This window comes from Pseudomonas sp. WP18 (assembly GCF_036689585.1).
GTDB classification, from domain to species: domain Bacteria; phylum Pseudomonadota; class Gammaproteobacteria; order Pseudomonadales; family Pseudomonadaceae; genus Aquipseudomonas; species Aquipseudomonas chlororaphis_E.
Window position 1 is genome coordinate 5016530 of the sequence record NZ_CP144758.1, and the last position, 114771, is coordinate 5131300.

Sequence of the window (114771 nt, forward strand, 5' to 3'; positions counted from 1 at the left end):
GGGCCAACTGGTAGAGGGTTTCACCCTCCTTGACCATGCCCAATTCATGGCGAGCCCGCTCTTCGACGGTCTCCATGCCTTTTTTCAACTCTGTGACTTCGGCGTCCATTACCCGATTACGCTCCAGCAACGCCTCGTTTTCGGCATGCTGGTCGGCAATCTGCTGAGTCAGGTCGGCCACTTGCGCCAGGCTGCCATTACCCACCCAGAGGCGGTACTGCAAGCCGGCCAGCAACAGGAGCAAGACAAGAAACAACCAATTGGGACTGCGCATCGAATATCAGTATCCAGTGAAAAAAGACCGCCATGCCAAACTTTGCAGCGTCTGATAGCACGAAGCCTGGAAGACCCAGGCTTGTGCTTGATAAGGCATCAGATTAGAGGGAAAAGCGCCGCATGGGCGACTTTTCCGACATAACCCGCTGTCTTTTTACCATCTACCGCTTAACCGCGAAACTCGGCGCGACCGTTGTACTTGGCCTTGCCGTTCAACTGCTCTTCGATACGCAGCAGTTGGTTGTACTTGGAAACGCGGTCGGAACGGCACAGCGAACCGGTCTTGATCTGGCCTGCCGCGGTGCCCACGGCCAGGTCGGCAATGGTCGAATCTTCGGTTTCACCGGAACGGTGGGAGATCACGGCGGTGTAGCCGGCGGCCTTGGCCATCTGGATGGCTTCCAGGGTTTCGGTCAGGGTGCCGATCTGGTTGAACTTGATCAGGATCGAGTTGGCGATCTTCTTGTCGATGCCTTCCTTCAGGATCTTGGTGTTGGTCACGAACAGGTCGTCACCCACCAGCTGGGTCTTCTCGCCGATCTTGTCGGTGAGGATCTTCCAGCCCGCCCAATCGGACTCGTCCAGGCCGTCTTCGATGGAGATGATCGGGTAGCGTTCGGTCAGGCCCTTGAGGTAGTCGGCGAAACCTTCTGCGGTGAACACCTGGCCTTCGCCGGACAGGTTGTACTTGCCGTCTTCGAAGAACTCACTGGCGGCGCAGTCCAGGGCCAGGGTCACGTCGGTGCCCAGCGTGTAGCCGGCGTTGGCCACGGCTTCGGAGATCACTTTCAGCGCGTCTTCGTTGGAGGCCAGGTTCGGAGCGAAACCGCCTTCGTCGCCAACGGCGGTGCTCAGGCCACGGGCCTTCAGCACAGCCTTGAGGTGATGGAAAATCTCGGTGCCCATGCGCAGGCCTTCGGAGAAGGACTTGGCGCCCACCGGCTGCACCATGAACTCCTGGATGTCGACGTTGTTGTCGGCATGTTCGCCGCCGTTGATGATGTTCATCATCGGCACCGGCATCGAATAGACGCCCGGCGTACCGTTGAGGTTGGCGATGTGGGCGTACAGTGGCAGGTCCTGGTCCTGGGCGGCGGCCTTGGCGGCAGCCAGGGACACGGCGAGGATCGCGTTGGCGCCCAGGGTAGCCTTGTTTTCGGTACCGTCGAGCTTGATCATCGCCTGATCGAGGGCTTTCTGGTCGGCAGGGTCCTTGCCCAGCAACAGGTCACGGATCGGACCATTGATGTTGGCGACGGCTTTCAGCACGCCCTTGCCCAGGTAACGGCCCTTGTCGCCATCACGCAGCTCCAGCGCTTCGCGCGAGCCAGTGGAAGCACCGGACGGCGCGCAGGCGCTGCCGATGATGCCGTTGTCGAGAAGCACGTCCGCTTCAACAGTGGGGTTGCCACGGGAGTCGAGAACTTCACGACCTTTGATGTCGACGATTTTTGCCATTGTTGTAAACACTCCAAAGTTGACTAGAACGTTGCAGAAAACTTGCTCACCCTCAGCTGCGATTCAGCCAAAAGAGACCGAATGGGAGCGCTTCGCACTCCAGCGGGAGCAAGCTCCCTCGCCACAAGAGCACGGCTTGTCGGCGATGGGGGCCTCAAGGGCGCCATCGCTGGCAAATCATGCTCCCACAAGAGCAGTGCGGCCCGCAGGCCAGAGCGATAAACGAGCGGTACTTTACCGGAGAAAACCGCCTTACGCGGTTTCTATCGTCGCAAAACCCTTGACCAGCTCGTCCAACGCCTTGAGCTGAGACAGGAAAGGTTCCAGCTTGTTCAAGCGCAGGGCGCAAGGACCGTCGCACTTGGCGTTGTCCGGATCCGGGTGGGCTTCCAGGAACAGGCCGGCCAGGGACTGGCTCATGCCCGCCTTGGCCAGGTCCGTGACCTGGGCACGACGACCACCGGCGGAGTCGGAACGGCCGCCAGGCATCTGCAAGGCGTGCGTCACGTCGAAGAACACCGGGTATTCGAACTGCTTCATGATGCCGAAGCCGAGCATGTCCACCACCAGGTTGTTGTAGCCGAAGCTCGAACCGCGCTCGCAGAGGATCAACTGGTCATTGCCGGCCTCCTCGCACTTGCTCAGGATGTGTTTCATTTCCTGGGGCGCGAGGAACTGGGCCTTCTTGATGTTGATCACCGCACCGGTCTTGGCCATCGCGACCACCAGGTCGGTCTGGCGCGACAGGAAGGCCGGCAGTTGGATGATGTCGCAGACCTCGGCCACGACCGCCGCCTGGGCAGGCTCGTGGACGTCGGTGATGATCGGCACGCCAAAGGCTTGCTTGATGTCCTGGAAGATCCGCATGCCTTCTTCCAGACCTGGGCCACGGTAGGAAGTCACGGACGAACGGTTAGCCTTGTCGAAGCTGGCCTTGAAGACGTAGGGGATCCCCAGTTTCTGGGTGACCTTGACGTACTCCTCGCAGACCTGCATCGCCATGTCACGGCTTTCCAGCACGTTCATGCCGCCGAACAGCACCATGGGCTTGTCGTTGGCAATCTCGATGTCACCGACGCGGATGATCTTCTGGGCCATCGTCTTATGCCTTTTTCTGGTGTTGGGCCAAAGCGGCTTTCACAAAACCGCTGAACAGCGGATGACCGTCCCGTGGCGTCGAGGTGAACTCGGGGTGGAACTGGCAAGCCACGAACCATGGGTGATCCGGCGACTCGACCACCTCGACCAGCGCGCCGTCACCGGAGCGGCCGGAGATCTTCAGGCCAGCCTCGATCAGTTGCGGCAGCAGGTTGTTGTTCACTTCGTAGCGATGGCGGTGACGCTCGACGATCACGTCCTTGGCGTAGCACTCGTGCACCAGGGAACCAGCTTCGAGCAGGCATTCCTGGGCACCGAGGCGCATGGTGCCGCCCAGGTCGGAAGATTCGGTGCGCACTTCAACGGCGCCGGTGGCGTCTTCCCACTCGGTGATCAGGCCCACGACCGGGTGGCCGCTGGCGCGATCGAATTCGGTGGAGTTGGCGTCTTTCCAGCCCAGCACGTTACGGGCGAACTCGATGACCGCCACTTGCATGCCCAGGCAGATCCCCAGGTAAGGCACCTTGTTTTCGCGAGCGTATTGCACGGCGGTGATCTTGCCTTCCACGCCTCGCAGGCCGAAGCCGCCCGGCACGAGAATCGCGTCGGCGCCTTCGAGCAGGCCAGTGCCCTGGTTCTCGATGTCTTCGGAATCGATGTAGCGCAGGTTGACCTTGGTGCGGTTGCTGATACCGGCGTGGCTCATCGCTTCGATCAGCGACTTGTAGGCGTCCAGCAGCTCCATGTACTTGCCGACCATGGCGATGGTGACTTCGTGCTCAGGGTTGAGCTTGGCATCGACCACGGCGTCCCACTCGGACAGGTCGGCACCGGCGCACTGCAGGCCGAAACGCTCGACGACGAAATCGTCCAGGCCCTGGGAGTGCAGGATGCCGGGGATCTTGTAGATGGTGTCGGCGTCTTCCAGGCCGATCACCGCACGCTCTTCAACGTTGGTGAACTGGGCGATCTTGCGACGCGACGACAGGTCGATCGGGTGATCGGAGCGGCAGATCAGCACGTCCGGTTGCAGGCCGATGGAGCGCAGCTCCTTGACCGAGTGCTGGGTTGGCTTGGTCTTGGTTTCGCCAGCGGTGGCGATGTACGGGACCAGGGTCAGGTGCATCAGCATCGCGCGCTTGGCGCCGATTTCGAAACGCAACTGGCGGATGGCCTCGAGGAACGGCTGGGACTCGATGTCGCCCACGGTGCCGCCGATCTCGACCATCGCCACGTCGGCGTCGCCAGCACCCTTGATGATGCGGCGCTTGATTTCGTCGGTGATGTGCGGGATGACCTGGATGGTCGCGCCCAGGTAGTCACCACGACGCTCCTTGCGCAGCACGTGCTCGTAGACACGGCCGGTGGTGAAGTTGTTGTTCTGGGTCATGGTCGTGCGGATGAACCGCTCGTAGTGGCCCAGGTCCAGGTCGGTCTCGGCGCCGTCATGGGTGACGAACACTTCACCGTGCTGGAACGGGCTCATGGTGCCCGGGTCGACGTTGATGTACGGGTCCAGCTTGAGCATGGTGACCTTAAGTCCCCGCGCCTCCAGGATGGCCGCCAATGAAGCCGAGGCAATGCCTTTCCCCAATGAAGAAACAACACCGCCCGTGACGAATATGTAGCGCGTCATGAAAAACCCTAGAAGTCTGCGTTAAAGCGGTCCGAGCCGCCGGGGAAAGCGAAGGAAGGCCGAAGCCCCCGATCACCTGCATTAATCACAGTGCACCTTTCAAAAAAACCGCCGCGTTGGGACAGACCGGAAGTGAAATCACCGGTACGTTGCTCGCTACACATTTTTTGGAATCGCCCAGCAAAGACTGCTTGGTAATCGGCAACTCCTGCAATTCAGGCGAATCCACAGAAGTTGTATCAAGAAGGGAGCGTAGTCTACCGGAAAGCCCCTTTCAGCTCAAACCCCGATCTTGGCTTCCTGGCTGCCAGACCAATTGCCAACTGCCATCTGCCGCGCAGTCGAGCCCGCCCAGATTAGCCACCGCCAGCAATCGCTGGCCCTGGTACAGCAGCGGCAATCGGCCGCGAACGAAGGCCGGCACCGCGCGCTCATTGAGCAAACGCTTGAGGTCGCGATGCCCACGGCCCGGCAATTGCAGCACCTCGCCACCTTGACGATAGCGGATCCACAGGGGCCCCGCCGGCCGCTGGCCGTTGAGCGTGACCCGGCCATTGCCCGGCAAGTACAACGCGGCCGCCGGATCCGGCCATTGAACAGCGCCGGCGACCGGGCGCAGCCAGTGGTCGGATAACCACCAGACTCGCCCGCCACCACGGTGTAACTCACCTCCGGCCAGGCGCCAGATCGGCCGGGCGTCATGCACCGCATCGCGCAACGCGTCCCAGCCGGACCAGTGATCGCTGTCGGGCAACAGGGTCAGCGCCGCCAGCCAATGGCTCAATGCGTTGCGCTGGCGCGCCGCAGACAGGGCCTGCAAGGGCGCCAGTTCAAGCGACGGCACACCCAGCCAGTCGAACGCGTCCGGGCTCGCGGCAGCGGCCAGGTCGAGCCGCGCCAGGTCGCTCAGCAAATCCTGGGCTTCGCTCATGTGTGCGGCGCTGCGAGCCAGGCTCATGGACGCCCGAGGCCAGTGCTCGGCCAGCAGCGGAAACACCCGCCGGCGCAAGTAATTGCGCGAATACCGCAGGTCGTCGTTGGAGGGGTCCTCGATCCAGTTCAAGCCCTGCTGCGTCGCGTAGGCCTCCAACGCCGCCCGGGATACCTCGAGCAGCGGGCGCAACAAATACCCGTGCCCGAGGGGACGCTGCCGGGGCATCGCCGACAAACCGCGCACGCCCGCCCCGCGCAGCAAGCGGAACAACAGGGTTTCGGCCTGATCATCCTGGTGCTGGGCGGTGAGCAGCACTTCGTCGGCCTGGAGCGTTGCAGCAAAGGCCGCGTAGCGCGCCTCCCGGGCAGCGCGTTCGAGGCTGGCACCCAGGCAAACCTCAACGCTCACCACGTGCAACGGCACGCCCAGTGCCTCACACACCCGACGGCAATGTTCCGGCCAGGCATCGGCCGCAGCCTGGAGCCCGTGATGGACGTGCAGCGCCCGGATCGGGGGCAGGGTGTGATGTTTGGACAGCGAAACGAGCAGGTGCAGCAGCACGGTGGAGTCGAGGCCGCCGGAGAAGGCGATGTGCCAGGCGGTAGCGTTGCGCCAGGGGGACAGTTGGGTGAGGAGCCCGGTGGGGAGATCAATCCTGGATTGATTCATGGACATGGGCCTTCACACCAATCAAATGTGGGAGCGGGCTTGCTCGCGAATGCGCAGTGCCAGTTAACATTATGTCGACTGACACTGCGCATTCGCGAGCAAGCCCGCTCCCACAGGGTACTGCCGTCAGATCAGAGACCGTAGCTCATCAGACGATCGTAGCGACGGGTCAGCAATGTGTCGTGGTCGAGTTTCTTCAGCATCGACAATTGCGAACTCAGTTCGGCACGAATCAGCGCGGCGGCAGCGGCCGGGTCGCGGTGGGCGCCGCCCACGGGCTCGTTGATCACCTTGTCCACAATGCCCAGGCCCTTGAGGCGCTCGGCGGTGATGCCCATGGCTTCAGCGGCGTCCGGGGCCTTCTCGGCGGTTTTCCACAGGATCGAGGCGCAGCCTTCCGGCGAGATCACCGCGTAAGTGGAATATTGCAGCATGTTCAGCTGGTCGCAGACACCAATGGCCAGCGCACCACCGGAACCGCCTTCGCCGATGACGGTGGCGATGATCGGGGTCTTCAGGCGTGCCATGACCCGCAGGTTCCAGGCGATCGCTTCGCTCTGGTTGCGCTCTTCGGCGTCGATGCCCGGGTAGGCACCCGGCGTGTCGATGAAGGTCAGGATCGGCATCTTGAAGCGCTCGGCCATTTCCATCAGGCGGCAAGCCTTGCGGTAGCCTTCAGGACGCGGCATGCCGAAGTTGCGACGCACCTTCTCGCGCACTTCACGGCCCTTCTGATGGCCGATGACCATCACCGGCTGGTCTTCCAGGCGAGCCACACCGCCCACGATCGCGGCGTCGTCGGAGAAGTGACGGTCGCCGTGCAGTTCGTCGAACTCGGTGAAGATGTGCTCGATGTAGTCCAGGGTGTAGGGACGACGCGGATGACGCGCCAGGCGCGCGATCTGCCAGCTGGTCAGCTTGCCGAAGATGTCTTCGGTCAGCGTACGGCTCTTGTCCTGCAGACGAGAGATTTCATCGCCGATATTCAGCGAATTGTCATTACCGACCAAGCGCAACTCTTCGATCTTGGCTTGCAGGTCGGCGATCGGCTGTTCGAAATCTAGAAAATTCGGGTTCATAGGCGTCCGTCTTGGGTCGACGTCCAAGAGAGCTTGGGCCGGCCGGTTGTCTATTCGCGCCTACCTTAAGGGAGAGGCGCGTTCAGGTCGAGATTAAAAATCCGGGTCGAGATCAGGGGGCACTCGGGTTTGCGAGGTGGCCCCTGGCCGTCAACGGTATTGGAGGAAGACGTTGTCTTTGCCGAACTGGTCACGCAAGGCTTGAATCAACGCATCCGCCGGGTCGATCCGCCAGCCCTCGCCAAACTGCAACACCGCCTTGGCGTCGGGCCGCATGTACTCCATGGTGATCGGACAGGCGCCGCGATGGCGCTTGAACAATTCGCCCAGCCAGCGCAACTGGTCGCCCTTGAGGTCCTGGGTCTGCAGCTTCAGGCGCAGGCTCTCGGCCAGGTTGGTCCGAGCGTCCTCCATGCTCATCACCCGCTTGACCCGCAGCCGCAGACCACCGGAGAAGTCATCGTTGCTGACCTCGCCTTCGACCACCACCATCGCGTCGGTCTGCAACAGCGATTGGGCCGAATGGAATGCATCGGCGAACAAGGAGGCCTCGATACGCCCGGAGCGGTCGTCGAGGGTGATGAAGCCCATCTTGTCGCCCTTTTTGTTCTTCATCACCCGCAGGGCAATGATCATACCGGCGACGGTCTGGGTGTCCCGGGCCGGCTTGAGGTCGATGATGCGCTGACGGGCAAAACGGCGGATCTCGCCTTCGTACTCGTCGATCGGGTGCCCGGTGAGGTACAGGCCCAGGGTGTCTTTTTCACCCTTGAGGCGTTCCTTGAGGGTCAGTTCCTTGGCCTTGCGATGATTGCCGTAGACGTCGGCGTCCTCCTCGACGAACAGCCCGCCAAACAGGTCGGCGTGGCCACTGTCGTGGGTGCGGGCGGTCTGTTCGGCCGCCTTGATGGCTTCTTCCATGGCCGCCAGCAACACCGCGCGGTTGCGGTCGATGTTGGCCTGGTAGGCCTTGGGTTCATCATGGAAATAGGGGCCGAGCCGGTCCAGCGCGCCGCTGCGGATCAAGCCATCGAGGGTGCGCTTGTTGATGCGCTTGAGGTCGACCCGGGCGCAGAAGTCGAACAGGTCCTTGAACGGCCCGTCCTGGCGCGCCTCGGTGATCGCTTCCACCGGCCCCTCGCCCACACCCTTGATCGCGCCAAGGCCGTAGATGATGCGGCCCTCTTCGTTCACCGTGAACTTGAACTCCGAGGCGTTCACGTCCGGCGCGTCGAGGCGCAGCTTCATGGTCCGCACTTCTTCGATCAAGGTCACGACCTTGTCGGTGTTGTGCATATCCGCCGAGAGCACGGCGGCCATGAACGGCGCCGGGTAATGCGCCTTCAGCCAGGCGGTCTGATACGACACCAGGCCGTATGCGGCGGAGTGGGATTTGTTGAAGCCGTAACCGGCGAATTTTTCCACCAGGTCGAAGATGTTACCGGCCAGGTCCGCATCAATGCCGTTGTTCGCACAGCCTTCGATGAAGCCGCCGCGCTGCTTGGCCATTTCCTCGGGCTTTTTCTTACCCATCGCCCGACGCAGCATGTCCGCGCCGCCAAGGGTGTAGCCGGCCATCACCTGGGCGATCTGCATCACCTGTTCCTGATACAGGATGATGCCGTAGGTCGGTGCCAGCACCGGCTTGAGGCCGTCGTACTGGTAGTCCGGGTGTGGGTAGGCCAGTTCGGCGCGACCGTGCTTACGGTTGATGAAGTCGTCCACCATGCCCGATTGCAGCGGCCCCGGACGGAACAGGGCCACCAGTGCGATCAAGTCTTCCAGGCAGTCGGGCTTGAGCTTCTTGATCAGCTCCTTCATGCCCCGGGATTCAAGCTGGAACACCGCCGTGGTCTCGGCCTTCTGCAACAGGCTGTAGGTCGGCTTGTCGTCCAGCGGGATGAACGCGATGTCCAGTGGCTCTTCGCCGAGCTTGGCCCGGTCGCGGTTGATGGTCTTCAGCGCCCAGTCGATGATCGTCAGGGTCCGCAGGCCGAGGAAGTCGAACTTCACCAGGCCCGCTGCCTCGACGTCATCCTTGTCGAACTGGGTGACCAGGCCGTCGCCCTCTTCATCGCAATAGATCGGCGAGAAGTCGGTCAGCTTGGTCGGGGCGATCACCACGCCACCGGCGTGCTTGCCGACGTTACGCACCACGCCTTCGAGCTTGCGGGCCATCTCCCAGATTTCCGCGGCCTCTTCATCGACCTTGATGAAGTCCCGCAGGATTTCTTCCTGCTCGTAGGCTTTTTCCAGGGTCATGCCGACTTCGAACGGGATCATTTTCGACAAGCGGTCCGCCAGGCCGTAGGACTTGCCTTGCACCCGCGCCACGTCCCGCACCACCGCCTTGGCGGCCATGGAACCGAAGGTGATGATCTGGCTCACCGCATTGCGGCCGTACTTCTCGGCCACGTAGTCGATCACCCGGTCGCGACCATCCATGCAGAAGTCGACGTCGAAGTCGGGCATGGAAACCCGTTCCGGGTTGAGGAACCGTTCGAAGAGCAGGTCATATTCCAGCGGGTCTAGGTCGGTGATCTTCTGCACGTAGGCCACCAGCGACCCGGCACCCGACCCCCGGCCCGGACCGACCGGCACGCCGTTGTTCTTGGCCCACTGGATGAAGTCCATCACGATCAGGAAGTAACCGGGGAAGCCCATCTGGATGATGATATCCAGCTCGAAATTCAGCCGGTCGATGTAGACCTGGCGCTTGGCTTCGTAATCCTCGGTGGTGTCCTTGGGCAACAGGACGCTGAGGCGCTCTTCCAGGCCATCAAACGACACCTTGCGGAAATATTCGTCGATGGTCATGCCATCGGGAATCGGGAAGTTGGGCAGGAAGTGCTTGCCCAGCTTGACCTCGATGTTGCAACGCTTGGCGATCTCGACGGTGTTTTCCAGCGCCTCAGGCAGGTCGCTGAACAACTCGGCCATTTCCTCGGCGCTCTTGAGGTATTGCTGGTCGCTGTAGTTCTTCGAGCGGCGCGGGTCGTCAAGGGCACGGCCTTCGCCGATGCAGACGCGGGTTTCGTGGGCCTCGAAATCCTCCGGCTTGATAAAGCGCACGTCGTTGGTGGCCACCAGCGGCGCGCCGAGCTTGTCGGCCAGGGCCACGGCGGCGTGCAGGTGCTCTTCGTCATTGGGCCGATTGGTGCGCTGCACCTCGATGTAGAAGCGGTCGGGAAACACCGCCATCCAGTCCCGGGCCAATGCCTCGGCCTCCTCGGGGTTGCCGCTGAGCAGAGCCAAGCCGATCTCACCCTCCTTGGCCGCCGACAGCATGATCAGGCCTTCGCTGGCCTCGGCCACCCACTCGCGTTCGATGATGATCGAACCGTTGCGCTGGCCATCGATGAAGCCCCGGGAAATCAGCTCGGTGAGGTTGCGATACCCCACCGCATTCATGACCAGCAGGCTGATGCGGCTCAACGGCGCATCCGGGTCCTTGTTCGACAACCACAGGTCGGCACCGCAGATCGGCTTGATCCCGGCGCCCATGGAGGCCTTGTAGAACTTGACCAGCGAACACATGTTGTTCTGGTCGGTGACCGCCACGGCAGGCATGTTCATGCCCACCAGGGTCTTGACCAGTGGCTTGATCCGCACCAGACCGTCGACCAGGGAATATTCAGTGTGCAGGCGTAGATGAACGAATGAAGCCGGCATAGTGATCCTGCGTTAAGTCATGAAAACAACAAGGCCCGGATTGTACCGGGCCTGGGGTAAAACATCAGCCATGAGTGTCCGACCTTGAACATACGAACACGGCCTTTGTGGCGAGGGGATTTATCCCCGCTGGGGCGCGAAGCGGCCCTTAAACCTGACAACCCGTTGCGTCTGACAGACTTCGGGACTGCTTCGCAGTCCAACGGGGATAAATCCCCTCGCCACAAAAGCAGCGTTTGTCTCAAGAAACAGGGTACTGACTGTTTATGATCAACCCTTCACGCGCCTCATAAGCCAGCCGCACCGGAGCGAACGAGCGCCGGTGGATCGGCGTTGGCCCGAGGCGTGCCAAGGCTTCCAGGTGCACGGGGGTCGGGTAGCCCTTGTGGCCGCCGATGCCGTAGCCCGGATAAATCAGTTCGAAGGCGCTCATTTCCCGATCGCGGCTGACCTTGGCCAGAATCGATGCGGCCGCGATGGCGGGCACCTTCGCGTCGCCCTGGACCACCGCCTCGGCGCGCATCGACAGTTTCGGGCAGCGATTGCCGTCGATCATCGCCAGCTTCGGCGTGATGTGCAGGCCCTGCACCGCGCGCTGCATGGCCAACATGGTAGCGTGGAGGATGTTCAGCTCATCGATCTCTTCGACCTCGGCCCGGGCAATGCACCAGCTCAGGGCTTTCTCGCAAATCTCGTCGTAGAGCTTTTCGCGACGGGCCTCGGTGAGCTTCTTGGAATCGTTGAGGCCCAGGATCGGCCGGTTCGGATCGAGAATGACCGCGGCCGTTACCACGGCGCCGCACAACGGGCCACGGCCCACCTCGTCGACACCGGCGACCAATTCTTCCACTTCGGCGACCAGATTGAAGTCCAGGCCCATCTGCAGTTTCGAGTGGCTCATGATTGTGCGCCGATCAGGGTCAGCACCGCGTCAGCCGCCTGATTGGAGGCGTCGCGGCGCAGGGTCCGGTGGATTTCGTCGAAGCCGCGGGTCTGCTCCTCGCCGCCGTCGATCAACGGCGCAAGTGTATTGGCCAGGGCGTCGGCCGTGGCCTCGTCCTGCAGCAACTCCGGCACCAGCAGGCGCTGGGCCAACAGGTTCGGCAGGGACACGTAGGGGCTCTTGACCATGCGCTTGAGGATCCAGAACGTCAGCGGCGCCAGGCGATAGGCAACCACCATCGGGCGTTTGTACAGCAACGCCTCAAGGGTAGCAGTGCCGGAGGCAATCAACACGGCGTCACAGGCAGCCAGCGCGTCATGGGAGCGACCGTCGAGCAGCGTGACCGGCAGATCGCGCCCCGCCAGCAGCGCTTCAAGCTGCTCCCGGCGCTGCGGGCTGGCGCACGGCAGGACAAAACGCACGTCGGGGCGCATCGCCCGGAGGCGTTCGGCGGCGTCGAAAAACAAGCCACCCAGCCGACTCACTTCACCGCCACGGCTGCCGGGCATCAATGCCACCAGCGGCCCATCGACCAGGCCCAGCGCCTGGCGAGCCGCCTGGCGATCGGCCTGCAGGGGAATGGTGTCGGCCAGGGTATGCCCGACAAACCGCACCGGCACGCCCTTCTCTTCGTAGAAGCGGGCTTCGAACGGCAGCAGCGTCAGCATCAGGTCGCAGCCTTCGCGAATCTTGAGCACCCGCTTCTGCCGCCAGGCCCAAACCGACGGGCTGACGTAATGCACGGTCTTGATCCCGGCCTGACGCAACTTGAGCTCGATGTTGAGGGTGAAATCCGGGGCGTCGATGCCGATGAACACATCCGGCTTTTCGTCGATCAGGGTCTCGATCAGCTTCTTGCGCCGGGCCAGCAATTCGCGCAGGCGACCGAGCACCTCCACCAGCCCCATCACCGACAGGCGTTCCATCGGAAAATAGGAGACCAGCCCTTCGGCCTGCATCAACGGGCCGCCAACACCCATGAACTCCACCGCGGGATGCTGCGCCTTGAGCGCACGCATCAGACCGGCGCCCAGAATGTCGCCGGAAGCCTCTCCGGCCACCAGCGCAATACGCAGATTAGCCATGGTTAACGGGTGATGCCGCGAGTCGAAGACTGGATGGAATCGCGGAACGTCGCGACTTCCGGGTACTGCGCCGAGGCCTCGGCCAGTTCGGCGAGTGCCTGCTCGACGGTCAGGCCCTGGCGATACACGACCTTGTAGGCACGCCGCAACGCGGTGATCGCCTCTTCGCTGAAGCCCCGACGGCGCATACCCTCGAAGTTCATGCTGCGGGCTTCGGCCGGGTTGCCGAACACCGTGACATAGGCGGGAACGTCCTTGCCGATGGCGGTGCCCATGCCGGAGAAGCTGTGGGCGCCGATGTGGCAGTACTGGTGCACCAGGGTAAAACCGGAGAGGATCGCCCAGTCATCCACATGCACATGACCGGCCAACGCGGTGTTGTTGACCAGGATGCAATGGTTGCCGATCACGCTGTCATGGCCGATGTGGGCGTAGGCCATGATCAGGTTGTGGTCGCCCAGGGTCGTTTCGGAGCGATCCTGGATGGTACCGCGGTGAATGGTCACGCCTTCGCGGATCACGTTGTGATCGCCGATGACCAGGCGGGTTTCTTCACCTTTGTACTTGAGATCGGGCGTGTCCTCGCCTACCGAGGAAAACTGGTAGATGCGATTGTGACGGCCGATCCGGGTCGGCCCCTTGAGAATTACATGGGGGCCGATCACCGTACCCTCGCCGATTTCCACACCTGCGCCGATGATCGACCACGGGCCGACCTCGACATCGGCGGCCAGGACGGCCGTCGGATCGATGATTGCGCGAGGGTCAATCAAACTCATAGCTTGCGTTCCGCACAGATGATTTCAGCGGAGCAGACTGGCTTGCCGTCGACCGAAGCCTGGCATTCGAACTTCCAGATCTGGCGCTTGCAACTGATGAACTTGGCTTCGAGGATCAATTGATCGCCCGGAGTGACCGGCTGGCGGAAACGCAGCTTGTCGGAGCCCACGAAGTAGTAGAGCGTGCCGTCGGCAGGCTTTACGTCGAGCATTTTGAAACCAAGGATCCCGGCAGCCTGGGCCATCGCCTCGATGATCAGCACGCCCGGCATGATTGGGTGCGCGGGGAAGTGACCATTGAAGAACGGCTCGTTGATGCTGACATTCTTGTAGGCGCGAATGCGCTTGCCTTCAACATCCAGGTCCACCACCCGGTCCACCAGCAGGAACGGGTAACGGTGAGGCAGGTATTCGCGAATCTCGTTGATGTCCATCATTTCGGGAGGAAGCCTATGTAAAGATTGGGAGCGCACGGGCAACGCGCACTCCGCTAGCAAATCAAGGAGCCCTAACGGCTGTGCACACTTGATATGGAAATGGTATCAGCCATCTGATGAAGCATTACCGTCAGGGGTCACGTCCCCTACACGCTTTTCCACCTGGCGCAGACGTCGCGCGATGTCGTCGAGCTGACGGATACGGGCCGCGCTCTTGCGCCATTCGGCCGCCGGTTGCATCGCCGTACCGGAAGAATAGGCGCCCGGCTCGGTAATCGAGTGGGTCACCATGGTCATCCCGGTCAGGAATACGTTGTCACAGATATCGATATGGCCCACCAGGCCGACGCCGCCGGCGAGCATGCAGTGCTTGCCGATCTTGGTGCTGCCGGAAATGCCCACGCAGGCGGCCATGGCGGTGTGGTCACCGACCTGGACGTTGTGGGCGATCTGGATCTGGTTGTCGAGCTTGACGCCATTGCCGATGACCGTATCGGCCAGGGCACCCCGGTCGATCGCGGTGTTGACGCCGATCTCGACGTCATCGCCGAGGGTGACGCCACCGATCTGGGCGATCTTTTGCCAGACGCCCTTCTCGTTGGCGAAACCGAAGCCTTCACCGCCCAGCACCGCGCCGGACTGAATCACCACCCGCTTGCCGATGCGCACGTCGTGGTACAGGGTCACGCGCGGAGCCAGCCAGCCACCTTCGCCGACCTCGCTGCGCGCACCAATGACGCAATGAGCGCCCAGGGTGACACCGGCACCAATGCGGGCGCCGCTTTCGATCACCACGAAGGGACCGACGCTGGCCGTGGGATCCACCACCGCATCCGCCGCGATCACCGCACTGGGATGAATACCCGCAGCCGCCTTGGGCTTGGGATCGAACAAGTGGGAAATGCGCGCATAGGCCAGGTACGGGTCGGGCACGATCAAGGCGTCGCCGGCAAACCCTTCGGCATCGGCGGCCTTGAGCAACAACGCGGCAGCCCGGCTGTCAGCCAGGTACTTGCGGTATTGGGGATTTGCCAGAAAGCTCAACTGAGCTGGGCCAGCCTCTTGCAAAGTGGCTAGCCCAGTAATTGCCCTCTCCGGGTCGCCACGCAGGGTGGCGCCGAGGAACTCGGCCAACTGGCCGAGCTTGATAGTCGCTGTCATGGATTACTTCAGCTGATTCATGCGCTCGATCACCTGGCGCGTGATGTCGTACTGAGGCTTGACATCGATCACGGCGCCACGCTCGAACACCAGGTCAAAACCACCTTTCTTGATGACTTCTTCCACGGCGCTGTCGAGCTTGGGCTTGAGCTGCTTGAGCATTTCACGGTCGGCAACGGCTTTCGCTTCGTTCAGTTCCTTGGACTGGAACTGGAAGTCACGGGCCTTCTGCTTGAATTCCAGCTCCAGGCGTTCACGCTCGCCCTGGGCCATTTTGTCGCCACCGGCGACCAGACGATCCTGGATACCCTTGGCGCTGCTTTCCAGGCCCTTGAGCTTGGTCAGTTGCGGCCCGAACTTCTTCTCGGCATCCACGGCGTATTTCTTGGCCGCGTCGGATTCCAGCAGGGCCATCTGATAGTTCAGCACGGCAATCTTCATGTCGGCGAACGCCGGGCCTGCGACCAGTACGGTCGCCAGGAGAACCAATTGAGTCAACTTACGCACGATGCACTCCTACAAAATCCATTGTCGTTGTCATGGGACAGACGCTTAGAACGTCTGGCCGAGGGAGAATTGGAACACTTGGGTTTCAGCGTCATCCGGTTTCTTGATCGGCATCGCCAACGCGAAGCTCAAAGGACCCAGCGCGGTCACCCAGGTCACGCCCAGACCGACGGAACTGGCCATGTTGCTCAGGCTGATGTCGTTGCACTTGGCGTTCGAGTTGGTGCCATTGGTGTTGGTCGTATTATCGCAGCTAGAGTCGAAAACGTTGCCCACGTCCCAGAATACCGAAGTACGCAGCGAGCGCTGGTCCTTGACGAACGGCATCGGGAACAGGACCTCGACACCCCCCTGGATCAATACGTTGCCACCGAACGGCAGCGGATCCTGGTCTGGGTCGGCCAATGTACCTGCGTTACCGGTGGCAGCCGCGCCACGGCTCGGCGTACTGCGCGGGCCAAGGGTGCTGTCCTTGAAGCCACGCACCGAGTTGAAACCACCGGCGTAGTAGTTCTCGTAGAACGGCAGGCCGTCGGTCGAACCGTAGCCATCGCCATAGCCCAGCTCGGTGTGCAGGCGCATGGTGTAGGTGTCCGTCAACGGCTGGAACAACTGGCCGCGGTAATCGAGCTTGAAGAACGACAGGTCGCTGCCAGGAATGGTGCTTTCCAGCACCAGGCTCTGGGAATGGCCACGGGTCGCCAGCACGCCCTTGTTCAAGGTCGACTCGGACCAGCCGGCAGACGCCTTGAAGTTCAGGTAGCTGTCGCCTTCCCGTTTAACGAAGTCGAAGATCTCGTCGACGGTGTAGCGACCGGTGTTGATCTTGTCCTGCTGGGCGGTGAGGCCGAAGGTCAGGCGCGACGTTTCACTGATCGGGTAGCCGATGTTGGCACCCACACCGTAGCTGTCCACCGCATAGCTGGAGATGTCCGAGTCGAGCTCGTCATAGTCGGTGGTGCGATAGAAGGCGTTATAGCCCAGGCTCACACCGTCGGCCGTCCAGTAGGGGTCCACGAAACCGAAGTTATAGCGGGTCTGGTATTCACTGCGGGTCAGGCCAATGCTGACCTTGTTACCGGTACCCAGGAAGTTGTTCTGGGTGATCGAGCCACCGAGGATCAGGCCGGCGCTCTGGGCGAAGCCGACGCTGGCGGTGATCGAGCCGGACGCCTGCTCTTCAACGCTGTAGTTCACGTCGACCTGGTCATCGACACCCGGTACGGCCGGTGTCTCGACGTTGACTTCCTTGAAGAAGCCCAGGCGCTCGAGGCGGGTCTTGGACTGGTCGATCAGGTAGGTCGAAGCCCAGCCACCTTCCATCTGGCGCATTTCACGGCGCAGCACTTCGTCCTCGGACTTGGTGTTGCCACGGAAGTTGATGCGGTTGACGTAGGCACGCTTGCCCGGATCCACGGCGAAGGTGATGTCGACGGTATGGTCGTCATCGTGGGGCTGCGGCACGCCGTTGACGTTGGCGAAGGTGTAGCCCTCGTTACCCAGGCGACGGGTGATCAGTTCGGAGGTGGTGGTCATCAGCTTGCGCGAGAACACCTGGCCCTTCTGCACCAGCAGCAGCGACTTGACCTGGTCTTCCGGCACCTTCAGGTCACCGCTGAGCTTGACGTCACGAACGGTGTATTTCTCGCCTTCGTTGACGTTGACGGTGATGTAGACGTGCTTCTTGTCCGGGGTGATGGACACCTGGGTCGAAGCGATGTCCATGTTGATGTAGCCACGGTCCAGGTAGTAGGAACGCAGGCGCTCCAGGTCACCGGAGAGTTTTTCACGGGCGTACTTGTCGTCGTTCTTGAAGAACGACAGCCAGTTGGTGGTCTTGAGTTCGAACAGGTCGATCAGGTCTTCATCCGGGAAAACCGTGTTGCCCACCACGTTGATGTGCTGGATGGCCGCCACGGTACCTTCGTTGATGTTGACCTTCAGGCCAACGCGGTTGCGCGGTTGCGGCACCACTTCGGTGTCGACGGTGGCCGAGTAGCGGCCCTGGGCGACGTACTGGCGTTGCAGTTCGTTACGCACGCCTTCGAGGGTGGCACGCTGGAAGATCTCGCCTTCGGCCAGGCCGGATTGCTTGAGGCCTTTCATGAGGTCTTCGGTGGAGATCGCCTTGTTGCCTTCGATCTCGATACTGGCAACCGACGGGCGCTCGACTACCGTGATGACCAGGACGTTGCCGTCACGGCCCAGTTGGATATCTTGAAAGAAGCCGGTCTTGAACAGCGCACGCGTGGATTCCACCAGGCGCCGATCATCCGCCTGCTCGCCGACGTTCAACGGCAAGGCACCAAAGACGCTACCCGCGGAGACCCGCTGGAGGCCGTTGACGCGAATATCAGAGATAGTGAAGGACTCGGCGTGAACTTCGGCGATCATCAATACGGTGAGAACCGCAGTTAGCAGCAGACGTTTCATGAAGTCCTTTCTTATTCCAACTGGCAATAAACAAACTGCCGCAAAATGCGGCAGATTCGCAATTCGGCGAAGCGTTACAAACGACCCAGATCGTTGACGAGGGCAAGCAGCATGACCCCGACCACCAAGCTGATACCGATCTGTATCCCCCAACCTTGCACCCGATCCGACAAGGGACGACCACGCGCCCACTCGATCAGATAAAACAGCAGATGCCCCCCATCCAGTACCGGAATGGGCAGCAAATTCAGAACCCCCAGGCTAATGCTCAGATAAGCAAGGAAATTCAGGAAATCAGCAACGCCCGACTGGGCAGAAGCGCCCGCCACTTTAGCAATGGTTATCGGTCCACTCAAGTTTTTTACCGAGAGCTCGCCGAACAACATTTTCTTCAGTGAGTCGAGGGTCAGGACACTCATGGTCCAGGTACGACGCGCACCCTCGCCAATGGCCGCCACCGGACCGAAACTGACTTCGCGGATCATTTCCGGCGGCCAGTCGACGGCCTTGACGCCCGCCCCCAGGTAACCGGTCTGCGCCTTGCTTTCGCCACGGGCACCCAAGGTGACCGGGACGTCGATTGGAGCACCGTCGCGCTCCACGCGCAGCACAATTTTGGTATCAGGACGTACACGAACCGAATCGACCACCTGTTGCCAGTCGCTGACCGACTGGCCGTCGAGGGCAAGCAAACGGTCGCCGGTCTTCAGGCCTGCGGCCTGGGCCGGGCCTTTCGGATCGAGTTCGGCAAGCACCGGCGGCAGCGCCGGACGCCATGGGCGGATGCCCAGGGACCGGATCGGGTCCGGCTCGTCGGCGCCCTTGAGCCAGTTGTCCAGCACCAGCTCACGGGGCGAGTCGACGGTGGAGCCCTGCTCGCGCACCCTCAACTGCAGCGAACCGCTTTCACCCAGCCGACGCACCAACTGCAAATTGACCGCCGCCCAGCCCGACGTCGGCTCACCGTCGATCGCAACGATTTCCTGGCCCGCACCAAGCCCGGCCCGGGCGGCAACGCTACCGGCCTCCACAGAACCGATGACCGGTCGCACCTGGTCGCTGCCAAGCATGGCCAACGCCCAGAAAAACACCATGGCCAGCAGGAAGTTGGCGATCGGCCCCGCCGCCACGATGGCGATACGTTGGCGAACACTCTTGCGATTGAAGGATTGGTCGAGCTGATCGGCGGGAACCTCGCCCTCGCGCTCGTCGAGCATCTTCACGTAGCCGCCCAGCGGGATCGCCGCCACGACGAACTCGGTGCCCTGCTTGTCGTGCCAGCGCAGCAAAGGCATGCCAAAGCCTACGGAAAAACGCAGCACCTTGACGCCACAGCGACGCGCGACCCAGAAATGACCGAATTCGTGAAAGGTGACCAACACCCCCAGTGCAACCAGGGTGCCGACAATCATATAGAGAGCGCTCATCTGTTTTCTCCGCAATCCTGCCCAGGGCAACCCTGGCTAACGTATCGCAGCGTCAACGCCCGTGGCGCTGCAGCCATTGCCCCGCCAACTCACGGGCCCTGGCATCCGCCGTAAATACCGCGTCGAGGTCATCGACCGAAACCACCGCCTCGAGATTCAAGACTTCCTCGATCATACTCGCGATCTCGGGGTAACGAACACGTCCATCGAGAAACGCGGCGACCGCCACTTCGTTGGCCGCGTTCAACATGGCCGGGGCACTGCCGCCCGCCTCGGCCGCTTGCCGCGCCAGGCGCAGGCAGGGGAAGCGCTGCTCATCCGGCGCCTGGAAATCCAGACGGGCGATGGCGAACAGGTCCAGCGGTGCAACGCCGGAGTCGATTCGCTCCGGCCAGGCCAGGGCATTGGCGATCGGGGTGCGCATGTCCGGGTTGCCCAACTGGGCCAACACCGAACCGTCTACATAGTCCACCAGCGAATGAATCACGCTCTGCGGATGAATCACCACTTCGACCTGGGCCGGCTTGGCGTCGAACAGCCAGCAGGCCTCGATCAACTCCAGCCCCTTGTTCATCATGCTCGCCGAATCCACGGAAATCTTGCGCCCCATGGACCAGTTCGGGTGGGCACAGGCCTGCTCGGGCGAAACATGCAGCAACTCTTCCAGCGGTGTCTGACGGAACGGCCCACCGGAGGCGGTCAGAAGAATCCGCCGGACTCCCACGGCTTCCAGACCGCGGGAAAAATCCCGCGGCATGCACTGAAAGATCGCATTGTGTTCGCTGTCGATGGGCAGCAGCACCGAGCCGCTTTGGCGCACGGCCTGCATGAACAGTGCGCCAGACATCACCAGCGCTTCTTTATTGGCCAGCAGGATCTTCTTGCCGGCCTCCACCGCCGCCAGCGTCGGACGCAAGCCGGCCGCCCCGACAATCGCCGCCATCACCGCGTCGACATCCGGATCGGACGCCACCTGGCACAGCCCGGCCTCCCCCACCAACACCTGCGTGGGCAAACCCGCTGCGCGCAGGTCATCCTGCAACGCCTGCGCCGCACCGACCTCAGGCACCACCGCAAACTTTGGCGCATGGCGAACGCACAGGGCCAACAGCTCGCTCAGGCGCGTGAAGCCGCTGAGAGCAAAGACCTGGTAGCGCTCCGGGTGCCGGCCGATAACATCAAGCGTACTGAGGCCGATCGAACCGGTCGCCCCCAGCACAGTGATTTGCTGGGGACGACTCACGATGCCGCCATCCACAGCAGCACGGCGAAGATCGGGATCGCGGCGGTCAGGCTGTCGATACGATCCAGCACCCCCCCGTGACCCGGCAACAGGTTGCTGCTGTCCTTGATCCCGGATTGACGCTTGAACATGCTTTCAGTCAGGTCACCAACCACGGACACAAAGACGATAAGGGCGGCACCAAACAGCCCCATCAGCAGTTGCGCCACGGTCCAGTCGCGGACGAAGCCGACCACGGTGGTGATCACCAGGCTCAAGGCCAGGCCACCATAGACCCCTTCCCAACTCTTGCCGGGGCTGACTTTTGGCGCGAGCTTGCGCTTGCCAAAGGCCCGACCGGAAAAATAGGCACCGACGTCGGCGCCCCAGACCAGCACCATCACGGCCATGATCTGCCAGTTGCCCAGTGCGCCCTGCTTGATCCAGATCAGGCCTTGCCAGGCCGGCAGGAGGATCAACAGGCCGATCACCAGCTTGGTCGCCGTGTTGGCCCAGTGATGGGTGGTGCGAGGGTAGGTCAACACCAGGAAGGTGGCTGTCGCCCACCACAACACCGATGCTCCCAACACCCAAGGCGCCAGCCCCGGCACCAGGTACATGATGAACAGCATGGCGGCCACGGCCACGGCGTAGGCTATGCGTGCCGACTGTGCGGGAAAACCGGCCAGCCGTGCCCATTCCCACGCCCCCAAGGTCACGACCAGCCCGATGAACAGGGCAAAGTTCGCCCCCTCGAGCAGGAAAAACCCGCACAAGGCGATAGGCAACAGGATCAGGGCAGTGATGATTCGTTGTTTAAGCATTAAACCCGGGCTCCAGCTTCGATCTGCTCGCTCGTTTTACCGAAGCGACGCTGACGGGAAGCGAAATCGGCCAGTGCGGTGCGCATGGCTTCGTGTTTGAAGTCCGGCCAGAACAGGTCGGAGAAGTACAGCTCGGCATAAGCCAACTGCCAGAGCAGGAAGTTGCTGATGCGGTGTTCGCCACCGGTACGGATACACAGGTCCGGCAAAGGCAGATCACCGGTCGCAAGGCAGGTCTGCAGCAGGTCCGGGGTGATGTCCTCCGGGCGCAGGTGGCCGGCCTGGACTTCCCGCGCCAGCCGCTGGGCAGCCTGGGCGATGTCCCACTGGCCACCGTAGTTGGCGGCGATCTGCAAGACAAACCGATCAGCCCCCGCCGTCGCGGCCTCGGCTTCGCGCATCGCGGCTTGCAGCTCCGGATGGAAGCGCGAGCGATCGCCAATGATGCGCAGGCTGATCTTGTTCTCGTTGAGGCGCTTGGCCTCGCGGCGCAGGGCCTTGAGGAACAGGTCCATCAAGGCGCTGACTTCATCGGCCGGGCGCTGCCAGTTCTCGCTGGAGAACGCGAACAGAGTCAGCACCTCGACCCCGGCCTCGGCACACACCTCGATGACCGCGCGAACCGCGTCGACCCCGGCCTTATGCCCGGCAACGCCAGGCATGAAGCGTTTCTTGGCCCAACGGTTATTGCCGTCCATGATGATCGCCACGTGGCGCGGCACCGCGAACGGCAAGGCCTGCTTGGTCTTTTCCATGAAAACGGGACCCTTATACGGCCATCAGGTCCGCTTCTTTTTGCTTGGTGGCCGCATCGATGTCAGCCTCGGCCTTATCGGTCAGCTTCTGGATATCGGCCGCTGCGCGACGCTCTTCGTCTTCGCTGATTTCCTTGTCCTTGACCAGCTTCTTCAGCTCGCCCAGGGCATCGCGACGGATGTTGCGCACGGCAACCCGAGCATCTTCGGCCGCGCTGCGCGCCTGCTTGGTGAAGCCCTTGCGGGTTTCTTCGGTCAGGGCAGGCATGGAAATCAGCAGCAACTCGCCCAGGTTGGTCGGGTTGAGGTTCAGGCCGGCGCTCTGGATCGCCTTGTCGACCGCCGCGAGCATGTTGCGCTCGAAGGCAACGACTTGCAGGGTCCGCGAATCCTTGACGGTGATGTTGGCAACGCTGCTGATCGGCGTGTCGGCGCCATAGTAAGGCACCATCACGCTGCCCAGGATGCTCGGGTGCGCCTTGCCGGTACGAATCTGGCCAAACGCGTGGCTCAGAGACTCCAGGGATTTTTGCATACGCGCTTGGGCGTCTTTCTTGATTTCGTTGATCATTGTTGGCCTTCCTCGATCAGAGTCCCTTCCGCGCCGCCGTGTACGATATTCAGCAGGGCGCCGGGCTTGTTCATGTTAAAGACGCGCAGCGGCATCTTGTGGTCGCGGCACAGACAGATGGCCGTCAGGTCCATGACCCCCAGCTTGCGATCCAGTACTTCATCGTAGGTCAGATGATCGAACTTCTCGGCATGCGGGTCCTTGAACGGGTCGGCGGTGTAGACACCATCGACCTTGGTTGCCTTGAGCACGACATCGGCATCGATCTCGATCGCTCGCAGGCAGGCAGCCGAATCCGTGGTGAAGAACGGATTACCGGTACCTGCGGCAAAAATCACCACTTCCTTGGAGTTGAGGTGGCGCATGGCTTTGCGGCGGTCGTAATGATCGGTCACGCCGACCATGGAAATGGCCGACATCACGATGGCCGAGATATTGGCACGCTCCAAGGCATCGCGCATAGCCAGGGCGTTCATCACAGTGGCCAGCATGCCCATGTGGTCGCCCGTGACCCGATCCATGCCGGCCGCGCTCAGCGCCGCACCACGGAACAGGTTGCCGCCGCCGATGACCAGGCCGACCTGGACGCCGATTCCAACCAGTTGGCCAACTTCCAGGGCCATGCGATCCAGTACCTTCGGATCGATCCCGAACTCTTCCGAGCCCATCAGGGCCTCGCCGCTAAGCTTGAGTAGAATGCGTTTATAGCGAGCCTGATAACCACTGCCCTGCTGAGCCATTGCGAATCTCTCCTGCGGCGTATTTACGAAAATTTGCAGATTGTTTGCAGCCTGCACTCACTCAGTGCGCTGAACGAAAAATGCCTGCGGGACTTTTCGTTCAAAGCCTGGCTTGACGCTGACACAGCGCCATCGGAACACGGCTTTGTAAGCCAGTTTCGACAGGAAACCAATAAAAATCGGCATCCTCATCCAAAAAGAGGCTGCGCGCGTGAGCGGGCAGCCTCTTCTGGGCGACAGTTGTAAAAACCTGTCTTATTGCTTGCTGGCAGCAGCTACCTGGGCAGCAACTTCTTCAGCGAAGTTGTCGACCGGCTTCTCGATACCTTCGCCAACCTTGAAGTAGGTGAAGGAAACGATTTCAGCACCGGCTTTCTTGGCCAGGTCGCCGACCTTGACTTCAGGGTTCTTGACGAACGCTTGCTCGACCAGGCTGGCTTCAGCCAGGAACTTGGAGATACGACCGGCCACCATCTTCTCGGCGATGTCGGCAGGCTTGCCCTTAAGTTTCTCTTCGTTCAGCTGCAGGAAAACGCCTTTTTCGCGCTCGATCGCTTCGGCCGAAACGTCCGAAGGCAGCAGGAACTCAGGGTTGGTCGCTGCAACGTGCATGGCGATGTCTTTCGCCAGCTCGGTGTCGCCGCCCTTGAGGACAACTGCTACGCCGATCTTGTTGCCGTGCAGGTAAGTGCCGACCACGTCACCTTCAACGCGAACCAGGCGACGGATGTTGACGTTTTCGCCGGTTTTGCCAACCAGGACCAGACGCGCTTGCTCCTGAGCTTCGATCAGCGGGGCTGCGTCGGTCAGTTTGTCAGCGAAGGCTTTCTCGACGCTGGCAGCAACGAATGCCTTGAAGTCATCCTGCAGGGCCAGGAAGTCGGTCTGGGAGTTGACTTCCAGCAGAACGGCGGCTTTACCGTCGTCCTTGATGGCGATGGCGCCTTCAGCGGCCACGTTGCCCGCTTTCTTGGCAGCCTTGATGGCGCCCGAAGCACGCATGTCATCAATGGCTTTCTCGATGTCGCCGCCAGCCTTGGTCAAGGCTTTCTTGCAGTCCATCATGCCTTCGCCGGTACGCTCGCGCAGTTCTTTGACCAACGCTGCAGTAATCTCTGCCATTTCAAAATCCTCTTGGATAGGTTTTCAACCATTCCACCCGATCGAACGGGCGATCAATTCTTCCTGGAAAACCATCGTTTATAGACCGCGGCAAGTTACAAACAGGTAGCTGCGCTGGCGACAAATGGTTTTCGAGGTGGCAAAAAGGGGGCCAAGCCCCCTTTTTGCTTACTGAGTCAACGCCAGGGCGTCAATTACTCAGCGGCTGCTGCCGGAGCTTCTTCAGCGAAGACTTCGGTGCCGCCATTCACGTTGTTGCGACCACGGATAACAGCGTCAGCCATCGAACCCATGTACAGCTGGATGGCGCGGATGGCGTCATCGTTGCCTGGGATGATGTAGTCAACGCCTTCCGGGCTGCTGTTGGTATCGACAACGCCGATGACCGGGATGCCCAGCTTGTTGGCTTCGGTGATCGCGATGCGCTCGTGGTCAACGTCGATCACGAACAGTGCGTCAGGCAGACCGCCCATGTCCTTGATACCGCCCAGGGAGCGGTCCAGCTTCTCAAGATCGCGGGAGCGCATCAGCGCTTCTTTCTTGGTCAGCTTGGCGAAAGTGCCGTCTTCGGACTGGACTTCAAGATCACGCAGACGCTTGATGGAAGCGCGGATGGTCTTGAAGTTGGTCAGCATGCCGCCCAACCAGCGGTGATCGACGTACGGCGAACCGCAACGTGCTGCTTCTTCAGCAACGATCTTGCCAGCGGAACGCTTGGTGCCGACGAACAGAATCTTGTTTTTGCCCTGGGCCAGGCGTTCTACGAAGGTCAGTGCCTCGTTGAACATTGGCAGGGTTTTTTCAAGGTTGATGATGTGGATCTTGTTGCGCGCGCCGAAAATGTACTTGCCCATTTTCGGGTTCCAGTAACGGGTCTGGTGACCGAAGTGCACACCGGCCTTCAGCATATCGCGCATGTTGACTTGGGACATGATAGTTCCTTGATAAGTCGGGTTTGGCCTCCACGTATCCCAATGACCAACCAGCGGCTCATGAGCCAAAGGCACCCAGGTCATCGTGTCGACACGTGTGTGGATTTAAGCTTACGGGGTCATCCCCGGAAAGCGGCGCATTTTATACCACAGCAAGGGCGAAAACGGAACACGGATTCTGCAGGTAGGCAAAACACCTCAAGCCGGGCACAAAACCGTGGCGAGGGAGCTTGCTCCCGCTGGGGCGCGTAGCGGCCCTCGCTTTATTGGGGCTGCTGTGCAGCCCAGCGGGAGCAAGCTCCCTCGCCACGGTTTATTTATGGCGCCTGACCGATCTGGTATTGCTGACAGGCGCGGATTGCCGGGATGGTCTGTTAGAATCGCCTCTTTAAGGGCTGCCCGGATCAATATCCGCCGCTCATTTCGTTTTGAACAGCGCCGTCGGGCGCAAAGAGAGCCTGTATGACCGTGACCATCAAGACGCCTGAGGACATCGCGAAAATGCGTGTCGCCGGCAAACTCGCCGCCGACGTGCTGGAAATGATCGCCGACTACGTCAAGCCGGGTGTGACCACCGAAGAGCTGGACCGCATCTGCCACGACTTCATCGTCAACGAGCAGAAGGCCATCCCGGCGCCGCTCAACTATAAAGGCTTCCCGAAGTCGATCTGTACCTCGATCAACCACGTGGTCTGCCATGGCATCCCCAACGAAAAGCCGTTGAAGGACGGCGACACCCTGAACATCGACGTCACCGTCATCAAGGACGGCTACCACGGCGACACCAGCCGCATGTTCCATGTCGGCAACGTGCCGGAGTGGGCCCAGCGCCTGTCGAAGGTCACCCAGGAATGCATGTACATGGCCATCGAACTGGTGAAGCCGGGCTGCCGCCTCGGGGACATCGGCGAAGTGATCCAGAAGCACGCGCAGAAGAACGGTTTTTCGGTGGTGCGCGAGTTCTGCGGCCACGGCATCGGCAAGGTGTTCCACGAAGAGCCGCAGATCTTGCACTACGGCCGCGCCGGTACCGGCATGGAGCTGCAGGCCGGAATGACCTTCACCATCGAGCCGATGATCAACCAGGGCCGCGCCGACACCAAGGTGCTGGGTGACGGCTGGACCGCCATCACCAAGGACCGCAAGCTGTCGGCCCAGTGGGAGCACACCTTGCTGGTGACCGAGACCGGTTACGAGATCTTCACCCTGCGCAGCGATGACACCATCGCCCGCGTTTCCGCCTGATCCGCAACTCGCCTATCGCTCCATAGATATAGAAAGGAAAGCCATTAATGCCGCAGGTGGATCCCGAACTCTTCGACCGCGGCCAGTTCCAGGCAGAACTGGCCCTGAAGGCAAGCCCCATCTCGGCATTCAAGAAGGCGATCCGCCAGGCCCACGAGGTGCTGGACCAGCGCTTTCGCAATGGCCGGGATATCCGCCGGCTGATCGAGGACCGCGCCTGGTTCGTCGACAACATCCTGCAAAAGGCCTGGGAGCAGTTCGACTGGAGCCAGGACGCCGACATCGCCCTGGTGGCCGTCGGCGGCTACGGGCGCGGCGAGCTGCACCCCTACTCCGACATCGATTTGCTGATCCTGCTGGACAACGCCGACCATGAGGTCTTTCGCGATTCCATCGAGCGTTTCCTGACACTGCTGTGGGACATCGGCCTGGAAGTCGGCCAGAGCGTGCGCTCGGTGCAGGAATGCGCCGACGAAGCCCGCGCCGACCTGACCGTCATCACCAACCTGATGGAAAGCCGCACCATTGCCGGCCCCGAGCACCTGCGCCAACGCATGCTCGACGTCACCAGCACCGCGCACATGTGGCCGAGCAAGGATTTCTTCCTCGCCAAGCACGCCGAGCAGAAAGCCCGTCACCACAAGTACAACGACACCGAGTACAACCTGGAGCCCAACGTCAAGGGCTCGCCCGGTGGGCTGCGGGACATCCAGACGATCCTCTGGGTCGCCCGCCGCCAGTACGGCACGCTGAACCTGCGTGCACTGGCCGGCGAAGGTTTCCTGGTGGAAAGCGAAAACGCCTTGCTGGCCTCCTCCCAGGAATTCCTGTGGAAGGTTCGCTATGCCCTGCACATGCTCGCCGGACGCGCCGAAGACCGCCTGTTGTTCGATCACCAGCGCTCCATCGCCGGGCTGCTGGGTTTCGAAGGGCAGGACGCCAAGCAATCCATCGAAAACTTCATGCAGCAGTACTATCGGGTGGTGATGAGCATCGCCCAGCTCAGCGAACTGATCATCCAGCACTTCGAGGAAGTCATCCTGGCCCCCGAGGACGAGGAAGCGCCGCTGCCGATCAACTCGCGCTTCCAACTGCACGACGGCTACATCGAGGCCCGCCACCCCAATGTGTTCCGCCGCACGCCGTTCGCCATGCTGGAAATCTTCGTGCTCATGGCCCAGCAGCCGGAAATCAAGGGCGTGCGCGCCGACACCATTCGCCTGCTGCGGGAAAACCGGCACCTGATCGATGACGATTTCCGTCATGACATCCGCAACACCAGCCTGTTCATCGAGCTGTTCAAATGCAAGATCGGCGTGCACCGCAACCTGCGGCGGATGAATCGCTACGGGATCCTCGGGCGCTACCTGCCGGAGTTCGGCTTCATCGTCGGGCAGATGCAGCATGACCTGTTCCACATCTATACGGTCGATGCCCACACACTGAACCTGATCAAGCACCTGCGTAAGCTGCAGTACACCCAGGTGTCCGAGAAATTCCCGCTGGCCAGCAAGCTCATGGGCAAGCTGCCCAAGCCCGAGCTGATCTACATGGCCGGGCTGTACCACGACATCGGCAAGGGGCGCCAGGGCGATCACTCCGAGGTCGGCGCGGTGGATGCCGAGGCGTTCTGCCAGCGTCATCAACTGCCGGTGTGGGACAGCCGGTTGATCGTCTGGCTGGTGCAGAACCACCTGGTGATGTCGACCACCGCCCAGCGCAAGGACTTGTCCGACCCGCAGGTGATCCACGACTTCGCCCAGATCGTCGGCGATGAAACCCGCCTGGATTACCTCTACGTGCTGACCGTGGCCGACATCAACGCCACCAACCCAAGCCTGTGGAACTCCTGGCGCGCCAGCCTGTTGCGCCAGCTGTACACCGAGACCAAGCGGGCCTTGCGCCGCGGCCTGGAAAACCCCGTGGACCGCGAAGAGCAGATCCGTCGCACACAAAGCGCCGCCCTGGACATCCTGGTGCGCGGCGGCACCGATCCGGACGACGTCGAACAGCTCTGGGCGCAACTGGGCGATGACTATTTCCTGCGCCACACCGCCGGCGACGTGGCCTGGCACAGCGATGCGATCCTGCAACAACCGGCCGATGGCGGGCCCCTGGTGCTGATCAAGGAAACCACCCAGCGCGAGTTCGAGGGCGGCACGCAGATCTTCATCTACGCGCCGGACCAGCACGACTTCTTCGCCGTGACCGTGGCCGCGATGGACCAGCTCAACCTGAACATCCACGACGCCCGGGTCATCACCTCCAGCAGCCAGTTCACCCTCGACACCTACATCGTGCTCGACACCGACGGCGACTCGATTGGCGACAACCCGGCGCGGATCAAGCAGATCCGCGAAGGCCTGACCGAAGCGCTGCGTAACCCGGCGGACTACCCGACCATCATCCAGCGCCGGGTGCCGCGCCAGCTCAAGCATTTCGCGTTTGCCCCGCAGGTGACGATCCACAACGACGCCCTGCGCCAGGTCACCGTGCTGGAACTCAGCGCCCCGGATCGTCCGGGCCTGCTGGCACGGGTCGGGCATATCTTCCTAGAGTTCGACCTGTCGCTGCAGAACGCCAAGATCGCCACCCTCGGCGAACGCGTGGAAGACGTGTTCTTCATCACCGACGCCCACAACCAGCCATTGTCCGACCCGCAGTTGTGCAGCCGCTTGCAGGAAGAGATGGTCCGGCACTTGAGCGTCAACCAGGAACCGGACATCAACCTGACGCGTATCAGTATCTGACCCACTCTATATCCCCTGTGGGAGCGGGCTTGCTCGCGAAAGCGGTGTGTCAGTCAACTGACCATCACCTGACACACCGCTTTCGCGAGCAAGCCCGCTCCCACAAGGCTAGCGCCCCACATTGAACGAGGCCCCCGATGAACAACGCCCTGAACCAGTTGCAGCCCTACCCGTTCGAGAAGCTTCGCGCCCTGCTCGGCAGCGTCACGCCCAACCCGGACAAGCGGCCGATTGCCCTGTCCATCGGCGAACCCAAGCACCGCTCGCCCAGCTTTGTCGCCGAGGCCCTGGCCAGCAACCTGGACCAGATGGCGGTTTATCCGACCACGCTCGGCATCCCGGCCTTGCGTGAAGCCATCACCGGCTGGTGCGAGCGACGCTTTGGTGTGCCGAACGGCTGGCTTGACCCGGCGCGCCACGTGCTGCCGGTCAACGGCACCCGCGAAGCCCTCTTCGCCTTCACCCAGACCGTGGTCAACCGCGGTGACGATGCGCTGGTCGTGAGCCCGAACCCCTTCTACCAGATCTATGAAGGCGCCGCGTTCCTGGCCGGTGCCAAGCCGCACTACCTGCCGTGCCTGGACGAAAACGGTTTCAACCCGGATTTCGACGCCGTCTCGGCGGACATCTGGAAACGCTGCCAGATCCTGTTCCTGTGCTCCCCCGGCAACCCGACCGGCGCACTGATCCCGGTGGATGTGCTGAAAAAACTCATCGCCCTGGCCGACGAACACGACTTCGTGATCGCCGCCGACGAGTGCTACAGCGAGCTGTATTTCGACGAGCAGACGCCGCCACCGGGCCTGCTCAGCGCCTGCGTTGAGCTGGGACGCAAGGATTTCAAGCGTTGCGTGGTGTTCCACAGCCTCTCCAAGCGCTCCAACCTGCCTGGCCTGCGCTCCGGTTTCGTGGCTGGCGACGCGGACATCCTCAAGGGCTTCTTGCTGTACCGCACCTACCACGGCTGCGCGATGCCGGTGCAGACCCAGCTGGCGAGCGTCGCCGCCTGGAACGATGAAGTGCACGTACGCGCCAACCGGGCACTGTACCGGGAGAAATTCGACGCCGTGCTGCAGATCCTCAGCCCGGTGCTGGACGTGCAACGCCCCGACGGCAGTTTCTACTTGTGGCCCAACGTGGCAGGCGATGACGCGGCGTTCTGCCGGGACCTGTTCGAGCAGGAACACGTGACCGTGGTGCCAGGCTCCTACCTCTCCCGCGACGTGGACGGCGTCAACCCGGGCGCCGGCCGCGTGCGCATGGCCCTGGTCGCCCCATTGGCCGAGTGCGTGGAAGCGGCCGAGCGGATCCGCGCGTTCATCCAGCGCCGGGGGTGATAGGCCGTTTCGGTTGAACACTGAACCTGTGGCGAGGGAGCTTGCTCCCGCTGGGGCGCCAAGCGCCCCTCGCTTTTTGGGACTGCTGCGCAGTCCAGCGGGAGCAAGCTCCTTCGCCACAAGAGCTTTCTGACCGGCATCAAATCTCCACTGCCTGACATTACCTCATCGCGAGCAGGCTCGCCTCCACACTGGGCGCCGGCGCTTACCGCATTCAGGACTCCATTTGAGGCTGGGCGCCTGTACAAAATCCCAGCAACGCCAAGGTTGCGCAATGCACCTATTTCGGTACACTGCCCCCATGACCGAAATCGCACCCATACTGAATGTACGTTTCTTCTGCACAGATGCCGGAAATGAACCCGTGCGGGAATGGCTGACAGATCTGCCCCGCGAACACAGACGGATGATAGGGACTGACATCAAGACTGTTCAGCTTGGTTGGCCGATAGGTATGCCTGTGGTGCGCAAGCTGGATACAGGGCTATGGGAAGTCAGGATTGATCTTGAAGACTCTACCGCCCGCGTTCTTTTCACCGTGGTCGGTTCCGACATGGTTCTACTCCATGGCTTCATCAAGAAAAGTCAAAAAACACCAGCGGTCGACATGGCAACCGCCAAGCAGCGCAAAGCAAGATTATGAGGTACCGCAAATGAACAAACACATTGGATCTGATTTTGACGACTTCCTGGCCGAGCAAGGAATTGCCGAGGAAGTGTCTGCGGCCGCGCTCAAACGCGTTATTTCCTGGCAAATTGCCGAGGCCATGCGACTTCAGAAAGTGACCAAGAAGGCTTTGGCAGAGCGAATGCATACCAGCCGTACCGCGGTTGATCGTGCGCTCGATCAGAATGATGCGGGAATGACGCTGGCAACACTTGCCAGCGCGGCGCGTGCACTGGGTCAGAGGGTGGAAGTACGGTTGGTGCCTGAGCAGGAAGAGGCCCGCGCATAAGCGTTGTTGTGGCAAGGGAGCTTGCTCCCGCTGGGCTGCGCAGCGGGCCCAAACAAGTCAACTCGATCTGTCTGACATGCCGCGCGACCCGGTTTCAGGGCTGCTTCGCAGCCCAGCGGGGATAAATCCCCTCGCCACGAGGTGTCCTACGCATAACGACTATTTACCCAACCCCAAATTCGCCTCCGCCAAATCCAACTCCCCCAGCACTTCACGCAGCACGTCGTCGCCGATCTGGTGATGGCGGCTGAGGCGATACAGTTCCAGGCGCTGGGCTTTCAGGGCCTTGAGGCGCAGGCGGCGCTCCAGCAGGTCCATTTCGAACGCCAGGGCCTGAGCTTCGGCGGAGTCGTTGAACACCTCCAACTGATGGCGATACTCACTCATCAATCGCGCCTTGACCTCGGTCGCCATGGCCGCCGCTGGCGCACTGGCCGGCTCGGCGGGCTCTTCCACTTCCAGCGCACGGATCGCCGCCTCGGCGGTCTTGCGCCAGGCCTCGCGCACTTCGGTGCGACGCTTGTCGTCGGGACTTTGCTCGATGCCCCGCAGCAACAGTGGCAAGGCGATGCAGGCGGCGATCAACGATAGCAGGATCACCCCCGCGGCGATGAAGATCAGCAAATCGCGCTCGGGAAACGCTTCCCCGGCGCCCAGCAGCAACGGCACCGATAACACGCCCGCCAACGTCACGGCCCCTCTCACCCCACCGAAGGTCAGCAGCCAGCAGGAGCGCGCCGTCGGCACCAAGGTCAACTCCCCCTTGCCACGCCAGCGGCGCAACCACCCGGACAGGCGCCAGATGCTTTGCACCCAGACAAACCGCAGCACCAGCAACACCAAAAAGATCGCCATCACCTCCAGGCAGAGGTAGAGCAACGTCGGCCACAGCGTGGTCTCGTGGCGGGTGACGGCCTTGACGATGTCCGGCAACTGCAAGCCCAGCAGCAGGAAGATCAAGCCGTTGAAGGCGAATTCCAACAGCGACCAGACGCTGCGATTGAGCAGCCGCGTATGGGTCTGGCGCGGCAGCAGATCCAGCCAGCTCTGCATCATCCCAGCCGCCACCGCCGAGAGAATGCCCGAGACGCCCAATCGCTCAGCCACCACATAGGCGGCGAATGGCAGCAATAGCATGAACACCACGTGGGTGGCCGGATCATCCCACCCGCGCGCCACCATCCAGGCCCGCAGACGACCGACCAGCCAGCTCAGGGCCACCCCCACCAACAAGCCTCCGACGGCCACCAACACAAACGCCAGGCTCGCGTTAGCCAGGGAAAACACCCCGGTGATGGCCGCCGCCAGGGCGAACTTGAAGGTCACCAGGCCAGAGGCGTCGTTCATCAGCGCTTCGCCCTGGAGCATGTGCATCAGCGGCTTGGGCAAGCGGTCCCGGGCAATCGCCGACACGGCCACGGCGTCAGTGGGCGACAACACCGCGGCCAGGGCGAAGGCCACCGGCAACGGGATGCTGGGCAACAGCCAATGAATGAAATACCCGGCGCCCACCACCGTGAACAGCACCAGGCCCACCGCCAGTGTCAGGATCGGCCCGCGCAGGCGCCACAGCTCACGCTTGGGCATGCGCCAACCGTCGGAGAACAGCAGCGGGGGCAAGAACAGAAACAGGAACAGTTCGGGATCGAGGGCCACGTGCAGGCCCAAGGACGGCCAGGCTAGCACGGCCCCTGCGCCGATCTGCACCAGCGGCAACGGCAGGGGGATCAACCGCCCGATCAAACGCGAGACACCCACCAGTGTCAGCAGGATCAGGACGGTATAAGCGCTTTGCATAGGGGGTTCCATTGACAGCGACACACATCCGGCAACAGCTTGCCGTTGAAGTGCCATATTAGTCGCTTAGCATGGCGCTGACCGTTACACCTATGTCGCACCCTCTCCAAGGCTTTGGGGCAAATCAACCCAGGCCGCCGCGAAACCGTCCGGTCATGGCATAATCCGTCACCTTTTATTCCCAGCACCTGCAAAGGGGGCAGTTCCTTGACCGATTCAAGCAAAACGTTGCACCTTTTCGGCATCAAAGCCTGTGACACGATGAAAAAAGCGCGCACCTGGCTCGATGAACACGCTGTACGCTACGACTTCCACGACTACAAGAGCGCCGGCATCGACCGTGAACACCTGACCCAATGGTGCGACGAGCATGGCTGGCAAGTGGTGTTGAATCGCGCCGGTACGACCTTTCGCAAGCTCGACGACGAACGCAAAGCCGATCTCGACCAGTCGAAAGCCATCGAACTGATGCTCGCCCAACCCTCGATGATCAAGCGCCCGGTGCTCGATCTCGGCGACCGAACCCTGATTGGCTTCAAGCCAGATATTTATGCGGCAGCGCTCAAGTAAACCTGCCCAGTCCATTTTGTTGAGGTAATGTCCATGTCCACTACCCTGTTCAGCCTGGCCTTCGGTGTCGGCACTCAAAACCGTCAAGGCGCCTGGCTGGAAGTGTTCTACGCACAACCGCTGCTCAACCCGTCGGCGGCCATCGTCAGCGCCATCGCACCCATCCTTGGCTACAGCGAAGGCAACCAGGCGATCACCTTCACCACCGCCCAGGCCTCGCAACTGGCCGAAGCGCTCAAGGGCGTCGACGCCGCGCAAGCCGCCCTGCTGACCCGCCTGGCCGAGAGCCACAAGCCGCTGGTTGCCACCCTGCTGGCCGAAGACGCCCAATTGAGCTCGACGCCTGAGGCCTACCTCAAGCTGCACCTGCTGTCCCATCGCCTGGTCAAGCCCCATGGCCTGAACCTGGCCGGGATCTTCCCGTTGCTGCCGAACGTCGCCTGGACCAGCCAGGGCGCGATCGACCTGGCCGAACTGGCCGAGCACCAGCTCGAAGCCCGCCTGCGTGGAGAGCTGCTGGAAGTGTTCTCGGTGGACAAGTTCCCGAAAATGACCGACTACGTGGTCCCGGCCGGCGTTCGTATCGCCGACGCCGCGCGGATTCGCCTGGGCGCCTACGTGGGCGAAGGCACTACCGTGATGCACGAAGGCTTCGTCAACTTCAACGCCGGCACCGAAGGCCCGGGCATGATCGAAGGCCGTGTATCGGCGGGCGTGTTCGTCGGCAAGGGGTCGGACCTGGGCGGCGGCTGCTCGACCATGGGCACCCTGTCGGGTGGCGGCAACATCGTGATCAAGGTCGGCGAAGGCTGCCTGATCGGCGCCAACGCCGGTATCGGTATTCCACTGGGTGACCGCAACACCGTGGAGTCGGGCCTGTACGTGACCGCCGGCACCAAGGTCGCACTGCTGGACGAGAACAACCAACTGGTCAAAGTGGTCAAGGCCCGCGAGCTGGCCGGTCAACCCGACCTGCTGTTCCGCCGCAACTCCGAAACCGGCGCGGTGGAGTGCAAGACCCACAAATCGGCCATCGAGCTGAACGAAGCTCTGCACGCGCACAACTAAGGCGCTTCACACAGTCACCTGTGGGAGCGAACAGCTCCCACAGGGTCCGGCGTAACCCAGCAGGGCCCGAAAGCATGTTGATCCCCTCTCCCTGGCGTGCCGACTTCCCGGCCATCGCCGCCCTGCACCGGCAAGGCCAGACCTACCTGGACAGCGCCGCCACCACGCAAAAACCCCAAGCCTTGCTCGATGCCCTGGTGCACTACTACGCCAACGGCGCGGCCAACGTGCATCGCGCGCAACACCTGCCAGGCGCCCATGCCACCCAGGCCTTCGAAGACAGTCGCCTTAAAGTCGCGCAATGGCTCAACGCAGGCGACAGCGGGCAGATCGTCTTTACCCACGGCGCGACCTGCGCGCTGAATCTTCTGGCCTACGGACTGGAACACCTGTTCAAGCCGGGCGATGAAATCGTCGTTAGCGCCCTCGAACACCACGCCAACCTGCTGCCGTGGCAACAACTGGCTGAACGCCGTGCGTTGACGCTGGTAGTGCTGCCGCTGGACCCCGACGGGGTCATCGACGTGGACGCCGCCACGCAGTTGATCGGGCCGCGTACGCGCCTGCTGGCGGTGAGTCAGTTGTCCAACGTGCTAGGGGCCTGGCAACCATTACCGGCGCTGCTGGCCCTGGCCAAGGCCCACGGCGCGTTGACGGTGATCGATGGCGCCCAGGGCGTGGTTCATGGCCGGCACGACGTACAAGGCCTGGGTTGCGACTTCTATGTGTTCTCCAGCCACAAGCTCTACGGGCCCGACGGGCTGGGCGTGCTGTACGGCCGTCACGAAGCGTTGAGCGAACTGCGGCACTGGCAGTTTGGCGGTGAAATGGTGCAACAGGCCGATTACCACAGCGCCACGTTCCGCCCGGCGCCGCTGGGCTTTGAAGCCGGTACGCCGCCGATCGCCAGCGTGATCGGCCTGGGGGCGACCCTGGATTACCTGACCGGTCTCGAGACGCCCGCGGTCATCGAGCATGAGGCGGCGCTGCACGACTACCTGCTCCATGGCTTGCAGGCACGCAAGGGCATACGCCTGGTGGGCCAGCCCCGGCTGGCGCTGGTCAGCTTCGGCGTCGACGGTGTGCATAACGCCGATTTGGCTCACCTGCTGACCGAGCAAGGCATCGCCGTACGCGCCGGGCATCACTGCGCCATGCCGCTGTTCAAGCACCTGAACCTGTCGGGCGCGATCCGGGTGTCGCTGGCGTTGTACAACGATTCGGCCGACCTCGAACGCTTCTTCGAGGCCCTGGACCAGGCCCTGGAGATGCTCCGATGAACCTGCCGGCCGAGGCTGTCACGGCGCTGCAGACCTTTCAGCAGGCCTCGGGCTGGGAACAGCGCGCCCGGCTGCTGATGCAATGGGGCGAGCGCCTGCCGCCGCTGAGCGAGGCCGAGCGATGCGACGCCAACCTGGTCAACGGCTGCGAAAGCCAGGTGTGGCTGATGGGTCGGTTGCAGGACGGGCATTGGCAATTTGCCGCCAGCAGCGAAGCGCGGTTGATTCGCGGACTGGTGGCGTTGCTGCTGGCGCGGGTCAATGGGTTATCGGCGAACGAGTTGCGCGAGGTCGATCTGCCGGGGTGGTTTGGTGAACTGGGATTGTCGCGCCAGCTATCGCCTTCGCGCAGTAATGGGTTGAATGCGGTGTTGCAGCGGATGATTGCGCTGACTCGCTGATCGTTAAAAGCTTCGCGAGCAAGCCCGCTCCCACAAGGGATCTCATTGAACACAAATCTTGTGATCCCCCTATCCACTGTGGGAGCGGGCTTGCTCGCGAAGAGGCCCTCAGCCCACCCTCAATCCTGAGGCTTGGTCCTGTCAGCCGGCCGCCGCACGCCCGCCACGATCTTGTCCACCGCCTTGGTCGCCGCGACCATGCCAAATGTCGCCGTCACCATCATCACCGCGCCAAACCCGCCGGCGCAGTCGAGCTTCACGCCGTCGCCGACAAAACTCTTCTGCAAGCAAATACTGCCGTCCGGCTTCGGATAACGCAGCTGTTCGGTGGAGAACACGCACGGCACGCTGTAGTGACGGGTCACGGTGCGGGAAAAGCCGTAGTCGCGACGCAGGGTCGAGCGCACTTTGGAGGCCAGCGGATCGTTGAAGGTACGGTTCAGGTCGCACACCTGGATCAGCGTCGGGTCAATCTGCCCGCCCGCGCCGCCGGTGGTGATGATCTGGATCTTGCGGCGCTTGCACCAGGCGATCAGCGCCGCCTTGGCATTGACGCTGTCGATGCAGTCGATCACGCAATCGATGTGGGGCGTGATGTATTCGGCCATGGTGTCGCGGGTGACGAAGTCGGCCACGGCGTGCACCGTGCAATCGGGGTTGATGCCCCGCAGCCGCTCGGCCATGACCTCGACCTTGGGCTTGCCGACGGTGCTGTCCAGGGCGTGTAACTGGCGGTTGGCGTTGCTGACGCAGACATCGTCCAGGTCGAACAGCGAAATTTCGCCCACGCCGCACCGGGCGATCGCTTCCGCCGCCCAGGAACCGACCCCGCCCACCCCGACCACCGCCACATGGGCCGCCCGCAGGCGCTCCAGGCCCTCGATGCCATACAAACGGGCGATGCCGGCAAACCGTGGATCTTCTGTACTCATGACCATTACCCCAAAAACCGGCGCGCATTATAGGGCTTTGCCGTGGCAATTCGAGCCGTTCGCGAATTGAATCCCACCAATTCCCCCTTGTGGGAGCGAGCTTGCTCGCGATGGCGTCAGTCCAGTCAATAGAGTATCGACTGATCCACCGCCATCGCGAGCAAGCTCGCTCCCACAGGTTCTGTGTCACACACTGTCGGCATACTTGGGCCAATGACGGTCGTTTTACTATAAGATAATCGCCATTTTGCGCGAGCCAGCCCGCGCCTGCACAAGCCTTGCGTTCACACTATATTCCCGGAGTTTCCATGACGGCCCACGCCGACCTCTCGCCGACCTTGCAACTCGCCTGCGACCTGATCCGCCGTCCGTCCGTGACACCGGTGGACGCCGATTGCCAGAAACTGATGATGCAGCGCCTGGGCAACGCGGGCTTTGCGCTCGAGCCGATGCGCATCGAGGATGTGGATAACTTCTGGGCCCGCCACGGCCAGCATGACGGCCCGGTGCTGTGCTTCGCCGGGCACACCGACGTGGTGCCGACCGGCCCGGTGCAGGCCTGGCAGCTCGACCCGTTCGATGCGGTGATCGATGAACAGGGCATGCTCTGCGGCCGTGGCGCCGCCGACATGAAAGGCAGCCTCGCAGCGATGGTGGTGGCGGCCGAGCGGTTCGTCGCCGACTACCCGGACCACAAGGGTGCGGTGACCTTCCTGATCACCAGCGACGAAGAAGGCCCGGCGCACCACGGCACCAAAGCTGTGGTCGAGCGCCTCAAGGCTCGGCAGGAGCGCCTGGACTGGTGCATCGTCGGCGAGCCGTCGAGCACCACCCTGGTGGGTGACGTGGTCAAGAACGGCCGTCGTGGCTCCCTTGGCGCCACACTGACCGTGCGCGGCAAGCAAGGTCACGTGGCCTACCCGCACCTGGCGAGGAACCCGATCCACCTCGCCGCGCCAGCCCTGGCGGAGTTGGCCGCCGAACATTGGGACCATGGCAACGATTTCTTCCCGCCCACCAGCTTCCAGATCTCCAACCTCAACGCCGGCACCGGCGCGACCAACGTGATCCCGGGTGACCTGGTGGCGGTGTTCAACTTCCGCTTCTCCACCGAATCCACTGTCGAAGGCCTGCAACAGCGCGTCGCCGATATCCTCGACAAGCACCAGTTGGACTGGCACATCGACTGGGCCCTGTCCGGGCTGCCGTTCCTCACCGAACCGGGTGCGCTGCTGGACGCCGTGTCGTCGAGCATCAAGGACGTCACCGGCCGCGAGACCCAGGCGTCCACCAGCGGCGGCACCTCCGACGGCCGCTTCATCGCGACCATGGGCACGCAAGTGGTGGAACTGGGCCCGGTCAACGCGACCATCCACCAGGTCAACGAACGGGTATTGGCAGCCGATCTCGACGTACTGACCGAGATCTACTACCAGACGCTGATCAAGTTGCTCGCCTGATGCTCGCCTGCCCGATCTGCAGTGAACCGCTGAACGCGGTGGACAACGGCGTGGCCTGCCCGGCCGGCCATCGGTTCGACCGCGCGCGCCAGGGCTACCTGAACCTGTTGCCGGTGCAGCACAAGAACAGCCGCGACCCCGGGGACAACCAGGCCATGGTCGAAGCCCGTCGCGACTTTCTCAACGCCGGGCACTACGCCCCCGTTGCCCGGCGCCTGGCCGAACTGGCGGCTGAGCGCGCGCCGGGGCGCTGGCTGGACATCGGCTGTGGCGAGGGCTACTACACCGCGCAGATCGCCGACGCACTGCCCGACGCCGATGGCTATGCCTTGGACATTTCCCGCGAGGCAGTCAAACGCGCCTGCAAACGCAGCCCGCAACTGACCTGGTTGATCGCCAGCATGGCCCGGGTGCCGCTGGCGGACGGCTGCTGCCAGTTCCTGGCGAGCGTGTTCAGCCCACTGGACTGGCAGGAAGCCAAGCGCCTGCTCAGCCCTGGCGGCGGCTTGATGAAAGTCGGCCCGACCCGCGGTCACCTGATGCAATTGCGTGAGCGCCTGTACGACGAAGTGCGCGAATACACCGACGACAAGCACCTGGCCCTGGTGCCTTCGGGGATGGCGCTGGAGCACAGCGAAACCCTGGAGTTCACGCTCGTGCTCGAAAGCGGCCAGGACCGCGCCAACCTGCTGGCGATGACGCCCCACGGCTGGCGCGCCAGTGCCGAACGCCGGGCCAGCGTGATCGAGCAGGCTGAACCGTTCGAGGTCACGGTGTCGATGCGCTACGATTATTTCGTTCTTCAATAAACCTTATGATCGGCCCCGGACACCCGTACGGGGCCCGTTAAATCCGCGAATGGATTTTTCAAGACCGCAGTGAGGACATCCATGCGCCAACCCGATATCGAGATTTACCTCAAGGACGCCGACGTCGACCACAAGGCCATCGCCCACTGGCTCGGCCAGGCCCTGGGCCCGTGCAGCGAATGGGTCCAGAAAGGCCAGACCTACAAGTGCAAGGCCGGCGACGTCCCGGTGACCTGGCTGCCCAAGGCCGTCGGCAAATGGAACAGCCTGTACCTGGAAAGCGACCGGACCCCGTGGGAAGACGACATCGCTTGCGCCCGCGCCGCCTACGCCGCATTGAATGTCGAAGTGCGCTGCGCACCCGGCTCGTGGGTGGAAGAGGAAGGCGAGGAATCGGCCGATCGCTGGATTCGCATCAGCGCCGATGGGGAAGAAGAAATCACCTGGAAGACGGCCTGATTCGGCCCAAGGCCCACCACAGTCCCAAATGTGGGAGCGGGCTTGCCCGCGAAAGCGGTGTGTCAGTCGACATGCCGCCTGACTGACGCATTCGCGAGTAAGCCCGCTCCCACTGGGGATTGGCGGTGGTTGAGAAGGATGGCTTACAACCCCACCACATCCTCGGCCTGCAAGCCCTTCTGTCCTTCCACGACCGCGTATTCGACCTGCTGGCCTTCGGTCAGTGAACGGTGGCCTTCACCGCGGATCGCGCGGTAGTGCACGAACACATCGGCCCCACCTTCGCGCTGGATGAAGCCGTAGCCTTTGGCGTCGTTGAACCACTTCACACTGCCGGTCTCGCGTGCAGCCATGATGCTCACTCCCATTTCTTATTGTTAAGTCGGCTTGTCCCGCCTGGCGGCAGGCAGACAAAGCCTGCGGACTCTCACCGCCGCCTGGCCGTCCACGTGAACGTCGGGGCAGTAGCCCGCCGAGTATATGACACCGGGAAAAACTCTCAACTGACTTTACTTCGGTGCTTTTTTGCCGATTTTCGGTGAATCCGGCACACTACCTGCCGCTCAACCCCATCCACTCATGCAGAAGCCGTATGACCCGTTCCCCGTTCCGCCGTCTAGTGTTTGGCACCCTGCGCCGACTGCTGTATCTCTGGGTTCGCTCCGAGACCATCAACCAGTCGTCCTTCACCCTCAACCTCGACCGCAGCCGTCCGGTGTTCTACGTTCTGCAAGACCCTTCGCTGACCGACCTGGCGGTGCTCGACACCGAGTGCACCAAGGCCGGCCTGCCCCGCCCGGTGCTGCCGGTGTCGGTGGGCAACCTGCTGGAGCCGGCGGCGTTCTTCTACCTCACGCCCGCCCCGGACTGGCTTGGCCGCCAGGACAAGCGCGGCGCGCCACCGACCCTGACGCGGCTGGTCGACGCCCTGACCCACAACGCCGCCGAAGACGCCCAGATCATTCCGGTCAGCGTGTTCTGGGGCCAATCGCCCGACAGTGAATCCAGCCCATGGAAGCTGCTGTTCGCCGACAGTTGGGCAGTCACCGGGCGCCTGCGGCGCCTGCTGAGCATCATGATCCTGGGGCGCAAGACCCGCGTGCAGTTCTCGCCACCGATCCACCTGCGCGAACTGATCGAACACGACAAAGGCCACGAACGCACCGTGCGCATGGCCCAACGGGTGCTGCGGGTGCATTTGCGCAACCTGAAGACGGCGGTCATCGGCCCGGACATTTCCCACCGGCGCAACCTGGTCAAGGGCCTGCTGAACCAGCCGCTGGTCAAGCAGGCGATTGCCGACGAGGCCGAGCGGGAAAAGATCTCGGCGGAGAAAGCCAAGGCCCAGGCCCTGCGCTATGGCAACGAAATCGCCTCGGACTACACCTACACCGCGATCCGTTTCCTGGAAGTGGTCCTGAGCTGGTTCTGGAACAAGATCTACGACGGCATCAAGGTCAACAACATCGAAGGCGTACAGGCCATCGCCCCCGGCCACGAAGTCATCTACGTGCCCTGCCACCGCAGCCACATCGACTACCTGCTGCTGTCGTACCTGCTGTTTCGCAACGGCCTGACTCCACCGCACATCGCGGCCGGCATCAACCTCAACATGCCGGTCATCGGCGGCCTGCTGCGCCGGGGCGGGGCATTTTTCATGCGCCGTACCTTCAAGGGCAACCCGCTCTACACCGCCGTGTTCAATGAGTACCTGCACACGCTGTTCACCAAGGGCTTTCCGGTGGAGTACTTCGTCGAGGGTGGACGCTCGCGCACCGGGCGCATGCTGCAGCCCAAGACCGGCATGCTCGCCATCACCCTGCGCAGCTTCCTGCGTTCGTCGCGCACGCCCATCGTCTTCGTGCCGGTCTACATCGGCTACGAGCGGGTCCTGGAAGGTCGCACCTACCTGGGGGAACTGCGCGGGGCCAGCAAGAAGAAAGAATCGATCTTCGACATCTTCAAGGTCATCGGCGCCCTCAAGCAACGCTTCGGGCAGGTGGCGGTGAACTTCGGCGAACCGATCAAACTGGCCGACTTCCTCGACGGCGAACAGCCCGGCTGGCGGGAGCAGGAACTGGGGCCGCAGTTCAAACCGGCCTGGCTCAACCCCACCACCCACCGCCTCGGCGAGCGCGTGGCCCGGCACCTGAACGAAGCGGCGGCCATCAACCCGGTCAACCTCGTGGCCCTGGCGCTGCTGTCCACCAGCCGCCTGGCCCTGGACGACCGCGCCATGGCCCGGGTGCTCGACCTGTACCTGGCGCTGCTGCGCAAAGTCCCGTACTCGCCCCACACCACCCTGCCCGAAGGCGACGGACGGGCGCTGATCGAGCACGTGAAGGGCATGGACCTGCTCTCGGAACAGAGCGACGCCCTGGGCAAGATCCTGTACCTGGATGAACAGAACGCGGTACTGATGACTTACTACCGCAACAACGTGCTGCACATCTTTGCCTTGCCGGCGTTGCTGGCGAGCTTCTTCCAGAGCACCTCGCGCATGAGCCGCGAGCAGATCCTGCGCTACACCCGCGCGCTGTACCCGTACCTGCAATCGGAGCTGTTCATTCGCTGGTCGCTGGAGGAACTGGACGACGTGGTCGACCAGTGGCTCGAAGCGTTCGTCGAGCAAGGCCTGCTGCGTTTCGAAAAAGACCTGTACCTGCGTCCGGCCCCAAGCTCGCGGCACTTCGTGCTGCTGACCCTGCTGTCCAAAAGCATCGCCCAGACCCTGCAACGCTTCTACATGACCGTCTCACTGCTGCTCAACAGCGGCCAGAACACCGTCAGCGCCGAAGAACTGGAAGACCTTTGCACGGTCATGGCTCAGCGCCTGTCGATCCTGCATGGCCTGAACGCTCCGGAGTTCTTCGACAAGAGCCTGTTCCGCCACTTCATCCAGACCCTGCTGGACCTTGAGGTGCTGCGCCGTGACGAGGCTGGCAAGCTGAGTTACCACCCGCTGCTGGGAGAACTGGCCGAGGGCGCGGCCAAGCGGGTACTGCCGGCGGAAATTCGCCTGTCGATCCGCCAGGTGGCGCTGCATCGCAGCGAAGACGCAGCCGAGGTCGCCCTCAGTCCGGACCTTTGACAAGGCTCGGCCCACTCACCGTGAACAGGGACGTTAGCGGTGAGTCGACGGGGCAATCGACAGCGGTCTCCGACACCCTGGAGCGGCTGAGGCGACATCAAACGAAGAAAAAACCTACAGAAAACCGTGGAGCAGACTTCTAGGATGGACTCGCGTCAATAACGACGTACTGAAAAGGAATTCACCATGAACATCATCACATTGACCCTGCAATTGCCCGATGGCTATCAACTCCCGGAAGCCGGCCGCGCCGAAATCAGTGTGCGAAATGCAGCCGGTGAGCAGATCAGCGCCAGCGGTGGCCAGGGTTCCAACGTGGCATCGCAGGTGCCAGCGGCCAGGCAACCTTGGCAATATCGCTTCCTGCTCGATCCCAAGGTAACGCCTGTGGGAGAAGCGCTCTCGGTCAAGGTCCAAATGTACCTGGGCGAGACCGCTCTGTTCCTCGATGCCGAACAGACATTCACCTGGGATGGCAGCAACCAGCACGTTGACATCCCCCTGAACCTGACGCCAGGATCGCTGGCTGAAACGGTCCAGGCACCCGCGTTCGGTTCCTGAACCGTGACGCTACAAGGGCTTGCCTGGACGCCACTTCGCTGAATGTTCGTCGGCGCCCGCCGTGTCGCGGGCGTCGACGCACCAGGTGCTCCCGATGAAAAAACTCGTTTTGCTTGCCTCCATGGCTTTACTGGCCGCGTGCCAAGCCACAACCCCACCCACTCCATCCGCCGCGTCCCTGGATGGCGAAGTCTTCTACTTGCAACGTATCGCCCTGCCCCCCAGCGCCACCTTGAGCGTGAGCCTGCAGGACGTCTCCCTGGCCGATGCCCCGGCGGTGGTGCTCGATGAACACAGCGGGCCGGTCAAAGGCCAGGTCCCGCTGCCGTTCCACCTCAGTTATGATCCAGCCCAGGTCAAGCCCGGTCATCGTTATGCCGTGAGCGCCCGCATCGAAGTAGACGGCCAGTTGCTGTTCATCACCACCCAACAGCACGCCGTACACCTGGATGGCAAAGACCCGCAGCCGTTGAAGATCCGCGTCAACCCTGCGCGCTGATTCCGTTTTCCACTTTTTCAAGGATGCCGTCATGCTCCGTTTCCCTCTCCGTTTCACCGGCCTTTGCGCGGGCCTGCTGATCTGCGCCAATGCCATGGCCCTGTCCTTGGGCGACCTGTCGCAAAAGGATGCCACCGGCGGTCTCAAGGACGCCCTGACCCAAGGCGCGCAGGTGGCGGTCCAGCAACTGGGCAAGCCCGGCGGTTTCAACAACAACCCCGAGGTGAAGATCGAGTTGCCGGGCAAGCTCGGCAAGGTCGCCGGCAAGATGAAGGCCTTCGGCATGGGTGACCAGGTCGATCAGCTGGAAACCAGCATGAACCAGGCCGCCGAAGCCGCCGTGGTCCAGGCCCAGCCGATCCTGGTCAATGCCGTGAAGAACATGAGCGTGAACGACGCCAAGGGCATCCTGAGCGGCGGTAACGACTCGGCCACGCAGTACCTGAACAAGAGCAGCCGCGAGCAGATCCGCGCCAAGTTCCTGCCAATCGTCAAGCAAGCCACCGACAAGGTCGGCCTGGCCCAGAAATACAACGCCTTCGCCGGCCAGGCCGCGACGCTCGGCGTACTGGATGCGAAAAGCGCCAACATCGAGAACTACGTGACCGAGCAGGCGCTGGACGGGTTGTTCGAGATGATCGCCAAGCAGGAAGCCACCATTCGCCAGAACCCGGCCGCCGCCGCGACCAGCCTGGCGAAGAAGGTGTTCGGCGCGCTTTAAGACTTAGCGCAAAACCCTGTGGCGAGGGGATTTATCCCCGTTGGGCTGCACAGCAGCCCCTAAACCAGAAAACTCGGTGTGTCAGAAAGATTGAGTTCACTGCTTTAGGGCCGCTTCGCAGCCCAACGGGGATAAATCCCCTCGCCACAGGGCCAGTGTGCACCTGTTGATCAGGCTTTCTTGACCCTGAACCACGCCGCATACAACGCCGGCAGGAACAACAGCGTCAACGCCGTCGCCACGATCAACCCGCCCATGATCGCCACGGCCATCGGGCCGAAGAACAGGCTGCGCGACAGCGGGATCATCGCCAGCACCGCCGCCAGCGCGGTCAGCACAATCGGGCGGAAGCGGCGCACGGTGGCTTCGATGATTGCCTGCCAGGGTGCGAGCCCGGCCTTGATGTCCTGCTCGATCTGGTCCACCAGGATCACCGAGTTACGCATGATCATCCCCGACAGCGCGATGGTCCCCAGCATCGCCACGAAGCCGAACGGCTGACGGAACACCAGCAGGAACAGCGTGACGCCGATCAACCCCAGGGGCGCCGTCAGGAACACCATCGCCGTGCGCGAGAAACTGCGCAGTTGCAGCATCAGCAACGTCAGCACCACCACGATGAACAGCGGCACGCCGGCATTCACCGATTTCTGGCCACGGGCCGAATCCTCCACCGTCCCGCCCACTTCCAGCAGGTAACCGTCCGGCAGTTCCGCGCGGATCGGCTCCAGGGTCGGGAAAATCTGCTGCACCAGGGTGGCCGGCTGCTCCTTGCCGTAGATGTCTGCCCGCACGGTCACGCTCGGCAGGCGATTGCGGTGCCAGATCACACCTTCTTCGAAGCCGTATTCCAGGGTGGCGATCTGCGACAACGCCACACTCTGACCGCTGTCGGTCGGCACGGCCAGGCTTGGCAGCAGCGACAGTTCGGTGCGCTCGTGCACCGTGCCCCGTAGCAGGATCTCGATCAGCTCGTTGTCTTCGCGGTACTGGCTGACACTCGACCCGGTCAGGGAACTGCGCAGGGCGCTGGACAGGTTCGCCGTGCTGACGCCCAGGGCCCGGGCGCGGTCCTGGTCGATATTGAGGTAGACCACCTTGCTCGGTTCTTCCCAATCCAGATGCACGTTGGCCACGTAGGGATTTTCCCGAACCTTGGCCGCCACTTTCCGCGCCAAGGCCCGGACTTCCTCGATGTGCTCACCCGTCACGCGAAACTGCACCGGGTAGCCCACCGGCGGCCCGTTTTCCAGGCGGGTCACCCGCGAACGCAGGGTCGGGAACTGTTCGTTCAGGGTGCTGATCAGCCAACTGCGCAGCGGTTCGCGGTCTTCGATGGTCTTGGCCAGCACCACGAACTGAGCAAAGCTGGACGCGGGCAGTTGCTGATCCAGCGGCAGGTAGAAACGCGGCGATCCGGTACCGACGTAGGCCACATAGTTGTCGATGCCGGCGTGGTCCTTGAGCAGCGCTTCAAGGCGCTTGACCTGCTCGGCGGTGTTGCTCAGGGAGGCGCCTTCCTCCAGTTTGAGGTCGACCATCAGCTCCAACCGCCCGGAGGCTGGGAAGAACTGCTGAGGCACAAAACGGAACAACACCACCGAGCCGATAAACAGCAGCACGGTCAGCGCGATGACGGTTTTGCGCCGACGCACGCACCAGCCCACCAGCCGCCGCACGCGTTGATAGAACGGCGTGCCGTAAGGGTCGAATTCACCGTCGGCGGTGCCGTGTTTGGCGGCATGAATTTTCGCCAGGTCTGGTAGGAGTCTTTCCCCCAGATACGGCACGAACACCACCGCGGCCACCCAGGACGCCAGCAATGCCAAGGTCACCACCTGGAAGATCGAGCGGGTGTATTCACCCGTGCCCGACTGCGCCGTGGCGATCGGCAGGAAGCCCGCCGCCGTGATCAGCGTACCGGTGAGCATGGGGAAGGCGGTGCTGGTCCAGGCATAACTGGCGGCCTTGATGCGGTCGAAGCCCTGCTCCATCTTGATCGCCATCATCTCCACCGCAATGATCGCGTCGTCCACCAGCAGCCCCAATGCCAGCACCAGCGCGCCAAGGGAGATCTTGTGCAGGCCGATTCCCAGGTAATACATCGCGGCGAAGGTCATCGCCAGCACCAGCGGGATCGCCAGCGCCACGACCATCCCGGTGCGCAGTCCCAGGGAGAAGAAACTCACCAGCAACACGATCGCCAGGGCCTCCACCAGCACCTGGACGAACTCGCCGACGCCCGTCTTCACCGCCGCCGGCTGGTCCGACACCTTACGCAGTTGCATGCCGGCCGGCAGGTTGTTCTGGATCCGGGCGAACTCGGCTTCCAGCGCCTTGCCCAGGACCAGGATGTCGCCACCGTCCTTCATCGCCACGGCCAGGCCGATGGCATCTTCGCCCATGAAGCGCATGCGCGGCGCCGGTGGGTCGTTGAAGCCACGACGCACGTCCGCCAGGTCGCTGATGCGAAAGGTTCGGTCGGCCACCCGGATCGGAAAGTTGCGGATCTCTTCGACCGTCTGGAAATTGCCCGACACCCGCAACTGCAAGCGCTCGCTGCCGGTCTCGAAGAAGCCTGCGGTCGATACCGCGTTCTGCTCCTCAAGGGCCTGCTGCACCGCCGCCAAGGGCAGGCCGAGGGTCGCCAGCTTGACGTTCGACAGCTCGATCCAGATTTTCTCGTCCTGCAAGCCGAGCAGCTCGACCTTGCCCACGTCCTTGACCCGTTGCAACTGGATCTGGATGCGATCGGCGTAGTCCTTGAGCACGGCGTAGTCGAAACCGTCACCGGTCAACGCGTAAATGTTGCCGAAGGTGGTGCCGAATTCGTCGTTGAAGAACGGTCCCTGGATGCCCGGCGGCAAGGTATGGCGAATGTCGCTGACTTTCTTGCGGATCTGGTACCACAGCTCGGGGATCTGCGCCGAATGCAGGGAGTCGCGCGCCATGAAGGTGACCTGGGACTCGCCCGGCCGGGAGAACGAGACGATACGCTCGTAATCGCCGGTCTCCATCAGCTTCTTCTCGATGCGTTCGGTGACCTGGCGCGAAACCTCCTCGGCCGTCGCGCCCGGCCAGAGGGTGCGAATCACCATGGCCTTGAACGTGAACGGCGGGTCTTCGCTCTGGCCCAGCTTGGTGTAGGAAAGCGCACCGACGATGGCCAGCAGGAGCATCAGGAACAGTACGATCTGGCGATTACGCAGCGCCCATTCGGAAAGATTGAAACCCATCGGGGATTACTCCTTGGCCGCCAGGTTGACCACGCGGTTGGAGCGATCCACCGGCCGCACCTGCTGGCCGTCGAGGAGCACATGGACGCCGGCCGCCACCACCCAGTCATCCGGGCTCAGGCCTTCCAGCACCGGGACGGCTTTCTCGCCGAACGCGCCGACCCGCACCGGGACCTTTTTCAGGGTGTTGTTGGCGTTGACCACCCAGACGTAGGTCGCGCCGTTCTCGGCCGTCAGGGCCGACAAAGGCACCGCCAGCGACACCTTGTCGGCCGTCTGGATGAACACCCGGGCACTTTGGCCCAACTCGGCCGGAACGCTGCCGGCGGTGAACGCCACGCGAGCGGCGAAGGTACGGGACCTGGGGTCGGCGGCCGGCGACAATTCGCGAATGCGGCCACTGAAACGCTGGTCAGGCTGGCTCCACAACTCGACCGAAACCGGCTGGCCGACCTTGAAGCGACCAAAACCCTGTTCCGGCAAGCTGATCAGCACTTCACGCTCACCGTCGGTGGCCAGGGTGAAGACCGTCTGTCCGGCCGAAACCACTTGCCCGACTTCCACCGCACGCCTGGCAACGACGCCGTCCTGGGGTGCCCGTAACACCGAATAGCTGGCCTGGTTGTTGGCCACGTCGAACTCAGCCTTGATCTGCTTGAGCCGCGCGGCGCCGGAGCGATAGAGGTTTTCGGCATTGTCGTACTGGGAGCGGCTGACCATCTGCCGCTCCATCAGCGTCTTGTAGCGGTCACGCTCGGCACGCACCAGGTTCAGGTTCGCCTCGGCGGCGGCCACCTGGGCCCGGGTCGCTTCCAGTTGCAGACGTACGTCCTCGGGGTCGAGCTCGGCCAGGGGCTGGTTGGCCTTGACCCGCTGCCCCTCTTCGACCAGCCGTCGGCTCACCTTGCCGCCAATGCGAAAGGCCAGGTCGGGCTCGAAACGCGCTCGCACCTCACCAGGATAGCTTTCCATGGCCTGGGCCGAAGGCTCTGGCTTGACCACCATGGCCGGGCGCACGGCGACGGGCGCCGGCTCGTCATGACCACACGCAGACAATAAAAAAGCCAGGCAGACTGGCATGGCGAGGGGCAAGGCAGAGCGGAACATGGCGGCTGACCTTTCGCGAATGGTGCTTGGAATAATTATACTGGCCAGTATGTTATTAATAGCAAACTCACCAGTCCAGTATTAAAGCGGAAAAATGTCGAACAATCTTGCATCTCCCAGCGGCCCCGGCCGTCCCAAGGACCTGGCCAAGCGCCAGGCCATTCTCGACGCCGCGAAACGCCTGTTCGTGAACATGGGCTACGCCAATACCAGCATGGACACCGTGGCCACCGAGGCCGGGGTTTCCAAGCTGACGGTCTACAGCCACTTCAACGACAAGGAAACGCTGTTCTCCGCCGCGGTGATCGCCAAGTGCGAAGAGCAAGTGCCGCCGCTGTTCTTCGAATGGCCCGAAGGCGTGGCGATCGAGGAAGTATTGCTGAACATAGCCCGCGGCTTTCACCAACTGGTCAGCAGTGAGGAATCGGTGAACCTGCACCGAGTGATCATGGCGCTGGGCAGCCAGGACCCGAAGCTCTCGACGATTTTCTTCGAGGCCGGTCCGCAGCGGATGTTGTCAGGGATGGAACGTCTGTTGAGCAAGGTCAACCAGAGCGGCGCCTTGAGCATCGATAAACCGCGCAACGCGGCGGAACACTTCTTTTGCCTGATCAAGGGCGCGGCGAATTTCCGGCTGCTGTATGGCTGCGGCGCGCCGTTGGAGCCAGAAGCCGCCGAGGCCCATGTGCGGGAGGTGGTGGGGTTGTTTGTGCGGGCTTATCGGCCTTAGATCATCCGGCAGAGCTTCGCTGGCGGGGCGGGCCTCTTCGCGGGCAAGCCCGCTCCCACAATGGATCGTGGGTGTGCTCGAAATCCACATCCGCCGCTGGCCCCTGTGGGAGCGGGCTTGCCCGCGAAGACGTCGCAATATTCAGCATCTGCTCCCACTGACCCATCGCCATCGCGAGCAAGCTCGCTCCCACAATGGATCGTGGGTGTACTCGAAATCCACATCCGCCGCTGGCCACTGTGGGAGCGGGCTTGCCCGCGAAGGGGCCGGTACATTCAGCATCTGCTCCCACTGACCCATCGCCATCGCGAGCAAGCTCGCTCCCACAATGGATCGTGGGTGTACTCGAAATCCACATCCGCCGCTGGCCACTGTGGGAGCGGGCTTGCCCGCGAAGACGTCGGAACATTCAGCATCTGCACCCACTGACCCACCGCCATCGCGAGCAAGCCCGCGATGGGCCCGACGCGGTTTCAGGCCTTGAGCGCTTTCTTGGGGTAGATATCGTACCGACTGGACTTGCCATCGAGCCCATGGCTCGGCTTCGGCCCCTCGATGCACGGCGCCTTGCGCGGGCGCTTGACCACCACCCGGTGGGTTGCCAGGGCCAAGGCCGCGGCCAGCAGCGCCGGCGCGTCCGGATCGTCGCCGACCAAGGGCCGGAACAGACGCATTTCCTTCTTCACCAGGGCGGTTTTTTCCCGATGAGGGAACATCGGGTCCAGGTAGATCACCTGGGGCGGCTCGCCTTCCCAGTTGCGCATCACCTCGATGGAGTTGCCCTTGAGCAGGCGCATCCGCGCGACGATCGGCGCCACGTCGAAATCCTCCGCCCCACGGGCCAGGCCATCCTCAAGCAAGGCGCCGATCAGCGGCTGGCGCTCGATCAGGCTCATTTCACAACCCAGGCTCGCCAGCACGAACGCATCCTTGCCCAACCCGGCCGTGGCATCCAGCACCCTTGGACGCACGCCCTGGGCAATACCGACCGCCTTGGCGATCATCTGGCCGCTGCCGCCGCCGTACAACCGGCGATGGGCCGCACCACCCTCGACGAAGTCGACACGCACCGGGCCCGGCGCGTCCGGGCCCAGTTGCTGCAATTGCAGCCCTTGCTCGCCGACCTGCAAGGCGAACTCGCCGTCGTCCACCTGCCGGGGCAGGTCGAGGCGCTCGGCCCATGCTTGCGCTTGCGACTCGAAGGCCGGGGCCAAGGCCTCGACGTGGATGCGGCAGGCCGCGGGTTGCTCAATCATGAAAACACGCTCAAAAAATTAAGGATCGGCAAAAACCGCCGATAACAACAGTGAACGGCATTTTGCCAGAGCTGAGCGTCGACCGAGAAAAATGTCAGACATTCAATCCACATCGATAGGCGTGATCTCCCCGTACGGGGATTACCGCCTGCGCAACACCCAAGCACTGAGCGGCGTCAGTCACCTGTGGCAGGATTTCTTTGCCCAGGCCCTGGCCGATCAACTGGGTGATGCCGCGCCGGCGCCGGGCAGCTACCAGCCCGTCGCCCTCGATGAGGCCGTTGAACCGACCCTCGGCGCCGAACTGCTGGACCACATCGTCAGCCAGCGCACCTGTGACGTGAAAGACACCCCGATCGCACCGCCGGAGCCGCTGTTCCTGCCGATCGCCGAATTCGAGCTAGACCTGCTGGACAAGCCCTTCCCGCCGTTCCCGGAAGACGAAATCGTCGCCCAGCAAAAGCAGCAGGATTTCGAGAGCCACTGGGTTCGCCCGCTCGTCCTTACCGCCGGCCAACCGCTGCCAGAACCGGGCCCGGCACCGCAACCACGGCCCTTGCACCTGCCGATTGCCGAGTTGGAACTCGACTTGCTGGACAAGCCGTTCCCGCCGTTCCCGGAAGACGAAATCGTGGCCCAGCAGAAAGCACTGGACTTCGACACGCGCTGGGCTCGCCCTATCGTGCTGCAGAACCTGCGCATCGCCGCCTGATCAGCGACAGATCCACCAGGGGCCCACATCCAGATGGAAATGGTTGCGGTGCGCCGCGTTGTAGTCCGGGCTCAGGACCACACTGAACATGTCGCAGGCACCGTCGCGCACCTGTCGCAGGAACTGCGCATCGGCGTTGTTCCGGGGCCAGTCCTTGAGCACGCTGACCGCGCGGCCATCGGCCAGGCGAAACCCGGCAATGTCCAGGGCGCTGGCCGTGGCATGCTGGCTGCGTGCGCCACTTTCACGGCCGTACATGTTCCGGCAGGCGAAACTGCCGAGGTGGTCGACCCGCGTTACCTTCTGTCCATAGACCGCCGCCGACGCCGGCTGCAACGCATGACGCTCGAACAGCGCGAAAGCCACCGCCAACGGGCAACTGGCGAGGAAACTGCTGCTCAACCCAACCTCGCCGCCCTGCACCCGCAACACATTGGTCAGCGGGCAATCGGCATTGCCAGGGCTGTCCGCCTGCCGAGCGACCCGCAGCCCCGACGTGGCGAGGGCCTGGTCGCACAGTTGCGGGTCGTTGCGCAGGGCCATGAGCTTGTAGCGGGTCAGCAGGTTCGGCGCCAGGTTGACGTCCAGCGGCGCCCAGGGATTCCACTGGGGAGGCAGCGACAGCCAACCGCGCCACACCCCCACCCCGGCCACACCGGCGATCAATCCCAGCCACAGGAAACCTTTCAGGACCCGCACGACATTGCCTCGGCCATCAACCCTTGAACAATTCGTTGGCCTGCTTGAACGGCATCGAGCGCCGAGTGAAGGTGAACGTGCCCTGCTGCTGGATTTCCTCGGCGGCGCGGAAGAACTCGCCATACGCGGCCAGGGCCAGGGCCGAACCGACGCTGATGCGCTTGACGCCCATCTCGCTCAACTGCGCGACAGTCAGGTCCAGCGCCCCGGACATCAACACATTCACGGGTTTCGGCGCCACGGCCCGGACCACCGCGAGCACTTGCTCGGCCGTATTGAGTCCAGGGGCGTAGAGCACATCGGCACCGGCGTCGGAGAACGCCCTCAGGCGCTGAATCGTGTCATCCAGGTCAGGATTGCCATGCAGGAAGTTTTCCGCCCTGGCCGTGAGCAGGAAGGGATACGGCAGGCTGGTCACCGCTTCGGCGGCCGCCTTGACCCGTGCCACGGCCTGTTCGAAACAATAGATCGGGCTGTCTTCACGCCCCGTGGCATCTTCGATCGATCCCCCCACCGCCCCGGCCTCCGCGGCCCGAAGCAGGTTTTGAGCGCAGGCTTGGGGATCATCGGCAAACCCATTCTCCAGGTCGACCGCCACCGGCAAGTCGGTGGCGGCGACGATGGCCCGCACGTTGGCCAAGGTGGCTTCCAGCCCCAGGCCTCCGTCCGGCCGCGCCAGGGAAAACGCGTGACCGGCACTGGTGGTCGCCAAGGCTTCAAAGCCGAGGGTGGCGAGCATCTTGGCGGAACCGGCATCCCACGGGTTGGGAATGACGAAAGCCCCTTCGCGTGCGTGCAAGGCCTTGAACGCCTGGGCTCGACGGGTTTGCGCATCCATGTAGTTCGCTCCTGAGCAGAAAGGGGTAGGCCTCAGAGCAAACCCAGTTGCTCGGCGGCGGGCTCTCTGTATAGCTCAGGCAGGGCCGGCAAGCCAGGCAATCGACGCATCAATCGCTGGTGAAAGTGCTGCGCGAGTTTGGCCGCCAGCAGGTTATCGGCGGTGTGCAGGAAGACATACGGCGTGCGCCCCTCTTCGATCCAGCCGGCGACTTTCTCCACCCAAGGCGTCAGGAACGGTTCGTTGGCTTCCAGTACCGGATGACCGATGAAGCGCACTTGTGGGCATTGGGTAAAGGCTGTTGGCCGAGGCGGCACCCGAGGCTTTTTCGATTGCGCGTGGAGCACCGAAGGTTCGGTGGAGGTGCAACTGAACAGGGCCCGCGGATCGAGGCAGATGCGCTCGACACCACGGTCGAGCAGCAGGCGATTGAGCTGTCGCTCGGCGTCACCCTTGGCAAAGAACTCATCGTGGCGCACTTCCACGGCCAGTGGCCGCTCGAAGGCGTCGATGAACGCCGCCAGTTCGCCGAGCCGATGCGGGGTGAAGGCCTTGGACAACTGCAACCAGAACGGCGAAACCCGCTCACCCAAGGGGCTGAGCAACTGCACGAAGGTTTCGGTGGCTGCTAACTGCTCACGCAAATCACCATTGTGGCTGATGTCACCGGGCAACTTGGCGGTAAAACGAAAGTGTTCGGGCATGGCATCGGCCCAACGCTGCACGATGGCGGCAGACGGGCTGGCGTAGAACGTCGTATTGCCTTCCACGGCATTGAACACTTGGCAGTAGAGGCTGAGGAAATCGGCGCTTTTGGCGTCTTGCGGATAGAGGTAATCACGCCAGGCGTTTTCGCTCCAGGAGGGGCAGCCCAGGTAGTAAGGCAAGCCCATCAGATGTAGAGGTCGAGGCCCAGCACTTCCATATCCCAATCGACGAAACCGGCGGTGCTCAGGTAGCTGGCCAGGGCCGTGGCGACGCTGCGCTTCATGGCGCGGTGATACAGCATGTCTTGCTGGCGGGCGGGAAGGTTGCTCAGGCGCTGCGCGGCGGATTTGGCGGCGCGGGCAGCCAGTTGTTCTTCGGACGGGGAGTCCAGTTCGCCATCGATATCATCGAGCGACTCAGGCTCGACAGCCTTGCCTGCACGCGGCTTGCGCTTGATGGGATAGGACTGTGAGGAAACGCCGTCTATACGCATGACAGAATGCTCGGTATCAATGATGGCAATTTAGCGGCACTTTCGTAGCCGCGCAAATGCGCAAGTGATAACTAGAACACATAAAGCCAAAAAGGTTTAAAAACCGCGGAAAAAAGTGACGACTGGCAATAAAGGGTGTGACTTTTGAGTAGGGAAATGACTTTCGAGCTCTACGCCTGTGGCGAGGGAGAGGATCTAGCGCTCTGCCTTCGGTACCGCCACCTTGTCGCGCAAATACACCGGTTGGGCATCATCCGCCGGGACGGCTTCGCCCCGGGCCCAAGCGAAGCGTGCCAGGGTCAGCAGGTCTTCGGCGTGAGGCAACATGGCCGCGTCCTGGCCGCAGAGCTTGACGGCGATCCGCTCGCCGTAGCCCCAACCGGTCCCGGCTCCGAACCACTCGCCAGCGGCTTCGCCTGGTAAAGCCGCGACCTGCGGCGGCAACACGGCTTCTGCACCCACCAGGCGCATCTCGCCGTCGGTTTCGCGGTAGCAGCCCCAGTACACTTCGTCCATGCGGGCGTCGATGGCGGCAGCAACCTGCCGTGCACCGTGCTCGCGCAACGCACGCTGGGCCAGCACCGCCAGATTGGACACCGGCAACACCGGACGCTCCAGCGCGAACGCCAGCCCCTGGACCACGCCGATGGCGATGCGCACGCCGGTGAACGCCCCGGGCCCACGCCCGAAGGCAATGGCGTCCACCGCTTGCAAGGTGGTCCCGGCGTCGCTGAGCAACTGCTGGATCATCGGCAACAGCTTCTGGGCATGCAGGCGCGGAATCACCTCGTAATGGCTCGTGACCTTGCCGTCGTGCAGCAAGGCAACGGAGCAAGCTTCAGTCGCGGTGTCCAGGGCCAGCAAGGTGCTCATCGATGTGTCCGAATCAGGTGGGGGAAAAAGGGCGCCAGTATAAACAACTACGGCCCGCAAGCGGGCCGTAGTTGTCACAGCGAATCAGACTTTTCAGCTGAGCGCTTCGAGCACCTTGCCGGTGATCGCATCGACCGAGCCAACGCCCGGGATGTGGCTGTACTTCGGCTTGCCCTTGGCGGCCGACAGGTTCTGGTAGAACGCCACCAGCGGCTTGGTCTGGGAATGGTAGACCGACAGGCGATGACGCACGGTTTCTTCGGTGTCGTCCTTGCGCTGCACCAGCTCTTCGCCGGTGATGTCGTCCTTGCCGGCCAGTTTCGGCGGGTTGTAGACGGTGTGGTAGACACGACCGGACGGCTCATGGACGCGGCGACCGGCGATGCGCTGGACGATCTCTTCGTCGTCGACAGCGATCTCGACCACGTGATCGAGTTCCACGCCAGCTTCTACCAGCGCTTCAGCCTGGGGAATGGTGCGTGGGAAACCATCGAACAGGAAGCCCTTGGCGCAATCGGCCTGAGCGATGCGATCCTTGACCAGCGCGATGATCAGGTCATCCGACACCAGGCCACCGGCATCCATGATGCTCTTGGCCTTGATGCCCAGCTCGGTGCCCGCCTTGACCGCGGCACGCAGCATGTCGCCCGTGGAGATTTGCGGGATACCGAATTTCTCGGTGATGAACTTTGCCTGAGTACCTTTACCGGCCCCGGGAGCTCCCAGCAGAATGACGCGCATCGATGTGCTCCTCAATTTTTTATGTAAAACGCTCGGATTCGCCTCGTGGGGCCAATCTCGGAAAATCTGGAATCGTGACCGCCCAAACGGCCAAAGGCTGATCAAGATACACAGCAGGCCCGACCCACACAAGCCGCCAAAAGTCGGAGGAACCGGCGCCTGATGCGACCTTTGGCGGAGGTGGCGAGAGTCGCAACCGAACAACAAACTGTCGCCTGGTCGACCTCTTCCCTCTCCCCGCGGCCGACGTCCGGGAACCCCGGACGGGCCGTTTCGGTGCGCTGCTGGAGCTTAGCCGGTATTGCGCAAACCGGCGGCAATCCCTGCCACAGACACCAGCAACGCCTGTTCCACGGGGCTGCCCTGGGCGACCTCGGGTTGCCGCGAGCGGGCCAGCAGTTCGGCTTGCAACAGGTGCAGCGGGTCGAGGTAGGTGTTGCGCAAGCGGATGAATTCCAGCGTGTCTGGGCTATGTGCCAGCAGCTGCGACTGACCGGTCAACCCCAGCACCACCGAACAGGCCTGCGACAATAGGTCGCGTAAATGCGCACCCAATGGCAGCAACTCAGGTTCCACCAGACGTTCGTCGTAGGAGCGCGCGATATCGGCGTCGGCCTTGGCCAGCACCATCTCCAGCATATCGATGCGGGTACGGAAGAATGGCCACTGCTCGCGCATCTGGCCGAGCAATTGCCCTTCACCCCGCTCCAGCGCCTTGCCCAGGGCGGTTTCCCAACCGAGCCAGGCCGGCAACATCAGGCGGGTCTGGGTCCAGCCAAAGATCCAGGGGATCGCCCGCAGGCTTTCGATCCCGCCGGCCCGACGCTTGGCCGGACGACTGCCCAACGGCAGGCGACCCAGTTCCTGCTCGGGCGTGGACTGGCGGAAATACTCGACGAATTGCGGGTTCTCCCGCACCACCGCGCGGTAGGCGTTGACACCGTCGGCGGCCAGTTCGTCCATCAGGTGCCGCCACTCGGGGGTCGGCGGTGGTGGCGGCAACAGAGTCGCTTCCAGTACGGCGGCGAGGTACAGGTTGAGGTTCTGCTCGGCGATGTCCGGCAGGCCGAATTTGAAACGAATCATTTCGCCCTGCTCGGTGGTGCGGAAACGCCCGGCCACCGAGCCCGGCGGCTGGGACAGGATCGCCGCGTGGGCCGGACCGCCGCCACGCCCGACCGTGCCGCCGCGACCGTGGAACAACAGCAGTTCGACCTGCTGCTCGCGACAGATGTCCACCAGCCGCTCCTGGGCCCGGTACTGTGCCCACGCCGCCGCCGTGGTGCCGGCATCCTTGGCGGAGTCGGAATAGCCGATCATCACTTCCTGGGGGCCTTGCAGCCGAGAGCGATAGCCCGGCAACCGCAGCAGCCGCTCGATCACCGGCCCGGCGTTGTCCAGGTCGGCCAGGGTTTCGAACAGCGGCACCACCCGCATCGGGCGCAGCACGCCGGACTCTTTCAACAACAGTTGCACCGCCAGCACGTCGGAAGCCGCGCCGGCCATGGAGATCACGTAGGAGCCCAGGGACGCCGCAGGTGCCGCCGCCACTTCACGGCACGTGGCCAACACTTCGGCCGTGTCAGCCGATGGTTTGAAATGGACAGGCAACAGCGGGCGCCGGTTGTTCAGCTCTTCCAGCAGGAAACTGATGCGCTGTTCCTCGTTCCAGTCCTCGTAGCGACCCAGGCCCAGGTAGTCGGTGATTTCAGTCATGGCCGAGCAATGGCGGGTCGAGTCCTGGCGCACGTCCAGGCGCACCAGGAACAGGCCGAAGGTGACTGCCCGGCGCAGGCAATCGAGCAACGGCCCGTCGGCGATCACGCCCATGCCGCACTCATGCAGCGACTGGTAGCACAGCTCCAGCGGGTCCAGCAGTTCGCGGTTGCTCTGCAGCACATCGGCGGACGCTGGCGTGGCACCTTTCAAGGCCGCGTGGGCCCAGTTGCGGGTGGCCCGCAGGCGCTCGCGCAACTGCTTGAGCACGGCGCGATAGGGTTCGGCGCTGTCACCCGCCAGGGCACGCAAGGCGTCGCTGGCGTTCTGCATGGACAGCTCGGCGGCCAGGTGATCGACGTCACGCAAGTACAGGTCCGCCGCCATCCACCGCGCCAGCAACAGCACTTCGCGCGTTACCGCCGCCGTGACGTTCGGGTTGCCGTCCCGGTCGCCGCCCATCCACGAAGCAAAACGGATCGGCGCGGCCTCCAGCGGCAGGCGCAGCCCGGTGGCCGCGTGCAGGGCCTGATCGGCCTTGCGCAGGTAATTGGGGATGGCCTGCCACAGCGAATGCTCGATCACCGCGAAGCCCCACTTGGCCTCGTCCACGGGGGTCGGGCGGGTGCGACGGATTTCCTCGGTATGCCAGGCCTCGGCGATCAAGCGTTGCAGGCGCTCATGAATCTGCGCCCGCTCGGCGCTGGTCAGGTCGCGGTGGTCCTGGGCCGCCAGTTGCGCGGCGATGGCGTCGTATTTCTGGATCAGCGTACGCCGGGCCACTTCCGTGGGGTGGGCCGTCAGCACCAGCTCGATCTCCAGCCGTCCCAATTGCCGCGCCAGGGCCTCGGCGCCGTGGCCCTCGGCCCGCAACCGGGCGAGCAGCTCGGGCAACACCCGGGCCTCGAAGGGAGCCGGCTGCGACTCTTCGCGGCGGTGGATGAGCTGGTACTGCTCGGCGATGTTGGCAAGGTTGAGAAACTGGTTGAATGCCCGCGCCACGGGCAGCAGCTCGTCTTCGCTCAACGCGTTGAGGCTGGCACTGAGTTCGGCATCCGCCGAGCCGCGCCGATCGGCCTTGGCGCCCTTGCGGATCTGCTCGATCTTGTCGAGGAACGTGTCGCCGTACTGCTCGCGAATGGTATTGCCCAGCAGCTCGCCGAGCAGGTGGACGTCCTCGCGCAAGCGGGCATCGATATCGGTCATCAGCAGTTCTCCAGCAAAAGGTCCGGACAGCGAACGGGGTAGACGCGTTGCCATAGAGAGTGCCGATGCCGGTCGTTTATGACAAGCGACGAAGGGTCTTTAAACCTTGTAGGACAAAGCTAGTCTGATGAATAGGCCACACAACGGCTTGCCACTCACCACGCCTGCCATAAGCAGACTTATTGAGGCCATCATGAAAATCCGTGAGCTTGCCCAGCATTGGGAAGAAAACGCCAAGGGTCGCCTGACCCAGACCGGCTACACGATTCACCTGGACGTCGAAGCCGCGGCACGACTGGCGGCAATCTGTGACATGTACCCCAAGCGCCAGCCCGAGGAACTGCTGGGCGAACTGATCGGGGCCGCGCTGGAAGAACTCGAAGCGAGCTTCCCGTACGTCAAGGGGCAGCAGGTGGTCGCCACCGATGAAGAAGGTGACCCGCTGTACGAAGACGTCGGCCCGACGCCGAGATTCCTCGCCTTGTCGCGTAGGCATCTGCATGAGCTTTCCTCGCAGAACGACAAGCCGAAACACTGACTCCCTTCCCGCTCGTGGTCTCCCGGACGCCATGACTGGCGCCGGGAATACCGCTGCACGCCTTGAAAGTTCAGCTTTTTTGCCATTGACCAATCAGTCAGCAATTCTTTTGGCGAATGGCCACCTCCGCTGAACTTTTGAAAAAAGCTTCGGGTCACACCGAATAACCATACTGGAACGGCCGTTTTAATAAACGCGCCCTGGCCTCCGCGCCTAAACAGACGTCACGGTTTCGGTCCCAGCATGGATTTGTAGTTTTTTTCAGGAGTTTTCCAATGGAGTTGAAGCCTATGAATACCTGCACTGCGAAACCCTCATCCGCGGGCCTGCGCGGCCTCAAGCTGGCTGCCCTGGCCATCGGTAGCAGCTTCATCCTGGCCGGTTGCGCGGGCAACCCACCTTCGGAGCAGTACGCGGTGACCCAATCGGCGGTCAACAGCGCCGTGACGGCCGGTGGTACCGAATTCGCCGCGGTGGAAATGAAATCGGCCCAGGACAAGCTCAAGCAAGCCGAACTGGCCATGCACGACAAGAAATACGACGAAGCCAAGCGTCTGGCCGAACAGGCCGAGTGGGATGCTCGCGTCGCCGAGCGCAAGGCCCAGGCCGCCAAAGCGGAACAAGCACTCAAGGATTCCCAGAAAGGGGTTCAGGAACTGCGTCAGGAAGGCATGAACAAGATTCAGTAATCGGTTCAGGCCACGACGTACTTCTCATTGATAAAAGGACGACAGACTATGATGCACAAACACTTGATGATGCCCGCCCTGCTCGCTGCCTGCGTAGCCCTGGCCGCTTGCTCCCATGACCCGAACGCGAACCTGGAACAGGCCCGCACCAACTACAACGGCCTGCAGGCTGACCCAGCGGCGACCAAGGTGGCAGCCCTGGAAACCAAGGACGCAGCCGATTTCCTGGCCAAGGCCGACAAGGCTTACCTGGACCGGGAAGACGAAGCCAAGGTCGACCAACTGGCCTACCTGACCAACCAGCGTGTTGAAGTGGCCAAGCAGACCATCGCCCTGCGCAACGCCGAGGCCGCGCTGAAAAACGCCGGTGACGAACGCGCCCGTGCGCTGCTCGATGCCCGCAATGCGCAGATCAAGCAACTGCAGGACAGCCTGAACGCCAAGCAGACCGAACGCGGTACGCTGGTGACTTTCGGTGACGTGCTGTTCGCCACCAACAAGTCCGACCTGCGCTCCAGCGGCCTGGTCAACGTGAACAAACTGGCACAGTTCCTCCAGGAAAACCCGGACCGCAAGGTGATCGTCGAAGGCTACACCGACAGCACCGGTTCGGACTCCTACAACCAATCGCTGTCCGAGCGCCGTGCCAGCTCCGTGCGCACTGCCCTGGTGAAAATGGGCGTCGATCCGGCCCGCATCGTGACCCAGGGTTATGGCAAGGAATTCCCGGTCGCCGACAACAACAGCGTTTCGGGCCGTGCCATGAACCGTCGCGTGGAGGTGACCATCTCCAACGACAACCAACCCGTCGCCCCGCGTTCGAGCATGAGCGCCAACTGATCGGTTGACGGCAATGAAAAAGCCCCGCCTGACCCAGTCAGGCGGGGCTTTTTCATTGCTGAACACTTCCCCACATGAGGGAGCGGGCTTGCTCGCGAAAGCGGTGTGTCAGTGACCTGTGCATCGACTGACACATGGTGTTCGCGAGCAAGCCCGCTCCCACAGGGGATCACTGGAAGTCATGGATTATTTCAAGGCTGCAGCTTCTGCGGCGTCTCCTGGCCCATGCAGCGCACGGCGCGTTTCTTTTCGTTGACCAGCACACCGGTCAGGCCTTTCTGCTCGGTGTCAAACAGCACCAACACACCGTCGATGCATTGGGCCACTTGGGGCGCGGGCTCCAGGGAGGCTTTGTAGTCTTCGCCCGGCACGGTCTTGAGCATGGTGAATTCGTTGAGCAGCAACGCGTCCTCGGGCTTGGCGAAGTGCAGGTAACCGTAGTACCACAACACCGCGACAGTGCCGAGGATGCTGCAGATACCGGTGATGATCAGGGGGATGGCGTTACGTTCTTCGCTCATTGCGGACTCTCTGGGGATTGATCGGGTGATTTCGGATAATTCGGCACTTCGCCCAGGCGACGCAGGCCGTCGAAATGCGTGGGGTCGTCGAGGTAGCGCAACATCACGGTTTGCCAGGTCGGGTCGGCGAATGTCTGTACATGCCCGCCACGGGTCAATTGCAGGACCCTGGGCGGCGGCGCAGCTTGGTACAGGCGGATGCCGTTGGAAAGGGGCACGATCGGGTCGTCCAGGCTGTGATAGATCAGTTTCGGCACGCCGGTCAATTGCGCCATCGAGCTGATCGCGCTGTCACCGTCCGGCACCAGCCAGGACAACGGCACCTGGAACGGCCAGGTCAACCACGAGGTGCTCAGGGCAAACCGCCCGACATCGCGATAGCTGGCCGGCACGCCGTCGAGCACCAGCGCCTTGAGCTGTCGCTGGCGCTGCGGATGCTCCACCAGGTAATGCACCGCCAACGCGCCTCCCAGGCTCTGGCCGAGCAACACCAGTGGCTTGCCTTGGACATCGGCGGACCGGTCGAGCCATTGGAACGCGGCGTCGATGTCCTGGTAGATCGCTGGCAGGCTCGGTTCGCCCTCGGACACGCCATACCCCCGGTAGTCGACCATCAGCACCTGGTAGCCCTGCTCCGGCAGCCACCAGCTCCCGCCCAGGTGCCAGGCCAGGTTGCCGCCGTTGCCGTGCAGGTGCAGCACCGTGCCCTTGACCTCGACACCCGGCTTGACCGGTAGCCACCAGCCTCGCAGCTTGAGGCCGTCGGCGGTGACCAGGGTGACATCGCGATAGTCGAGCTTGGCCCGCTCCGGGGTGAACGGCAGGCCCCGCTCAGGGTAGAACAGCAGCGAGCTGCAACCGCTCAGGGCCAGCAACAGGCAAAAGATGCCGAGGGTTCGCATCCGGTGAAGCCTCGCAAAAAATCAGAGTTGGAACACCATCCTGTGGGGCTGGGTGTTGTGTTCAAAGGATATTGGAATAATCCGCTTCGATCCGATCCAGGCTCAGGTGGTTCAGGAAGTTGGAAAAGCACATCCAGGCCGAGAGTGCATTCATGTCGCGGAACTGCTCGGGCAGGTACTTGGGCGGCACGACCAGGCCCTCGTCCACCAGTTGCCGCAGGGTGCGCATATCCTCCAGGGTGGTCTTGCCGCAGAACAGCAGCGGCACCTGCTCCAGCTTGCCTTTGCGCACGGCCAGCTGAATGTAGTTGTAAACCATGATGAAGCCCTTGAGGTAGGACAAATCTTTGGTGAATGGCAGGCCGGTCGGCACCGAGCCACGGAACACTCGGCTGGCGTTGCCGTAGCTTTCCGCCATCTCAAAGCCCTGCTCGCGGAAGAATTCGAAGACCTGCAGGAAATCGGCGCCCTCCTCCACCATGTGGATGGCGCGGGTGCGGTTGGTGAGCTTGCGCAGCCGGCTCGGATAGGAAGCGAAGGTGATGATCTCCATCAGGATCGCCAGGCCTTCCTGGGTCACCGTGGACGAGGGCGGGCCCTTGGACAGGAAGGTGCAGATCGGCTGGTTCAGCCCGTTGAGGGTGGTGCCGACATGCACCAGCCCTTCGTGGACCTCCAGCGCCCGCACATCCCGCTCATTGAACATCGCATCGGTGCGGATCTTGATGTAGTCCGCGCCCGCCGCCGCGTCGGCGACGATCCCATCGGACTCGAACACGCGGATGGTTTCCTCGGCCTCGCCGAACACCCGGTTGAGCCGGTGTTGCAGCAGGCTGACGGCGTCCTGGGCGCTGAGGATCTTCGGCTCGTCCTTCAGGTCGCCACGGCCGTCGATGTTGTTCAGGTAGTCGGACAGCATCAGGCCCAGGTCGGCCAGCGTCGGGTCGCCGGCGTGGAAGGCGTCGGAGGCCGCGCCGTAGAGCTCCTGGGAAATCAGCCCGAAATCCTCGGTGCCCCGGGCTTCGAGCATGCGCACCACCATGCGGTACTCCTTGCACATGCGGCGCATGATCTGGCCCACCGGGTTGAACTGCCCGAGCTGGCGGGTGATGTCGCGCTCGATGTTCTGGAACTCCAGCTTCACCTTGCTGGAATCGAAGGACAGCGGTCGATTGAGGTAATAGTCGCGGTCCACGGCGGGCATTTCCTTGCCCTTGGCCTTGAGAAACCCTTTGCGGATGTTCTCGTCCCACTTCACCGCATCGAGGACGCGGATCGGCGTTTGCGCCAGCACAATGCGATCGGACAAGGTGCGTATCGTCTGCTGGTAATCGTCCACCCGTAACTCCTGTGAAAAGACATCTGCCTGCTGCGATTATTGGGATCTGGCCTGCCGCTGGTAGCGCACGGCCTCCGAGAACACGTCGGAATTGGCCGGATCGTCGAGGTAACTGAAGACCTTGTCCATGTCGCTGTCCACCAGCACGCCGTCACCGGCCTCGCTCTGGTTCACCTGGCCGCTGAGAATCTTCTGGTCGATGGCCTGGTTGACCTGCTCCAGGTCCAGGTTGTAGACCACCAGCTCGTGCTTGTCGGTGAGTTCGAAGCCGGCGATCACGAAATGACCGCCATAACGGGCCGGCACCTTGGCCGACAGGTACCAGCGGCTGCCATGGCGCGAGACCGTGAGCGGGATGGCTTCGCGTTCCTGGGGCCTGGCCCTGAAGTAGCTGATGGCCTGGTAGCGGTGCTTGCCGACCTTCGTCAGTTCCAGGTTCAGCGGCTCGCCCCAGGCATTGGTGCTGGTCCACTGGCCGAGCAGGCCCTTGGGCGCCGCCTCGGCGTCGGGCAGCGGCGTCTTGAACGACACCAGGCAGCCACTTAGCAGCAGCAACGACACGGCCAGTACAACGGCACGCCAGGTTTTCATTGGAACTCCCTATGGCAACTGTGGCGAGGGGATTTATCCCCGTTGGGCTGCGGAGCAGCCCCCTTGCAGTCAGCTCACTTAGCCAGATGTACCAAGTTGGCTGGTTTTGGGGCCGCTTCGCAGCCCAACGGGGATAAATCCCCTCGCCACAAGGGGCTGCTGTAACCCAAAAAGGGTTACACCGACGCCAATACCAGGTGCATGTAGCGGGTCAGGATACCGAGCATATCTTCACCGGCGACCGGCTCGGCGTCATTGAGCAAGCCCTGATATTCCATCCGTCCGATAATCGCCGTCAACACTTTGGCATCCTGTTGCGGTTCGCGGGAGCCCAATACCTGGAAAAACTGACAGGTGCCGTGCAGCAGGATCTGCTGGTGGGAACGCACCAGTTGCGCCAGGCGCGGGTTGAGCAGTGCTTCCTGGCGAAACGCCTGCTCGGCCATCAGGTACTCGCGACGGCTGTCCAGTTGGTGTTGCACGTAGTCGGCGGTCATCCGGGCAATGTCGTCCGCCAACTGCGAGCGGGACTCGGCGCTGCCGTCACCGTAGGCGACCATTTCACGCAAGAGGCCTTCGTTGCTGGTCCACAGCTTGGCCATGAACGCCGCGCTGCGTTCCACGTACTGGGCGAAGGTATCGGTGAGCAGGTCATCGATGTCCTTGAAATAATACGTCGTGGCCGACAGCGGCACGCCCGCCTCGGCGGCCACGGCGCGGTGGCGAACCGCACGCACGCCATCGCGCACCACAATGCGCATGGCTGCGTCGAGAATCTCCTGGCGCCGCTGCTCACTGCCCTGTCGGCTGGCCTTGCGGCCCTGGTACTGAACACTTTCAGCGACAGCCGTGGCGACGCCCGCGGCACCTTCTGAAGCCATTGCACGATTCACGACAGGTCTTTCCTCGCTCTTTCAAAAGTAACCAATTGATACGTTTGTACCAGACAGGCAATAAAAAGCCGCCCTTCCAGGCGGCTTTTTATTTGAAACCCTTACGCTTGCGGCCGCATGTGCGGGAAGAGGATGACATCCCGGATCGACGGCGAGTTGGTCAGCAACATCACCAGGCGATCGATGCCGATGCCTTCACCGGCGGTCGGCGGCATGCCGTACTCCAGGGCACGCACGAAGTCAGCGTCGTAGTGCATGGCTTCGTCGTCGCCGGCGTCCTTGTCGGCCACCTGGGCCATGAAGCGCTCGGCCTGGTCTTGCGCGTCATTGAGCTCGGAGTAGGCGTTGGCGATTTCGCGGCCACCGATGAACAGCTCGAAGCGGTCGGTCACGCTTGGGTCTTCGTCGTTGCGACGGGCCAGCGGCGACACTTCGAACGGGTACTGGGTGATGAAGTGCGGCTGCTCGAGCTTGTGCTCGACCAGCTCTTCGAAAATCATCACCTGCAGCTTGCCCAGGCCTTCGAAGCCGAGCACCTTGGCACCGGCTTTCTTGGCGATGGCACGGGCCTTGTCGATGTCCCGCAGGTCGTCAGCGCTGATGTCCGGGTTGTACTTGAGGATCGAGTCGAACACCGACAGGCGCACGAACGGCTCGCCGAAGTGGAACACCTTGTCGCCGTACGGCACGTCGGTGGTGCCGAGCACCAGCTGCGCCAGCTCGCGGAACAGTTCCTCGGTCAGGTCCATGTTGTCTTCGTAGTCGGCGTAGGCCTGGTAGAACTCGAGCATGGTGAACTCGGGGTTGTGCCGGGTCGAAACGCCTTCGTTACGGAAGTTGCGGTTGATCTCGAAGACTTTTTCGAAGCCACCGACCACCAGGCGCTTGAGGTACAGCTCGGGGGCGATACGCAGGAACATTTCCATGTCCAGGGCGTTGTGATGGGTCTCGAACGGCTTGGCCGCCGCACCGCCAGGGATGGTCTGCAACATCGGCGTCTCGACTTCGAGGAAGTCGCGCTTCATCAGGAAGCTGCGGATGTGGGCGATGACCTGCGAGCGTACGCGGAACGTCTGGCGCACCTCTTCGTTGACGATCAGGTCGACGTAGCGCTGGCGATAGCGCTGTTCGGTGTCGGTCAGGCCGTGGTGCTTGTCCGGCAGCGGGCGCAGGGACTTGGTCAGCAGGCGCACGTGGGTCATTTCAACGTACAAGTCGCCTTTGCCGGAGCGAGCCAGGGTTCCTTCGGCGGCAATGATGTCGCCCAGGTCCCAGGTCTTGACGGCGGCCAGGGTTTCTTCCGGCAGGGTCTTGCGGTTGACGTAGACCTGGATGCGCCCGGTCATGTCCTGGATCACCATGAACGACCCACGGTTGAGCATGATGCGACCGGCCACCTTGACTGGAATCGCCGCCTCGGCCAGTTCTTCCTTGGTCTTGTCCGCGTATGTCTTCTGCAGCACGTCGCAATACGCGTCGCGGCGGAAGTCATTCGGGAAAGGCTGGCCCTTGGCGCGCTCGGCAGCCAGCTTTTCCTTGCGCAGGGCGATCAGGGCGTTTTCTTCCTGTTGCAGGGCTTGCGGGTCGAGTTCTAGGTCGCTCATGTCTTTAAGGTTTCCATCACAGGTTCGTTGCCTCCAGCGCCGGGCCGGAGTGGGCGGGCAAGCCTCGCGCCTCTCTTGGGAGCGGGCCTGCCCGGCGCATGGGTGTCGCGTTACAGGCCTTGCTTGAGGCTCGCTTCCAGGTATTCGTCGATGTCGCCGTCGAGCACCTTGTCGCAGTCGCTGCGTTCGATGTTGGTGCGCAGGTCCTTGATGCGCGAGGCATCGAGCACGTACGAACGGATCTGGTGACCCCAGCCGATGTCCGACTTGCTGTCTTCCAGGGCCTGGGACGCCGCGTTGCGCTTCTGGATCTCCTGCTCGTACAGGCGGGCCCGGAGCATTTTCATCGCGGTGTCTTTGTTGGCGTGCTGGGAACGTTCGTTCTGGCAGCTGACCACGGTGTTGGTCGGTACGTGGGTAATCCGCACGGCCGAGTCGGTGGTGTTGACGTGCTGGCCACCGGCACCCGAGGAGCGATAGGTGTCGATGCGCAGGTCCGCCGGGTTGATCTCGATCTCGACCTTGTCGTCGATTTCGGGCGACACGAACACCGCCGAGAACGAGGTGTGGCGACGGTTGCCGGAGTCGAACGGGCTCTTGCGCACCAGGCGATGCACGCCGATCTCGGTGCGCAGCCAGCCAAAGGCGTATTCACCCTTGATGTGCACGGTGGCGCCCTTGATCCCGGCGACCTCGCCGGCCGACAGTTCCATGATCGTCGCGTCGAAACCGCGCTTGTCGGCCCAGCGCAGGTACATGCGCAGCAGGATGTTGGCCCAGTCCTGGGCTTCGGTGCCGCCGGAACCGGCCTGGATGTCCAGGTAGGCGTTGTTCATGTCCATCTCGCCGCTGAACATGCGGCGGAATTCCAGCTTGGCCAGGGATTCTTCCAGGCGGGCCAGTTCGGCGACGACATCGCCGACCGCGCCTTCGTCGTTTTCCTCGACGGCCATGTCCAGCAGGTCGCGGCAATCGCTCAGGCCGCTGGCCAGTTCGTCCAGGGTCTCGACGATCTGCGCCAGCGCAGAACGCTCGCGGCCCAGTTCCTGGGCGTATTCAGGTTTGTTCCAGACACTCGGATCTTCAAGCTCGCGATTGACTTCGGTCAGGCGCTCATGCTTTTGATCGTAGTCAAAGATACCCCCGAATAGTTTCGGAGCGCTCGGACAGGTCCTTGATGGTGTTCAGGATCGGGTTGATTTCCATGGCGGGCAGCACTCGTTGGCGAACTTTTGAAAGCCGGCGAGTATAACGTAATCACGCGCCAGCGGCAGCCCGCCTGGCGGCTTTGGAGGAAGGAGATTCAGAGTAAGGGCCAGACTCCGGCCCTTGTGGCGAGGGGATTTATCCCCGCTGGGTTGCGAAGCAGCCCCAAAGCAGCCAAGTCGGCTCACCTGACTTACCCGCTAGTCGCTCTTACAGGGCCGCTACGCAGCCCGACGGGGATAAATCCCCTCGCCACAAAAATCCCCCTGTTGCCTTGGGCGTTATTCGATACCCACCCGGTTGCGCCCATTGTGCTTGGCCATGTACAGGCCCTTGTCCGCCGCCGAGATCAGTTGCCGGCTGTCGCCGCCCTGCTGCGGAGTGACGGTGGAGACGCCGATGCTGACGGTCAGGTTCGCGCCGCCGTCGGGGGTGTTGTGGGGGATGTTCAGGGCGACCACGCTCTGGCGCAGCTTTTCGGCCATCAACCGGGCGCCGCCAGGCGAAGTGCCAGGCAGGACCAAGGCGAATTCTTCGCCACCGTAGCGGGCCGGCAGGTCGGAGGGGCGACTGCAGGCATCGCGGATCGCCGTGGCGACCTTGCGCAGGGCTTCGTCGCCCTCCACGTGGCCGAAGTTATCGTTGTAGGACTTGAAGTAATCCACATCGATCATCAGCAGCGACAGCTGGCTCTGGTCGCGCATCGCCCGGCGCCATTCCAGCTCCAGGTACTCGTCGAAATGCCGCCGGTTCGACAGCCCGGTCAGGCCGTCGGAGTTCATCAGCCGTTGCAGCACCAGGTTGGTGTCGAGCAATTGCTGCTGGCTGATGCGCAGGGCGCGATAGGCCGCGTCGCGTTGCAACAGCATCATGTAGGAGCGCGAGTGGTAGCGGATGCGCGCCACCAGTTCGATGTTGTCGGGCAACTTGACCAGATAGTCGTTGGCCCCCGCGGCGAATGCCGCGCTCTTGACCAGCGGGTCTTCCTTGGTGGACAGGACAATGATCGGGATATCGCGGGTGGCCGGATGGTTGCGGTATTCGCGCACCAGGCTCAGGCCATCGAGGCCGGGCATCACCAGGTCCTGGAGAATCACCGTCGGCTTGATGCGGATTGCATGGGCGATGGCCTGGTGCGGGTCCGAGCAGAAGTGGAAGTCGATGTTTTCTTCATTCGATAGCCCGCGCCGCACCGCCTCGCCGATCATCGCCTGGTCGTCGACGAGCAGGACCATCGCGGCGTTCTCGTCGCTCTTGAATTCGTCGAGCTGTAAATCATGCATGGGGGCTTACCTGAATACGGCCTGAGGCAAGACGGCCGGGGGTCGTCATGGGGCAAAAATCTCCAACAGCCTTGGCGCTATGCGGTCCAGGGCAAGTATATGGGCGGCAGCATCAATGGCGGCGGCGGCCTTTGGCATACCGTAGACCGCGCTGCTGCTCTGGTCCTGGGCGATGGTCACGCAACCCTGCTGGCGCATCAGTTTAAGCCCTTGCGCGCCATCGCGCCCCATGCCGGTGAGCAGTACGCCCACTGCGTCACCGCTCCAGAAGTGCGCGACGCTCTCGAAAAACACGTCGATGGAAGGGCGGTAGATCTCGTGCACCGGCTCGGCGGTGTAGGCCAGGGTGCCGTCCTTCAACAGCCGCAGGTGATGGTTGGTCCCGGCCAGCAGCACCGTGCCGCCCTGGGGTGTCTCGCCTTCCCGGGCCAGGCGAACGGTGTGCCCCGAGGCACTGCTCAGCCACTCGGCCATGCCCGCGGCAAATACCTCGTCCACGTGCTGGACCAGCACGATGGCCGGGGCAAAGTCGCGCGGCAAACCCTTGAGCAGGATCTCCAGGGCCGCCGGGCCGCCGGCCGACGAGCCGATGGCCACCAGGCGCTTGCGCGATACCGCCGCACGCTGCGACGCCGGCGCCGAGCGCTCGCGGTTGCCGCGCTCACCGATCAACCAGCCGATGTTGGCGATCTTGCGCAACAAGGGCGCCGCCGCATCGGCCGGGTTGCCGACGCCCAGAGCCGGCGTGTCGACCACGTCCAGCGCCCCGTGACCCATGGCCTCGAACACGCGGTGGACGTTCTGCTGGCTGTCACCGGTGACGATCACGATCGCGCACGGCGTGTCGGCCATGATCCGCCGGGTCGCCTCCACGCCGTCCATAATCGGCATGAACAGGTCCATCAGGATCAGGTCCGGGGTGTATTCGGCGCAGCGCTGCACCGCCTCGGCGCCATTGGCGGCCACCCAGACCAACTGGTGCGCCGGTTCGAACGCCAGGGCGCGGCGCAGGGCCTCGACCGCCAGGGGCATGTCATTGACGATGGCGACCTTCAAGCGCGTGCTCCTCCGATCAATTCGACCACGGCGTCGAGCAAGGCGTCGTCATGGAAGCTCGCCTTGGCTAGATAATAGTCGGCGCCGGCGTCCAGGCCACGACGGCGATCTTCTTCGCGGTCCTTGTAGGACACCACCATCACCGGCAGCGATTGCAGACGGTTGTCGCGCCGCAGCAGGGAGACCAGCTCGATGCCGTCCATGCGCGGCATGTCGATGTCGGTGATCAGCAGGTCGAAGTCTTCCGAACGCAAGGCGTTCCAGCCGTCCATGCCGTCCACCGCCACCGCCACGTCGTAACCGCGCCCCAGCAGCAGCTTGCGTTGCAGCTCGCGCACGGTCAGCGAATCGTCCACCACCAGGATGCGCTTGCGCGGGGCCTGGGCCTGGTCCTGCCGGGCAATGCGCTCCAGGCGCCCGGTGTCGAGCAGCTTGTCCACCGAACGCAACAGGTCTTCGACGTCGACGATCAACACCACCGAGCCGTCGTCCAGCAGGGCCCCGGCGGAAATGTCCTGGACCTTGCCCAGGCGTTCGTCCAGGGGCAGGACCACCAGGGTCCGCTCGCCAATGAAACGCTCCACCGCCACGCCATAGATCGCCTCACGCTCGCGGATCACCACCACTTTGAGGGTCTGTTGGTTGTTCTGCGTCGCCGGGCGATTGAGCAATTGGGTGGCCGCCACCAAGCCGACGTGCCGACCTTCGTACCAGAAATGCTGGCGTCCTTCGACCTGGACGATGTCTTCCGGCGCCAGGTCGCACATCCGCTCGATGTGGGCCAGGGGAAAGGCATAGGCCTCGTTGCCGACATCCACCACCAGGCTGCGCACCACCGACAGCGTCAACGGCACTTCGAGGTGGAAACGGCTGCCCTCGCCCGCCGTCTGCTCCAGCACCACCGACCCGCGCAACTGCCGGACCATGTGCTGGACGGCGTCCAGGCCGACACCGCGCCCGGACACTTCGGTGACTTTGTCGCGCAGACTGAAACCGGGCAGGAACAGGAACGTCAGCAGCTCCTCTTCGCTCAGGCTGGCGGCCGTCTGCTCAAGGGACAGGCCGCGCTCGACGATGCTGCGACGGACCCGCTCCAGGTCCACGCCGGCACCGTCGTCGGCCAGCTCCAGGACCAGCAACCCGGCCTGGTGAGAGGCCCGCAGGCGAATCAGGCCTTCGGCGGGCTTGCCGGCCAGTTGCCGTTGCTCCGGGGTTTCGATGCCATGGTCCACGGCGTTGCGCAAGAGGTGGGTCAGCGGCGCCTCGAGCTTCTCCAGCACATCGCGGTCGACCTGGGTTTTCTCGCCTTCGATTTCCAGGCGCACTTGCTTGCCCAGGCTGCGCCCCAGGTCGCGCACCATGCGCACCTGGCCGGAGAGCACATCGGCGAACGGGCGCATGCGGCAGGCCAGCGCCGTGTCATACAGCACTTGCGCCCGCTGACCGGCCTGCCAAGCGAATTCGTCCAGCTCGGCGGTTTTCTGCGCCAACAGTTGCTGGGTCTCGGCCAATAAGCGCCGCGCATCGTCGAGGGCTTCCTGGGCTTGCAGGCTCAGGGCGTGCTCCTTGAGGTGCACGTTCAACGCCTCAAGGGCACGCAAGCCATTGCCCTGTTGGCGCTTGAGCCGTTGCAGGGTCGCCAGCCAGGGCTTGAGGCGCTGGGTTTCCACCAGGGACTTGCTCGACAGGTCGAGCAAGCCGTTGAGGCGCTCGGCGGTCACCCGCAGGACCCGCTCGCCACCTTCGATGACCCGCTTGCCCTTGGTGGCTGGCTCCGCGGGCTGCGGGGCTTGCGGCTCGGGCAACTCGACGCGGACCGGCGCCACCGGCACCTCGATCCTGGCCGGCGTCACCAACGCGTCCTGCACGACGCTGGGATCCAGCCAACGCCCCATCAGGCTGACATAGGCCTCGATCTCCGCGGCGCCCACGTCGTTGCCCGGCGTGGCGATGCGCGTCAGCAGGTCGGTGCCTTGCAGCAAGGCATCGATGTGCTCGGCCGTCAGCACCAGGCGCCGTTCCTGGGCGCTGACCAGGCAATCCTCCATCACGTGGGCCACGCTGACCCCGGCGTCCACCCCGACGATCCGCGCCGCGCCCTTGAGCGAGTGCGCGGCGCGCATGCATGACTCCAGGTGATCGGCCTGGGTCGGGTCACGTTCCAAGGCCAGCAGCCCGGCACTCAGCACGTGGGTCTGGGCTTCGGCCTCCAGGCTGAACAACTCCAGCAGCGACGCGTCGCGCATCTGGTCAGGGGTCATGACAGGCTCCGGGTCACGGCGGACAGCAACTGTTCTTCGTCCAGCCAGCGCAGGCTGCGCCCCTTGTAGGGCAACACGCCACGGGTGTACTTGCCGGCGGACGGCGAAGCGTTCGCCAGGATGCGTTCGTCGATGGCATGGATGCCGTCCACCTCGTCCACCGGTACCACCACCGCCCCGCCCTTGGCGGCGACGATGAGCATGCGCGGCTGGCTCCGGGCGCCGGACGCCACGGTGCCGCCGGGTTCCAGGTCCAACAGCTCCGCCAGCGACAGGCAGGCCACCAACGCCCCGCGCACGTTCGCCACGCCCAGCAAGGCCCGCGAACGCTGGTGCGGCAACGAATGGATCGGCTGCAACGGCGCGACCTCCACCAGGCTGCGGGTGGTCAGGCCCAGCCACTCTTCACCCAGGCGAAACATCAGCAACGAGCGGGTGACAAGGTCGCTGTCCACCGGCGCCTGGACCCGCGCCCGGTCATCCTGCTGCAAGGCGTAGCGGTCGAGCAGCCGCGTAGCGGCGGCCGAATACACCGAGCAATTGCGGCAGTGGATGTGCTCGACCAATAGCGGGCAGGACTTGTCGCCATGGATCCCGATACGGTTCCAGCAATCGTCGATTGCCTGGGCCTCGTCATGGATGACGTGGTAAGAAGCCGGACCGCTCATTGTTTACGCTCACTGTCTGCCGCGCGCCCACTGCGCGCGGCGCGTTCCTGCAATCGACGCGCGCCAGCCGCGTCTCCCTGGGAAGCCAGCAGCGCCGCCAGGTGCACCAGGGCCTCGGCGTGCTGCGGTTCAAGATAAAGCGCCTTGCGGTAGAAACCCTGGGCCTGGAGTGCGTCGCCGGCCATGTCGCTGAGCAACCCCAGCCAATAGAACACCTGGGCCACCGGCGCGTGGTTGCGCAGATACTGTTCGCACGCCGCACGGGCCTCGGCACTTTTGCCACCGTTGGCCAGGGCCGCGATCTGCGCCAGCAAGGCGTCAGCCTCGCGGTTTCCTGGCTCGGCAACCGGCGCCACCGTTGCGGCGAACGGCCGGGGCCTCGCCACCGGGGGGACAACCCGCGGTGGCGACTGGCGCACCGGTGGCGGGGTCGGCGCCAAGGCCGGCAACGGTTGTGGCTCGGCGACGCCCTGGCGGCTGAAGGCGAACGATTGGGGCACGCCGATTGAACGCATGCCCAGCCGTCCCAGCAGGCTGCCTTCGGCCGGGCCGATAAACAGCACGCCGTCCTGGTGGGTCAGGCGCTTGAGCACCTCGAACACCCGCTGCTGGATCGGTTGGTCGAAATAGATCAGCAGGTTGCGGCAAAACACAAAGTCATAAGGCACCTCGTTCACCAGCAACGCCGGATCCAGCAGGTTGCCCACTTGCAGGCGCACCTGCTCGCGCACCCGTTCGTCGAGGCGATAGCCGTCATCTTCAGCGACGAAATACCGCTCGCGAAAACCCAGGTCCGCCCCACGGAAGGAGTTCCTGTAGTAGCGCGCCTCCCTGGCCCGCTCCACCGACAGCGGGCTGACGTCCAGGCCATCGACCTTGAACTGATGGGGCTTGAGGCCCGCGTCGAACAAGGCCATGGCGATGGAATAGGGTTCCTCGCCGGTGGAGCACGGCAGACTGAGGATGCGCAACGCACGCAGGTGGTTGATCTCGGCCAGGCGTTTGATGGCCAGCCTGGCCAGGGTCGCGAACGACTCCGGATAGCGAAAGAACCAGGTCTCCGGGACGATCACCGCTTCGATCAGCGCCTGCTGTTCCTGGGTCGAATGCTGCAGGGTTTGCCAGTACTCATCGGCGGTTCGTCCTACCACGGCCAGGATGCGCTGGCGCACCGCCCGCTCGATGATGGCGGTGCCAACAGACGTCACGTCGAGGCCGATGCGCGCCTTGAGGAAGTCGAAAAAGCGTTGGTCACTGCTCATGGCCGCGCCTCGAAATCATGCGGGTTGAGCGGCGGAGTGGGGAACAACATGGCGTGAACCGACGCGTCGAGCAGGTCATTGACCCGCACCCATTGCAGCAACCCCTGGGCGTCTTCGCGCACAGGGCCCAGGTACGGCGCCTGCCGGTTCTCCAGGCCATAGGGTTGGAAGTCCGCCGGATCGCAACGCAAGGTGTCGGTGGCCTGTTCCAGGATCAGCCCCAGCACATGCCCCGCCTGGCCGCTGTCGGGCCGGTAATGGACCAGCACCAAGCGCGTGCTGGTGCGGGCCTCGGCGTCCTGGCCGAATGTCAGGGCGCACAGGTCGATCACCGGCACCACCGTACCGCGCCAGGCAAACACGCCCGCCACCCAGGCCGGCGCTTGCGCAATGGGCTTGAGGGGCAGGCGCGGCAGCACCTCCACCACATCGATGGCCTGCAACGCATAGCGTTCGTTGCCGATGCGAAACACCAGGAACAGCGCCTGGCGGGCCGTCGGCGCGGTGCCATGCCGGGTCTCGAATTCGCCCATCAGACTTTGAAACGCGAGACGCCACTGCGCAGCCCTACGGCCACCTGGCTCAGTTCATCGATCGCGGAACTGGCCTGGCGCAAGGACTCCACGGTCTGGCTACTGGCGTCGCCTAGTTGCACCAGGGCATGGTTGATCTGCTCGGCCCCCGTGGCCTGGGCCTGCATGCCTTCGTTGACCATCAACACCCGCGGCGCCAGGGCCTGGACCTGATGGATGATCTGCGACAGTTGCTCGCCGACCTGCTGCACCTCGGCCATGCCTCGGCGCACTTCTTCGGAGAACTTGTCCATGCCCATCACACCGGCCGATACGGCGGACTGGATCTCGCGCACCATTTGCTCGATGTCGTAGGTCGCCACGGCGGTCTGGTCGGCCAGGCGACGCACCTCGGTGGCCACCACGGCAAAACCGCGCCCGTATTCACCGGCCTTCTCGGCCTCGATGGCGGCGTTGAGGGACAACAGGTTGGTCTGGTCCGCCACCTTGACGATGGTCACCACCACCTGATTGATGTTGCCGGCCTTCTCGTTGAGGATCGCCAGCTTGGCGTTCACCAGGTCGGCGGCGCCCATCACCGAATGCATGGTGTCTTCCATGCGCGCCAGGCCTTGCTGGCCGGAGCCGGCGGCCACCGAGGCCTGGTCGGCAGCGGTGGAAACCTCGGTCATGGTGCGCACCAGGTCGCGGGACGTGGCGGCGATTTCCCGGGACGTCGCGCCGATCTCGGTGGTGGTGGCGGCGGTTTCAGTGGCCGTGGCCTGTTGCTGCCGTGACGTGGCGGCGATCTCGGTCACCGACGTGGTGACCTGCACCGACGAACGCTGGGCCTGGGCCACCAGCGATGTCAGTTCGGCCATCATGTCGTTGAAGCCGGTTTCCACCGCGCCGAATTCGTCCTTGCGCGCCAGGTTCAGGCGTCCGCTCAGGTCGCCGCTGCGCATGACGTCTAGGATCTCCACGATGCGGTTCATCGGCGCCATGATCGCGCGCATCAGCAACAGCCCGCACAGCAGCGCGATGATGAGCGCGACGAGAAATGACAGGCCCATGGCCACCTTGGCCGCCGTCACCGCATCGCCGATGGTCTGGGTGGCGTTTTGCGCGAGCTCGCGATTGCGTTCGATGATGCGGTTCAGGTGCCCGCGGCCGCCGATCCAGGCCGGCGTCAGCTCCTTGTCCAGGATCTGCCGCGCGCCTTCGTAGTCCTTGCGCTGGTACAAGTCCAGGACCTTGGCCATGGCTTGGTTGAACGCCTGGTGGTTGGCCTCGAACTCGTCGAAAGACGCCTGGTCGGCGGGGTTCTGGATCAGTTTTTCATAGTTCTCTATTTCTTCGCGCAGGTGCTGCTCGAAGCCCTGGTAGCGGGCCTTGTCCTCGGCGGTGAGCTCGCGGTTTCCGGAAAGGCCGACGATCTGCTGGGTCAGGACGTAGTTGTCGACCCAGCCACCGCGAATCATGGAGCTGTAGTACACCCCCGGCACCGCATCGGCACGCACCCGTTCTTCACTGTCCTGGATCTTCAGCAACCGCGAGTACGAGACAACCACCATGAGCAGCATGATGGCGATGATCACCGCGAAACTCGCCAGGATGCGTTGGCGCAATGTCCAGTTCTTCACAGTAAAACCTCAGGCACTTTGAAAATGCTGGGGAGTATAGCTGAGGGCCGGGGAACGGCTGTATGGGCGCGCCCTGCAAAAAACTGTGGGAGCGAGCCTGCTCGCTCCCACAGGAGGTGTTTTCTGAAGGGGTATTTGCGTGGGGGATCAGGCGGCCTGGCGCACCTGTTTCTCCAGCTCGGCCTTCAATCCCGGCTCCAGCTTGAGCTGGCGGGCCAGTTCGTCGAGGTAGGACTTCTCCATGAAGTTTTCCTCGTCCACCAGCATCACACTGGCGACGTACATTTCCGCGGCGATTTCCGGGGTGCCGGCGGCGCGGGCGACATCGGTGGGGTCCAGGGGCTTGTTGAGTTCGGCGTGCAGCCAGTGTTGCAGTTCCTGGTCGTTGTCGAGCTTGGTGAACTCGCCTTCGATCAGCTCGCGCTCACGCTCATCCACATGGCCGTCGGCCTTGGCGGCCGCCACCAGGGCCTTGAGGATCGCCTGGCTGTGCTGTTCGACCTGCGCCGGGGGCACGCGGTCCAGGGTCTGCGGTTCGGTTTGCGGGGCGCGGCCCTGCTGGGCCTGCCAGTTGCCATAGGCCTTGTAGGCGATCACGCCCAGCGCGGCCAAGCCGCCATAGGCCAAGGCCTTGCCGCCGAACTGGCGGGCTTTCTTGTTTCCCAGCAGCAGCCCCATGGCCCCGGCGGCCAGGGCCCCCTTGCCGGAGAGCATTGCGCCCAGGTTGCCGGAGCCCCCGAGCAAGCCGCCCAAGCCACCGGACGCCTTGTCTTGTGAGCCGCCGGCCTTGTTCTGCAACATCTCCTGGCCAGACTTGAGGAGTTGATCGAGCAATCCACGGGTGTTCATTTACCACCTCCACGCATTCGGGTTAACCGGATCATTAAGGCCACCAGCCTAGATCGAAAGTGCCCTTGTACAGCGGCAAGTTTGCTTCCAGATGTTGCCTGACTACGCTAATAGCTAGCCATCCATGGCGTATCGCCCCGTTCCGACACTGCCCCGACCACAATTAAAGCAAGAGGGATTCCCATGTACGCGCACAAGACCGTATTGCTCAGCGCAATGACCACGGCGCTGCTGACCGGTGTCAGCCTCCAGGCCGCCGAGCTGCCCAAGGCGATTGGCGCTGGCGAAGGCCAGCTGGATATCGTGGCCTGGCCGGGCTACATCGAACGCGGCGAAAGCGACAAGGCCTACGATTGGGTGAGCGGTTTCGAGCAGGAAACCGGTTGCAAGGTGAACGTGAAGACCGCGGCGACCTCCGACGAAATGGTCAGCCTGATGACCAAGGGTGGCTACGACCTGGTCACCGCCTCGGGCGATGCCTCGCTGCGCTTGATTGCCGGCAAGCGGGTGCAGCCGATCAACACGGCGCTGATCCCCAACTGGCAGAACCTCGACCCACGCCTCAAGGATGCGCCGTGGTACGTGGTCAACCAGCAGACCTACGGCACACCGTACCAGTGGGGCCCGAACGTACTGATGTACAACACCGAGGTGTTCAAGCAGGCGCCGACCAGCTGGGGCGTGCTGTTCAACGCCCAGGACCTGCCCGACGGCAAACCGAACAAGGGGCGCGTGCAAGCCTACGACGGTCCGATCTACATCGCCGACGCAGCGCTCTACCTCAAGACCGCCAAGCCTGAGCTGGGCATCAAGGACCCTTATCAGCTCGACGAGGCGCAATACAAGGCCGTGCTGCAATTGCTGCGAGCGCAGCAACCGTTGATCCACCGCTACTGGCACGACACCACCGTGCAGATGAGTGACTTCAAGAACGAGGGTGTCGTGGCGTCCGGGGCCTGGCCGTACCAGGTCAACGGCCTGATGAACGAGAAACAGCCGATCGCCTCGACCGTCCCGAAAGAAGGCGCCACCGGTTGGGCCGATACCACGATGCTCCACGCCGATGCCAAGCACCCCAACTGCGCCTACAAATGGATGGACTGGTCGCTGCAACCGAAAGTCCAGGGTGACGTGGCCGCCTGGTTCGGATCCCTGCCGGCGGTGCCGGCGGCGTGCAAAGGCAGCGAACTGCTCGGCGCCGAAGGCTGCAAGACCAACGGCTTCGATCAGTTCGACAAGATCGCCTTCTGGAAAACCCCGCAGGCCGAGGGGGGCAAGTACGTGCCCTACAGCCGCTGGACCCAGGACTACATTGCGATCATGGGTGGGCGGTAAGGCCCGGCACATAAATGGGAGCAGCCCCTGTGGCGAGGGAGCTTGCTCCCGCTGGCGTGCGAAGCGCGCCCAAAACCGAGCGACGCGGTATTAGCTGACACACCGCATCGCCTGGTTTTAGGGCGGCTGCGCCACCCAGCGGGAGCAAGCTCCCTCGCCACGGGGTCGCGTGCCAATCATTGAAGGTTCATACCCGCCCCGCTTTTTGGAGCCCCGCACCATGACGCTTGCAGTCCAATTCACCCAGGTATCCCGTCAGTTCGGCGATGTGAAAGCCGTTGACCGGGTTTCAATCGATATCCAGGACGGCGAGTTCTTTTCCATGCTGGGCCCCTCCGGTTCGGGCAAGACCACCTGCCTGCGCCTGATCGCCGGGTTCGAGCAGCCCAGTGAAGGCTCGATCCGCATCCACGGCGAGGAAGCCACGGGACTGGCGCCCTACCAGCGGGACGTCAACACGGTGTTCCAGGACTACGCCCTCTTCCCGCACATGAACGTGCGCGACAACGTGGCCTACGGCTTGAAGGTCAAGGGCGTGGCCAAGGCCGAGCGCATCAAGCGCGCCGAAGACGCCCTGGAGATGGTCGCCCTGGGCGGCTACGGCGAGCGCAAGCCGGCCCAGCTCTCCGGCGGCCAGCGCCAACGCGTGGCCCTGGCCCGCGCGCTGGTCAATCGCCCGCGGGTGCTGCTGCTGGACGAGCCCCTGGGGGCTCTGGACCTGAAGCTGCGGGAACAGATGCAGGGCGAGCTGAAAAAACTGCAACGCCAGTTGGGCATCACGTTCATCTTCGTCACCCATGACCAGACCGAAGCGCTGTCGATGTCCGACCGCGTGGCGGTGTTCAACAAGGGGCGCATCGAACAGGTCGACACCCCGCGCAATTTGTACATGAAGCCGGCGACCACCTTCGTCGCCGAGTTCGTCGGCACCTCCAACGTGATCCGTGGCGAGCTGGCGCAAACCCTGAGCGGTTATCCACAGCCCTTCTCGATCCGCCCCGAACACCTGCGGTTTGCCGACGGCCCGCTGGCCGCGCATGAGATCGAAGTCCACGGCCTGCTCCACGACATCCAGTACCAGGGCAGCGCCACGCGCTACGAGTTGAAGCTTGCCAACGGCCAGGTCCTGAACCTCAGCCAGGCCAACACCCAATGGGACGACCCGGGGACCCGCCACCAGGCCGGCCAGCACCTGGCCGTGCGCTGGGCCCGCGAGGCGATGATCCCCCTGCACGACAGCGTCCCGGGCGAGGCGTGACATGAACACACCGGCCTTGCGCTCCGCCACCGCATCGGGCTCGCTGCGACGGTTCTCCAACCTGTTGTACCGACGCCCCAACCTCTACCTGTCGATGTTACTGGTGCCGCCGCTGATCTGGTTCGGCGCGGTCTACCTGGGTTCGCTGCTGACCCTGTTGTGGCAGGGGTTCTACACCTTCGACGACTTCACCATGGCCGTCACGCCGGACCTGACCCTGGCGAACTTCGTCGCCCTGTTCCAACCCTCGAATGTCGACATCATCCTGCGCACCGTGAGCATGGCCATCGTCGTGTCCATCGCCAGCGCGATCGTCGCGTTCCCGATTGCCTACTACATGGCGCGCTACACCCGAGGCAAGACCAAGGCGTTTTTCTACATCGCGGTGATGCTGCCGATGTGGGCCAGCTACATCGTCAAGGCCTATGCCTGGACGCTCCTGCTGGCCAAGGGCGGCGTGGCGCAGTGGTTCATCCAGCAACTGGGCCTGGGGCCGTTGCTGCAGTTCGTGCTTGGCGTCCCCGGCGTCGGGGGCAGCACGCTCTCCACCTCGCACCTGGGGCGCTTCCTGGTGTTTGTCTACATCTGGCTGCCCTTCATGATCCTGCCGATCCAGGCCTCCCTCGAACGCCTGCCGCCGTCGCTGCTGCAAGCCTCGGCAGACCTGGGCGCCAAACCGCGCCAGACGTTCATGCAGGTGATTGTGCCGCTGTCGATCCCAGGCATCGCCGCCGGCTCGATCTTCACCTTTTCACTCACCCTGGGGGATTTCATCGTGCCCCAACTGGTGGGGCCGCCGGGCTACTTCGTCGGCAGCATGGTCTACGCCCAGCAAGGGGCCATCGGCAACATGCCCATGGCGGCCGCCTTCACGCTGGTGCCGATCGTGCTGATCGCCGTGTACCTGTCCATCGTCAAGCGCCTGGGGGCTTTCGATGCACTCTGACTCCTTGTCCCGAGCGTCCTGGGGGCTGCGTCTTGCGGCATGGGGCGGGCTGGTATTCCTGCACTTTCCGATCCTGATCATCGTCCTCTACGCGTTCAACACCGAGGACGCGGCGTTCAGCTTTCCGCCCAAGGGCCTGACCCTGAAGTGGTTCAGCGTCGCCTTCGCACGCCCCGACGTGCTGGAAGCGATCAAGTTGTCGCTGCAGGTCGCGGCCATCGCCACGCTGATCGCCATGGTGCTTGGCACGTTGGCCTCGGCGGCGCTTTACCGGCGTGAATTCTTCGGCAAGCAGGCCATTTCATTGATGCTGATCCTGCCGATCGCCCTGCCGGGGATCATCACCGGCATCGCGTTGCTGGCGACGTTCAAGAGCCTGGGGATCGAGCCGGGGATGTTCACCATCGTCGTCGGCCATGCAACCTTTTGCGTAGTGATCGTCTATAACAATGTCATCGCGCGCCTGCGCCGCACGGCCCACAGCCTGATCGAGGCGTCGATGGACCTGGGGGCCGACGGCTGGCAGACGTTCCGCTACATCATCCTGCCCAACCTGGGCTCGGCGTTGCTGGCCGGCGGGATGCTGGCGTTTGCGCTGTCGTTCGACGAAATTATCGTCACCACCTTCACCGCCGGCCACGAACGCACCCTGCCGCTGTGGCTGCTCAATCAACTCAGCCGGCCCCGCGACGTGCCGGTGACCAACGTGGTAGCGATGCTGGTGATGCTGGTGACCATGCTGCCGATACTGGGGGCCTATTACCTGACCCGAGGAGGCGAAAGCGTGGCGGGCAGCGGGGGAAAATGAATCAGCCACTGACGACTATCCAGTGAGGGAGCGAGCGGCTCTCTGCCACAAAAAACAAAACAGCGAGAGGAGGACAGGGAGATGCAAACCAAACTACTGATCAACGGCCACCTGGTGGACGGCGAAGGGCCTGGTCAAGCCGTGTTCAACCCTGCGCTGGGCCGGGTGCTGGTGGAAATCAACGAGGCCAGCGAAGCCCAGGTGGACGCCGCCGTGCGCGCCGCCGACAGTGCGTTCGACAGCTGGTCCCAGGTGGCCCCCAAGGACCGCTCCTTGCTGCTGCTTCGGCTGGCCGACGCCATCGAGGCCCACGGCGAGGAACTGGCAAAGCTGGAGTCGGACAATTGCGGCAAGCCCCTGAGCGCCGCGCTGAACGATGAGATCCCGGCGATCGCCGACGTGTTCCGCTTCTTTGCCGGCGCCAGCCGCTGCATGAACGGTTCGGCCGGCGGCGAGTACCTGCCGGGGCACACCTCGATGATCCGTCGCGACCCGGTGGGCGTCGTCGCCTCCATCGCACCGTGGAACTACCCGCTGATGATGGTCGCCTGGAAAATCGCCCCGGCCCTGGCCGCCGGCAATACCGTGGTGCTCAAGCCATCGGAACAGACCCCGCTGACGGCGTTGCGCCTGGCGCAACTGGCGTCAGAGATCTTCCCGGCCGGCGTGTTCAACGTGGTGTTCGGTCGCGGGCCGACCGTTGGCCAGCCCCTGGTGACCCACCCAAAAGTGCGCATGGTCTCGTTGACCGGCTCCATTGCCACCGGCTCGAACATCATTTCCAGCACCGCCGACAGCGTCAAGCGCACGCACATGGAACTGGGCGGCAAGGCCCCGGTGATCATCTTCGACGACGCCGACATCGACGCCGCGGTGGAAGGCATCCGCACCTTCGGCTTCTACAACGCCGGCCAGGATTGCACCGCCGCCTGCCGTATCTATGCCCAGCAAGGCATCTATGACACTTTTGTCGAAAAACTCGGCGCGGCGGTCAGCAGCATCAAGTACGGCCTGCAAACCGCCGCCGACACCGAGATGGGCCCGCTGATCACCGCCCAGCATCGCGACCGCGTGGCCGGGTTCGTCGAGCGCGCCATCGCCCAGGCGCATATTCGCCTGGTCACCGGCGGCAAGGCCGTGGAGGGCAACGGGTTCTTCTTCGAGCCGACCGTGCTGGCCGATGCCCAGCAGGATGACGAAATCGTCCGCCGGGAAGTCTTCGGGCCGGTGGTTTCCGTCACACCGTTCCTCGATGAAGCGCAAGTGCTGGCCTGGGCCAACGATTCGGACTACGGCCTGGCGTCCTCGGTATGGACCGCCGACGTCGGTCGCGCCCATCGCCTGGCGGCACGCCTGCAATACGGCTGCACCTGGGTCAACACCCACTTCATGCTCGTCAGCGAAATGCCCCATGGCGGTCAGAAACGCTCCGGCTACGGCAAGGACATGTCCATGTATGGGCTGGAGGATTACACGGTGGTGCGCCATGTGATGTTCAAGCACTGAGTCAAGACAACGTTGGCAACACATGCCCACGGTTGCCGGGTCGAGGTCCTGCTAAGGTTTTCGTCGATCGATGCACGTTCGCCGGTTGACGGAAATCCTGGCAGAACCTAGGGTGTCTACAACGTATACACCCTAGGAGATCAGCCATGGCCTCGCCCGTTTTATCCTTTCGCGTGGAAGAAGGTCTGGCCCAACAGCTGGATTTGTTGGCCATCGCCACCGACCGCGATCGTCAATACCACCTCAAGCGTGCACTGGTCCGATATGTGGAGGCCGAATCCTGGCATCTGCAAGCCATCAGCGAAGGCGTGGCAGACGCCGACGCTGGAAACCTGACCGACCTGGACGCCGTGAAGGCTAAGTGGGCAAAGCGTGCCGAGCATCGTACTGACCGACAAAGCACAGAGTGACCTCGACTCGATTCACGAACACTACCAAGCTGCCCTCGGCAAGAACGGTGCAGCTGCTGCCATCATCACGATCCTGGAAACCTTGCAACGCCTGCAGCGTTTTCCGGGTTCGGGCCGCCCCTCGATCGCACCCGATATCCGAGAGCTGGTGCTGACACGCTACCCGTTCGTTATCCCCTACCGTATGGTGCATGCACAAGTGCAGATTCTGCGGATATTGCACCAACGCAACGAGCGTCCACAGGACTGGTCGCCGGAATGACATCGGTGATGCCCGCCCACTCCGGCCGCCGATCCTGCCCTTAGAACCTCGAAACACTCCTCATTGCATCCACCAGGTAGCGCATGGCGATCCGGTCGCTTTCCGACAGTTCCCGATAGCGCTCCACCAGTTTCAGTTCTTCCAGGCTCAAGCGCCGCGACCTGCGCCCATGAGTCAGGTTTGGAAAGATCCCCAGTATTTCAGCGATGCCCTGTATTTTCGTCATGAGCGTATGTCCTTCTGTACGTCGAATGTAACTGATAGCGCGTGTGGATCCCGGCGTGGATCGCCTGTCACGCTAGAGAATAGGGAGGTTTCCAACCGGGAGAAGGGAGTTTTAGAGTAATTAGTCAAAAAATGCCGCAATCCTTATAAAAAAAGAAATAACTGTAAGAAATTTTGACTTAGCCCCGCTTTCCGTTCTCCCGGCACCCGCTCATCCCCTATGATTTTGCGCCTCGGTGAACCGATCCAGCTCTCAGGCATCTGTTCTAACGTTCGTCGCGTTTGGCCAAAGGCATGTCCGAACTCCTTCATCAGTCTTCTGTTGCCAGGATGGGCACGGGATTGTTTCGAGAAAGGTTGTATTTATGCACCGCAGGAACCTGCTCAAGGCCTCCATGGCCTTTGCCGCCTACACCGGGCTGTCAGCCTCAGGGCTCATGGCCGCGCGCGCCTGGGCTGCTGATCAGACCGCCGACGGCGAAGCCCGTCCCTTCGATTTCGATTCACTGAAAGACCAGGCCCGCAAACTGGCCGCCAGCCGCTACGTCGACACCAAGCAAGTCTTGCCGCCGACCCTGGCGCAGATGTCGCCCTTGCAATTCAACGCCATTCAGTACGACGCCAATCACTCCCTGTGGAATGAGCTGGAAGGTCGGCAACTGGACGCGCAGTTCTTCCACGTCGGCATGGGCTTCAAGCAGCCAGTGCGCATGTACAGCCTCGACCCGAAGACCCGCATGGCCCGTGAGGTGCACTTCCGCCCAGAGCTGTTCAACTACGAGAAAACCACGGTCAACACCTCGCAACTGACGGGTGACCTGGGCTTCGCCGGCTTTCGCGTGTTCAAGGCGCCAGAGCTGGCCCGCCACGACATCGTGTCGTTCCTGGGGGCCAGCTACTTCCGCGCCGTCGATGCCAGCGGCCAGTACGGGCTGTCGGCTCGCGGCCTGGCCATCGACACCTACGCCAAGAAACGCGAGGAATTCCCGGACTTCACCAAGTTCTGGTTCGAAACCCCGGACAAGAACAGCACCCGCTTCGTGGTCTACGCCTTGCTCGACTCCCCCAGCGCCACCGGTGCCTATCGGTTCGACATCGATTGCCAACCGACCCGTGTGGTGATGGAAATCGATGCGCACATCAACGCCCGCACCGCCATCGAACAACTGGGTATCGCGCCGATGACCAGCATGTTCAGTTGCGGCACCGTCGAGCGGCGCATGTGCGACACCATCCATCCGCAAATCCATGACTCCGACCGGCTGGCCATGTGGCGCGGCAACGGCGAGTGGGTCTGCCGTCCGTTGAACAACCCCGCCACCCTGCAATTCAACGCCTTTGCCGACAACAATCCGAAAGGTTTCGGCCTGGTACAGACCGACCATGACTTCGCCAGCTACCAGGACACCGTGGACTGGTACAGCAAGCGCCCGAGCCTGTGGGTCGAGCCGACGACGGCCTGGGGCGAGGGCTCGGTCGACCTGCTGGAAATTCCTACGACCGGCGAAACTCTGGATAACATCGTCGCGTTCTGGACACCGAAGAAACCGGTGGCCGCCGGCGACTCGTTGAACTACGGCTACAAACTCTACTGGAGCGCCCTGCCCCCGGTCAGCACGGACCTGGCCCATGTCGATGCAACCCGTTCGGGCATGGGCGGCTTCATCGAAGGCTGGGCGCCGGGCGAACACTACCCGACCGTCTGGGCCCGCCGCTTCGCCGTGGACTTCAGCGGCGGCGGTCTCGACCAGTTGCCACCGGGCACTGGCATCGAACCGGTGGTGACCTGCTCCCATGGCGAGGTGAAGGATTTCAACGTACTGGTGCTGGACGCGATCAAGGGCTACCGCATCACCTTCGACTGGTACCCGACCGACGACCGCGTCGACCCGGTGCAGATGCGCCTGTTCATCCGCACCAAGGACCGGACCTTGAGCGAGACCTGGCTGTACCAGTACTTCCCGCCAGCGCCGGACAAGCGCAAGTATCCCTGAGCCCTGCTGCGTCAGGGATGACGCCTTCGCGAGCAAGCCCGCTCCCATAGATTACGTGTGAACAACACGAATCCACTGTGGGAGCGAGCTTGCTCGCGAAGACGGCAGTACCAACACTCACGATTTCAGATAAGCAAAAAGCCCCGGCCAATGACGACCAGGGCTTTTTTGTTTTACCAAACACTCAATCGCGCAAATCCGATTCATGGATCGGCTGGTCCCGATGCGTCGCCCGCTGGTACTGCGCCGGCCACACGGCCTTGCGCCCGCCCAGGTCATCGTCGGCGTGCAAGGCCCAGTACGGATCACGCAACAATTCGCGGGCCAGGAAGATGATGTCTGCCTGGCAGGTCCGCAGGATGTGTTCGGCCTGGGCCGGTTCGGTGATCATGCCCACCGTACCGGTGGCGATTTCCGATTCCTTGCGCACCCGTTCGGCAAAGCGGGTCTGGTAGCCAGGGCCGGTGGGGATCTCGGCGTTGGCGGCGGTGCCACCCGAGGACACGTCGATCAGGTCCACCCCCAACGCCCTGAGGCGCCGTGCCAGCTCCACGGTTTCATCCGGGTTCCAGCCGTCCTCGACCCAGTCGGTGGCGGAAACGCGCACGAACACCGGCAGCTCTTCAGGCCAGACCGCCCGGACCGCTTCGGTGACTTGCAGCACCAGGCGGATACGGTTTTCGAACGAACCGCCATATTGATCGCGGCGCTGATTGCTCAAGGGCGACAGGAATTGATGCAGCAGGTAACCGTGGGCGGCGTGGACCTCGACCACCTTGAACCCGGCGGTGAGGGCGCGCTTGGCCGAATCGACGAACGCCTGGATCAGGCCGGCGATCTGCCCCTCGTCCAACTGGACCGGCTGGGTGTGTTGCGGGTCGAAGGCGATCGGTGACGGACCGACCGGCACCCAGCCGCCATCCGCCGGCTTCACGCTGCCGTGGTTGCCCAGCCAGGGGCGCCAGGTACTGGCCTTGCGTCCGGCGTGGGCCAACTGGATACCCGGCACGGCCCCCTGGGCGGTGATGAAACGGGTAATGCGTTGCAGCGGTTCGATCTGTTCATCGTTCCACAGCCCCAGGTCCTGGGCGGTGATACGGCCGTCAGCCGTGACGGCGGTGGCTTCGGTGAACACCAGGCCGGCGCCACCAACGGCGCGGCTGCCCAGGTGGACCAAATGCCAGTCGTTGGCCAGGCCATCGACGCTCGAATATTGGCACATCGGTGAGACCGCGATGCGATTGGGCAGGGTCAATTGACGAAGGGTATAGGGTTCCAGCAGCAGACTCATGGGGCACCTCTCGAATCAGTGGGCAGGCTCCAGGGTTCTGTTTGAACAGTCGACGAGTGACAAAAGCGCAACACCCGCCCCCGCGGGCAACGAAAATCGACAAGACGTCACAAGGGCTATCAAGCAGTGCTTAGAGCCTAGTCGACAACGTGGGATAAGGCAGGGTTCAGAATCTAAAACAAGCTACTGTGGCGAGGGGATTTATCCCCGCTGGGCTGCGCAGCAGCCCCAAAACCTGGCATCGAGGTGTACCTGGCATACCTCGTCAGCCAATTTGCGGCTGCTGTGCAGCCCAGCGGGGATAAATCCCCTCGCCACAGGGAGATCATCGCCTTGGGAATCTGTGTGTTTACCGCGGCTCGATATGGGCAATCATCAACTGCACAGTTTCCTGGCCGCGGAACTCGTTGAGGTCGAGCTTATAGGCCAGTTCCACCCAGCGCACGGTAGGGTTGGGCCAGATCTCGCGGTCGATGCCAAAGGCGATGCCATCAAGCTTCACCGAGCCGCACTCGCTCTTGAGGACCACCTTCAAGTGCCGTTCGCCCACCACCCGCTGTTCCACCAACTGAAACACGCCGTGGAACATCGGCTCGGGAAAATGCTGGCCCCAGGGCCCGGCATGACGCAGCGCCCGGGCCAGTTCCAGGTGGAACTCCTCGACCGCCAACGTGCCGTCCGACAACAGCCGCCCGGTCAGGTCTTCGTCGCGCAGTTGCCTGCGCACTTCGGCGTCGAACGCCTCGGCAAACAACGGGAAATTCGCTTCCGGCAACGTCAGCCCCGCCGCCATGGCGTGGCCGCCGTACTTGCTGATCAGGGTCGGATGCTGCGCCGCCACCACGCTCAGCGCATCGCGAATGTGGAACCCCGGCACCGAGCGTCCCGAGCCCTTGAGCAAGCCGTCACCGGCGTCGGCAAAGGCGATGGTCGGTCGGAAATAGCGCTCTTTCATCCGCGAGGCGAGAATCCCGATCACCCCTTGGTGCCACTGCGGGTCGAACAGGCACAAGCCGAACGGCATCGACTCCACCGGCAACTCCTTGAGCTGGGCCAGGGCTTCGCGCTGCATACCTTGCTCGATGGATTTGCGGTCCTGGTTCATGCCATCCAGTTGCGCGGCCATCTCCCGCGCCAGGGCCGGGTCGTCGGTGAGCAGGCATTCAATGCCCAGGCTCATGTCATCCAGGCGCCCCGCCGCATTCAGGCGCGGCCCAAGGATAAACCCGAGGTCCGTGGAGGTGATGCGCGAAGGGTCGCGCTTGGCCACTTCCAGAATCGCCTTGATGCCCGGACGGGCGCGCCCGGCACGAATCCGCTCCAGCCCCTGGTGCACCAGGATGCGGTTGTTGGCGTCCAGGGGCACCACGTCGGCGACGCTGCCCAGGGCCACCAGGTCGAGCAACTCGCCAATGTTCGGTTGCGGCGTGCTGGCGTACCACCCCAGGCTGCGCAGGCGGGCCCGCAGCGCCATCAGCACGTAGAAGATCACCCCGACCCCGGCCAGCGCCTTGCTCGGAAACTCACAGCCAGGCTGGTTCGGGTTGACGATGGCATCGGCCGCCGGCAGTTCGAGGCCCGGCAAGTGGTGGTCGGTGACCAGCACCTTGAGGCCCGCGGCCTTCGCCGCCGCCACGCCTTCCACGCTGGAAATCCCGTTGTCGACGGTGATCAGCAACTGCGGCTCGCGAGCCAGCGCGACTTCGACGATTTCCGGGGTCAGGCCATAGCCGTACTCGAAGCGGTTGGGCACCAGGTAGTCGACATGGGCCGCACCGAGCAGGCGCAGCCCCAGCATGCCGACGGTGCTGGCGGTCGCGCCATCGGCGTCGAAGTCGCCGACGATCAGGATCCGCTGGCGCTGCTCCAGCGCCACCACCAACAGGTCAACCGCCGCGTCGATGCCCTTGAGCTGCTGGAACGGAATCAGGCGCGCCAGGCTCTTGTCCAGCTCGGCCTCGGACTGTACGCCACGGGCGGCGTACAAGCGAGTCAACAAGGGCGGCAGGTCCCCCAGAAACGGCAGGGTGTCGGGTAGCTGGCGGGGTTCTATGCGCATGGGGTGACGGACATTTCTCTATAAAGCTGTGGAATTTTGATGACTTGTGGCGAGGGAGCTTGATGCCGTGGTGGCTCAACCACGCTCGCCCAGCAACCATTGCAACTGGACTTCATGCTGACCGCGGTCATCGGTCACGAACACCGTGCCCTCGCTGATCATCACGTCCCACTTGATCACCCGGGGCATGTCCTGGGCCAGGGTTTCGAGCACTTCTTGGGGCACCGCGGCGATGTTGACGTTCTTCAGGTTCTTGATCGCCGGAATCACCTTGCCTTCCCAGACGCGCAAGCTGCCGTAGGCCAGCAGGCTGGTGCGCTCGGTGCGGCGCGAGCACCAGGTCAGGCGATCGGCATCGGGCTGACCGACTTCGATCCAGTGCAGCACACGGTCATCCAGGCTTTTTTCCCACAACGCTGGCTCATCGACATCCGACAGACCACGTCCAAAAGACAGCAGCTCGTTGTACCAGAGCGCGTAGGCCAGCAGACGCACGGTCATGCGTTCCTCGGTCTCCGAAGGGTGGCGGGCGATGGTCTGCTTCACGTTCTCGTAGACATTACGGTCGAGGTCGGTGAGGTTCAGTTCAAACTTGTAGGTCGTGGACGGCTGGGCCATGAACAGGGCTTCTTGATACGGGGAAAGGCGGCAAGTCTAACCGATGACGCGGGCAATCCACGAATTGCCGACCATCAACCTGCGGCGACTGACCCTGGCCTATGATAAAACGCTCTATTCGTTCTGCCTTGTCCTACAGGATCCGCCATGTCGCTCACTGCCAAACCCCTTGCCGGCGTCAAAGTCATCGAACTGGGCACCCTGATCGCCGGGCCCTTCGCTTCGCGAATCTGCGGTGAATTCGGCGCCGAGGTGATCAAGGTCGAATCGCCGGATGGCGGCGATCCGCTGCGCAAGTGGCGCAAGCTGTATGAAGGCACGTCCCTGTGGTGGTTCGTCCAGGCGCGCAACAAGCAATCCCTGACCCTGAACCTGAAACACCCCGAAGGCCTGCAGATCCTGAAAAAACTGATCGGCGAAGCCGACATCCTGATCGAGAACTTCCGGCCCGGCGTGCTGGAAAAACTCGGCCTGGGCTGGGACGTCCTGCACGCGCTCAACCCCAGGCTGGTGATGGTGCGGCTGTCGGGTTTCGGCCAGACCGGGCCGATGAAAGACCAGCCAGGGTTTGGCGCGGTGGGTGAATCCATGGGAGGCCTGCGCTACATCACCGGCTTCGAAGACCGTCCGCCCGTGCGCACCGGGATTTCCATCGGCGACTCCATCGCCGCACTCTGGGGCGTGATCGGCGCGCTCATGGCCCTGCGCCACCGCGAAGTCAACGGCGGCACCGGCCAGGTGGTGGACGTGGCGTTGTACGAGGCGATCTTCGCCATGATGGAAAGCATGGTGCCGGAGTTCGACGTGTTCGGTTTCATCCGTGAGCGCACCGGCAATATCATGCCCGGCATCACACCGTCGTCGATCCACACCAGCGCCGACGGCAAGCACGTGCAGATCGGCGCCAACGGTGACGCGATCTTCAAGCGCTTCATGCAGCTCATCGGTCGCGACGACCTGGCCAATGACCCGCAACTGGCCAGCAACGATGGCCGTGACGCCCGCCGTGACGAGTTGTATGGCGTCATCGACCGCTGGGTCAATTCACTGCCCCTCGATGTCGTCATCGAACAGTTGAACCAGGCCGGCGTGCCGGCCAGCCGGATATTCAGCGCCGAGGACATGTTCAACGACCCGCAATTCCTCGCCCGGGAAATGTTCCTGCAGGCCAAGTTGCCAGACGGCAAGGGGTTCAAGATGCCCGGTATCGTCCCGAAACTGTCGGACACGCCGGGCACTTGCGACTGGGTCGGGCCGACGTTGGGGGAACACAACGCACAAGTGCTCGGCGAGCTTGGCTACGATGCACAGCAGATCGCCAAGCTGCGCACCGACGGCGCTATTTGACACACCACAGCGGGCCGTCACTGAAGATCAAGTTGTGGGAGCAAGCTTGCTCCCACAAAGGTTGCGCGCTAAAACACAAACGCCAGGCAAAAAGAAACCCCGAGCAGTGGGGAGACAACTCGGGGTTAAACGTAACCATTCATGGTTAGTACAACAAGCGACGAGCACCGGAGCACAATGCTCGCTCTTGTTGGTAAAAGGTCTGACTCACCAAAGCGTAGGAAGGTTCCCACGAACTCGGGTCAATTCGGGGCAACCATGACCTTGTCGCCCGCCAGGTTACGCAGCGCCGCTATCACACAGGGCTCCAGGCGCCCCTCGGCAATCAGTACATCGCGGTGCAGGCCGTCGACCACGTCCGTCAGCTGACGCTTGTCGGTCAATTGGGCTTGGTTGAACACTCGTTCGACCATAATGGCCCCGGAGGCATTCTTCAGCGTCACCAGGCATTCGCCCTTGGCGCCAGAGGGAGTCAGCGAGACCTGATACGGGCTCAAAGCCTCACCCAGCAATAGGCTGATACTTTCCATTCGCTCACCCTTCAATAGTCCGAAAACAACTGCGTGTACCCAGTAAATGACCGTGGGCCGCAACAGAAAGTTCGCCAGCGCAGCGAGGCGGCACACCTGGGCCTCGTTCAACCGAGCATGCGCGTGCAATGTGACAGGCAAACAACAGGCCGGCGCACCGCGAACGCTGCGGGATCAGGCCAACAAGCCACCGGAACGACACCAACGGCGCCCTGCGTCCTTCCAGCCGCCCAGCAGCCCGCGCAACTGCCCATCGGCCCCGTAGAACGGCACCGACCAATGGTAGATATTGCGCAAACCGCCGTTGAACAGCAGTTGCCGGTCGGCAAATCGGGATTGTCCGGTGCGCAACTGCTCCATCATTTCGTCATGCAGCTGTTCGGCGGTGGCCGGGGGGAAAACGCTGGAATCCGTCAATCGCGTGCCCCGCAGCTTTTCGAAACGCGTCGCCAACAGGTCTTCGTAACTTTTGTTGCACATGATCAGGCGCCCTTCCAGGTCGCGGATGAAGATCGGATCGGGAATCGCGTCCATCAAGGCCCGCTGCAACATCAACTGGTCCTTGAGCACGGCCTCGGCCTTGAGGCGCTGATCGACCTGGATCTGCAGCCGACGGTTCCACAGCACGGACAACAGGCCGAACAGCGCGACCGTGATCACGCACCAGTACCCCCACGTCGACACGCGCTGCCACAGCGAAGGCGCAGGGCTGGGGAGCGTGCCCGCCAGCCACTTGGCACGCAGTGCGCGCATGTCCTCGGCCGGAAACCCTTCCAGCGCCTTGTTCAGGATCCCCAGCAAGGGGGTGAGGTCCTGGCGCACCGCCAGGTAGTCCGGTTCCCAGCGCCCCTCAAGGCTGGCGCCGACCTGCAACTGCCCCGCCGGGTAGAGGTGCACGCTGGTTTCGTTCTCGATGGTGGCGAAGGCCTCCCGGCTTTCCACCAACGCCCGCGCCTCCCCATACGTCTTGACCGTGCGCAACTCGATGGTCGGGTAGTCGCGCCGGATCTCCGCCTCCAGGGCATGCCGGGCGGGCAACGCCAGGACCTTGCCCTTGAGCTGCTCCAGCGAATGGAGCACCGTCTCCCCGGCCCGGCCGACCAATACCCAGCCGAAGCCGCCAAATGCATGGCTGAAATGGAGGAAGTCCCGGCGTTCGTCATTCATCGCCAGATTGGCGGTCATGTCCGCCTCGCCATTCTCCAGCATGGTCAATAACTGGCCAGGGGAAAATGACTCCCGGTGCACGAACTCAAGGCCGGTCATCAGCGCAATGCGCTGGAGAATGTCGTGGTTCAAGCCGTCCCACTGCCCCAGCTCATTCTTGAACAGGTACAGCGGAAACTGCATCGAGGCCACCACGACCCGCGGGTTTTCCCTGATCCACTTCAATTCCCGGGCGTCCAGTACCAGCCGTTCGCCAGGGTTGAGCGGTGGCGCCTGGACGGTGGCCAACGGCGTCGCCCCGCCCCACGGCGCCCAGTACATCAACGCCAGGCCTGCCACCCAACTGCGCAAGGGTTCGGATTTGATAAAAAACAACATCTGCACTTTCCTTCGAGATGACTCGCTCGTCCCTCCCAGGGCCGAAAACCCGATCAGTTTGGCATGCAGAAACAAGAAAGCCCGTCAGGAGACGGGCTTCAAAATGTGACAGGTTCAGGCGGTCAGAGTGGCTTTCCGCGGTTGCCATGCTGACTGACAAAGGCCTGCACGGCAGCCAGGTCGTTGGGCAACACGGTGCAACGCTCATCTCTCTCAAACAAATCAGAAAGATGTGCAGGCAGTTCCAGCGCTTTTCCTACACCCGCTTGCTCCACGGCTTCCGGGAACTTGACCGGATGGGCCGTCCCCAGGACCACCATCGGGATGTCCAGGCTGCGACGGCACTCACGGGCGGCCTTGACGCCGATGGCGGTGTGCGGGTCGAGCAACTCGCCGCATTGGCTGAAGACCTCGGCGATGGTTTCGCAGGTTTGCGCGTCATCCACGGCCAGGGAATCGAACAGCTTGCGGGCTTCGGTCCAGCGCTCGGGCTCGACGCTGAAGCCGCCGCCCTGCTTGAAGCTGTCCATCAGGCCGGCGATGGCCGCGCCATTGCGACCGTGCAGGTCGAACAGCAAGCGTTCGAAGTTCGACGAGACCATGATGTCCATCGACGGCGACAACGTGGCGTGCAGGGTTTCCTTGACGTACTGGTTGCCGCTCATGAAGCGGTGCAGGATGTCGTTGCGGTTGGTGGCGACGATCAACTGGTTGATCGGCAGGCCCATGTTGCGCGCCAGGTAGCCGGCGAAGATATCGCCAAAGTTGCCGGTGGGTACCGAGAACGCCACGGAACGGGCCGGGCCGCCCAGTTGCAGGGCTGCGTGGAAGTAATAAACGATCTGGGCCATGATCCGTGCCCAGTTGATCGAATTCACCGCCACCAGCCGGGTGCCCTTGAGGAAACCCTGATCGGCGAAACTGGCCTTGACCATTTCCTGGCAGTCGTCGAAGTTGCCTTCGATGGCGATGTTGTGGATGTTATCGCCGAAGATGGTCGTCATCTGCCGACGCTGCACTTCCGAGACACGGTTGTGCGGGTGCAGGATGAAGATGTCGACGTTCTCGCAATGCTTGCAGCCTTCGATGGCGGCCGAGCCGGTGTCGCCGGAGGTGGCGCCCACGATCACCACGCGCTCGCCACGTTTTTGCAACACGTAGTCCAGCAGGCGGCCGAGCAATTGCAGGGCGAAGTCCTTGAATGCCAGGGTCGGGCCGTGGAACAGCTCCATCACCCACTCGTTACCGTTGAGCTGACGCAGCGGTGCGATAGCGTTGTGGGAAAAGACCCCGTAGGTCTCTTCGAGAATCTTTTTGAAATCGGCGTCCGGGATGCTGCCGGTGACGAACGGGCGCATGACCCGGAACGCCAGCTCGTGGTACGGCAGGCCGGCCCAGGAGGCGATTTCTTCCTGGGTGAAACGGGGCAGGTTTTCCGGCACATAGAGGCCGCCGTCCGTGGCCAGGCCGGCCAGCAGGACATCTTCGAAATTCAGGGCCGGTGCCTGGCCGCGGGTGCTGATATAGCGCATGGGGGCAAACCTTTGGTTTGAGCTTCGAGCTTCGAGCTGCAAGCTACAAGTTGACAGCGGATCGGCTTTTACTTGGAGCTTGCAGCTTGCGGCTTGCAGCTTTGATTAATTCAGATGCTCAACGCGGATCCGGACAACAGGGCCTACCACGCCCTGGAGCGCTTCGAGCGCGGCAATCGCGTCGTTGATGCGCTGCTCGACCACACGGTGGGTCAGCAGGATCATCGGCACCAGGCCGTCGTGTTCCTCGACTTCCTTCTGCATGATCGACTCGATGTTGATCCCCCGCTCGGACAGGATACTCGCCACCTGGGCCAGTACGCCCGGGTGGTCCTTGGCCTGGATCCGTAGGTAGTAGGAGCTTTCGCACGCCTCGATCGGAAGAATCGGGTGGGCCGACAACGAATCCGGCTGGAAGGCCAGGTGCGGTACACGGTTTTCCGGGTCGGAGGTCATGGCGCGGACCACGTCCACCAGGTCGGCGACCACCGAGGAAGCCGTCGGCTCCATGCCGGCACCGGCGCCGTAGAACAGCGTCGAACCGGACGCGTCGCCGTTGACCATCACCGCGTTCATCACGCCGTTGACGTTGGCGATCAGGCGATCGGCCGGGATCAGCGTCGGGTGCACGCGCAGCTCGATGCCGCTGGCGGTGCTGCGTGCCACGCCCAGGTGCTTGATGCGGTAGCCCAGCGCTTCGGCGTAGTTCACGTCAGCGGTGGTCAGCTTGGTGATGCCTTCGGTGTAGGCCTTGTCGAACTGCAACGGGATACCGAACGCGATGGACGCCAGGATCGTCAGCTTGTGCGCGGCGTCGATGCCTTCCACGTCGAAGGTCGGATCGGCCTCGGCGTAACCCAGGGCCTGGGCCTCGGCCAGCACGTCTTCGAAGGTGCGACCCTTCTCGCGCATCTCGGTGAGGATGAAGTTGCCGGTACCGTTGATGATCCCCGCCACCCAGTTGATACGGTTGGCCGACAGGCCTTCACGGATCGCCTTGATCACCGGGATGCCACCGGCCACGGCGGCTTCGAACGCCACGATCACACCCTTCTCGCGGGCCTTGGCGAAAATTTCATTACCGTGAACGGCGATGAGCGCCTTGTTCGCGGTGACCACATGCTTGCCATTCTCGATGGCCTTGAGTACCAACTCGCGGGCAACGGTATAGCCGCCCACCAGCTCTACGACGATGTCGATCTCAGGGTTCGTGGCCACTTCGAAGACATCGTTGGTAATCGCAATACCGGTCGTCTGGAACTGAGGCTTTGGCGTGCGCATGGCAATTTGTGCCACTTCGATTCCACGCCCGGCACGACGAGCAATTTCCTCGGCGTTGCGCTGAAGTACGTTGAAGGTGCCGCCACCGACGGTACCTAACCCACAGATGCCTACTTTGACCGGATTCACTCTTGACTCCCCATGAAACGGCCGACGCAAGGGTCGGCCGTGAATACAGCCGCGCAGCAACGCGGCTTTGTGTTTAACGGCCCGACGAAGGTTTTCGCCGAGCCGTGACCTTCAAAAACGGATCATTCATGATCATTTGGCACCAAGGGCCAGTTTGGCGACTTGTGGCGCCGGCTGGTAGCCCGGAATCACCTGGCCGTCGGCCAAAACGATGGCCGGTGTGCCGTTCACGCCGATGGACTGGCCGAGGGCGAACTGTTTGGAAACCGGGTTCTCGCACTTGGCGGCCTTGATTTCCTTGCCATCGACCATCTTGTCCATGGCCGCCTTCTTGTCCTTGGAGCACCAGACCGCCTGCAACTGCTCGTCACCCGGCGAACCCAGGCCCTGGCGCGGGAACGCCACGTAGCGCACTTCGATGCCGCGCTTGTTCAGCTCCGGCACTTCGGCGTGCAACTTATGGCAATACGGGCAGGTGGTGTCGGTGAACACGGTGATATGGGACTTGGTTTCGCCAACGGCCGGGTAGACCACGGTTTCCGCAACCGGAATGCCGTTGATCAGCTTGGAGATGCCCTGGCGTTCAGTGATCTCGGTGAGATTGACCGGCTTGCCGTCCTTGAGCTCGAACAGGTTGCCCTGGACGATGTACTGCCCGTCGGCGCTGGCATAGAGCACGCGGCTGCCCTTGAGCTTGACTTCATACAGGCCGGACATCGGGCTGGCCGAAATGGCTTCGATCGGCACTTCGAGCTGAAGGTTTTCCAGGCTCTTGCGGATAGCCTTGTCGGCCGCGTCATCGGCGATGGCAAAGGTACTGGCCAGCGCGATGGCGGCGGCGGTGAACATCTGGATCAAGCGCATGAGGACTCCTGAGGCGAACAAATGGGACGGGGAAACGCCGACCTTGGATTCGGGTTCCAGCCGCCCACTGTGCAAACCGGCAAAGCCTACCACATAAGGCCCGCGTGGCCGAATGCCGGTGATGCAAGACGCTTAGAGGATTGATGCAGGCTGACACACCGCCATCGCGAGCAAGCTCGCTCCCACACTTTGGTCGGTGCCGGCCCGCAATTACGCATCCACCACCAATCCCTGTGGGAGCGAGCTTGCTCGCGATGGCGGCAGCACTGACAACATCGCGGCAGATTTCAGCCGCGCGGATGGTGCTTGGCATGCAAGTCTTGCAGCCGTGCCCGAGCGACGTGAGTGTAGATTTGGGTGGTGGACAGGTCGCTGTGGCCCAACAACATCTGCACCACCCGCAGGTCAGCGCCGTGGTTGAGCAGGTGCGTGGCGAAGGCGTGGCGCAAGGTGTGGGGCGAGAGGGATTTGCCGATGCCGGCGACCTTGGCCTGGTGCTTGATACGGTGCCAGAAGGTCTGGCGGGTCATCTGGTCGCCATTGCGGCTCGGAAACAGCACGTCGCTGGGACGCCCGCCCAACAGTTCGTGGCGGGCCTCGCGCAGGTAGCGCTCGACCCAGACAATCGCTTCTTCGCCCATCGGCACCAGGCGTTCCTTGCTGCCCTTGCCCATCACCCGCAACACGCCCTGGCGCAGGTTCACCTGTTCCAGGGTCAGGCTGATCAGCTCGGTGACGCGCAGGCCGCAGGCATACAAGACCTCCAGCATGGCCCGGTCGCGCTGGCCGATGGCTTCACTGAGGTCAGGCGCCGCCAGCAACGCTTCCACGTCGGCTTCCGACAGGGACTTGGGCAGCGGGCGCCCCAGTTGCGGCATCTCCACCCGCAGGGTCGGGTCCACCGCGATCAGCTTTTCCCTCAACAGATAGCGATAAAACCCACGCAAACCGGAGAGAAATCGTGCGGTTGAGCGTGGCTTATAGGCCTGCTCCAGGCGCCACGCCAGGTGATCGAGGATCAGTTCCCGACCGGCGTTGATCAATTCCAGGTTCTGTTCCTGCAGCCAGCCGTTGAATAGGGCCAGGTCGCTGCGGTAGGCCTGGCGGGTGTTGTCGGACAGTCCCTTCTCCAACCACAAGGCGTCGAGGAACTGGTCTATCAAGGGATGATCGATGGCTGGCATAAAGACTCGTGAAAAATGCAGGCTTACGCAGGGTGCTCAAAGACCTAATCGCAGGCAACAAAAAAGCAGCCCGTAGGCTGCTTTTTTTGCATCGGAAGCTGGACTTAAGCCAGTTTTTCCTTGATGCGAGCTGCTTTACCCGACAGGTCGCGCAGGTAGTACAGCTTGGCTTTACGTACGTCACCGCGACGCTTGACAGCCATGCTGTCGATTTGCGGGCTGTAGGTCTGGAAAGTACGCTCTACGCCAACACCGTTGGAGATTTTACGAACGGTGAAAGCACTGTTCACGCCACGGTTACGCTTGGCGATAACGACGCCTTCGAACGCTTGCAGACGGGAACGATCACCTTCCTTCACTTTCACCTGAACGACAATGGTGTCGCCCGGGGCAAAGGTAGGGATCTCTTTGGTCATCTGCTCTGCTTCGAGTGCAAGGATGATTTTGTTAGTCATGCTGTGCTCCTAAGGCAAGTCTCGGACTTACCATCGATACGTTGTTAACTATCGTCCCGCTCGCGGATGTATTCCTCGAGCAGCTTCTTCTCTTCTCCAGAAAGCGAGCGGCTTTCCAGAAGATCGGCGCGTCGTTCATAGGTCCGACCAAGGGACTGCTGTAAACGCCAACGCCGGATGTGCGCGTGGTTGCCACTTAGCAACACGTCGGGAACACGCTGATCCGCATACACCTCCGGTCGGGTGTAGTGCGGGCAATCCAGCAGACCATCCGTAAAGGAATCTTCCTCAGCGGAATCCACATGCCCTAAAGCTCCAGGCAGCAGTCGTGTAACCGCATCGATCAGGACCATCGCCGGCAGCTCGCCGCCAGACAGTACATAGTCGCCAATCGACCACTCTTCATCGACATGAGCTTCAATGAAACGCTCGTCAATGCCTTCATAACGGCCGGCAATCAGGATCAATGCATCCGAATTCGCCAGCTCGCGTACCGCCGACTGAGTCAGCTGGCGGCCTTGGGGCGACAGGTAGATCACCTTCGCACCTTCCCCGGCTGCCGCCCTGGCCTGAACCAGTGCATCTTCCAGGGGCTTGATCTTCATCACCATGCCCGGACCACCGCCAAACGGGCGATCGTCCACAGTGTGATGCCGATCCGTGGTGTAGTCCCGCGGATTCCAACAAGTGAGCTGCAACAGCTCCTGTTTCACCGCGCGGCTGGTTATGCCGTACTCGCTGATGGCGGAAAACATCTCGGGAAACAATGTGATGACTTCAACGCGCAAGTTAGCCACGTTCAGAAATCCGCATCCCATTCCACCTTCATCTCGCCTGCTGCAAGGTCGACGGCCAACACGCATTGCTCGGTATAGGGCAACAGGCGTTCGCGATCATCCAGGCTGCCGACGCAAGGCTTGACCACCAGTACATCGTTCGAACCGGTCTCGAGCAGGTGATCGATCTTTCCGAGCAGTTGCCCGAGTGAATCGATAACCTTCAGACCCACCAGCTGGTACCAGTAGTACTCGCCGTCGGTCAGTTCAGGGAACAGGTTGCGTGGCACGCAGATCTCATAACCGGCCAGAAGACGCGCTTCTTCACGATCATCGAGACCCTTGAGCTTCGCGACCAGGAACTTGTCGTTCCCACGTCCGCTGACCAGCTCCACCTGTTTCACGCTGCCCTCGCGCTTGAGCGTCCAGGCTTTGTAGTCCAACAGGTTCTTGATCGGATCAGTAAAGGAATACACCTTCACTTCGCCGCGAACGCCATGAACAGAATAAATCTTGCCGACAACGATCAGGTCATCAGCCGCTTTTGGCGTCGCGTTCATATTGCTCAGGCCGCAGCCTTAGCCGATTCCTTCAACAACTGAGCAACACGCTCAGAAGGTTGTGCACCAACGCTCAGCCAGTAGGCTACGCGCTCTTGGTTCACGGACAGACGAACTTCCTGACCACGGGCGATAGGGTTGAAGAAACCAACCTGCTCTTTGTGGGAACCGTCGCGCGGGTTGCGGCTGTCGGTTACGGTCAGGTGGTAAAACGGGCGCTTTTTGGAGCCGCCAAGGGCAAGACGGATTGTTAGCATGTGAACATCGTTCCTGTAGTCGGTGCTGCAAATCTAAATGCACAGCGGGCATGGGTGCCCGAAAGGCCGCATATTCTAAGGAATATCCAGACTTTTGCAAATGACTTTTTCCGGCGAGTGCCGGCCTGCCATTCAGATCTGCCGCGGTCAGCGCCCGCCGGCGGCGGGTTGGCTGGAGATCCCACGTCCCCGTGGGCAGCGCCGGCATGACCGCCGGCGCGTGGATCCTTAGAGCTTGGGCATGCCGCCGCCGGGCAACATACCGCCCATGCCGCGCATCATCTTGGCCATCCCGCCCTTGGCGGAGAATTTCTTCATCATCTTCTGCATCTGCTTGTGCTGCTTGATCAAGCGACCGATGTCCTGCACCTGGGTGCCCGAACCCATGGCGATACGGCGCTTGCGCGAACCGCTGATCAGCTCGGGGTCGCGGCGCTCGGCCGGGGTCATGGAGTTGATGATGGCTTCCATCTGTTTGAACTGCTTTTCAGCCGCGCCCTGGGCATTGCCCATCTGCGCCAGGTTCACGCCACCGATGTTCGGCAGTTTGTCCATGAGGCCGCCCAGGCCGCCCATGTTCTTCATTTGTTGCAACTGGTCGCGGAAGTCTTCGAGGTCGAAGCCCTTGCCCTTCTTCAGCTTCTTGGCCAGCTTGTCGGCCTTTTCCTTGTCGAGGGTCTGCTCGGCCTGCTCGATCAGGCTGAGCACGTCGCCCATGCCCAGGATGCGCGAAGCGATACGCTCGGGGTGGAACGGTTCGAGCGCTTCGCTCTTCTCGCCCATGCCGATGAACTTGATCGGTTTGCCGGTGATGGCGCGGACCGACAGCGCGGCACCGCCACGGGCATCGCCGTCGACCTTGGTCAGAATCACGCCGGTCAGCGGCAACGCATCGCCGAACGCCTTGGCGGTGTTGGCCGCGTCCTGGCCGGTCATGGCATCGACCACGAACAGGGTTTCCACCGGGTTGATCGCGGCATGCAAGGCCTTGATCTCGCCCATCATCTCGTCATCGATGTGCAGGCGACCGGCGGTGTCGACGATGACCACGTCGATGAACTTGAGCTTGGCTTCCTTTATAGCCGCCTGGGCAATGTCCACCGGTTTCTGGCTCAGGTCGGACGGGAAGAAGGTCACGCCGATGTCGTTGGCCAGGGTTTCCAGCTGCTTGATCGCCGCCGGGCGGTAGATGTCCGCGGACACCACCATCACCGACTTCTTCTTGCGCTCCTTGAGCAGGCGCGCCAGTTTGCCGGCGGTGGTGGTCTTGCCCGCGCCCTGCAGGCCGGCCATCAACACCACGGCAGGCGGGACGGCGCTCAGGTTCAGGTCTTCGTTGGCGGCGCCCATCAGGCTTTCGAGTTCGGCCTGGACGATCTTCACGAACGCCTGGCCCGGCGTCAGGCTGCGCGACACTTCGGTGCCGACGGCGCGTTCCTTGACCGAGTTGACGAAGTCCTTGACCACCGGCAGGGCGACGTCGGCTTCGAGCAACGCCATGCGCACTTCGCGCAGGGTGTCTTTGATGTTGTCCTCGGTCAGTTTCGCCTTGCCGGTGACATGGCGCAGCGTCTGCGAGAGACGGTCGGTTAGGTTTTCAAACATGCGCGATCCTTTCAGGCCCAGATGAGACCGGGATAATGGCGGCCCAGACCGTGAAAAATGTGCTCGGCGAGCCTGCGGCGTGGGCAGGTCGCGGATTATAGCGAAGAAGCGTGCAACGTACACCTGCCGGTCTTTCGTGTGGCGGGGGTTCTATGCCAAACTCAGCGACTTTCGGGCCTGCTTAACAGGATTTATGCTCCCCTTGCCACCCAGCTTGCTTGCCACACTCGCCGCCGCCTGCCTCTACGCCGCTGCGACCCTCTATCAAGGCACTCGCCTGGCCTCCGGCGCCAAGGCGAACAAACGCCTGCTGGTCACGCTTGGCGTGCTGGCGGTGCTCGGCCACGCGGCCAGCCTTTATACCCACCTGATGACGCCCATTGGCCTGGGCCTGGACTTTTTCAACGCCGCCAGCCTGATCGCCGTGGCCGTGATCGCCCTGACGCTGCTGGCCTGCTCGCGCATCCCGGTGGAAAACCTGCTGGTGCTGCTGTTCCCGCTGGGACTGACGACGGTGCTGCTGGCGCAGTTCGCGCCGTCGGGCACGGTGCAGGTCATCGACGAGGAGCCCGGCATCCTGGCCCACATCCTGCTGTCGATCCTGGCCTACGGCCTGTTCACCATCGCGGTCTTCCAGGCCTTGCTGCTGCTGGTGCAGGACCACCAGCTCAAGAACAAGCACCCGTCCGGGCTGATCCGCAACTTCCCGCCGCTGCAAACCATGGAAAGCCTGCTGTTCGGCTTCCTCTGGGCCGGCTGGACGCTGTTGTCGCTGTCGCTGATCTCCGGTTGGCTGTTCGTCGAGAACCTGTTCGCCCAGCACCTGGTGCACAAGACCCTGCTGGCCTGCCTGGCGTGGGTGGTGTTCAGCGTATTGCTGTGGGGCCGCAACCGCCTGGGCTGGCGCGGCCACAAGGCCATTCGCTGGACCCTCGCCGGTTTCTGCCTGCTGATGCTCGCGTACTTCGGCAGCAAGCTGGTCCGCGAATACATCCTGCATGTGTGACGGACGGCCCTGATGGATACGTTGCCCGTGGCGCCACTGCTCGCCGTGTGGGTCGTGCTGATCCTCTGGTCGGCCCTGTTCACCGCCATCGAAGCCGCCCAGCAACACCTGCTGGCCCAGCGCAAAGCCTCCCGGGCCACTGACAAACCGCTCGCGACGCTGAACTTCGCGCTGATCAGCCTGGTTCTGTGCAACACCTTTTGTCGCACCCTGGCCGTGGTCATCGGCACCTTGCTGGCGATTTTCGCCTGGCTGGAGAACGGCCCCTGGGCCGCCTGGCTCGGCACCAGCGTAGCCCTGCTGGTGTTCGCCGACTACCTGCCGCGCTCACTGGCCAGCCGCCACCCCGATGCGGTGCTGGGGGTCGGCAACGTCTTGCTGGGCGTGCCATTGAAGATCGTTTACCCGTTGGCCTGGTTGCTCAACGCCATCAGCCAGTTGCTCCTGCGCCCGTTTGCCCGCAAGGCCAGCGTGGTGGTGCAGAGCGACGACGAAATGCCCACGCCCCCGCGCAACGAGCACGAACCCGAGCACAGCGGCGGCCGGTTGCACCCGATTTCCGGCATCCATGCCCTGGACAACATCACCGTCAACGACATCCTGGTGCCACGCAGCGAGGTCGATGGTATCAACCTCGACGACCCGATCGGCGAGATCATCGAGCAACTGCGCCTGAACCGACGCACCCGCCTGCCGGTGTTCCACAGCGACATCAACCAGGTCGAGGCGGTCCTCAACACCCGCCAGATCCGTCATCTGCTGGCGGATGCCAGCCTGACCCAGGAAGCCCTGCTGGCCGCCTCCCACGAACCCTACTTCGTACCGGAAAGCACGCCACTGCAATTGCAACTGCTGAACTTCCACAAGCAGCAACGACGCCTGGGCATGGTGGTGGACGAATACGGCGAAGTGCTGGGCATCGTCACCCTGGAAGACATCCTCGAAGAAATCGTCGGCGAATTCGAAAGCGAACACAGCCTCGACAACCCCCATGTGCATCCCCAGCCCGACGGCCGCCTGATGATCGACGGCGCGGCATCGATCCGCGAGCTGAACCGCACCCTCGGCTGGCACCTGCCTTGCGACGGCCCCAAGACCCTCAACGGGCTGGTGACCGAAGCGCTGGAAACCATTCCCGAAAGCCCGGTGTGCCTGAAGATCGGCCGCTACCGGCTGGAAATCATCGAGACCGTGGACAACCGCGTCAGCCAGGTGCTGGCGTGGCATAACAGTTCGGTGCCTGCGGCGCTCTAACCCCCCAATAACCTCTAAGTGAAACACAGTTGTGGCGAGGGGATTTATCCCCGTTGGGTCGCGCAGCGGCCCCAAACTGTTAGTCAGTTGCTTAAGATTCGGCGCAACGTCTTTTGGGGACCGCTTCGCAGTCCAACGGGGATAAATCCCCTCGCCACAAAAGCTCGTTTCGGCGTCAATAGGTATTGTTGATTCGTTAGCCCCCTTCCTATACTCAACCCGCTTATCCAGCCCTCGCCCGAACCCCGTGCCTACCCAGCACCCGGCAGGTTCCGGCCAGATCATCGGCAAAATCCGCATCAGCCCTGGGACTGTTCCTACCCGAAACAGCGACGGGATACCCGCCCACATCCCTGGGTGTTCGACCATAATAATTCGCTCCCACGGAGCACATGACTGTCAGGGATAACTGCATGACCACCACGACCTGCAACGACGCCGTGCTTGCCCAGCCGACGAACTCCGCCACACGCGTGGCCACCGCGAGTTTCATCGGCACCGCCATCGAGTTCTACGACTTCTACGTCTACGCCACCGCCGCCGCCCTGGTGATCGGGCCGGTGTTCTTCCCGCAAACCTCCGGCACGGCGCAGATGCTGTCGTCGTTCCTGACCTTCGGCATCGCCTTTCTCGCCCGCCCGCTGGGCTCGGCGCTGTTTGGCCACTTCGGCGACCGGATCGGGCGCAAGTCCACGCTAGTGGCATCGTTGCTGCTGATGGGCGTGTGCACCACCCTGATCGGTGTGTTGCCCGGCTATGCCAGCATCGGCGCCTGGGCCCCGATCCTCTTGTGCCTGCTGCGTTTTGGCCAAGGCCTGGGTCTGGGCGGTGAATGGGGCGGCGCGGCGCTGCTCGCCACCGAGAATGCGCCAAAAGGCAAGCGCGCCTGGTTCGGCATGTTCCCGCAATTGGGGCCGTCCATCGGCTTCCTGGCGGCCAACGGGCTGTTCCTGAGCCTGGCCATGACCCTGGACGACGAGCAATTTCGCGCCTGGGGCTGGCGCATTCCGTTCCTGCTCAGCGCGGTGCTGGTGATCGTCGGCCTCTACGTGCGCCTGAAGCTGCACGAAACCCCGGTGTTCGCCAACGCCGTGGCCCGCCAGGAACGGGTAAAGGTGCCGCTGGTCGAGCTGTTCAGTCAGTACTGGGCGCCTACCTTGCTGGGCGCCGCGGCAATGGTGGTGTGTTACGCGCTGTTCTACATCTCGACTGTATTTTCCCTGAGCTACGGGGTGTCCACCCTCGGCTACAGCCGCGAGACCTTCCTCGGCCTGCTGTGCTTTGCCGTGCTGTTCATGGCCGCTGCCACGCCCCTCTCGGCCTGGGCCAGCGATCGCTTCGGGCGCAAGCCGGTGCTGATCGGCGGCGGCCTGCTGGCCATTGCCTCGGGCTTTCTCATGGAACCCCTGCTGACCCAAGGCTCGACCGCCGGCGTGGCGCTGTTCCTGTGCATCGAACTGTTCCTGATGGGCGTGACCTTCGCCCCCATGGGCGCCTTGCTGCCAGAGCTGTTCCCAACCCACGTGCGCTACACCGGCGCCTCGGCGGCCTACAACCTGGGCGGGATCGTCGGGGCCTCGGCCGCCCCATTCTTCGCCCAGAAACTGGTAGCCATGGGTGGCCTGAGCTACGTCGGCGGCTATGTATCGGCCGCTGCCGTGCTCAGCGTGATCGCGGTGCTGTGCCTGAAGGAAACCCGCCATAACGACCTGAACCGGGTCGCCTGAACCCCGCACACCCGCGCTGTGGCGAGGGCAGTCCCCCGCCACAGCAACCTGTCACAACGTTGAACAGCTTCCACGAAATAGCTGCTAACAATCACCGGCCATTGAAACCACCCCCCACCTGCCCCATCTAAGACCCATACTCCATTGCGCAGGTGCCCCATGAGCGACCAGCACTCTACTGAAGCCGCGAACGATTACGCAGACGCCGAACACATCGAACATTCCGCCTCTGGCACTGGCCTGGCCCTGCCCGGCCAGAACCTGCCGGACAAGGTCTACATCATCCCCATCCACAATCGTCCGTTCTTCCCGGCCCAGGTGTTGCCGGTCATCGTCAATGAAGAACCGTGGGCCGAAACCCTGGAACTGGTCGCCAAGTCCGAGCACCACTCGCTGGCGCTGTTTTTCATGGACACGCCCCAGGAAGACCCGCGCCATTTCGATACCTCGGCGCTGCCGCTGTACGGCACCCTGGTCAAGGTCCACCACGCCAGTCGCGAAGGCGGCAAATTGCAGTTCGTCGCCCAGGGCCTGACCCGCGTGCGCATCCGCACCTGGCTCAAGCATCATCGCCCGCCCTATCTGGTGGAAGTCGAATACCCGCACCAGCCCAGCGAACCGACCGACGAGGTCAAGGCCTACGGCATGGCGCTGATCAATGCCATCAAGGAATTGCTGCCGCTCAACCCGCTGTACAGCGAAGAACTGAAAAACTACCTCAACCGCTTCAGCCCCAACGACCCGTCGCCGCTGACCGACTTTGCCGCCGCCCTCACCTCCGCCACCGGCAGTGAGTTGCAGGAAGTGCTCGACTGCGTGCCCATGCTCAAGCGCATGGAAAAAGTCCTGCCGATGCTGCGTAAGGAAGTCGAGGTGGCCCGGCTGCAGAAAGAGATTTCTGCCGAGGTCAACAACAAGATCGGCGAACATCAGCGCCAGTTCTTCCTCAAGGAACAGCTCAAGGTCATCCAGCAGGAGCTGGGCCTGACCAAGGACGACCGCAGCGCCGACCTCGAACAGTTCGAGCAGCGCCTGGAAGGCAAGACGCTGTCGATCCAGGCGCAGAAGCGCATCGAAGAGGAAATGAACAAGCTCTCGATCCTGGAGACCGGTTCGCCGGAATACGCCGTCACCCGCAATTACCTGGACTGGGCGACATCGGTGCCATGGGGCGTGTACGGCCAGGACAAACTCGACCTGAAACATGCGCGCAAGGTACTCGACCAGCACCACGCCGGGCTGGACGACATCAAGGACCGCATCCTGGAGTTCCTCGCGGTCGGCGCCTACAAGGGCGAGATCAGTGGCTCCATCGTCCTGCTGGTAGGCCCGCCGGGCGTGGGCAAGACCAGCGTTGGCAAGTCCATTGCCGAATCCCTGGGGCGACCGTTCTACCGCTTCAGCGTCGGCGGCATGCGCGACGAAGCCGAGATCAAGGGGCATCGGCGCACCTACATTGGCGCCCAGCCGGGCAAGCTGGTGCAGGCGCTCAAGGATGTCGAAGTGATGAACCCGGTGATCATGCTCGACGAAATCGACAAGATGGGCCAGAGCTATCAGGGCGACCCGGCGTCCGCCTTGCTGGAAACCCTCGACCCGGAACAGAACGTCGAATTTCTCGATCACTACCTGGACATGCGCCTGGACCTGTCCAAGGTGCTGTTCGTCTGCACCGCCAACACCCTGGACTCGATCCCCGGCCCGCTGCTGGACCGGATGGAAGTCATTCGCCTGTCGGGCTACATCACCGAAGAAAAGGTCGCCATCGCCAAGCGGCATCTGTGGCCCAAGCAACTGGCCAAGGCCGGTGTCGCCAAGGGCAGCCTGAGCATCAGCGACAGCGCCCTCAAGGCCCTGATCGACGGTTACGCCCGTGAAGCCGGGGTGCGCCAGTTGGAGAAACAACTGGGCAAGCTGGTGCGCAAGGCCGTGATCAAGTTGATCGATGAACCGAAGGCGGTGATCAAGCTCGGTCCGAAAGACCTCGAGGCATCCCTGGGCAAACCGGTGTTTCGCAATGAACAGGTGCTGTCCGGTGTCGGCGTGATCACCGGCCTGGCCTGGACCAGCATGGGCGGCGCGACCCTGCCGATCGAAGCGACGCGCATCCACACCCTCAATCGCGGCTTCAAGCTGACCGGGCAACTGGGCGAGGTGATGAAAGAGTCGGCGGAAATTGCCTACAGCTACGTCAGCTCGCACCTCAAGCAATTCGGCGGTGACCCGAAGTTCTTCGACGAAGCCTTCGTGCATTTGCACGTACCGGAAGGCGCCACGCCCAAGGACGGGCCGAGTGCCGGCGTGACCATGGCCAGCGCCCTGCTGTCCCTGGCCCGCAACCAACCGCCGAAGAAAGGCGTGGCGATGACCGGCGAACTGACCCTGACCGGGCACGTGCTGCCGATTGGCGGGGTCCGCGAGAAGGTGATCGCGGCACGCCGGCAGAAAATCAACGAACTGATCCTGCCGGACGCCAACCGGGGCAACTTCGAAGAACTGCCGGACTATCTCAAGGACGGCATGACGGTGCATTTCGCCAAGCGGTTCGCGGATGTGGCGAAGGTGTTGTTCTGAGGATCCTGTAGCGCCTGCACTGCTGTCTTCGCGAGCAAGCCCGCTCCCACAAGGACCAGGTCGTGCACAGGATCTGTGCACGGCGATGATCCAGTGTGGGAGCGGGCTTGCTCGCGAATGGATCATCAGAAACAACACGCCCCCACCTGACACACCCGGTAGCATCTTCGGTTATGCTCGCCATTCGTCGTGAATGCCGGAGCCCTTATGTCCCCCACTCGCCTGCTTGTCCCTTTGAGCCTCGCGCTGTTGAGTGCCTGCGCCACGCAATCGAAACACAACGTGACCGTGGAAAAACTCAGCCAATGCCCGGTGCGGCTCGATAGCGGGCAAAACCTGATCCTGAGTCTGCCCAGCAACCCCACCACCGGGTACCGCTGGACGATCCAGGACTCGGCAGGCGGCGTGCTGAAAAGCCTTGGCCCCGAGGTTTACCGTAACCCGGAAGACGCGGGCATCGTCGGCGCTGCCGGTGTGTCCACCTGGCGCTTCCAGGCGTTCACCGCGGGCACCGGACGCTTGCGCCTGACGTACCAACAACCCTGGGCACCGGAAGTGCCGCCGGTGGAAACCTTTGACTGCGCCATTTCGGTGAACTGACCGTGGGTTGGCTGATCCTGGCGTTGATGGGCGCGGCCACCTACCTCTATGGCCTGGCCATGCACGCCACGCTGCTGTGCCTGCTGGTCAAGCCCATGCCGGTGCTGGCCCTGTTGGGCTGGTTGCACGATGCGCCGCCTGGCGAATACCGGCGCTGGATCAGCCTGGGGTTGATGTTCTCGCTGGTGGGCGACGTATTGCTGGCCTGGCCTGGGGACCTGTTCGTGTTCGGCCTGGGTGCGTTTCTGCTGGCGCACCTGGCCTACCTGAAGGCCTATCTCAGCGACACTCGTCGCCCGGCGCTGCTACCGTTGGCGCTGGCGCTGGGCATCGGCGCGCTGTTGCTGGGCCTGCTCGTGTCCGGCGGACTCGGGCCGTTGTTGGTGCCGGTGATCGTGTATGGCCTGGTCATCAGCGCCATGCTCTGGCGAGCGCTGGCGCGCCTGGGCAGCCAGGTTCCCCGGCGCTCGGCCTGGCTGGCCGCCGCGGGGGCGCTGGCCTTCGTCGTGTCCGATAGCATGATCGGCATCAACCGCTTCGTCGCGCCCTTCCATGCCGCGCCTTACCTGATCATCCTCAGCTATTGGCTGGGCCAGTGGGGCATCACGGCGTCAGCCTTTACCCGACGGCCCGTCTGAGGCCAGGATCGATGCGCGCGCCCAGCGTCCACAAAGGCTCGCGCCCAGCGGTTTTTTGGTTAAAATGCCGGCCTTTTCACCCTCCATTCCCCTGGAACCCCCGTGAGCAAAGAGCCCGATCGCCTATTCGCCCAACCCTTGGCCCAAGTGCCTGACTTCGCCTTCAACGAGGACGTGGTGCGGGTGTTTCCGGACATGATCAAGCGTTCGGTGCCGGGTTACCCGACCATTGTCGAAAACCTCGGTGTGCTCGCCGCGCAGTTCGCCCAACCGGGCAGCGTGCTCTACGACCTGGGTTCGTCCCTGGGCGCGGTGACCCAGGCGCTGCGCCGTCATGTGCGCACCGACGGCTGCCGGGTGATTGCCGTGGACAACTCGGCGGCCATGGTCGAGCGCTGCCGTGAATACCTGAACGGCCAGGACTCGATGTTCCAGGAGTTGCTCCCGGTGGAGGTGATCGAAGGCGACATCCTCGCCCTGGACTTCCAGCCGGCCTCGGTGGTGGCGCTGAACTTCACCCTGCAATTCATCGCCCCGCAAGAGCGTACCGCTTTATTGGGGCGCATCCGTCAGTCGCTGCTGCCCGGTGGCGCGCTGATCCTGTCGGAAAAACTGCGTTTCAACGATGTCCAGGAGCACGCGCTGCTCACCGACCTGCACGTGGCGTTCAAGCGCGCCAACGGCTACAGCGAACTGGAAATCGCCCAGAAACGCAGCGCCATCGAAAACGTCATGAAGCCCGACAGCCTCGAAGAACACCGCGAGCGCCTGCTGGCGGCCGGGTTCTCGAAAGTCGTGCCGTGGTTCCAATGCCTTAACTTCGCCTCGTTGATTGCCCTGCCATGATTGACCTGTCCCCCCTCGCCCGCCATCTGGCCGGCACCCCCTTGGCCGCCTGGGCCGCGACGCTGCAGACGCAACTCGACCGCAAAATGGAAAAGGGCCACGGCGACCTGGAACGCTGGCAAAGCGCCCTCGATGCCTTGCCCGTCCTGCAGCCAAGCAAAATCGACTTGCTCAACGGCCTGACGCTGGACACCGATTGCAGTGACGAAACCCGCGCGCAGATGCGTACGGCACTGATGGGCCTGTCGCCGTGGCGCAAAGGCCCGTTCGACCTGTTTGGCGTGCACGTGGACACCGAATGGCGCTCGGACTGGAAGTGGTCGCGGGTCGCGCCGCACCTTGACCTCAAGGGTAAGCGCATCCTCGACGTGGGCTGCGGCAATGGCTATTACATGTGGCGGATGCTCGGGGCCGGGGCCGACACCGTGATCGGCGTCGATCCCAACTGGCTGTTCTTCTGCCAGTTCCAGGCGGTGCAGCGCTACCTGTCGCAGCCCAATGCCTGGCACCTGCCGTTCCCGTTCGAAGACCTGCCGCCAGACCTCGAAGGGTTCGATACGGTGTTTTCCATGGGTGTGTTCTATCACCGCCGCTCGCCGATCGAACACTTGCTGGCCCTCAAGGACTGCCTGGTCAAGGGCGGTGAACTGGTGCTCGAAACCCTGGTGATCGAAGGCGACGAACATCAGGTGCTGGTGCCCGAGGACCGCTACGCGCAGATGCGTAACGTGTGGTTCCTGCCCTCGGTGCCGGCCCTGGAACGCTGGCTGCGGCGTGCCGGGTTCAGCGACGTGCGCTGCGTGGACGTGAGCCTGACGAGCGTCGAGGAACAGCGCAGCACCGAGTGGATGAAGTACCAGTCATTGAGTGACTTCCTCGATCCTGCGGACCACGGCAAAACCATCGAAGGCCTGCCGGCGCCGATGCGGGCCGTGATTGTGGCGCGTAAATAGATAGATTGTCCCCCTATGTGAGCCAGTCCATGTTCACTTTAGGGCTGCCAATCATTGTGGCGAGGGAGCTTGCTCCCGCTCGGCTGCACAGCAGCCGTAAAATCCGCCAACTGGTTTTTCCTGAGGCACTGTGTTGAATGGTTTGGGGCCGCTGCGCAGCCCAGCGGGAGCAAGCTCCCTCGCCACGGGGCTATGTATTCAACCTTGCGATTTGGCCCTGCGCGCCTTGAAGAACTCGCTCAACACCGTGCTGCATTCCTCTGCCAGCACCCCACCCTCGAACATCACCCGATGGTTCAGGAAGCCCTGGCTGAAAAACTGCCCCTGACTCTGGACGATGCCAGCCTTGGGTTCCAGGGCGCCGTAGACGACCCGGGCGATGCGCGAGTGGACGATGAGGCCGGCGCACATGCTGCACGGCTCCAGCGTGACGTAGAGGGTGCTGCCCGGCAGGCGATAGTTGCTCACGGCCTGGGCCGCGGCACGAATGGCGACCATTTCCGCGTGGGCGCTGGGGTCGTGGCCGCTGATCGGGCAGTTGAAGCCGCGCCCGATGATCTCGCCGTCCTGCACCAGCACCGCACCCACCGGCACTTCGCCCAAGGCCGCGCCTTGGGCGGCGAGGGCCAGGGCTTCGCGCATGAAATCCTGGTCACGGCTGCGGTCGATGATCCGCGCGGGACGAATCTGGCGCATCACGCCACCTCGATGGCGGCCATCAGGCCGGTTTCCATGTGGTCGATCACATGGCAGTGGAACATCCATACCCCCGGGTTATCCGCCACCAGCGCCACCTGGGCCCGCTCGTTCTTGCCCAGCAGGTAGGTGTCAGTGAAGTATGGGACAACCTTGTGCCGGTTGGACGCGATCACCTTGAAGCTCATGCCGTGCAAGTGGATCGGATGCTGGTACTGGGTCATGTTCTTCAGTTCGAAAATATAGCTCTGGCCTTTTTTCAGCGTGGCAATCGGCCGGTCGGCGCAGGTCTTGTCGGTGATGTCCCAGGCCTTGCCGTTGATCTGCCACAGGCTCGGCGGCTTGCCGTTGTCCACATTGACCGACACCGAACCGACCCATTCGAAATTGAAGTTGAGTTTCTCGGCATTGGCCAGGTCCGGCTCGGCGACCGGGTTGGCGGGCAGCGCGGGTGGCCACTGGGTGGGCGCATCGTTGTTGACCACCGAGCGCAAGGTGCCCAGGCGCACCGGGCCGTTGCGCAACGACAGTTCCTCCCCGGCCGGCGGCGTCTTGATCGCCAGGCAGATGCGCATGCCCGGCCCCAGCCAGTATTCCTTGCCCAGCGGGCGCGGCTCGACGGGATTGCCGTCCAGTGCGTAGATCTGCGCTTCGGCGCCCGGAATATTGATCCGGTAGGTCAGGGTGTTGTCCAGGTTGAGCAAGCGCACCCGGGTGATCTGCCCGGCCGGCAGGTCGATGACCGCCTGCGACACGCCGTTGATGGTCGACAGCCGCCCCGCCGTTCCGCCACGGGCCGCTTCGCGGGGCACGCTGAAGGCCACGAACTCGCCCTGCTCGTCCACGTGCCAGCTCTTGAGGCTCAGGGTCTGCTCGTATTTGAATCCGGTGGGCTCGCGCTCCTCGACGATCAACGGCCCCACGAGGCCGCGACCGAGCTCCTCGCTGCTGTTGACGTGAGGGTGATACCAATAGCTGCCGGCGTCCGGCACACGGAATTTGTAATCGAAGTACTCGCCCGGCAGCACCGGC

General features: G+C 62.9%; 105 protein-coding genes (2 of these 105 only partly in view). 38 read left to right on the forward strand and 67 right to left on the reverse strand.

Annotated features, from left to right (window positions below; all coding sequences use genetic code 11):
- The 22 genes from ftsB to rpsB form a co-directional block, all read right to left on the reverse strand.
- On the reverse strand, positions 1-274 hold the 5' portion of the coding sequence (ftsB, locus tag V5F23_RS22255) for a cell division protein FtsB (RefSeq protein WP_003184873.1). It extends 5 nt beyond the left edge of the window; the window shows 274 of its 279 coding nt (coding positions 1-274); its start codon is at positions 272-274; the stop codon falls past the left edge of the window.
- Positions 275-444: 170 nt separating this feature from the next.
- A complete protein-coding gene (gene eno / locus V5F23_RS22260) occupies positions 445-1734 on the reverse strand; it encodes a phosphopyruvate hydratase (RefSeq protein ID WP_042728622.1) in 1290 nt (429 codons plus the stop codon).
- Positions 1735-1986: 252 nt separating this feature from the next.
- A complete protein-coding gene (gene kdsA / locus V5F23_RS22265; protein ID WP_042728621.1) occupies positions 1987-2832 on the reverse strand; it encodes a 3-deoxy-8-phosphooctulonate synthase in 846 nt (281 codons plus the stop codon).
- A 4-nt stretch (positions 2833-2836) separates the two neighbouring features.
- Positions 2837-4468 carry a CTP synthase gene (locus tag V5F23_RS22270; RefSeq protein ID WP_042728620.1) on the reverse strand — a complete coding sequence of 544 codons (1632 nt, stop codon included), beginning with the start codon at positions 4466-4468 and terminating at the stop codon, positions 2837-2839.
- A 274-nt stretch (positions 4469-4742) separates the two neighbouring features.
- Positions 4743-6071, reverse strand: coding sequence for a tRNA lysidine(34) synthetase TilS (gene tilS, locus V5F23_RS22275; RefSeq protein ID WP_338496590.1), 1329 nt, complete (start codon positions 6069-6071; stop codon positions 4743-4745).
- A 131-nt stretch (positions 6072-6202) separates the two neighbouring features.
- A complete protein-coding gene (locus V5F23_RS22280) occupies positions 6203-7150 on the reverse strand; it encodes an acetyl-CoA carboxylase carboxyltransferase subunit alpha (protein WP_042728618.1) in 948 nt (315 codons plus the stop codon).
- Between the two features lie 150 nt (positions 7151-7300).
- Positions 7301-10822, reverse strand: a complete 3522-nt coding sequence (gene dnaE, locus V5F23_RS22285) for a DNA polymerase III subunit alpha (RefSeq protein WP_042728617.1) — start codon at positions 10820-10822, stop codon at positions 7301-7303.
- 241 nt (positions 10823-11063) lie between these two features.
- Positions 11064-11708: a ribonuclease HII gene (gene rnhB / locus V5F23_RS22290; protein ID WP_161796094.1), complete on the reverse strand. Its 645-nt coding sequence runs from the start codon at positions 11706-11708 to the stop codon at positions 11064-11066.
- Between the two features lie 11 nt (positions 11709-11719).
- Positions 11720-12850 carry a lipid-A-disaccharide synthase gene (lpxB, locus tag V5F23_RS22295; RefSeq protein WP_042728615.1) on the reverse strand — a complete coding sequence of 377 codons (1131 nt, stop codon included), beginning with the start codon at positions 12848-12850 and terminating at the stop codon, positions 11720-11722.
- A gap of 2 nt (positions 12851-12852) precedes the next feature.
- Positions 12853-13629, reverse strand: coding sequence for an acyl-ACP--UDP-N-acetylglucosamine O-acyltransferase (lpxA, locus tag V5F23_RS22300; protein ID WP_042728614.1), 777 nt, complete (start codon positions 13627-13629; stop codon positions 12853-12855).
- On the reverse strand, positions 13626-14066 hold the full coding sequence (gene fabZ, locus V5F23_RS22305; protein ID WP_003184897.1) for a 3-hydroxyacyl-ACP dehydratase FabZ: 441 nt from the start codon (positions 14064-14066) through the stop codon (positions 13626-13628). Before fabZ ends, lpxA begins: the two co-directional genes overlap by 4 nt.
- A gap of 105 nt (positions 14067-14171) precedes the next feature.
- Positions 14172-15227 carry a UDP-3-O-(3-hydroxymyristoyl)glucosamine N-acyltransferase gene (gene lpxD, locus V5F23_RS22310; protein WP_042728613.1) on the reverse strand — a complete coding sequence of 352 codons (1056 nt, stop codon included), beginning with the start codon at positions 15225-15227 and terminating at the stop codon, positions 14172-14174.
- Between the two features lie 3 nt (positions 15228-15230).
- Entirely contained in the window at positions 15231-15734 is a 504-nt protein-coding gene (locus V5F23_RS22315; protein ID WP_003184901.1) for an OmpH family outer membrane protein, read from the reverse strand.
- Positions 15735-15779: 45 nt separating this feature from the next.
- A complete protein-coding gene (gene bamA / locus V5F23_RS22320; RefSeq protein ID WP_042728612.1) occupies positions 15780-18167 on the reverse strand; it encodes an outer membrane protein assembly factor BamA in 2388 nt (795 codons plus the stop codon).
- A 74-nt stretch (positions 18168-18241) separates the two neighbouring features.
- Positions 18242-19594, reverse strand: coding sequence for a sigma E protease regulator RseP (rseP, locus tag V5F23_RS22325; protein WP_053145757.1), 1353 nt, complete (start codon positions 19592-19594; stop codon positions 18242-18244).
- Positions 19595-19646: 52 nt separating this feature from the next.
- Positions 19647-20837, reverse strand: coding sequence for a 1-deoxy-D-xylulose-5-phosphate reductoisomerase (ispC, locus tag V5F23_RS22330; RefSeq protein ID WP_123578482.1), 1191 nt, complete (start codon positions 20835-20837; stop codon positions 19647-19649).
- Entirely contained in the window at positions 20834-21640 is an 807-nt protein-coding gene (locus tag V5F23_RS22335; protein ID WP_042732231.1) for a phosphatidate cytidylyltransferase, read from the reverse strand. The genes ispC and V5F23_RS22335 overlap by 4 nt, the downstream gene beginning before the upstream one ends.
- Positions 21640-22395 carry a polyprenyl diphosphate synthase gene (gene uppS / locus V5F23_RS22340; protein ID WP_047736688.1) on the reverse strand — a complete coding sequence of 252 codons (756 nt, stop codon included), beginning with the start codon at positions 22393-22395 and terminating at the stop codon, positions 21640-21642. Before uppS ends, V5F23_RS22335 begins: the two co-directional genes overlap by 1 nt.
- Before the next feature lie 13 nt (positions 22396-22408).
- Positions 22409-22966 carry a ribosome recycling factor gene (frr, locus tag V5F23_RS22345; RefSeq protein ID WP_042732229.1) on the reverse strand — a complete coding sequence of 186 codons (558 nt, stop codon included), beginning with the start codon at positions 22964-22966 and terminating at the stop codon, positions 22409-22411.
- The gene (pyrH, locus tag V5F23_RS22350; protein ID WP_003189161.1) at positions 22963-23706 is read right to left on the reverse strand and encodes a UMP kinase; all 744 of its coding nucleotides are present in this window, start codon (positions 23704-23706) and stop codon (positions 22963-22965) included. The genes frr and pyrH overlap by 4 nt, the downstream gene beginning before the upstream one ends.
- A 255-nt stretch (positions 23707-23961) precedes the next feature.
- Positions 23962-24828 (reverse strand): translation elongation factor Ts, encoded by an 867-nt coding sequence (gene tsf, locus V5F23_RS22355; protein ID WP_042732228.1) that lies wholly within the window; start codon positions 24826-24828, stop codon positions 23962-23964.
- 194 nt (positions 24829-25022) lie between these two features.
- The gene (rpsB, locus tag V5F23_RS22360; RefSeq protein ID WP_042732227.1) at positions 25023-25760 is read right to left on the reverse strand and encodes a 30S ribosomal protein S2; all 738 of its coding nucleotides are present in this window, start codon (positions 25758-25760) and stop codon (positions 25023-25025) included.
- 462 nt (positions 25761-26222) lie between these two features.
- Here rpsB and map point away from each other — a divergent pair, with 462 nt between their 5' ends.
- The 5 genes from map (at position 26223) to V5F23_RS22385 (ending at position 32048) form a co-directional block, all read left to right on the forward strand.
- Positions 26223-27005: a type I methionyl aminopeptidase gene (map, locus tag V5F23_RS22365; RefSeq protein ID WP_042732549.1), complete on the forward strand. Its 783-nt coding sequence runs from the start codon at positions 26223-26225 to the stop codon at positions 27003-27005.
- A gap of 47 nt (positions 27006-27052) precedes the next feature.
- Entirely contained in the window at positions 27053-29755 is a 2703-nt protein-coding gene (locus tag V5F23_RS22370) for a [protein-PII] uridylyltransferase (protein ID WP_042732548.1), read from the forward strand.
- A 137-nt stretch (positions 29756-29892) separates the two neighbouring features.
- Positions 29893-31092, forward strand: coding sequence for a succinyldiaminopimelate transaminase (gene dapC / locus V5F23_RS22375; RefSeq protein ID WP_042732547.1), 1200 nt, complete (start codon positions 29893-29895; stop codon positions 31090-31092).
- 301 nt (positions 31093-31393) lie between these two features.
- Entirely contained in the window at positions 31394-31735 is a 342-nt protein-coding gene (locus tag V5F23_RS22380) for a type II toxin-antitoxin system RelE/ParE family toxin (RefSeq protein ID WP_042732720.1), read from the forward strand.
- 10 nt (positions 31736-31745) lie between these two features.
- Positions 31746-32048 carry an XRE family transcriptional regulator gene (locus V5F23_RS22385; protein WP_042732716.1) on the forward strand — a complete coding sequence of 101 codons (303 nt, stop codon included), beginning with the start codon at positions 31746-31748 and terminating at the stop codon, positions 32046-32048.
- Positions 32049-32207: 159 nt separating this feature from the next.
- Here V5F23_RS22385 and V5F23_RS22390 read toward each other — a convergent pair whose 3' ends face one another.
- Positions 32208-33845, reverse strand: a complete 1638-nt coding sequence (locus V5F23_RS22390; protein ID WP_042732717.1) for a Na+/H+ antiporter — start codon at positions 33843-33845, stop codon at positions 32208-32210.
- A gap of 261 nt (positions 33846-34106) precedes the next feature.
- Here V5F23_RS22390 and V5F23_RS22395 point away from each other — a divergent pair, with 261 nt between their 5' ends.
- The 4 genes from V5F23_RS22395 (at position 34107) to V5F23_RS22410 (ending at position 37164) form a co-directional block, all read left to right on the forward strand.
- Entirely contained in the window at positions 34107-34415 is a 309-nt protein-coding gene (locus tag V5F23_RS22395; RefSeq protein WP_234407987.1) for an arsenate reductase, read from the forward strand.
- Positions 34416-34448: 33 nt separating this feature from the next.
- Entirely contained in the window at positions 34449-35483 is a 1035-nt protein-coding gene (gene dapD / locus V5F23_RS22400; protein ID WP_047736705.1) for a 2,3,4,5-tetrahydropyridine-2,6-dicarboxylate N-succinyltransferase, read from the forward strand.
- A gap of 74 nt (positions 35484-35557) precedes the next feature.
- A complete protein-coding gene (locus V5F23_RS22405) occupies positions 35558-36763 on the forward strand; it encodes a cysteine desulfurase (RefSeq protein ID WP_042731551.1) in 1206 nt (401 codons plus the stop codon).
- Positions 36760-37164 (forward strand): SufE family protein, encoded by a 405-nt coding sequence (locus tag V5F23_RS22410; protein ID WP_212802981.1) that lies wholly within the window; start codon positions 36760-36762, stop codon positions 37162-37164. Before V5F23_RS22405 ends, V5F23_RS22410 begins: the two co-directional genes overlap by 4 nt.
- A 119-nt stretch (positions 37165-37283) precedes the next feature.
- Here the strand turns inward: V5F23_RS22410 and tcdA are convergent, their stop codons facing one another.
- The gene (gene tcdA, locus V5F23_RS22415) at positions 37284-38096 is read right to left on the reverse strand and encodes a tRNA cyclic N6-threonylcarbamoyladenosine(37) synthase TcdA (protein WP_161796122.1); all 813 of its coding nucleotides are present in this window, start codon (positions 38094-38096) and stop codon (positions 37284-37286) included.
- A gap of 308 nt (positions 38097-38404) precedes the next feature.
- Here tcdA and dapE point away from each other — a divergent pair, with 308 nt between their 5' ends.
- The 3 genes from dapE (at position 38405) to V5F23_RS22430 (ending at position 40824) form a co-directional block, all read left to right on the forward strand.
- Entirely contained in the window at positions 38405-39556 is a 1152-nt protein-coding gene (gene dapE / locus V5F23_RS22420) for a succinyl-diaminopimelate desuccinylase (protein WP_047736710.1), read from the forward strand.
- A complete protein-coding gene (locus tag V5F23_RS22425) occupies positions 39556-40365 on the forward strand; it encodes a putative RNA methyltransferase (RefSeq protein ID WP_042731555.1) in 810 nt (269 codons plus the stop codon). Before dapE ends, V5F23_RS22425 begins: the two co-directional genes overlap by 1 nt.
- Positions 40366-40446: 81 nt before the next feature.
- Positions 40447-40824 (forward strand): hypothetical protein, encoded by a 378-nt coding sequence (locus V5F23_RS22430; protein ID WP_042731556.1) that lies wholly within the window; start codon positions 40447-40449, stop codon positions 40822-40824.
- Between the two features lie 143 nt (positions 40825-40967).
- On the opposite strand, the gene V5F23_RS22435 is transcribed toward V5F23_RS22430, so the two are convergent.
- Entirely contained in the window at positions 40968-41177 is a 210-nt protein-coding gene (locus tag V5F23_RS22435) for a cold-shock protein (protein WP_003198198.1), read from the reverse strand.
- Between the two features lie 239 nt (positions 41178-41416).
- On the opposite strand from V5F23_RS22435, the gene plsB reads away from it, so the two are divergent.
- The 4 genes from plsB (at position 41417) to V5F23_RS22455 (ending at position 45696) form a co-directional block, all read left to right on the forward strand.
- Complete coding sequence (plsB, locus tag V5F23_RS22440; RefSeq protein ID WP_042731557.1) at positions 41417-43915, forward strand: glycerol-3-phosphate 1-O-acyltransferase PlsB; 2499 nt, start codon at positions 41417-41419, stop codon at positions 43913-43915.
- 186 nt (positions 43916-44101) lie between these two features.
- Complete coding sequence (locus tag V5F23_RS22445; protein ID WP_042731558.1) at positions 44102-44476, forward strand: hypothetical protein; 375 nt, start codon at positions 44102-44104, stop codon at positions 44474-44476.
- A gap of 94 nt (positions 44477-44570) precedes the next feature.
- Positions 44571-44975, forward strand: a complete 405-nt coding sequence (locus V5F23_RS22450) for a YbaY family lipoprotein (RefSeq protein WP_042731559.1) — start codon at positions 44571-44573, stop codon at positions 44973-44975.
- A 31-nt stretch (positions 44976-45006) separates the two neighbouring features.
- Positions 45007-45696, forward strand: coding sequence for a DUF4197 domain-containing protein (locus V5F23_RS22455; RefSeq protein ID WP_042731560.1), 690 nt, complete (start codon positions 45007-45009; stop codon positions 45694-45696).
- A 170-nt stretch (positions 45697-45866) separates the two neighbouring features.
- On the opposite strand, the gene V5F23_RS22460 is transcribed toward V5F23_RS22455, so the two are convergent.
- Both V5F23_RS22460 and V5F23_RS22465 read right to left on the reverse strand, forming a co-directional pair.
- Positions 45867-48932 (reverse strand): efflux RND transporter permease subunit, encoded by a 3066-nt coding sequence (locus V5F23_RS22460; RefSeq protein ID WP_042732283.1) that lies wholly within the window; start codon positions 48930-48932, stop codon positions 45867-45869.
- A gap of 6 nt (positions 48933-48938) precedes the next feature.
- Complete coding sequence (locus V5F23_RS22465; protein WP_042732284.1) at positions 48939-50039, reverse strand: efflux RND transporter periplasmic adaptor subunit; 1101 nt, start codon at positions 50037-50039, stop codon at positions 48939-48941.
- Between the two features lie 94 nt (positions 50040-50133).
- Between V5F23_RS22465 and V5F23_RS22470 the strand changes: the two genes are divergently transcribed.
- Positions 50134-50769: a TetR/AcrR family transcriptional regulator gene (locus tag V5F23_RS22470; RefSeq protein WP_042732285.1), complete on the forward strand. Its 636-nt coding sequence runs from the start codon at positions 50134-50136 to the stop codon at positions 50767-50769.
- Between the two features lie 473 nt (positions 50770-51242).
- Here the strand turns inward: V5F23_RS22470 and V5F23_RS22475 are convergent, their stop codons facing one another.
- Positions 51243-52022 (reverse strand): class I SAM-dependent methyltransferase, encoded by a 780-nt coding sequence (locus V5F23_RS22475; protein ID WP_185057709.1) that lies wholly within the window; start codon positions 52020-52022, stop codon positions 51243-51245.
- Between the two features lie 94 nt (positions 52023-52116).
- Here V5F23_RS22475 and V5F23_RS22480 point away from each other — a divergent pair, with 94 nt between their 5' ends.
- Entirely contained in the window at positions 52117-52737 is a 621-nt protein-coding gene (locus tag V5F23_RS22480) for a hypothetical protein (protein WP_053147845.1), read from the forward strand.
- Here the strand turns inward: V5F23_RS22480 and V5F23_RS22485 are convergent, their stop codons facing one another.
- The 7 genes from V5F23_RS22485 to ppc form a co-directional block, all read right to left on the reverse strand.
- On the reverse strand, positions 52738-53436 hold the full coding sequence (locus V5F23_RS22485) for an extensin family protein (protein WP_042731026.1): 699 nt from the start codon (positions 53434-53436) through the stop codon (positions 52738-52740). It lies immediately after the preceding gene.
- A gap of 16 nt (positions 53437-53452) precedes the next feature.
- The gene (locus V5F23_RS22490; protein ID WP_042731027.1) at positions 53453-54274 is read right to left on the reverse strand and encodes an isocitrate lyase/phosphoenolpyruvate mutase family protein; all 822 of its coding nucleotides are present in this window, start codon (positions 54272-54274) and stop codon (positions 53453-53455) included.
- Between the two features lie 32 nt (positions 54275-54306).
- Positions 54307-55167, reverse strand: coding sequence for a DUF72 domain-containing protein (locus tag V5F23_RS22495; protein ID WP_042731028.1), 861 nt, complete (start codon positions 55165-55167; stop codon positions 54307-54309).
- Complete coding sequence (locus V5F23_RS22500) at positions 55167-55475, reverse strand: hypothetical protein (protein ID WP_042731029.1); 309 nt, start codon at positions 55473-55475, stop codon at positions 55167-55169. The genes V5F23_RS22495 and V5F23_RS22500 overlap by 1 nt, the downstream gene beginning before the upstream one ends.
- 195 nt (positions 55476-55670) lie before the next feature.
- Positions 55671-56348 (reverse strand): tRNA (adenosine(37)-N6)-threonylcarbamoyltransferase complex dimerization subunit type 1 TsaB, encoded by a 678-nt coding sequence (gene tsaB / locus V5F23_RS22505; RefSeq protein WP_042731030.1) that lies wholly within the window; start codon positions 56346-56348, stop codon positions 55671-55673.
- Between the two features lie 93 nt (positions 56349-56441).
- Positions 56442-57089 carry an adenylate kinase gene (gene adk / locus V5F23_RS22510; protein WP_042731031.1) on the reverse strand — a complete coding sequence of 216 codons (648 nt, stop codon included), beginning with the start codon at positions 57087-57089 and terminating at the stop codon, positions 56442-56444.
- Positions 57090-57380: 291 nt separating this feature from the next.
- Complete coding sequence (ppc, locus tag V5F23_RS22515; RefSeq protein ID WP_042731032.1) at positions 57381-60011, reverse strand: phosphoenolpyruvate carboxylase; 2631 nt, start codon at positions 60009-60011, stop codon at positions 57381-57383.
- Positions 60012-60204: 193 nt separating this feature from the next.
- Here ppc and V5F23_RS22520 point away from each other — a divergent pair, with 193 nt between their 5' ends.
- From V5F23_RS22520 to V5F23_RS22530, 3 genes are all read left to right on the forward strand, one after another.
- Positions 60205-60549 (forward strand): hypothetical protein, encoded by a 345-nt coding sequence (locus V5F23_RS22520; protein ID WP_042731033.1) that lies wholly within the window; start codon positions 60205-60207, stop codon positions 60547-60549.
- 275 nt (positions 60550-60824) lie between these two features.
- The gene (locus V5F23_RS22525) at positions 60825-61238 is read left to right on the forward strand and encodes a DUF4398 domain-containing protein (RefSeq protein WP_042731034.1); all 414 of its coding nucleotides are present in this window, start codon (positions 60825-60827) and stop codon (positions 61236-61238) included.
- A 51-nt stretch (positions 61239-61289) separates the two neighbouring features.
- Entirely contained in the window at positions 61290-62078 is a 789-nt protein-coding gene (locus tag V5F23_RS22530) for an OmpA family protein (protein ID WP_042731039.1), read from the forward strand.
- A 191-nt stretch (positions 62079-62269) separates the two neighbouring features.
- Here V5F23_RS22530 and V5F23_RS22535 read toward each other — a convergent pair whose 3' ends face one another.
- The 15 genes from V5F23_RS22535 to V5F23_RS22605 all read right to left on the reverse strand — a co-directional run bounded on the left by V5F23_RS22535 (position 62270) and on the right by V5F23_RS22605 (position 78668).
- A complete protein-coding gene (locus V5F23_RS22535) occupies positions 62270-62599 on the reverse strand; it encodes a hypothetical protein (protein ID WP_042731035.1) in 330 nt (109 codons plus the stop codon).
- The gene (locus tag V5F23_RS22540; protein ID WP_042731036.1) at positions 62596-63501 is read right to left on the reverse strand and encodes an alpha/beta hydrolase; all 906 of its coding nucleotides are present in this window, start codon (positions 63499-63501) and stop codon (positions 62596-62598) included. Before V5F23_RS22540 ends, V5F23_RS22535 begins: the two co-directional genes overlap by 4 nt.
- 61 nt (positions 63502-63562) lie before the next feature.
- Entirely contained in the window at positions 63563-64840 is a 1278-nt protein-coding gene (locus V5F23_RS22545; RefSeq protein ID WP_042731037.1) for a flavohemoglobin expression-modulating QEGLA motif protein, read from the reverse strand.
- 36 nt (positions 64841-64876) lie between these two features.
- Entirely contained in the window at positions 64877-65431 is a 555-nt protein-coding gene (locus V5F23_RS22550) for a hypothetical protein (RefSeq protein ID WP_042731038.1), read from the reverse strand.
- Positions 65432-65607: 176 nt separating this feature from the next.
- Positions 65608-66324, reverse strand: coding sequence for a TetR family transcriptional regulator (locus V5F23_RS22555; protein ID WP_338496605.1), 717 nt, complete (start codon positions 66322-66324; stop codon positions 65608-65610).
- Between the two features lie 101 nt (positions 66325-66425).
- Positions 66426-67928, reverse strand: coding sequence for a lysine--tRNA ligase (lysS, locus tag V5F23_RS22560; protein ID WP_042730685.1), 1503 nt, complete (start codon positions 67926-67928; stop codon positions 66426-66428).
- 110 nt (positions 67929-68038) lie between these two features.
- Positions 68039-69134 (reverse strand): peptide chain release factor 2 gene (gene prfB, locus V5F23_RS22565; protein ID WP_123579921.1). Its coding sequence is split into 2 segments (ribosomal slippage): positions 68039-69061 and positions 69063-69134, totalling 1095 coding nucleotides; the frame shifts between segments, so codons are not numbered across the junction.
- 281 nt (positions 69135-69415) lie between these two features.
- A complete protein-coding gene (locus V5F23_RS22570) occupies positions 69416-70417 on the reverse strand; it encodes a PleD family two-component system response regulator (RefSeq protein ID WP_042730683.1) in 1002 nt (333 codons plus the stop codon).
- A 45-nt stretch (positions 70418-70462) separates the two neighbouring features.
- The gene (locus tag V5F23_RS22575; RefSeq protein ID WP_042730682.1) at positions 70463-71473 is read right to left on the reverse strand and encodes a chemotaxis response regulator protein-glutamate methylesterase; all 1011 of its coding nucleotides are present in this window, start codon (positions 71471-71473) and stop codon (positions 70463-70465) included.
- A complete protein-coding gene (locus V5F23_RS22580) occupies positions 71470-73734 on the reverse strand; it encodes a hybrid sensor histidine kinase/response regulator (protein WP_123579922.1) in 2265 nt (754 codons plus the stop codon). The genes V5F23_RS22575 and V5F23_RS22580 overlap by 4 nt, the downstream gene beginning before the upstream one ends.
- Positions 73731-74402 carry a chemotaxis protein CheW gene (locus V5F23_RS22585; protein WP_042730680.1) on the reverse strand — a complete coding sequence of 224 codons (672 nt, stop codon included), beginning with the start codon at positions 74400-74402 and terminating at the stop codon, positions 73731-73733. Before V5F23_RS22585 ends, V5F23_RS22580 begins: the two co-directional genes overlap by 4 nt.
- Entirely contained in the window at positions 74399-75664 is a 1266-nt protein-coding gene (locus tag V5F23_RS22590; RefSeq protein WP_123579923.1) for a protein-glutamate O-methyltransferase CheR, read from the reverse strand. The genes V5F23_RS22585 and V5F23_RS22590 overlap by 4 nt, the downstream gene beginning before the upstream one ends.
- Positions 75661-76197: a chemotaxis protein CheW gene (locus V5F23_RS22595; protein WP_338496611.1), complete on the reverse strand. Its 537-nt coding sequence runs from the start codon at positions 76195-76197 to the stop codon at positions 75661-75663. Before V5F23_RS22595 ends, V5F23_RS22590 begins: the two co-directional genes overlap by 4 nt.
- Complete coding sequence (locus tag V5F23_RS22600) at positions 76197-77819, reverse strand: methyl-accepting chemotaxis protein (protein ID WP_042730677.1); 1623 nt, start codon at positions 77817-77819, stop codon at positions 76197-76199. The genes V5F23_RS22595 and V5F23_RS22600 overlap by 1 nt, the downstream gene beginning before the upstream one ends.
- 147 nt (positions 77820-77966) lie before the next feature.
- Positions 77967-78668 (reverse strand): tellurite resistance TerB family protein, encoded by a 702-nt coding sequence (locus V5F23_RS22605; protein WP_042730676.1) that lies wholly within the window; start codon positions 78666-78668, stop codon positions 77967-77969.
- A gap of 183 nt (positions 78669-78851) precedes the next feature.
- Here V5F23_RS22605 and ydcS point away from each other — a divergent pair, with 183 nt between their 5' ends.
- The 7 genes from ydcS to V5F23_RS22640 all read left to right on the forward strand — a co-directional run bounded on the left by ydcS (position 78852) and on the right by V5F23_RS22640 (position 85193).
- Positions 78852-80003, forward strand: coding sequence for a putative ABC transporter substrate-binding protein YdcS (gene ydcS / locus V5F23_RS22610; RefSeq protein ID WP_042730675.1), 1152 nt, complete (start codon positions 78852-78854; stop codon positions 80001-80003).
- A 220-nt stretch (positions 80004-80223) separates the two neighbouring features.
- Positions 80224-81261: an ABC transporter ATP-binding protein gene (locus tag V5F23_RS22615; protein ID WP_042730041.1), complete on the forward strand. Its 1038-nt coding sequence runs from the start codon at positions 80224-80226 to the stop codon at positions 81259-81261.
- Between the two features lies 1 nt (position 81262).
- Positions 81263-82207 carry an ABC transporter permease gene (locus V5F23_RS22620; protein WP_123579924.1) on the forward strand — a complete coding sequence of 315 codons (945 nt, stop codon included), beginning with the start codon at positions 81263-81265 and terminating at the stop codon, positions 82205-82207.
- Positions 82197-83015, forward strand: coding sequence for an ABC transporter permease (locus V5F23_RS22625; RefSeq protein ID WP_047736749.1), 819 nt, complete (start codon positions 82197-82199; stop codon positions 83013-83015). The genes V5F23_RS22620 and V5F23_RS22625 overlap by 11 nt, the downstream gene beginning before the upstream one ends.
- Before the next feature lie 81 nt (positions 83016-83096).
- Complete coding sequence (locus V5F23_RS22630) at positions 83097-84521, forward strand: gamma-aminobutyraldehyde dehydrogenase (RefSeq protein ID WP_123579925.1); 1425 nt, start codon at positions 83097-83099, stop codon at positions 84519-84521.
- A gap of 146 nt (positions 84522-84667) precedes the next feature.
- Positions 84668-84931 (forward strand): transcriptional regulator, encoded by a 264-nt coding sequence (locus V5F23_RS22635; RefSeq protein ID WP_042730045.1) that lies wholly within the window; start codon positions 84668-84670, stop codon positions 84929-84931.
- Complete coding sequence (locus V5F23_RS22640) at positions 84894-85193, forward strand: type II toxin-antitoxin system RelE/ParE family toxin (RefSeq protein WP_042730046.1); 300 nt, start codon at positions 84894-84896, stop codon at positions 85191-85193. The genes V5F23_RS22635 and V5F23_RS22640 overlap by 38 nt, the downstream gene beginning before the upstream one ends.
- 40 nt (positions 85194-85233) lie before the next feature.
- On the opposite strand, the gene V5F23_RS22645 is transcribed toward V5F23_RS22640, so the two are convergent.
- Positions 85234-85419, reverse strand: coding sequence for a hypothetical protein (locus tag V5F23_RS22645; RefSeq protein WP_042730047.1), 186 nt, complete (start codon positions 85417-85419; stop codon positions 85234-85236).
- A 364-nt stretch (positions 85420-85783) separates the two neighbouring features.
- Between V5F23_RS22645 and V5F23_RS22650 the strand changes: the two genes are divergently transcribed.
- A complete protein-coding gene (locus tag V5F23_RS22650) occupies positions 85784-87412 on the forward strand; it encodes a glucan biosynthesis protein D (protein ID WP_047736754.1) in 1629 nt (542 codons plus the stop codon).
- Between the two features lie 184 nt (positions 87413-87596).
- Here V5F23_RS22650 and V5F23_RS22655 read toward each other — a convergent pair whose 3' ends face one another.
- The 3 genes from V5F23_RS22655 to V5F23_RS22665 form a co-directional block, all read right to left on the reverse strand.
- On the reverse strand, positions 87597-88703 hold the full coding sequence (locus V5F23_RS22655; RefSeq protein WP_047736755.1) for an NADH:flavin oxidoreductase/NADH oxidase: 1107 nt from the start codon (positions 88701-88703) through the stop codon (positions 87597-87599).
- 349 nt (positions 88704-89052) lie between these two features.
- Positions 89053-90762, reverse strand: coding sequence for a single-stranded-DNA-specific exonuclease RecJ (gene recJ, locus V5F23_RS22660; protein WP_042730050.1), 1710 nt, complete (start codon positions 90760-90762; stop codon positions 89053-89055).
- Between the two features lie 75 nt (positions 90763-90837).
- Positions 90838-91380 carry a YaeQ family protein gene (locus tag V5F23_RS22665; protein ID WP_047736757.1) on the reverse strand — a complete coding sequence of 181 codons (543 nt, stop codon included), beginning with the start codon at positions 91378-91380 and terminating at the stop codon, positions 90838-90840.
- Between the two features lie 147 nt (positions 91381-91527).
- Here V5F23_RS22665 and V5F23_RS22670 point away from each other — a divergent pair, with 147 nt between their 5' ends.
- The gene (locus tag V5F23_RS22670; RefSeq protein WP_047736759.1) at positions 91528-92727 is read left to right on the forward strand and encodes a CaiB/BaiF CoA-transferase family protein; all 1200 of its coding nucleotides are present in this window, start codon (positions 91528-91530) and stop codon (positions 92725-92727) included.
- A gap of 242 nt (positions 92728-92969) precedes the next feature.
- Here the strand turns inward: V5F23_RS22670 and V5F23_RS22675 are convergent, their stop codons facing one another.
- The 11 genes from V5F23_RS22675 to ffh form a co-directional block, all read right to left on the reverse strand.
- A complete protein-coding gene (locus tag V5F23_RS22675; RefSeq protein WP_042730053.1) occupies positions 92970-93257 on the reverse strand; it encodes a DUF3509 domain-containing protein in 288 nt (95 codons plus the stop codon).
- 174 nt (positions 93258-93431) lie between these two features.
- Complete coding sequence (locus tag V5F23_RS22680; protein WP_338496618.1) at positions 93432-94802, reverse strand: transporter substrate-binding domain-containing protein; 1371 nt, start codon at positions 94800-94802, stop codon at positions 93432-93434.
- A 122-nt stretch (positions 94803-94924) separates the two neighbouring features.
- Positions 94925-96334: a threonine synthase gene (gene thrC, locus V5F23_RS22685; protein ID WP_047736763.1), complete on the reverse strand. Its 1410-nt coding sequence runs from the start codon at positions 96332-96334 to the stop codon at positions 94925-94927.
- 105 nt (positions 96335-96439) lie between these two features.
- Positions 96440-97744, reverse strand: a complete 1305-nt coding sequence (locus V5F23_RS22690; protein ID WP_042730056.1) for a homoserine dehydrogenase — start codon at positions 97742-97744, stop codon at positions 96440-96442.
- Positions 97745-97876: 132 nt separating this feature from the next.
- Complete coding sequence (locus V5F23_RS22695; RefSeq protein ID WP_042730057.1) at positions 97877-98608, reverse strand: DsbC family protein; 732 nt, start codon at positions 98606-98608, stop codon at positions 97877-97879.
- A gap of 287 nt (positions 98609-98895) precedes the next feature.
- Positions 98896-99792, reverse strand: a complete 897-nt coding sequence (gene xerD / locus V5F23_RS22700) for a site-specific tyrosine recombinase XerD (protein ID WP_047736764.1) — start codon at positions 99790-99792, stop codon at positions 98896-98898.
- A 104-nt stretch (positions 99793-99896) separates the two neighbouring features.
- A complete protein-coding gene (gene rplS, locus V5F23_RS22705) occupies positions 99897-100247 on the reverse strand; it encodes a 50S ribosomal protein L19 (RefSeq protein WP_003175895.1) in 351 nt (116 codons plus the stop codon).
- A 44-nt stretch (positions 100248-100291) separates the two neighbouring features.
- Positions 100292-101065, reverse strand: coding sequence for a tRNA (guanosine(37)-N1)-methyltransferase TrmD (gene trmD / locus V5F23_RS22710; protein ID WP_172679732.1), 774 nt, complete (start codon positions 101063-101065; stop codon positions 100292-100294).
- The gene (rimM, locus tag V5F23_RS22715) at positions 101047-101583 is read right to left on the reverse strand and encodes a ribosome maturation factor RimM (protein WP_042732326.1); all 537 of its coding nucleotides are present in this window, start codon (positions 101581-101583) and stop codon (positions 101047-101049) included. Before rimM ends, trmD begins: the two co-directional genes overlap by 19 nt.
- A 5-nt stretch (positions 101584-101588) precedes the next feature.
- Positions 101589-101840 (reverse strand): 30S ribosomal protein S16, encoded by a 252-nt coding sequence (gene rpsP / locus V5F23_RS22720; protein ID WP_007927680.1) that lies wholly within the window; start codon positions 101838-101840, stop codon positions 101589-101591.
- Between the two features lie 228 nt (positions 101841-102068).
- Positions 102069-103445 carry a signal recognition particle protein gene (gene ffh / locus V5F23_RS22725; RefSeq protein ID WP_042732327.1) on the reverse strand — a complete coding sequence of 459 codons (1377 nt, stop codon included), beginning with the start codon at positions 103443-103445 and terminating at the stop codon, positions 102069-102071.
- 193 nt (positions 103446-103638) lie between these two features.
- Here ffh and ccsA point away from each other — a divergent pair, with 193 nt between their 5' ends.
- The 8 genes from ccsA to cmoB all read left to right on the forward strand — a co-directional run bounded on the left by ccsA (position 103639) and on the right by cmoB (position 113043).
- The gene (gene ccsA, locus V5F23_RS22730; RefSeq protein ID WP_042732328.1) at positions 103639-104451 is read left to right on the forward strand and encodes a cytochrome c biogenesis protein CcsA; all 813 of its coding nucleotides are present in this window, start codon (positions 103639-103641) and stop codon (positions 104449-104451) included.
- Between the two features lie 12 nt (positions 104452-104463).
- Entirely contained in the window at positions 104464-105705 is a 1242-nt protein-coding gene (locus tag V5F23_RS22735) for a CNNM domain-containing protein (RefSeq protein WP_338496621.1), read from the forward strand.
- A 413-nt stretch (positions 105706-106118) separates the two neighbouring features.
- On the forward strand, positions 106119-107432 hold the full coding sequence (locus V5F23_RS22740) for an MFS transporter (protein WP_047736771.1): 1314 nt from the start codon (positions 106119-106121) through the stop codon (positions 107430-107432).
- A gap of 159 nt (positions 107433-107591) precedes the next feature.
- Positions 107592-110006: an endopeptidase La gene (lon, locus tag V5F23_RS22745; RefSeq protein ID WP_047736773.1), complete on the forward strand. Its 2415-nt coding sequence runs from the start codon at positions 107592-107594 to the stop codon at positions 110004-110006.
- Between the two features lie 207 nt (positions 110007-110213).
- On the forward strand, positions 110214-110606 hold the full coding sequence (locus V5F23_RS22750; protein WP_042732435.1) for a protease inhibitor I42 family protein: 393 nt from the start codon (positions 110214-110216) through the stop codon (positions 110604-110606).
- 2 nt (positions 110607-110608) lie between these two features.
- On the forward strand, positions 110609-111244 hold the full coding sequence (locus V5F23_RS22755) for a lysoplasmalogenase (protein WP_042732436.1): 636 nt from the start codon (positions 110609-110611) through the stop codon (positions 111242-111244).
- 102 nt (positions 111245-111346) lie between these two features.
- Positions 111347-112090, forward strand: a complete 744-nt coding sequence (cmoA, locus tag V5F23_RS22760; RefSeq protein ID WP_047736775.1) for a carboxy-S-adenosyl-L-methionine synthase CmoA — start codon at positions 111347-111349, stop codon at positions 112088-112090.
- A complete protein-coding gene (cmoB, locus tag V5F23_RS22765; protein WP_042732438.1) occupies positions 112087-113043 on the forward strand; it encodes a tRNA 5-methoxyuridine(34)/uridine 5-oxyacetic acid(34) synthase CmoB in 957 nt (318 codons plus the stop codon). The genes cmoA and cmoB overlap by 4 nt, the downstream gene beginning before the upstream one ends.
- Positions 113044-113241: 198 nt before the next feature.
- Here cmoB and tadA read toward each other — a convergent pair whose 3' ends face one another.
- On the reverse strand, positions 113242-113739 hold the full coding sequence (gene tadA, locus V5F23_RS22770; RefSeq protein ID WP_042731062.1) for a tRNA adenosine(34) deaminase TadA: 498 nt from the start codon (positions 113737-113739) through the stop codon (positions 113242-113244).
- On the reverse strand, positions 113739-114771 hold the 3' portion of the coding sequence (locus tag V5F23_RS22775; RefSeq protein WP_338496624.1) for a multicopper oxidase family protein. It continues 344 nt past the right edge of the window; 1033 of the gene's 1377 nt are visible here — the last part of the coding sequence; the start codon falls outside the window, past its right edge; its stop codon occupies positions 113739-113741. The genes tadA and V5F23_RS22775 overlap by 1 nt, the downstream gene beginning before the upstream one ends.

Bases quoted from the DNA above. Each gene is read 5' to 3' on its own strand.
- tcdA (WP_161796122.1), bottom strand. From the start codon at position 38,096: ATGAGTACAGAAGATCCACGGTTTGCCGGCATCGCCCGTTTGTATGGC.
- map (WP_042732549.1), top strand. From the start codon at position 26,223: ATGACCGTGACCATCAAGACGCCTGAGGACATCGCGAAAATGCGTGTC.
- V5F23_RS22445 (WP_042731558.1), top strand. From the start codon at position 44,102: ATGAACATCATCACATTGACCCTGCAATTGCCCGATGGCTATCAACTC.
- V5F23_RS22270 (WP_042728620.1), bottom strand. From the start codon at position 4,468: ATGACGCGCTACATATTCGTCACGGGCGGTGTTGTTTCTTCATTGGGG.
- lysS (WP_042730685.1), bottom strand. From the start codon at position 67,928: ATGAGCGACCTAGAACTCGACCCGCAAGCCCTGCAACAGGAAGAAAAC.
- ccsA (WP_042732328.1), top strand. From the start codon at position 103,639: ATGCTCCCCTTGCCACCCAGCTTGCTTGCCACACTCGCCGCCGCCTGC.
- dnaE (WP_042728617.1), bottom strand. From the start codon at position 10,822: ATGCCGGCTTCATTCGTTCATCTACGCCTGCACACTGAATATTCCCTG.
- V5F23_RS22535 (WP_042731035.1), bottom strand. From the start codon at position 62,599: ATGAGCGAAGAACGTAACGCCATCCCCCTGATCATCACCGGTATCTGC.
- V5F23_RS22520 (WP_042731033.1), top strand. From the start codon at position 60,205: ATGAAAATCCGTGAGCTTGCCCAGCATTGGGAAGAAAACGCCAAGGGT.
- V5F23_RS22590 (WP_123579923.1), bottom strand. From the start codon at position 75,664: ATGAGCAGTGACCAACGCTTTTTCGACTTCCTCAAGGCGCGCATCGGC.
- recJ (WP_042730050.1), bottom strand. From the start codon at position 90,762: ATGCGCATAGAACCCCGCCAGCTACCCGACACCCTGCCGTTTCTGGGG.
- V5F23_RS22540 (WP_042731036.1), bottom strand. From the start codon at position 63,501: ATGCGAACCCTCGGCATCTTTTGCCTGTTGCTGGCCCTGAGCGGTTGC.
- dapC (WP_042732547.1), top strand. From the start codon at position 29,893: ATGAACAACGCCCTGAACCAGTTGCAGCCCTACCCGTTCGAGAAGCTT.
- V5F23_RS22550 (WP_042731038.1), bottom strand. From the start codon at position 65,431: ATGAAAACCTGGCGTGCCGTTGTACTGGCCGTGTCGTTGCTGCTGCTA.
- bamA (WP_042728612.1), bottom strand. From the start codon at position 18,167: ATGAAACGTCTGCTGCTAACTGCGGTTCTCACCGTATTGATGATCGCC.
- V5F23_RS22605 (WP_042730676.1), bottom strand. From the start codon at position 78,668: ATGAACACCCGTGGATTGCTCGATCAACTCCTCAAGTCTGGCCAGGAG.
- V5F23_RS22460 (WP_042732283.1), bottom strand. From the start codon at position 48,932: ATGGGTTTCAATCTTTCCGAATGGGCGCTGCGTAATCGCCAGATCGTA.
- tsaB (WP_042731030.1), bottom strand. From the start codon at position 56,348: ATGAGCACCTTGCTGGCCCTGGACACCGCGACTGAAGCTTGCTCCGTT.
- V5F23_RS22490 (WP_042731027.1), bottom strand. From the start codon at position 54,274: ATGGATGCGCAAACCCGTCGAGCCCAGGCGTTCAAGGCCTTGCACGCA.
- tsf (WP_042732228.1), bottom strand. From the start codon at position 24,828: ATGGCAGAGATTACTGCAGCGTTGGTCAAAGAACTGCGCGAGCGTACC.
- V5F23_RS22450 (WP_042731559.1), top strand. From the start codon at position 44,571: ATGAAAAAACTCGTTTTGCTTGCCTCCATGGCTTTACTGGCCGCGTGC.
- dapE (WP_047736710.1), top strand. From the start codon at position 38,405: ATGACGGCCCACGCCGACCTCTCGCCGACCTTGCAACTCGCCTGCGAC.
- V5F23_RS22380 (WP_042732720.1), top strand. From the start codon at position 31,394: ATGACCGAAATCGCACCCATACTGAATGTACGTTTCTTCTGCACAGAT.
- V5F23_RS22655 (WP_047736755.1), bottom strand. From the start codon at position 88,703: ATGAGTCTGCTGCTGGAACCCTATACCCTTCGTCAATTGACCCTGCCC.
- V5F23_RS22645 (WP_042730047.1), bottom strand. From the start codon at position 85,419: ATGACGAAAATACAGGGCATCGCTGAAATACTGGGGATCTTTCCAAAC.
- frr (WP_042732229.1), bottom strand. From the start codon at position 22,966: ATGATCAACGAAATCAAGAAAGACGCCCAAGCGCGTATGCAAAAATCC.
- V5F23_RS22455 (WP_042731560.1), top strand. From the start codon at position 45,007: ATGCTCCGTTTCCCTCTCCGTTTCACCGGCCTTTGCGCGGGCCTGCTG.
- V5F23_RS22495 (WP_042731028.1), bottom strand. From the start codon at position 55,167: ATGGGCTTGCCTTACTACCTGGGCTGCCCCTCCTGGAGCGAAAACGCC.
- tilS (WP_338496590.1), bottom strand. From the start codon at position 6,071: ATGAATCAATCCAGGATTGATCTCCCCACCGGGCTCCTCACCCAACTG.
- V5F23_RS22635 (WP_042730045.1), top strand. From the start codon at position 84,668: ATGGCCTCGCCCGTTTTATCCTTTCGCGTGGAAGAAGGTCTGGCCCAA.
- V5F23_RS22470 (WP_042732285.1), top strand. From the start codon at position 50,134: ATGTCGAACAATCTTGCATCTCCCAGCGGCCCCGGCCGTCCCAAGGAC.
- V5F23_RS22630 (WP_123579925.1), top strand. From the start codon at position 83,097: ATGCAAACCAAACTACTGATCAACGGCCACCTGGTGGACGGCGAAGGG.
- dapD (WP_047736705.1), top strand. From the start codon at position 34,449: ATGTCCACTACCCTGTTCAGCCTGGCCTTCGGTGTCGGCACTCAAAAC.
- V5F23_RS22595 (WP_338496611.1), bottom strand. From the start codon at position 76,197: ATGGGCGAATTCGAGACCCGGCATGGCACCGCGCCGACGGCCCGCCAG.
- lpxB (WP_042728615.1), bottom strand. From the start codon at position 12,850: ATGGCTAATCTGCGTATTGCGCTGGTGGCCGGAGAGGCTTCCGGCGAC.
- V5F23_RS22670 (WP_047736759.1), top strand. From the start codon at position 91,528: ATGTCGCTCACTGCCAAACCCCTTGCCGGCGTCAAAGTCATCGAACTG.
- V5F23_RS22385 (WP_042732716.1), top strand. From the start codon at position 31,746: ATGAACAAACACATTGGATCTGATTTTGACGACTTCCTGGCCGAGCAA.
- V5F23_RS22435 (WP_003198198.1), bottom strand. From the start codon at position 41,177: ATGGCTGCACGCGAGACCGGCAGTGTGAAGTGGTTCAACGACGCCAAA.
- V5F23_RS22650 (WP_047736754.1), top strand. From the start codon at position 85,784: ATGCACCGCAGGAACCTGCTCAAGGCCTCCATGGCCTTTGCCGCCTAC.
- eno (WP_042728622.1), bottom strand. From the start codon at position 1,734: ATGGCAAAAATCGTCGACATCAAAGGTCGTGAAGTTCTCGACTCCCGT.
- V5F23_RS22735 (WP_338496621.1), top strand. From the start codon at position 104,464: ATGGATACGTTGCCCGTGGCGCCACTGCTCGCCGTGTGGGTCGTGCTG.
- tadA (WP_042731062.1), bottom strand. From the start codon at position 113,739: ATGCGCCAGATTCGTCCCGCGCGGATCATCGACCGCAGCCGTGACCAG.
- V5F23_RS22390 (WP_042732717.1), bottom strand. From the start codon at position 33,845: ATGCAAAGCGCTTATACCGTCCTGATCCTGCTGACACTGGTGGGTGTC.
- pyrH (WP_003189161.1), bottom strand. From the start codon at position 23,706: ATGGCTCAGCAGGGCAGTGGTTATCAGGCTCGCTATAAACGCATTCTA.
- V5F23_RS22625 (WP_047736749.1), top strand. From the start codon at position 82,197: ATGCACTCTGACTCCTTGTCCCGAGCGTCCTGGGGGCTGCGTCTTGCG.
- V5F23_RS22695 (WP_042730057.1), bottom strand. From the start codon at position 98,608: ATGCGCTTGATCCAGATGTTCACCGCCGCCGCCATCGCGCTGGCCAGT.
- ppc (WP_042731032.1), bottom strand. From the start codon at position 60,011: ATGACCGATATCGATGCCCGCTTGCGCGAGGACGTCCACCTGCTCGGC.
- V5F23_RS22395 (WP_234407987.1), top strand. From the start codon at position 34,107: ATGAAAAAAGCGCGCACCTGGCTCGATGAACACGCTGTACGCTACGAC.
- V5F23_RS22410 (WP_212802981.1), top strand. From the start codon at position 36,760: ATGAACCTGCCGGCCGAGGCTGTCACGGCGCTGCAGACCTTTCAGCAG.
- V5F23_RS22750 (WP_042732435.1), top strand. From the start codon at position 110,214: ATGTCCCCCACTCGCCTGCTTGTCCCTTTGAGCCTCGCGCTGTTGAGT.
- V5F23_RS22740 (WP_047736771.1), top strand. From the start codon at position 106,119: ATGACCACCACGACCTGCAACGACGCCGTGCTTGCCCAGCCGACGAAC.
- ydcS (WP_042730675.1), top strand. From the start codon at position 78,852: ATGTACGCGCACAAGACCGTATTGCTCAGCGCAATGACCACGGCGCTG.
- V5F23_RS22370 (WP_042732548.1), top strand. From the start codon at position 27,053: ATGCCGCAGGTGGATCCCGAACTCTTCGACCGCGGCCAGTTCCAGGCA.
- V5F23_RS22680 (WP_338496618.1), bottom strand. From the start codon at position 94,802: ATGTTGTTTTTTATCAAATCCGAACCCTTGCGCAGTTGGGTGGCAGGC.
- V5F23_RS22500 (WP_042731029.1), bottom strand. From the start codon at position 55,475: ATGCGTATAGACGGCGTTTCCTCACAGTCCTATCCCATCAAGCGCAAG.
- V5F23_RS22430 (WP_042731556.1), top strand. From the start codon at position 40,447: ATGCGCCAACCCGATATCGAGATTTACCTCAAGGACGCCGACGTCGAC.
- fabZ (WP_003184897.1), bottom strand. From the start codon at position 14,066: ATGATGGACATCAACGAGATTCGCGAATACCTGCCTCACCGTTACCCG.
- rpsP (WP_007927680.1), bottom strand. From the start codon at position 101,840: ATGCTAACAATCCGTCTTGCCCTTGGCGGCTCCAAAAAGCGCCCGTTT.
- V5F23_RS22570 (WP_042730683.1), bottom strand. From the start codon at position 70,417: ATGCATGATTTACAGCTCGACGAATTCAAGAGCGACGAGAACGCCGCG.
- V5F23_RS22675 (WP_042730053.1), bottom strand. From the start codon at position 93,257: ATGGAAAGTATCAGCCTATTGCTGGGTGAGGCTTTGAGCCCGTATCAG.
- V5F23_RS22525 (WP_042731034.1), top strand. From the start codon at position 60,825: ATGGAGTTGAAGCCTATGAATACCTGCACTGCGAAACCCTCATCCGCG.
- rseP (WP_053145757.1), bottom strand. From the start codon at position 19,594: ATGAGCGCTCTCTATATGATTGTCGGCACCCTGGTTGCACTGGGGGTG.
- ffh (WP_042732327.1), bottom strand. From the start codon at position 103,445: ATGTTTGAAAACCTAACCGACCGTCTCTCGCAGACGCTGCGCCATGTC.
- V5F23_RS22530 (WP_042731039.1), top strand. From the start codon at position 61,290: ATGCACAAACACTTGATGATGCCCGCCCTGCTCGCTGCCTGCGTAGCC.
- V5F23_RS22405 (WP_042731551.1), top strand. From the start codon at position 35,558: ATGTTGATCCCCTCTCCCTGGCGTGCCGACTTCCCGGCCATCGCCGCC.
- lon (WP_047736773.1), top strand. From the start codon at position 107,592: ATGAGCGACCAGCACTCTACTGAAGCCGCGAACGATTACGCAGACGCC.
- V5F23_RS22620 (WP_123579924.1), top strand. From the start codon at position 81,263: ATGAACACACCGGCCTTGCGCTCCGCCACCGCATCGGGCTCGCTGCGA.
- lpxA (WP_042728614.1), bottom strand. From the start codon at position 13,629: ATGAGTTTGATTGACCCTCGCGCAATCATCGATCCGACGGCCGTCCTG.
- trmD (WP_172679732.1), bottom strand. From the start codon at position 101,065: ATGGGATGCGGATTTCTGAACGTGGCTAACTTGCGCGTTGAAGTCATC.
- kdsA (WP_042728621.1), bottom strand. From the start codon at position 2,832: ATGGCCCAGAAGATCATCCGCGTCGGTGACATCGAGATTGCCAACGAC.
- thrC (WP_047736763.1), bottom strand. From the start codon at position 96,334: ATGCGCTATATCAGCACCCGCGGCCAGGCACCGGCCCTGAATTTCGAA.
- V5F23_RS22425 (WP_042731555.1), top strand. From the start codon at position 39,556: ATGCTCGCCTGCCCGATCTGCAGTGAACCGCTGAACGCGGTGGACAAC.
- V5F23_RS22465 (WP_042732284.1), bottom strand. From the start codon at position 50,039: ATGTTCCGCTCTGCCTTGCCCCTCGCCATGCCAGTCTGCCTGGCTTTT.
- cmoB (WP_042732438.1), top strand. From the start codon at position 112,087: ATGATTGACCTGTCCCCCCTCGCCCGCCATCTGGCCGGCACCCCCTTG.
- adk (WP_042731031.1), bottom strand. From the start codon at position 57,089: ATGCGCGTCATTCTGCTGGGAGCTCCCGGGGCCGGTAAAGGTACTCAG.
- xerD (WP_047736764.1), bottom strand. From the start codon at position 99,792: ATGCCAGCCATCGATCATCCCTTGATAGACCAGTTCCTCGACGCCTTG.
- rpsB (WP_042732227.1), bottom strand. From the start codon at position 25,760: ATGTCCCAAGTCAACATGCGCGATATGCTGAAGGCCGGTGTGCACTTC.
- uppS (WP_047736688.1), bottom strand. From the start codon at position 22,395: ATGGAAAAGACCAAGCAGGCCTTGCCGTTCGCGGTGCCGCGCCACGTG.
- V5F23_RS22335 (WP_042732231.1), bottom strand. From the start codon at position 21,640: ATGCTTAAACAACGAATCATCACTGCCCTGATCCTGTTGCCTATCGCC.
- rimM (WP_042732326.1), bottom strand. From the start codon at position 101,583: ATGAACGCGACGCCAAAAGCGGCTGATGACCTGATCGTTGTCGGCAAG.
- V5F23_RS22580 (WP_123579922.1), bottom strand. From the start codon at position 73,734: ATGACCCCTGACCAGATGCGCGACGCGTCGCTGCTGGAGTTGTTCAGC.
- V5F23_RS22280 (WP_042728618.1), bottom strand. From the start codon at position 7,150: ATGAACCCGAATTTTCTAGATTTCGAACAGCCGATCGCCGACCTGCAA.
- rplS (WP_003175895.1), bottom strand. From the start codon at position 100,247: ATGACTAACAAAATCATCCTTGCACTCGAAGCAGAGCAGATGACCAAA.
- V5F23_RS22665 (WP_047736757.1), bottom strand. From the start codon at position 91,380: ATGGCCCAGCCGTCCACGACCTACAAGTTTGAACTGAACCTCACCGAC.
- V5F23_RS22480 (WP_053147845.1), top strand. From the start codon at position 52,117: ATGTCAGACATTCAATCCACATCGATAGGCGTGATCTCCCCGTACGGG.
- lpxD (WP_042728613.1), bottom strand. From the start codon at position 15,227: ATGACAGCGACTATCAAGCTCGGCCAGTTGGCCGAGTTCCTCGGCGCC.
- V5F23_RS22615 (WP_042730041.1), top strand. From the start codon at position 80,224: ATGACGCTTGCAGTCCAATTCACCCAGGTATCCCGTCAGTTCGGCGAT.
- plsB (WP_042731557.1), top strand. From the start codon at position 41,417: ATGACCCGTTCCCCGTTCCGCCGTCTAGTGTTTGGCACCCTGCGCCGA.
- V5F23_RS22585 (WP_042730680.1), bottom strand. From the start codon at position 74,402: ATGAGCGGTCCGGCTTCTTACCACGTCATCCATGACGAGGCCCAGGCA.